This window comes from Lactiplantibacillus sp. 3062, assembly GCF_055413545.1.
Genome location: NZ_JBVAYE010000003.1, coordinates 1 through 115,343 on the forward strand (window position 1 = coordinate 1; position 115,343 = coordinate 115,343).

General features: G+C 44.4%; 110 protein-coding genes, 1 riboswitch and 1 other annotated feature (1 of these 112 running past the window's edge). Of the genes, 38 read left to right on the plus strand and 72 right to left on the minus strand.

The genetic code is table 11. The features are described 5' to 3' along the window. Positions 1-14 precede the first annotated feature (14 nt). The 7 genes from serS to ACWQAU_RS06080 form a co-directional block, all read right to left on the minus strand. Positions 15-1,292, minus strand: a complete 1,278-nt coding sequence (gene serS / locus ACWQAU_RS06050; protein ID WP_003644085.1) for a serine--tRNA ligase — start codon at positions 1,290-1,292, stop codon at positions 15-17. 282 nt (positions 1,293-1,574) lie between these two features. Then, positions 1,575-2,210: a deoxynucleoside kinase gene (locus tag ACWQAU_RS06055; RefSeq protein WP_003641239.1), complete on the minus strand. Its 636-nt coding sequence runs from the start codon at positions 2,208-2,210 to the stop codon at positions 1,575-1,577. A gap of 382 nt (positions 2,211-2,592) precedes the next feature. Continuing rightward, on the minus strand, positions 2,593-3,330 hold the full coding sequence (locus tag ACWQAU_RS06060; RefSeq protein WP_022638252.1) for a M15 family metallopeptidase: 738 nt from the start codon (positions 3,328-3,330) through the stop codon (positions 2,593-2,595). Positions 3,331-3,711: 381 nt separating this feature from the next. After that, positions 3,712-5,163 (minus strand): amino acid permease, encoded by a 1,452-nt coding sequence (locus ACWQAU_RS06065; protein ID WP_003641236.1) that lies wholly within the window; start codon positions 5,161-5,163, stop codon positions 3,712-3,714. A 143-nt stretch (positions 5,164-5,306) separates the two neighbouring features. After that, a riboswitch (Lysine riboswitch) is annotated at positions 5,307-5,488 on the minus strand. A 58-nt stretch (positions 5,489-5,546) separates the two neighbouring features. Continuing rightward, the gene (alsS, locus tag ACWQAU_RS06070) at positions 5,547-7,229 is read right to left on the minus strand and encodes an acetolactate synthase AlsS (protein ID WP_003644083.1); all 1,683 of its coding nucleotides are present in this window, start codon (positions 7,227-7,229) and stop codon (positions 5,547-5,549) included. A gap of 185 nt (positions 7,230-7,414) precedes the next feature. Then, on the minus strand, positions 7,415-7,939 hold the full coding sequence (locus ACWQAU_RS06075) for an Rrf2 family transcriptional regulator (RefSeq protein ID WP_003641234.1): 525 nt from the start codon (positions 7,937-7,939) through the stop codon (positions 7,415-7,417). A gap of 11 nt (positions 7,940-7,950) precedes the next feature. After that, positions 7,951-8,496 carry a GNAT family N-acetyltransferase gene (locus tag ACWQAU_RS06080; protein WP_003641233.1) on the minus strand — a complete coding sequence of 182 codons (546 nt, stop codon included), beginning with the start codon at positions 8,494-8,496 and terminating at the stop codon, positions 7,951-7,953. A 62-nt stretch (positions 8,497-8,558) separates the two neighbouring features. Here ACWQAU_RS06080 and ACWQAU_RS06085 point away from each other — a divergent pair, with 62 nt between their 5' ends. Beyond that, the gene (locus ACWQAU_RS06085) at positions 8,559-9,353 is read left to right on the plus strand and encodes a lp_1002 family arylesterase (RefSeq protein WP_003641232.1); all 795 of its coding nucleotides are present in this window, start codon (positions 8,559-8,561) and stop codon (positions 9,351-9,353) included. Positions 9,354-9,537: 184 nt separating this feature from the next. On the opposite strand, the gene ACWQAU_RS06090 is transcribed toward ACWQAU_RS06085, so the two are convergent. After that, positions 9,538-10,200 carry a phosphatase PAP2 family protein gene (locus ACWQAU_RS06090; RefSeq protein WP_003641231.1) on the minus strand — a complete coding sequence of 221 codons (663 nt, stop codon included), beginning with the start codon at positions 10,198-10,200 and terminating at the stop codon, positions 9,538-9,540. A 261-nt stretch (positions 10,201-10,461) separates the two neighbouring features. Here ACWQAU_RS06090 and ACWQAU_RS06095 point away from each other — a divergent pair, with 261 nt between their 5' ends. After that, positions 10,462-11,499, plus strand: a complete 1,038-nt coding sequence (locus ACWQAU_RS06095; protein WP_003641230.1) for an LCP family glycopolymer transferase — start codon at positions 10,462-10,464, stop codon at positions 11,497-11,499. Between the two features lie 285 nt (positions 11,500-11,784). Here ACWQAU_RS06095 and ACWQAU_RS06100 read toward each other — a convergent pair whose 3' ends face one another. The 4 genes from ACWQAU_RS06100 to ACWQAU_RS06115 form a co-directional block, all read right to left on the minus strand. Then, complete coding sequence (locus ACWQAU_RS06100) at positions 11,785-12,246, minus strand: threonine/serine exporter family protein (protein WP_003641229.1); 462 nt, start codon at positions 12,244-12,246, stop codon at positions 11,785-11,787. 33 nt (positions 12,247-12,279) lie between these two features. Beyond that, positions 12,280-13,029, minus strand: coding sequence for a threonine/serine exporter family protein (locus ACWQAU_RS06105; protein ID WP_003641228.1), 750 nt, complete (start codon positions 13,027-13,029; stop codon positions 12,280-12,282). Positions 13,030-13,197: 168 nt separating this feature from the next. Further along, a complete protein-coding gene (locus ACWQAU_RS06110; RefSeq protein ID WP_003641227.1) occupies positions 13,198-13,398 on the minus strand; it encodes a cold-shock protein in 201 nt (66 codons plus the stop codon). A 251-nt stretch (positions 13,399-13,649) separates the two neighbouring features. Next, a complete protein-coding gene (locus ACWQAU_RS06115; protein ID WP_003641226.1) occupies positions 13,650-14,297 on the minus strand; it encodes a metal-dependent transcriptional regulator in 648 nt (215 codons plus the stop codon). Positions 14,298-14,508: 211 nt separating this feature from the next. On the opposite strand from ACWQAU_RS06115, the gene ACWQAU_RS06120 reads away from it, so the two are divergent. Continuing rightward, complete coding sequence (locus ACWQAU_RS06120) at positions 14,509-14,853, plus strand: hypothetical protein (RefSeq protein WP_003644081.1); 345 nt, start codon at positions 14,509-14,511, stop codon at positions 14,851-14,853. A gap of 503 nt (positions 14,854-15,356) precedes the next feature. Here the strand turns inward: ACWQAU_RS06120 and ACWQAU_RS06125 are convergent. Beyond that, positions 15,357-15,821 (minus strand): MerR family transcriptional regulator, encoded by a 465-nt coding sequence (locus ACWQAU_RS06125; protein WP_003641224.1) that lies wholly within the window; start codon positions 15,819-15,821, stop codon positions 15,357-15,359. A 129-nt stretch (positions 15,822-15,950) separates the two neighbouring features. Here ACWQAU_RS06125 and ACWQAU_RS06130 point away from each other — a divergent pair, with 129 nt between their 5' ends. Then, positions 15,951-17,429, plus strand: coding sequence for an MDR family MFS transporter (locus tag ACWQAU_RS06130; RefSeq protein WP_003641223.1), 1,479 nt, complete (start codon positions 15,951-15,953; stop codon positions 17,427-17,429). Beyond that, positions 17,429-18,151 carry a DUF4811 domain-containing protein gene (locus ACWQAU_RS06135; RefSeq protein WP_003641222.1) on the plus strand — a complete coding sequence of 241 codons (723 nt, stop codon included), beginning with the start codon at positions 17,429-17,431 and terminating at the stop codon, positions 18,149-18,151. The genes ACWQAU_RS06130 and ACWQAU_RS06135 overlap by 1 nt, the downstream gene beginning before the upstream one ends. Positions 18,152-18,920: 769 nt before the next feature. On the opposite strand, the gene ACWQAU_RS06140 is transcribed toward ACWQAU_RS06135, so the two are convergent. Beyond that, positions 18,921-19,838: a hypothetical protein gene (locus ACWQAU_RS06140; RefSeq protein WP_228403029.1), complete on the minus strand. Its 918-nt coding sequence runs from the start codon at positions 19,836-19,838 to the stop codon at positions 18,921-18,923. A 1,207-nt stretch (positions 19,839-21,045) separates the two neighbouring features. Next, complete coding sequence (locus ACWQAU_RS06145; RefSeq protein WP_003641218.1) at positions 21,046-21,264, minus strand: helix-turn-helix domain-containing protein; 219 nt, start codon at positions 21,262-21,264, stop codon at positions 21,046-21,048. 330 nt (positions 21,265-21,594) lie between these two features. On the opposite strand from ACWQAU_RS06145, the gene ACWQAU_RS06150 reads away from it, so the two are divergent. From ACWQAU_RS06150 to ACWQAU_RS06185, 8 genes are all read left to right on the plus strand, one after another. Continuing rightward, positions 21,595-22,296, plus strand: a complete 702-nt coding sequence (locus ACWQAU_RS06150) for an AzlC family ABC transporter permease (RefSeq protein ID WP_022637947.1) — start codon at positions 21,595-21,597, stop codon at positions 22,294-22,296. After that, positions 22,293-22,619, plus strand: a complete 327-nt coding sequence (locus ACWQAU_RS06155; RefSeq protein ID WP_003641216.1) for an AzlD domain-containing protein — start codon at positions 22,293-22,295, stop codon at positions 22,617-22,619. The genes ACWQAU_RS06150 and ACWQAU_RS06155 overlap by 4 nt, the downstream gene beginning before the upstream one ends. A 470-nt stretch (positions 22,620-23,089) precedes the next feature. Next, the gene (gene asnB, locus ACWQAU_RS06160) at positions 23,090-24,991 is read left to right on the plus strand and encodes an asparagine synthase (glutamine-hydrolyzing) (protein WP_079111774.1); all 1,902 of its coding nucleotides are present in this window, start codon (positions 23,090-23,092) and stop codon (positions 24,989-24,991) included. Between the two features lie 4 nt (positions 24,992-24,995). Next, positions 24,996-26,198 carry an aspartate kinase gene (gene dapG / locus ACWQAU_RS06165; protein ID WP_003641214.1) on the plus strand — a complete coding sequence of 401 codons (1,203 nt, stop codon included), beginning with the start codon at positions 24,996-24,998 and terminating at the stop codon, positions 26,196-26,198. Between the two features lie 194 nt (positions 26,199-26,392). After that, complete coding sequence (locus tag ACWQAU_RS06170; protein ID WP_015825270.1) at positions 26,393-27,874, plus strand: UDP-N-acetylmuramoyl-L-alanyl-D-glutamate--2,6-diaminopimelate ligase; 1,482 nt, start codon at positions 26,393-26,395, stop codon at positions 27,872-27,874. Between the two features lie 343 nt (positions 27,875-28,217). Continuing rightward, complete coding sequence (locus tag ACWQAU_RS06175; RefSeq protein ID WP_027821311.1) at positions 28,218-29,618, plus strand: MFS transporter; 1,401 nt, start codon at positions 28,218-28,220, stop codon at positions 29,616-29,618. Beyond that, positions 29,602-30,618 (plus strand): alpha/beta hydrolase, encoded by a 1,017-nt coding sequence (locus tag ACWQAU_RS06180; protein WP_011101236.1) that lies wholly within the window; start codon positions 29,602-29,604, stop codon positions 30,616-30,618. Before ACWQAU_RS06175 ends, ACWQAU_RS06180 begins: the two co-directional genes overlap by 17 nt. 212 nt (positions 30,619-30,830) lie before the next feature. Further along, complete coding sequence (locus ACWQAU_RS06185) at positions 30,831-31,091, plus strand: bacteriocin immunity protein (protein ID WP_463841232.1); 261 nt, start codon at positions 30,831-30,833, stop codon at positions 31,089-31,091. A 208-nt stretch (positions 31,092-31,299) separates the two neighbouring features. On the opposite strand, the gene ACWQAU_RS06190 is transcribed toward ACWQAU_RS06185, so the two are convergent. From ACWQAU_RS06190 to ACWQAU_RS06215, 6 genes are all read right to left on the minus strand, one after another. Beyond that, positions 31,300-31,968, minus strand: coding sequence for a histidine phosphatase family protein (locus tag ACWQAU_RS06190; RefSeq protein WP_027821312.1), 669 nt, complete (start codon positions 31,966-31,968; stop codon positions 31,300-31,302). A gap of 131 nt (positions 31,969-32,099) precedes the next feature. Next, positions 32,100-32,669: a GNAT family N-acetyltransferase gene (locus ACWQAU_RS06195; RefSeq protein ID WP_022637941.1), complete on the minus strand. Its 570-nt coding sequence runs from the start codon at positions 32,667-32,669 to the stop codon at positions 32,100-32,102. A gap of 50 nt (positions 32,670-32,719) precedes the next feature. Continuing rightward, the gene (locus ACWQAU_RS06200) at positions 32,720-33,484 is read right to left on the minus strand and encodes a YibE/F family protein (protein WP_003641207.1); all 765 of its coding nucleotides are present in this window, start codon (positions 33,482-33,484) and stop codon (positions 32,720-32,722) included. Further along, positions 33,481-34,731: a YibE/F family protein gene (locus ACWQAU_RS06205; RefSeq protein ID WP_015825265.1), complete on the minus strand. Its 1,251-nt coding sequence runs from the start codon at positions 34,729-34,731 to the stop codon at positions 33,481-33,483. The genes ACWQAU_RS06200 and ACWQAU_RS06205 overlap by 4 nt, the downstream gene beginning before the upstream one ends. Next, positions 34,695-35,696 (minus strand): hypothetical protein, encoded by a 1,002-nt coding sequence (locus ACWQAU_RS06210; protein WP_003641205.1) that lies wholly within the window; start codon positions 35,694-35,696, stop codon positions 34,695-34,697. Before ACWQAU_RS06210 ends, ACWQAU_RS06205 begins: the two co-directional genes overlap by 37 nt. A 419-nt stretch (positions 35,697-36,115) precedes the next feature. Beyond that, a complete protein-coding gene (locus ACWQAU_RS06215; RefSeq protein ID WP_003641204.1) occupies positions 36,116-36,898 on the minus strand; it encodes a flavodoxin family protein in 783 nt (260 codons plus the stop codon). Between the two features lie 335 nt (positions 36,899-37,233). Between ACWQAU_RS06215 and ACWQAU_RS06220 the strand changes: the two genes are divergently transcribed. Then, positions 37,234-37,560, plus strand: coding sequence for an ArsR/SmtB family transcription factor (locus tag ACWQAU_RS06220; RefSeq protein WP_003641203.1), 327 nt, complete (start codon positions 37,234-37,236; stop codon positions 37,558-37,560). Positions 37,561-37,751: 191 nt separating this feature from the next. Here ACWQAU_RS06220 and ACWQAU_RS06225 read toward each other — a convergent pair whose 3' ends face one another. The 3 genes from ACWQAU_RS06225 to ACWQAU_RS06235 form a co-directional block, all read right to left on the minus strand. Next, entirely contained in the window at positions 37,752-38,633 is an 882-nt protein-coding gene (locus tag ACWQAU_RS06225) for an RluA family pseudouridine synthase (RefSeq protein ID WP_003641202.1), read from the minus strand. Between the two features lie 42 nt (positions 38,634-38,675). Further along, on the minus strand, positions 38,676-40,484 hold the full coding sequence (gene recQ, locus ACWQAU_RS06230; RefSeq protein WP_015379962.1) for a DNA helicase RecQ: 1,809 nt from the start codon (positions 40,482-40,484) through the stop codon (positions 38,676-38,678). Between the two features lie 257 nt (positions 40,485-40,741). Next, complete coding sequence (locus tag ACWQAU_RS06235; RefSeq protein WP_003641200.1) at positions 40,742-40,939, minus strand: helix-turn-helix domain-containing protein; 198 nt, start codon at positions 40,937-40,939, stop codon at positions 40,742-40,744. 536 nt (positions 40,940-41,475) lie between these two features. Here ACWQAU_RS06235 and ACWQAU_RS06240 point away from each other — a divergent pair. The 6 genes from ACWQAU_RS06240 to ACWQAU_RS06265 all read left to right on the plus strand — a co-directional run bounded on the left by ACWQAU_RS06240 (position 41,476) and on the right by ACWQAU_RS06265 (position 48,326). Next, positions 41,476-42,708, plus strand: a complete 1,233-nt coding sequence (locus ACWQAU_RS06240) for a hypothetical protein (RefSeq protein WP_027821314.1) — start codon at positions 41,476-41,478, stop codon at positions 42,706-42,708. Positions 42,709-42,743: 35 nt separating this feature from the next. Beyond that, positions 42,744-44,150 carry a C69 family dipeptidase gene (locus ACWQAU_RS06245; RefSeq protein ID WP_003641197.1) on the plus strand — a complete coding sequence of 469 codons (1,407 nt, stop codon included), beginning with the start codon at positions 42,744-42,746 and terminating at the stop codon, positions 44,148-44,150. 123 nt (positions 44,151-44,273) lie between these two features. Further along, positions 44,274-44,526, plus strand: a binding site (T-box leader). Between the two features lie 76 nt (positions 44,527-44,602). Further along, positions 44,603-45,610, plus strand: coding sequence for an aspartate--ammonia ligase (asnA, locus tag ACWQAU_RS06250; RefSeq protein ID WP_003641196.1), 1,008 nt, complete (start codon positions 44,603-44,605; stop codon positions 45,608-45,610). A gap of 38 nt (positions 45,611-45,648) precedes the next feature. Further along, positions 45,649-46,944 (plus strand): asparagine--tRNA ligase, encoded by a 1,296-nt coding sequence (gene asnS / locus ACWQAU_RS06255; protein WP_003645743.1) that lies wholly within the window; start codon positions 45,649-45,651, stop codon positions 46,942-46,944. A 170-nt stretch (positions 46,945-47,114) separates the two neighbouring features. After that, positions 47,115-47,744, plus strand: a complete 630-nt coding sequence (locus tag ACWQAU_RS06260) for an NAD(P)H-dependent oxidoreductase (RefSeq protein ID WP_003644060.1) — start codon at positions 47,115-47,117, stop codon at positions 47,742-47,744. Between the two features lie 108 nt (positions 47,745-47,852). Then, complete coding sequence (locus ACWQAU_RS06265) at positions 47,853-48,326, plus strand: MarR family winged helix-turn-helix transcriptional regulator (protein ID WP_021355878.1); 474 nt, start codon at positions 47,853-47,855, stop codon at positions 48,324-48,326. 275 nt (positions 48,327-48,601) lie between these two features. Here the strand turns inward: ACWQAU_RS06265 and ACWQAU_RS06270 are convergent, their stop codons facing one another. Then, positions 48,602-50,491 carry an FAD-binding protein gene (locus ACWQAU_RS06270; RefSeq protein ID WP_021355876.1) on the minus strand — a complete coding sequence of 630 codons (1,890 nt, stop codon included), beginning with the start codon at positions 50,489-50,491 and terminating at the stop codon, positions 48,602-48,604. A 186-nt stretch (positions 50,492-50,677) separates the two neighbouring features. Between ACWQAU_RS06270 and ACWQAU_RS06275 the strand changes: the two genes are divergently transcribed. Next, positions 50,678-51,604 carry a LysR family transcriptional regulator gene (locus tag ACWQAU_RS06275; RefSeq protein ID WP_003644058.1) on the plus strand — a complete coding sequence of 309 codons (927 nt, stop codon included), beginning with the start codon at positions 50,678-50,680 and terminating at the stop codon, positions 51,602-51,604. A gap of 70 nt (positions 51,605-51,674) precedes the next feature. On the opposite strand, the gene ACWQAU_RS06280 is transcribed toward ACWQAU_RS06275, so the two are convergent. The 4 genes from ACWQAU_RS06280 to ACWQAU_RS06295 form a co-directional block, all read right to left on the minus strand. Then, entirely contained in the window at positions 51,675-52,226 is a 552-nt protein-coding gene (locus ACWQAU_RS06280; RefSeq protein ID WP_003644057.1) for a helix-turn-helix domain-containing protein, read from the minus strand. A gap of 99 nt (positions 52,227-52,325) precedes the next feature. Continuing rightward, complete coding sequence (locus tag ACWQAU_RS06285) at positions 52,326-53,078, minus strand: helix-turn-helix domain-containing protein (protein WP_003645747.1); 753 nt, start codon at positions 53,076-53,078, stop codon at positions 52,326-52,328. 68 nt (positions 53,079-53,146) lie between these two features. After that, the gene (locus ACWQAU_RS06290; RefSeq protein ID WP_003644055.1) at positions 53,147-53,641 is read right to left on the minus strand and encodes a kinase; all 495 of its coding nucleotides are present in this window, start codon (positions 53,639-53,641) and stop codon (positions 53,147-53,149) included. 87 nt (positions 53,642-53,728) lie between these two features. Continuing rightward, complete coding sequence (locus ACWQAU_RS06295; RefSeq protein ID WP_003645748.1) at positions 53,729-53,848, minus strand: putative metal homeostasis protein; 120 nt, start codon at positions 53,846-53,848, stop codon at positions 53,729-53,731. Positions 53,849-54,056: 208 nt separating this feature from the next. On the opposite strand from ACWQAU_RS06295, the gene ACWQAU_RS06300 reads away from it, so the two are divergent. Both ACWQAU_RS06300 and ACWQAU_RS06305 read left to right on the plus strand, forming a co-directional pair. Then, complete coding sequence (locus tag ACWQAU_RS06300; protein WP_251922998.1) at positions 54,057-57,830, plus strand: MucBP domain-containing protein; 3,774 nt, start codon at positions 54,057-54,059, stop codon at positions 57,828-57,830. Positions 57,831-57,944: 114 nt separating this feature from the next. Continuing rightward, entirely contained in the window at positions 57,945-58,475 is a 531-nt protein-coding gene (locus ACWQAU_RS06305; RefSeq protein ID WP_003641184.1) for a histidine phosphatase family protein, read from the plus strand. 363 nt (positions 58,476-58,838) lie between these two features. Here the strand turns inward: ACWQAU_RS06305 and ACWQAU_RS06310 are convergent, their stop codons facing one another. The 15 genes from ACWQAU_RS06310 to ACWQAU_RS06380 all read right to left on the minus strand — a co-directional run bounded on the left by ACWQAU_RS06310 (position 58,839) and on the right by ACWQAU_RS06380 (position 74,723). After that, positions 58,839-59,156: a nucleotide pyrophosphohydrolase gene (locus tag ACWQAU_RS06310; RefSeq protein ID WP_003641183.1), complete on the minus strand. Its 318-nt coding sequence runs from the start codon at positions 59,154-59,156 to the stop codon at positions 58,839-58,841. 5 nt (positions 59,157-59,161) lie between these two features. Next, on the minus strand, positions 59,162-60,952 hold the full coding sequence (locus tag ACWQAU_RS06315) for a DUF2075 domain-containing protein (RefSeq protein WP_003641182.1): 1,791 nt from the start codon (positions 60,950-60,952) through the stop codon (positions 59,162-59,164). Between the two features lie 141 nt (positions 60,953-61,093). After that, complete coding sequence (locus ACWQAU_RS06320) at positions 61,094-63,628, minus strand: M1 family metallopeptidase (protein WP_022637932.1); 2,535 nt, start codon at positions 63,626-63,628, stop codon at positions 61,094-61,096. Positions 63,629-63,809: 181 nt separating this feature from the next. Continuing rightward, positions 63,810-64,382 (minus strand): hypothetical protein, encoded by a 573-nt coding sequence (locus ACWQAU_RS06325; RefSeq protein WP_003641180.1) that lies wholly within the window; start codon positions 64,380-64,382, stop codon positions 63,810-63,812. A 106-nt stretch (positions 64,383-64,488) separates the two neighbouring features. Then, entirely contained in the window at positions 64,489-64,821 is a 333-nt protein-coding gene (locus ACWQAU_RS06330) for a PTS lactose/cellobiose transporter subunit IIA (protein ID WP_015825253.1), read from the minus strand. 361 nt (positions 64,822-65,182) lie between these two features. Further along, positions 65,183-66,184: a DUF4767 domain-containing protein gene (locus ACWQAU_RS06335; protein ID WP_027821316.1), complete on the minus strand. Its 1,002-nt coding sequence runs from the start codon at positions 66,182-66,184 to the stop codon at positions 65,183-65,185. A gap of 139 nt (positions 66,185-66,323) precedes the next feature. Beyond that, positions 66,324-67,124: a fumarylacetoacetate hydrolase family protein gene (locus ACWQAU_RS06340; protein ID WP_022637931.1), complete on the minus strand. Its 801-nt coding sequence runs from the start codon at positions 67,122-67,124 to the stop codon at positions 66,324-66,326. 203 nt (positions 67,125-67,327) lie between these two features. Beyond that, entirely contained in the window at positions 67,328-67,768 is a 441-nt protein-coding gene (locus ACWQAU_RS06345; protein WP_003641176.1) for an Asp23/Gls24 family envelope stress response protein, read from the minus strand. Positions 67,769-67,828: 60 nt separating this feature from the next. Then, a complete protein-coding gene (locus ACWQAU_RS06350; RefSeq protein WP_003644046.1) occupies positions 67,829-68,251 on the minus strand; it encodes an Asp23/Gls24 family envelope stress response protein in 423 nt (140 codons plus the stop codon). Positions 68,252-68,265: 14 nt separating this feature from the next. Further along, positions 68,266-68,448, minus strand: a complete 183-nt coding sequence (locus ACWQAU_RS06355) for a hypothetical protein (protein ID WP_003641174.1) — start codon at positions 68,446-68,448, stop codon at positions 68,266-68,268. Between the two features lie 12 nt (positions 68,449-68,460). Further along, complete coding sequence (gene amaP, locus ACWQAU_RS06360; protein WP_003641173.1) at positions 68,461-69,006, minus strand: alkaline shock response membrane anchor protein AmaP; 546 nt, start codon at positions 69,004-69,006, stop codon at positions 68,461-68,463. A gap of 11 nt (positions 69,007-69,017) precedes the next feature. After that, positions 69,018-69,272: a GlsB/YeaQ/YmgE family stress response membrane protein gene (locus ACWQAU_RS06365; RefSeq protein ID WP_022637929.1), complete on the minus strand. Its 255-nt coding sequence runs from the start codon at positions 69,270-69,272 to the stop codon at positions 69,018-69,020. A 240-nt stretch (positions 69,273-69,512) separates the two neighbouring features. After that, positions 69,513-71,360: an acyltransferase family protein gene (locus ACWQAU_RS06370; RefSeq protein WP_003641171.1), complete on the minus strand. Its 1,848-nt coding sequence runs from the start codon at positions 71,358-71,360 to the stop codon at positions 69,513-69,515. Beyond that, positions 71,350-71,733, minus strand: a complete 384-nt coding sequence (locus ACWQAU_RS06375; protein ID WP_003641170.1) for an MORN repeat-containing protein — start codon at positions 71,731-71,733, stop codon at positions 71,350-71,352. The genes ACWQAU_RS06370 and ACWQAU_RS06375 overlap by 11 nt, the downstream gene beginning before the upstream one ends. Positions 71,734-72,218: 485 nt before the next feature. Beyond that, positions 72,219-74,723, minus strand: coding sequence for a CAP domain-containing protein (locus ACWQAU_RS06380; protein WP_024971510.1), 2,505 nt, complete (start codon positions 74,721-74,723; stop codon positions 72,219-72,221). Positions 74,724-74,996: 273 nt separating this feature from the next. Between ACWQAU_RS06380 and ACWQAU_RS06385 the strand changes: the two genes are divergently transcribed. Then, entirely contained in the window at positions 74,997-76,295 is a 1,299-nt protein-coding gene (locus ACWQAU_RS06385; protein ID WP_003641168.1) for an MFS transporter, read from the plus strand. Positions 76,296-76,426: 131 nt separating this feature from the next. Here the strand turns inward: ACWQAU_RS06385 and ACWQAU_RS06390 are convergent, their stop codons facing one another. Both ACWQAU_RS06390 and ACWQAU_RS06395 read right to left on the minus strand, forming a co-directional pair. Continuing rightward, positions 76,427-76,771: a winged helix-turn-helix transcriptional regulator gene (locus tag ACWQAU_RS06390; protein ID WP_003641167.1), complete on the minus strand. Its 345-nt coding sequence runs from the start codon at positions 76,769-76,771 to the stop codon at positions 76,427-76,429. 219 nt (positions 76,772-76,990) lie between these two features. After that, entirely contained in the window at positions 76,991-77,674 is a 684-nt protein-coding gene (locus ACWQAU_RS06395) for a CPBP family intramembrane glutamic endopeptidase (protein ID WP_003641166.1), read from the minus strand. A 565-nt stretch (positions 77,675-78,239) separates the two neighbouring features. On the opposite strand from ACWQAU_RS06395, the gene ACWQAU_RS06400 reads away from it, so the two are divergent. The 4 genes from ACWQAU_RS06400 (at position 78,240) to ACWQAU_RS06415 (ending at position 81,171) form a co-directional block, all read left to right on the plus strand. Next, the gene (locus ACWQAU_RS06400; protein WP_003641165.1) at positions 78,240-78,608 is read left to right on the plus strand and encodes a helix-turn-helix domain-containing protein; all 369 of its coding nucleotides are present in this window, start codon (positions 78,240-78,242) and stop codon (positions 78,606-78,608) included. 233 nt (positions 78,609-78,841) lie between these two features. After that, positions 78,842-79,210: a membrane protein gene (locus ACWQAU_RS06405; RefSeq protein ID WP_003641164.1), complete on the plus strand. Its 369-nt coding sequence runs from the start codon at positions 78,842-78,844 to the stop codon at positions 79,208-79,210. 536 nt (positions 79,211-79,746) lie between these two features. After that, positions 79,747-80,163, plus strand: a complete 417-nt coding sequence (locus ACWQAU_RS06410; RefSeq protein ID WP_226662023.1) for a hypothetical protein — start codon at positions 79,747-79,749, stop codon at positions 80,161-80,163. Between the two features lie 123 nt (positions 80,164-80,286). Then, positions 80,287-81,171 carry a hypothetical protein gene (locus tag ACWQAU_RS06415; RefSeq protein WP_226662025.1) on the plus strand — a complete coding sequence of 295 codons (885 nt, stop codon included), beginning with the start codon at positions 80,287-80,289 and terminating at the stop codon, positions 81,169-81,171. 125 nt (positions 81,172-81,296) lie between these two features. Here ACWQAU_RS06415 and ACWQAU_RS06420 read toward each other — a convergent pair whose 3' ends face one another. The 10 genes from ACWQAU_RS06420 to helD all read right to left on the minus strand — a co-directional run bounded on the left by ACWQAU_RS06420 (position 81,297) and on the right by helD (position 92,369). Then, the gene (locus ACWQAU_RS06420) at positions 81,297-81,476 is read right to left on the minus strand and encodes a hypothetical protein (protein ID WP_003641162.1); all 180 of its coding nucleotides are present in this window, start codon (positions 81,474-81,476) and stop codon (positions 81,297-81,299) included. Positions 81,477-81,666: 190 nt separating this feature from the next. Continuing rightward, the gene (locus ACWQAU_RS06425; protein WP_024002942.1) at positions 81,667-81,885 is read right to left on the minus strand and encodes a hypothetical protein; all 219 of its coding nucleotides are present in this window, start codon (positions 81,883-81,885) and stop codon (positions 81,667-81,669) included. Between the two features lie 23 nt (positions 81,886-81,908). Continuing rightward, the gene (locus tag ACWQAU_RS06430) at positions 81,909-82,166 is read right to left on the minus strand and encodes a hypothetical protein (RefSeq protein WP_003641160.1); all 258 of its coding nucleotides are present in this window, start codon (positions 82,164-82,166) and stop codon (positions 81,909-81,911) included. Between the two features lie 73 nt (positions 82,167-82,239). Continuing rightward, a complete protein-coding gene (locus tag ACWQAU_RS06435) occupies positions 82,240-82,473 on the minus strand; it encodes a helix-turn-helix domain-containing protein (protein ID WP_022637921.1) in 234 nt (77 codons plus the stop codon). Positions 82,474-82,949: 476 nt separating this feature from the next. Further along, positions 82,950-83,468 (minus strand): hypothetical protein, encoded by a 519-nt coding sequence (locus ACWQAU_RS06440; protein ID WP_003641157.1) that lies wholly within the window; start codon positions 83,466-83,468, stop codon positions 82,950-82,952. A 23-nt stretch (positions 83,469-83,491) separates the two neighbouring features. Further along, on the minus strand, positions 83,492-85,423 hold the full coding sequence (locus ACWQAU_RS06445; RefSeq protein WP_003641156.1) for an AAA family ATPase: 1,932 nt from the start codon (positions 85,421-85,423) through the stop codon (positions 83,492-83,494). Between the two features lie 668 nt (positions 85,424-86,091). Next, the gene (guaA, locus tag ACWQAU_RS06450) at positions 86,092-87,648 is read right to left on the minus strand and encodes a glutamine-hydrolyzing GMP synthase (protein WP_003644035.1); all 1,557 of its coding nucleotides are present in this window, start codon (positions 87,646-87,648) and stop codon (positions 86,092-86,094) included. Positions 87,649-87,741: 93 nt separating this feature from the next. Further along, on the minus strand, positions 87,742-88,671 hold the full coding sequence (coaA, locus tag ACWQAU_RS06455) for a type I pantothenate kinase (RefSeq protein WP_003641152.1): 930 nt from the start codon (positions 88,669-88,671) through the stop codon (positions 87,742-87,744). A 168-nt stretch (positions 88,672-88,839) separates the two neighbouring features. Continuing rightward, a complete protein-coding gene (locus tag ACWQAU_RS06460) occupies positions 88,840-89,769 on the minus strand; it encodes a nitronate monooxygenase (RefSeq protein ID WP_003641151.1) in 930 nt (309 codons plus the stop codon). A 293-nt stretch (positions 89,770-90,062) separates the two neighbouring features. Beyond that, positions 90,063-92,369 (minus strand): RNA polymerase recycling motor HelD, encoded by a 2,307-nt coding sequence (helD, locus tag ACWQAU_RS06465; RefSeq protein ID WP_003641150.1) that lies wholly within the window; start codon positions 92,367-92,369, stop codon positions 90,063-90,065. A gap of 204 nt (positions 92,370-92,573) precedes the next feature. On the opposite strand from helD, the gene ACWQAU_RS06470 reads away from it, so the two are divergent. The 5 genes from ACWQAU_RS06470 to ACWQAU_RS06490 all read left to right on the plus strand — a co-directional run bounded on the left by ACWQAU_RS06470 (position 92,574) and on the right by ACWQAU_RS06490 (position 97,632). Beyond that, positions 92,574-93,248: a DedA family protein gene (locus tag ACWQAU_RS06470; protein WP_003641149.1), complete on the plus strand. Its 675-nt coding sequence runs from the start codon at positions 92,574-92,576 to the stop codon at positions 93,246-93,248. Between the two features lie 133 nt (positions 93,249-93,381). Beyond that, complete coding sequence (locus ACWQAU_RS06475) at positions 93,382-94,335, plus strand: GrpB family protein (protein ID WP_022637917.1); 954 nt, start codon at positions 93,382-93,384, stop codon at positions 94,333-94,335. 21 nt (positions 94,336-94,356) lie between these two features. Then, positions 94,357-96,213, plus strand: coding sequence for a cation:proton antiporter family protein (locus tag ACWQAU_RS06480; protein WP_003641147.1), 1,857 nt, complete (start codon positions 94,357-94,359; stop codon positions 96,211-96,213). Between the two features lie 70 nt (positions 96,214-96,283). Then, entirely contained in the window at positions 96,284-96,940 is a 657-nt protein-coding gene (locus tag ACWQAU_RS06485; RefSeq protein ID WP_003641146.1) for a histidine phosphatase family protein, read from the plus strand. 14 nt (positions 96,941-96,954) lie between these two features. Further along, the gene (locus ACWQAU_RS06490; RefSeq protein ID WP_022637916.1) at positions 96,955-97,632 is read left to right on the plus strand and encodes a histidine phosphatase family protein; all 678 of its coding nucleotides are present in this window, start codon (positions 96,955-96,957) and stop codon (positions 97,630-97,632) included. A 316-nt stretch (positions 97,633-97,948) separates the two neighbouring features. On the opposite strand, the gene ACWQAU_RS06495 is transcribed toward ACWQAU_RS06490, so the two are convergent. From ACWQAU_RS06495 to ACWQAU_RS06505, 3 genes are all read right to left on the minus strand, one after another. Next, a complete protein-coding gene (locus ACWQAU_RS06495; protein WP_003641144.1) occupies positions 97,949-98,149 on the minus strand; it encodes a hypothetical protein in 201 nt (66 codons plus the stop codon). Positions 98,150-98,452: 303 nt separating this feature from the next. Continuing rightward, positions 98,453-98,767 carry a DMT family transporter gene (locus ACWQAU_RS06500; protein ID WP_003641143.1) on the minus strand — a complete coding sequence of 105 codons (315 nt, stop codon included), beginning with the start codon at positions 98,765-98,767 and terminating at the stop codon, positions 98,453-98,455. A gap of 141 nt (positions 98,768-98,908) precedes the next feature. After that, on the minus strand, positions 98,909-99,346 hold the full coding sequence (locus tag ACWQAU_RS06505) for an NUDIX hydrolase (RefSeq protein ID WP_022637915.1): 438 nt from the start codon (positions 99,344-99,346) through the stop codon (positions 98,909-98,911). Between the two features lie 88 nt (positions 99,347-99,434). Here ACWQAU_RS06505 and hflX point away from each other — a divergent pair, with 88 nt between their 5' ends. Beyond that, on the plus strand, positions 99,435-100,730 hold the full coding sequence (gene hflX / locus ACWQAU_RS06510) for a GTPase HflX (protein ID WP_003641141.1): 1,296 nt from the start codon (positions 99,435-99,437) through the stop codon (positions 100,728-100,730). Between the two features lie 111 nt (positions 100,731-100,841). Here the strand turns inward: hflX and ACWQAU_RS06515 are convergent, their stop codons facing one another. After that, a complete protein-coding gene (locus ACWQAU_RS06515) occupies positions 100,842-101,402 on the minus strand; it encodes a TetR/AcrR family transcriptional regulator (RefSeq protein WP_003641140.1) in 561 nt (186 codons plus the stop codon). A gap of 87 nt (positions 101,403-101,489) precedes the next feature. Here ACWQAU_RS06515 and ACWQAU_RS06520 point away from each other — a divergent pair, with 87 nt between their 5' ends. Next, on the plus strand, positions 101,490-102,248 hold the full coding sequence (locus ACWQAU_RS06520) for a sulfite exporter TauE/SafE family protein (RefSeq protein ID WP_080263520.1): 759 nt from the start codon (positions 101,490-101,492) through the stop codon (positions 102,246-102,248). Between the two features lie 119 nt (positions 102,249-102,367). Here the strand turns inward: ACWQAU_RS06520 and ACWQAU_RS06525 are convergent, their stop codons facing one another. The 3 genes from ACWQAU_RS06525 to ACWQAU_RS06535 all read right to left on the minus strand — a co-directional run bounded on the left by ACWQAU_RS06525 (position 102,368) and on the right by ACWQAU_RS06535 (position 104,976). Beyond that, positions 102,368-103,522: an MFS transporter gene (locus ACWQAU_RS06525; protein ID WP_022637913.1), complete on the minus strand. Its 1,155-nt coding sequence runs from the start codon at positions 103,520-103,522 to the stop codon at positions 102,368-102,370. Then, on the minus strand, positions 103,522-103,962 hold the full coding sequence (locus tag ACWQAU_RS06530; RefSeq protein ID WP_011101190.1) for a MarR family winged helix-turn-helix transcriptional regulator: 441 nt from the start codon (positions 103,960-103,962) through the stop codon (positions 103,522-103,524). The genes ACWQAU_RS06525 and ACWQAU_RS06530 overlap by 1 nt, the downstream gene beginning before the upstream one ends. A gap of 135 nt (positions 103,963-104,097) precedes the next feature. Further along, positions 104,098-104,976 carry a TSUP family transporter gene (locus ACWQAU_RS06535; protein ID WP_003641136.1) on the minus strand — a complete coding sequence of 293 codons (879 nt, stop codon included), beginning with the start codon at positions 104,974-104,976 and terminating at the stop codon, positions 104,098-104,100. Between the two features lie 280 nt (positions 104,977-105,256). On the opposite strand from ACWQAU_RS06535, the gene ACWQAU_RS06540 reads away from it, so the two are divergent. Together ACWQAU_RS06540 and ACWQAU_RS06545 are read left to right on the plus strand one after the other, a co-directional pair. Beyond that, complete coding sequence (locus tag ACWQAU_RS06540; protein ID WP_003641135.1) at positions 105,257-105,697, plus strand: MarR family winged helix-turn-helix transcriptional regulator; 441 nt, start codon at positions 105,257-105,259, stop codon at positions 105,695-105,697. A 270-nt stretch (positions 105,698-105,967) separates the two neighbouring features. After that, positions 105,968-107,299: an APC family permease gene (locus ACWQAU_RS06545; RefSeq protein ID WP_022637912.1), complete on the plus strand. Its 1,332-nt coding sequence runs from the start codon at positions 105,968-105,970 to the stop codon at positions 107,297-107,299. A 134-nt stretch (positions 107,300-107,433) separates the two neighbouring features. On the opposite strand, the gene ACWQAU_RS06550 is transcribed toward ACWQAU_RS06545, so the two are convergent. The 8 genes from ACWQAU_RS06550 to ACWQAU_RS06585 form a co-directional block, all read right to left on the minus strand. Next, complete coding sequence (locus ACWQAU_RS06550; protein ID WP_003641132.1) at positions 107,434-108,192, minus strand: ChbG/HpnK family deacetylase; 759 nt, start codon at positions 108,190-108,192, stop codon at positions 107,434-107,436. Positions 108,193-108,198: 6 nt separating this feature from the next. Then, on the minus strand, positions 108,199-109,650 hold the full coding sequence (locus ACWQAU_RS06555) for a PTS transporter subunit EIIC (RefSeq protein WP_003641131.1): 1,452 nt from the start codon (positions 109,648-109,650) through the stop codon (positions 108,199-108,201). 27 nt (positions 109,651-109,677) lie between these two features. Beyond that, positions 109,678-110,520, minus strand: coding sequence for a PRD domain-containing protein (locus ACWQAU_RS06560; protein ID WP_003641130.1), 843 nt, complete (start codon positions 110,518-110,520; stop codon positions 109,678-109,680). A gap of 25 nt (positions 110,521-110,545) precedes the next feature. Continuing rightward, positions 110,546-111,037 carry a PTS sugar transporter subunit IIA gene (locus ACWQAU_RS06565; RefSeq protein WP_003641129.1) on the minus strand — a complete coding sequence of 164 codons (492 nt, stop codon included), beginning with the start codon at positions 111,035-111,037 and terminating at the stop codon, positions 110,546-110,548. 264 nt (positions 111,038-111,301) lie between these two features. Beyond that, on the minus strand, positions 111,302-111,955 hold the full coding sequence (locus ACWQAU_RS06570; RefSeq protein WP_003641128.1) for an amino acid ABC transporter permease: 654 nt from the start codon (positions 111,953-111,955) through the stop codon (positions 111,302-111,304). A 16-nt stretch (positions 111,956-111,971) separates the two neighbouring features. Next, the gene (locus ACWQAU_RS06575) at positions 111,972-112,613 is read right to left on the minus strand and encodes an amino acid ABC transporter permease (protein WP_003641127.1); all 642 of its coding nucleotides are present in this window, start codon (positions 112,611-112,613) and stop codon (positions 111,972-111,974) included. Beyond that, positions 112,613-113,449, minus strand: a complete 837-nt coding sequence (locus tag ACWQAU_RS06580) for a transporter substrate-binding domain-containing protein (protein WP_003641126.1) — start codon at positions 113,447-113,449, stop codon at positions 112,613-112,615. The genes ACWQAU_RS06575 and ACWQAU_RS06580 overlap by 1 nt, the downstream gene beginning before the upstream one ends. Before the next feature lie 20 nt (positions 113,450-113,469). Continuing rightward, positions 113,470-114,210: an amino acid ABC transporter ATP-binding protein gene (locus ACWQAU_RS06585; protein ID WP_003641125.1), complete on the minus strand. Its 741-nt coding sequence runs from the start codon at positions 114,208-114,210 to the stop codon at positions 113,470-113,472. A 532-nt stretch (positions 114,211-114,742) separates the two neighbouring features. Here ACWQAU_RS06585 and ACWQAU_RS06590 point away from each other — a divergent pair. Beyond that, positions 114,743-114,994, plus strand: coding sequence for a hypothetical protein (locus ACWQAU_RS06590; protein ID WP_003641122.1), 252 nt, complete (start codon positions 114,743-114,745; stop codon positions 114,992-114,994). Positions 114,995-115,227: 233 nt separating this feature from the next. On the opposite strand, the gene ACWQAU_RS06595 is transcribed toward ACWQAU_RS06590, so the two are convergent. After that, positions 115,228-115,343, minus strand: partial view of a D-2-hydroxyacid dehydrogenase gene (locus ACWQAU_RS06595; RefSeq protein WP_003641121.1) — the 3' end only. 877 nt of this gene lie beyond the right edge of the window; the window shows 116 of its 993 coding nt (coding positions 878-993); the start codon falls outside the window, past its right edge; it ends in the stop codon at positions 115,228-115,230.

A 115,343-nucleotide genomic window follows, 5' to 3' on the forward strand; every position in this document is an offset into this window, starting at 1 on the left:
TAACTTCATCTCAATTAACCTTGTTTTTCAATCTTCGTCTTACCGTGCATATATGGAACTAATACATCCGGAATCGTAACCGTCCCATCTTCATTTTGATAGTTTTCCAAAATGGCCGCAACGGTCCGACCGACAGCTAAGCCACTCCCGTTCAAAGTATGAACGAATTGCAATTTGCCATCGTCATCGCGATATTGAATGTGCGCCCGCCGAGCTTGGAAATCAGTACAATTTGAACAACTCGAGATTTCCCGGTACTTGTCTTGTTCTGGGAACCAAACTTCCAAGTCATGTGTCATGGCAGCTGTGAAGCTCATGTCACCAGTCGTTAACGTAATAACGTGATATGGTAACCCAAGTTTCTTTAGCAATGATTCGGCATTGTTGGTCAACTTCTCTAATTCATCCCATGAATCTTCTGGTTTCGTGAACTTAACCATTTCAACCTTATTGAATTGGTGTAAGCGAATCAAGCCTTTCGTATCACGACCAGCACTACCAGCTTCTTCACGGAAGGCTGGTGATAAGGCCGTAAAGTAAACTGGTAATTTTTCAGCGGGAATAACTTCATCACGATAATAGTTGACTAATGGCACCTCGGCCGTTGGAATCAACGTCAAATCTTGCGTCGTAATCCGGAAAGCGTCTTCCTTGAACTTAGGAAATTGGCCGGTACCGTACATAGATTCATCAGTGACCATGTATGGCGGCAAAACTTCCGTATACCCTTCAGCTTCGTGCTGGTCTAAGAAAAAGTTGTAAACGGCGCGTTCCAGTTTAGCACCATCGCCCACGTAGTATAAGAAACGACTACCAGAAACCTTAGCACCGCGCTCAAAGTCTAAGATGCCTAAATCTTCACCGATATCCCAATGTGCTTTCGGCGTAAAGTCAAAATGCCGTGGTGTCCCGATTCGACGTAATTCAACGGCATCTTCTTCTTTCAAGCTAACTGGTACGTCGGGATGGGGCATGTTTGGTAAATGTGCAGCCATATCCTGAACTTGGGCATCGACTGTCCGCCGTTCTTCATCCAACGTCTTCACATCGGCGCTAACCTTTTGCATTTCTGCAATTTCGGCACTAGCGTCTTCCTTGTTCCGCTTCTTCTGTGAAATTTCGCCTGAAACTTGGTTACGCGTCGACTTCAATTGTTCGCTCTTGGCGATCAATTCACGACGCTTTTCATCAGCGGCCAATAAATCATCGATGTCACTCGCAGCAACGCCCCGATGACCAAGCTGTTCTTTTACAAAATCTGGATTTTGACGAATCATTTTAACATCTAACATAACGACGTCTCCTTTTCACTTTTAATCGTAAATAAAAACAGTCTCTCCTCCCAATTGGGACGAAGAGACTGCGATTCGCGGTACCACCCAAGTTCAGGATCATGATTAATCCCACCCTTAAACGGATAACGGCCGTGCCGTGCAGTATTACCTGCCCACATTGTCGCGCCGGAGTTTCGACTACCGATTCACACCACCCACCGATTCTCTGAACGTCTACTTAAAAACGCGCCGTGTTTAATATTCACTGTCTACTATAAAACATTGATTCTAAAAAGGCAACTAGCCTAAACTAGCCACTTTTTCGTCGATCAACCGAATGACTTCCTTACGCGCATCCGCATCGGCGACAAAGTCCAGCTGATCCCCGTCGATCTGCATCTTCGGGCTATGATCATAATTAGCGTACCAGTCGTCATAGCGTTCATTCAAAGTCTGATAATATTTATATAAATCAGGATCTTGATCAATTTGTTCGTAAGAACGGCCCCGCTTTTGGATTCGTTTGAGCATCGTATCAAAAGAAATATTGATATGAATAAGTAAATCAGGACTCTTTTGATGAGACGCTTCTGGCAATTCCTGCATCATGTTATCTAATAATGAATCATAAATGTCAACTTCGGTATTCGTCGCCCGGCCAAGATCACCATTCAAATGAAATAATAATGAATCTTCAAAAATCGACCGGTCTAAGACGTCCAGATCGTTAGCAAAAGCTGATTTAATACTGTCTAACCGTTTATTTAAAAAATAGATTTGTAATAAGAAGGCGTACTTCTTAGGATCCTTATAAAATAACGGCAAAATGGGATTATCATCAACTGACTCGTAAAACGCTTTAGAACCAAAGTGGTTAGCCACTAACTGCGTTAAACTCGTCTTGCCGGCACCGATTGTTCCTGACATTACAAGCATGGGGCGTCTCTCCTTTTAATCACGTCAAAATTTTGATTATCTCTAAAAGCAACACTACATATTGTACGCACCCACGTCTTAAAATGCAATATCTGGTGAGTCAATTCAGTGAAAAACTTCGCACCAGCCACAACTGCGACGCACTAGTCAGCGATCCAAGCAACTCACTAACACACACTGGGTTACTACCCAAGCCGGCGCTGGTGGCACTTCAGCTTTGAGTGCGGCCTCTGACCAGCATAATCTGTCGTGACCAAATAATACTCAGTTGAGACGAACCCACATTGCTAAACCGAAGACAATTTAAAAGCGCACGCTAGCTAATTCCTAACGTACGCCATAAATGGTATTAATTGGGGCCATCAATAATACGGCTAGCTTATTACTTGGCCGCCTTTTCTCGAGCTTGCAGCAAACTGACGTACTGTTCGAGAGTCAAATTGTGCTTAGTCATGAATTCCGCACTCGCCTTACCAACGTAACGGAAATGCCAAGATTCATAGTCAATCCCGGTCGACTGCTTACCATCTTTAGTAAAGCGCAACACAAATCCATAGTCCGCCGCGTGATTAATCAACCACTGCTGACCCTTGTTCTTGTCGGATGATGACAATAATTGATTACCATGAGTGCTGTACCAGTGCGTGTTCATGATATCTGCTGCGAGACCAGTTTCATGCTCACTACCACTAGGAACTGCGACATATTCTTTAGTCAGCTTTAAGGCTTCCTTGGCTGATTTTCCTTGATTCTCATAGGTTTGAATCGACTGATCCCAAACCTCTTTTTGATAAGCGACTGAACGATACCCAGACACGATTGTTGCTGGATAGCCGGCTTTTTTTGCCCCCGCTAGAAAGGCTTCCAATGGTTTGACGATAGAACTACGGACTTCAATACCATCCACGCTCGACTTATTAAATGTCATCTCAGCGCGCTTATGCCACTTATTGACGACCACTAAGTCGCTATCGGTCGATTTAACGTCTTTCGGTAAGGCACTAATCAGTCGTTGCCGCTTGGTCTGCGTCTTCGTCGACTTAGCACTCGTAGAACTACTAGTCGCTTTAGACGTCGACTGGCTAGCACCACAGCCAGCCAGGACACCTGCTAATGACACTAATGCTAGACCTCTTAACAAATTTCTCTTTAACATCTCTCTCGCTGCCTTTCTCATTTCAGCTTAGCATAGTCATAGCCGACTAGCCTATTCCTAAGGATAAGTTTGCGAATTTTTAATGATTCCATATTCTCATTCTATCAAATTACCATAGATATCAGATTAGCGCACCCTCAATTTGCCGCTTGCTATCATTACAATCGTGCAAGCCCCCACTCATAACGACCCGCCGTGACCATCTGTTGCGAGCAGTGTTATCAGCATAAATCAGGACACCTAAAAATACGACCGCGCCTTGAGTTGACAGGTCCAACTCTCGCCGTCAAAAAATGCGATTGACCCAGTGTCAACCGCATTTAATCAAACTATCAAAGTGCGTGCTTAATCTTGATGGTGTCGTTTGCGTGTCAAATCAACCTTGTCTAGCGGAATCATCTTAGTATGATAGCGAATCTTATAATAGACATACAAGATGATGAATAACGGGATGCTCATATAGGTCACCCCAATAGCCTGCCAATCAAGCGTTGCAAATGAATGTAAGTCTTGACCAATAATGACCACGACACACAAGATAAAGGCGAACCACGGGCCAAATGGGAACCACTTGGCATGGTACCGCAATTCACTCAATTGATGCCCCTGCTTAACAAACGCGCGACGGAAACGCAGATGCGAAATAGCGATTCCTAGCCAAGCGATAAAACCCGTTAACCCACTGGCCGAAACGAGGAAAATATAAATCCGTTCACCGAATAGACTCGACAAGAACGTGAGTAATCCAATCACCGTCGTTCCTAATAATGCCATGATTGGAATCCCACGACGATTGACCCGACCAAATGTCTTGGGGGCATAACCCTGTAATGACAAAGAATATAACATCCGTGTCGAGGCGTACATCCCCGAATTAGCAGCTGACAATACGGACGTCAAGATCACTGCGTTCATCACACTGGCCGCAGCCGCCAACCCAGCCCGTTTAAAGACTAACGTGAACGGACTGATGGCAATATCGCTCGCTGATGACCCTAGAAGATCTTTCGACGTATAAGGAATAATCGCCGCAATCACGAAAATGGCTAAAATGTAAAATAACAAAATACGCCAGAAAACTTGTTTAATAGCCGCCGGAATACTTTTCTCCGGTGTTGCTGACTCCCCGGCCGTGATCCCAATTAATTCGGTTCCTTGAAACGAAAAACCAGCGACCACGAAGACACTCAAAATCGTTGGAATTCCACCGACAAATGGTGCCTTTTTATAAGTAAAGTTACTGAGGCCAGTGGCATGACCGCCCATGATTCCCACGATCGTCAAGACACCGATAACCAAGAATACGAGCACGGTCACCACTTTAATTAGCGAAAGCCAGTACTCAGTTTCTCCAAACGACCGGACTGACAGCGCGTTGATCGTAAAAATCAAAACGAGCGCAATCAGACTAAAAACCCACCCCGGCACGGATGGCAACCAGAACTGCATGACAATCGCCGCCGTACTAATATCGACCGCTAAAGTGATTGCCCAGTTGAACCAGTAATTCCAGCCCATCGCAAACCCAAGTGCCGGGTCAACAAACTTCGTGGCATACGTGGAAAACGAACCTGAAACGGGCAAATAAGTTGCCATTTCGCCCAGACTAGTCATTAAAAAGTAAACCATCACTCCAATACCAACGTAGGCCAGTAATGCTCCCCCTGGCCCAGCCGTTGAAATTGCCGAACCGGACGCGACAAACAGCCCGGTCCCGATACTACCACCTAATGCAATCATGGATAAATGCCGCGTCTGTAAGGAACGATGCACTTCCTGATGTTGTTTTTCTGCCATTGCAGAACCTCCAAAAATCGATTTATATCTAAAAGTGTTCACACCGATTCAGGTTAGCACAATCAAAATAAAAAGCCTCTTTGCCTCACGATAACGTGCGCAAAAAGACTTTAATCAGATTGATTGACATAATTGCTGATTTCATCGTCGATAGCGCCCCGCAACTATTCTAGCTGCGACAGTCCTTGATTTATTCAACCAAGGCCCAACGGATGAATCGGTCACTGATCCATCGATTTCGGCGGTTGCCCCGTTCACTGACCTTCATAAGTGGTGACCCACTTCCAGCCGGCTACTATTGTTAACCGCATCCTCTTCTTTCGATATACTCAACCATTATATCTGACCGACCATCTTTTGACAACCGGTCACTAATGTTAATTTTAATAAAACTGGTCTGGTAACATTGTCTTACCTAACGCCTTGTTATCAGAATAATCAATTGGAATATCCACCACAACTGGACCATCCGTGGCAAAGGCCTGATCAAGCACTTTTTCCAAATCAGCAGGTTGGTTTACCCGCAAGCCAGTCGCACCAAAGCTTTCAGCATACTTCACAAAATCAACTGGGCCAAAGTGGACCGCTGCATCCTCGCCATACTTCATTTCTTCTTGGAATTTAACCATATCGTAGGTGCCATCATTCCAGATCAAATGAACGATATTTTGCTTCAGTCGAACAGCCGTTTCCAGCTCTTGGGCGGAAAATAGGAAACCACCATCACCAGAGACAGATACGATTTGCGTATCTGGACGAACCAAAGCCGCTGCGATTGCCCAAGGTAAGGCCACCCCTAGCGTTTGCATCCCATTACTGAACAACAAGTGCCGTGGTTCATAGCTCCGAAAGTGACGCGCCATCCAGATATAATGACTGCCGACATCGACCGTCACTGTCATGTCATCACTGACCCGTTGTTGTAAGGCTGCAATTACTGACAGCGGATGATTTAACTTGGACTGCTTATCAATATTAGGTACGAAATCACGCGTCTGAAGCCGTTCTTGTAATTCACCCAAGTAAGCTCGCGCACTATCGCTAATATCATAGCCCTTCATGTACGGCAACAAAAAGTCTAACGTCTGGGCAATATCACCGATCAATTCGGTTTCCGGTTGAAAATTATGATCAATTTCAGCGCGCATTGCATCGATAACCACGATACGGGATTTGCCTTCCGCATTCCAGTTGCGGGGTTCATATTCAATCGGGTCATAACCGACCGCAATCACTAAGTCGGACTTCTTTAGTAACATGTCCCCCGGTTGGTTACGGAATAACCCGACCCGACCGAAGAAATGGTTGGCTTCCAAATCACGTGAAATCACGCCGGCCGCTTGGAAAGTCTCGACAACTGGTAGATTAGCAGCAGCCACCAAGTTCCGAATTGCTTTCGTCACTTCTGGTGAAGAAGCCCGCATCCCAACTAGCAAGACCGGCAACTTAGCTGCTTTGATTTTTTGTGCTAATAACGTGGCTTCGACCGGGCTAGCAGGCCCTAACTTAGGTGCTTGGATTGGTGTAATAACAGGTGTGCGCACAATCGAATCAGTGACATCTTGTGGCACACTAACAAAGCTGGCACCCTGCTTAGCAGCTGTGGCTTCTTGGTAGGCGTTTGCGAGCACTTCCGAAATATTTTCCGGTTCTTGAACTTCCGCACTGTACTTTGTAATCGGCTTAAATAGTGCCGCGTTATTCATACTTTGGTGGGTCAACCGTAACAAGTCAGCACGCTGAACTTGACCAGAAATTGCCAAGACTGGGTCACCTTCAGCAGTTGCCGTTACGAGCCCCGTGGCTAAATTGCTGGCACCGGGGCCAGATGTTGTCATCACTACACCAGGTTTCCCAGTAATCCGACCGATTCCGGCAGCGATAAACGCGGCATTCTGTTCATGCCGCGTCACGATCAACCGCGGACTTTTCGGGTTGACTGGGTGCTCCAAGCGCTCAAAGACCCGATCGATCTTAGCGCCTGGAATCCCGAATACGTACTTAACGTCGTGGTTTACAAGGCTGTCGACGATCGCATCGGCCCCGTAATATTTCTTATCTGGCATGTTGTTCCCCTCTATCTTGTGAAATTCATTGTTAGAATACCATAAAAAACGCTTTAATAACAGCATTTTCAGCCTTGTGAAATAAAGTGTATCATTTTGAAAATGATCCCCGATTGGCAAAAGCGCGTCAATATTGGTTTACCAAGCGAAACCGCTCCCAATTTTTATCGAGTTTGTACGACGTCTCACTTATGTGCCCGCATCCGACTAAGCAACGCATTTAATTGGGCCATTTTATCATCTGAGTAATTCGTCCAATCCAACACTGGGATTTGAGTAACAACTAATAATTCCTTGATCAACGTCGCCAGTTTTTGCTGGTCTAAAAAATCTAACCATAATTGATCCGCTCGCGAAAAAATCCCGTTGACCACTTTCGTCCCTTCATGAGCGACCGGTTCAACGTCCTTAAATACTCGGTCAAAATAACCATAATTCGGAAAGGTCTGCAACGTCCCCTCGATGGCCGCGACCACATCTGTAATTGAAATGTCCTCAGGTGAGCGTGCCAAGTGGACACCCCCGTTATTTCCACTGGTGGACGTGACCAGTCCTGCCACTACTAATTTACGAATAATCTTACGAATATACGAAGCGGAACCACCAATTCGCTCGTGCAAGACATCCGCAGTCAACGGAATCTCCGGTTGCTGTGTAGCCAACAATACCAACACGCAGGCGGCCTGTTCAAACGATTTTGCGAGTTGCATTAACTCACCTCCTAAAGGTTTAATTCCACACAATCAAAGAATAACTCCGTCTGACCAGCGCCAAACGGGGCGTAATCTGGATGGCGAACAGCATCATACTGTCGAAAATTAGCATGCTCTAAGATTCGCTTAGACGCCGGATTATTAGCTAGACAACTGGCTGTGATCCGCCGCAAATGAAGCGTTTCAAACCCGTATCGTAAAATACGTGCAACTGCTGCCGTCATAATGCCCCGCCCCCAATATCGAGCGTTCAACATATACCCGAGATCCATCTCTAAAGTTGCTGGTTCGCCCGTATTCGTCATGCGCTCATACAACCCCACACTGCCAATCACGCGGTGGATCGCTGTTAGTTCAATCGCAAAAATCTGTGGTAACTTCGCTTGCTGTTTCAATAAGAATTCGGCTTCCACTAAGCTGTGCGCTGGCGTAAAGCCCGCCGATGCCGCAATTGACGGATCACGAACTAAGTCATAATAATCCTCTGTATCTGCCAACGTAAATGGCCGTAACTCGAGTTGCTCATTCCGAGTTGTAACCGTAACCATGCCCATATCTGTTCCACCTGACTTGCGTTATAATAGTTATGTTAACCATATCAAATTGAGGTGATTGCATGCAAGTTATTAAGCAAAAATTAACAGCGACGTGCGCGCAATTGACCGGTTATTTGCATCAACCGGATACGAACGCACACCAAACGAACTTACCCGCCATTATTATCGTTCCGGGCGGCTCATACACGCATATTCCAGTGGCGCAAGCAGAGAGTCTCGCCATGGCTTTCGCTGGGCACGGTTACCAGGCCTTTTACTTGGAATATACGCTACTCACTGATCAACAACCACTCGGATTAGCACCCGTATTAGATTTAGGACGAGCAGTCAACTTGCTTCGTCAACACGCGGCCGAATGGCATATTGATCCGCAACAGATCACGCCTGCTGGTTTTAGCGTGGGTGGTCACATTGTGGCACTGTATAACGATTACTGGGCGACCCGCGTGGCAACTGAATTAAACGTAACGCCCGCCATGTTAAAGCCGAATAACGTGGTACTCGGCTATCCAGTCATCAGTCCATTGCTAGGTTTCCCCAAGGATGACGCGACCTTGGCTACCTGGACACCAACGCCGAACGAACTGGCCGCTGACCAACACGTCAATTCAGATAATCAGCCGACTTTTATCTGGACAACGGCTGACGACCCAATTGTTCCAGCAACCAATACGCTTGCCTACGCGACTGCGTTAGCAACTGCTAAGATTCCTTATGAACTACACGTCTTTAAACATGGCCCACACGGACTAGCCCTTGCGAATGCACAAACAGCATGGAAACCAGACGCCAATCAGCCGCACGTCGCCCACTGGTTAACGTTAGCACTTGAATGGCTAGCTGATAATCGTTAGTTCATTACCAGTCGTTGCTAGTTAATATTTTATAGCTGTAAACAAAAAATCGTTTGCTTCGATCAATTTCTCGCAATCAGCCGAGTAGTGTCGATTAAAGCAAACAATTTTTTATTTTGAGTCTATTATTTAGTGACACGGTTGCCTGCTAAATAATAGATTAGTTTAAGTTTGTTAATTGTCTTTATAAATATGAGCGATAAAACAACGGCCATTTCAATAATCCTGGTGCCCAGAAAACGTAGAACCATTGCATGATTTGACTCCAAGACCATGCCAACAACACGGCCCCAATCGTATCAGTTGGATAATGTGCATTCAAGTAAATACGTGAGAAAATGACCAATACTAACCATACGACACTCACCCACTTGACGATCATTGCCATTCGATAACTTGGCAACTCAGGAACAATCAACATGATAATCACGCTGACCAACACAAAGGTTCCTAAAACGTGACCACTGGGATAACTATATCCGGTATCCTGCGCTAAATGACCAATTGGTCGCGCTCGGCCGATGATGTGCTTGACAATAAAGCCTAACGCCATTGCACCAACCATATATGCTAGCGTCCAGAACGCTTGAATCTTATATTTAAATCCGTACATTAGAAACGCCAGGATGACGATCCACAAAATGTCCATTCCGGGTGACGCCAACCAAGCAATCACCTTATAAAATACCGTCCAAATACCGCTATTACTAATTTGGACCAGCGACGTTAAGGCCACATCTAGTAAATCAATACCAACCGCGCCGTCACTAATAAAATAGCTTAAGTAGGCAAATAAAATTACCCCAATGACAAACTTGATCGGCCGACTACGCGACTTATCGATCATCAAAACAAGAACCCCCATTTAATATTAAAATTAACAAAATTATACCATAGTCTATTAATCGACTGAACGAATCATTAATATCTCTCAGGGAACCTTAAAAAAAAACAAAGAATTCCCATTTTAATCACGTTTTATTAACAAAAAGGTTATGATTTATCTGACAGTCATCGGTAATCAAGCTAAATCTTACGTGGATTCAGTTCCCGCTGACCCGAAAAAATGCTAAACTATGAATAACTATTACCATTGGAGGAAGAGTTCATGGAAGACATGCCAAGTCGCTCAGAAATGCATCGTGAGAAATCACAAGGAAACAATTCACAGGGGAACGGCAACGGGCCCAAGAAGAAGCACCCCGTTCGCAATACCGTTTTAATCATTATTGCCGTGTTATTAGTTGGGACCGGGGCCTTTGCCGCGCGAACTTATTTTAACGCCAAGAATGCGGCCGACACCGTCTTCAAGAGTAGTGGTATTAAAAAGAGTCGGAATACGAGCGCCGTATTGAATGGTAAGAAACCCGTCTCGATCCTATTACTCGGAACTGATACCGGGGCCCTCGGGCGGAACTATAAAGGCCGGACCGATACGATCATCTTAGCAACGATCAACCCCAAGACTAAGACAACGACCCTGATGAGTTTACCACGTGATTCTGAAGTAGCTGTCTCCGGCTTCGAACAGGACTTCCCGACTAAGTTAAACGCTGCCTACGCTTATGGTAGTGCCGGAACGACCATCAAGACCGTTCAAAAATGGTTGAACGTTCCAATCGACTATTACGCCCTGATCAACATGGGTGGCATGAAAAAAGTTGTGGATGAAATCGGTGGCGTTGACATTACTCCAATTCGGACATTTACCTACGAAGGCTACACCTTTACTAAGGGCCAAAAAGAACATATGAATGGTGCCAAAGCCTTGGCTTACTCCCGGATGCGTTATGATGATCCACTCGGCGACTATGGTCGGCAACAGCGGCAACGGCAATTAATTACCGCCATTATCGGAGAAAGCGCCAGTGCTTCCAACTTGCTTAAACAAGATTTCTTAAATTCACTTGCTAAACAAACACGGACTGACTTAACATTCGGTAATTTAACTAGTATCGTCACTAATTACCGTAGTGCAACCAAGAATATCGTCTCTGATCACGCCCAGGGTACTGGTAAGATGATTGATGGTCAGTCTTTCGAAGTTGTTTCGCAATCTGAAAAGCAACGGGTCACGAACGTCTTACGTAAGTCCCTTAATTTAAAGGCTGCGACAACCGGCGAAAAATTTGCTAACCAAAACTAACCATCTGATTTGATGATAAGAGTCGTGACTACTTGTTGCGATGTCTCAGCTAACTAATTAAAAAGGCGCCAACTGAACTGCTTAGTAGAGCAGTTCAGTTGGCGCCTTTTTCTGTATTGAATGCGAGTCGTAATAACTAATCTAAGCGCGTAACTATTCAGAACGCTGGCACACGGCAAATTAGTCGCACTAACCCACCACTTTTGGCGGAATTTATTTATGGCGCTTAGTCTTAGCGTCCGCAAACTTTGTTCACGATTCACAACTAATCAGCCAACAGTTAGGTTACGACTCCAATCGGTGCAACCGCCACTGGCGAATACAAAATGCGATAAGCCGGTTGAGTAATTCAGCTAATAAGAATCCCAATGCAATCGCACCAGTAATCATAATCACTTGCAACGTGAATGAAACCGCCTCACGATAATTACCCAGCGCAAAGTTACGCACCATCTGATAAGCCTGACTGCCGGGCACGAATGAAACTAAACTCGGAATATTGAAGATAATAGCGGGCATCTTCTTGTAGCGAGCTGCTAAGCTGCTGAGGACGCCAATACCGACCGAGCCAATTAAGCTTCCTAAGACGACCCCACCATCAAAAGCCTGAACAATCAAATAGCCACCCCACGTTAGGGTACCAATCCAGCCCGCAACGTTTAACGCTTGATGTGGAATATTAATAATCAGGCCAAACCCCAGTACCGCAATGTAAGCCAGCACTAATTGTCCAATTGTGCCCATCATGATCCCTCCGAATACCCAGGCTAGTGCCCGTACTTAAAATAATGTAATGACAACGGCGATCCCAAAGCCTAGTGCTGCCGCACTCAGCATCGCTTCCACGCCACGTGCAGGCCCACTGACGAAATTACCAGCCAGAGTATCTCGTACGGCGTTTGTTAATGGCACTCCGGGCACTAGTGGCATCAACGACCCGATAATAATATCATTGACATTGGTTCCCCACCCAATCTGACACACCCATTCCGCGCCAAACCCAATTAGAAGTGCCGCCGTTAACTCGCTCAAAAATTTAATTTTAAGATACCGGTTAAGCAGATAAAAGACCAAGTAACCTAATGTTCCAATAATAACAGTTGGCCACGTATTAACAATTTCCTGACGAAACATAATCATCAAGGGGCCACTGACTAAGGCTGCACCGACCAACTGCAACCACAACGGAAATGAGCGCGAAGCTGCATCTAACTGATTAAGCCGTTGATATAAAGTTGGTAAATCAATGGTCGTAGCCGCAAATTCACGGGATAACTGATTGACCTGTGCCACTTTTTCAAGATCGATCGTTCGCTGGTTAACCGCGGCAATCTGCGTTGCATTACGTCCTTGAATCGACATCATGACACCCGTAATCGTCACGTAGGTATTGGCAGCAACAACCCCCGCATTCTGAGCAATCCGCATCATCGTATCATCTACTCGCGAAATCTCCGAACCATTCTCGACCATGATTTTACCAGCCTTCAAGCAAGTCGCAATAATCATCTCATCGGTTGTCACTGTCATCCCACCCTTTAATAATCAGAATTACATTCTCTAATAATTCTTACTTTAGCCAATGTCTGGCTGTTAGTAAAGCTTTATTTATGATAATTAAGCATCCGCTGCAAAACGACAAAAAACCGGTGATGAGAATTAATTCTCATCACCGGTTTAAGCCATTTAAGCTGTTAATTATGCTTTTGTAACGTTAACTGCTTGTGGGCCACGATCGCTTTCTTCAACGTCGAAGTTTACAGCTTGGCCTTCATCAAGACTCTTGAAGCCGTCTTCTTGGATAGCTGAGAAATGTACGAATACATCGCTACCGTTTTCGCGAGTGATAAAACCAAAACCCTTATCAGCGTTGAACCATTTAACTGTTCCGTGTTCCATAATAAAAAATCCTCCTAGTGCATTTTGCACGTATAAAATAATGTAAATCATGATTCGGTACAAATGGGGATAGTTTATTGAAACGATCTGACCAAAATTACCTAACCAAGCTACAAGAACAATTGTAGCATATTGTTTCTAAAAAGGGTAGCCAAACACCATGATTTCCATGAAATGTTTATGTGATGATAAATGAAACAGAATAACTAACTAACAATTAACAGGTTTGTTCGGAAATAGGTGCCGCATGCTTACTTTACAAAGACATTGTGCGCCGCTTTATAGCTAACTGGGATTTCCTCGCCCGTTTTCTGAATGGAAACGGTAACAGGGCCTTCAAATGGATCGTGCTTTAAAACCGTGACCTGCTGTCCAATCTTGAGCGGTGTATCATGCAAATAAACTAATAAATCATGATTATCAATAAATCGCTCAATCGTAACCGTTGTGCCATCCTGCGTATCTGCTAAACTCACATGACTGTCTTCCTGATAATGACCATCCTTATCGGGAATCGCGCCACCATGCGGACAATGCGTCGGATTGCCTAAAAAGGCTTCCAAAGAATCCACTAGTCGTTCACTGGTCACATGCTCCAGCACTTCCGCTTCCGTATGCACGTCTGGCAAATCATAATCCAATTTATCAACTAAGAAATCTTCCCAGATTCGGTGCTTGCGAACTAACGTTTCAGCGTAGCGAATGCCTTTCTTTGTTAACGAAATCCCAGCATACGGGGTATGCTTAGCCAAGCCTTCCTGAACTAATTTACCGACCATCTCCGTTACAGAGCCGGCCGCGATGTCTAAACTTAAGGCAATTTGCTTATTCGACACCTTTTTTTTCGTACCACCAAGCTCGAAAATAATTTTTAAGTAATCTTCCTTCATGGGGGTCATGAATATTCTTCACCTCAACTAAATAGTTACTTCTGATTCTCTCTAATATAATTCTAACATCTTACTACAATTGAGACACCAGTTCTAGTCTCTAATAACGACAAAGCTTTGAAATAATTGCCTAATCGTGACATAATTAATTGTAGCGCAAAATAACCAATTTGGTTACTAATTTAGAAACGTGCTTGTTCAACTAAGGAGGAACCGCATCGTGAATGATGATGCTCAATTATCAATTACGCAATTGGATAGTTCTTTGCAGCACAAGGCAGTTGAAGACTTTGCCGCATTCTACTTACCACTTTTTGACGCTAACAACCTTGAAATGATGTCCAACTATGATGTTGCCAGCTATATGACAGACATCAATGAACACCTTACTTACGGCCGCTACATGACCAAGGCTCAGCGCTTGAGTGACACCGTTAGTTTTTCATTTACCGCCTACGTCAACTTGATTGATCGACTCGATCAACAATACTTTACTAGTGGTAATCCAGCACTACCATGGAATGAATGGTTAGCCGCCAAGTTTGCTCAAACTGCGACATCTTAACAATTCCTACTTAATTAACGCGCGCTACTCGTGATTATTTCATATAGAAGTAGAATTAATACTAAATGAAAGACAAGCACCACGCGTACTTATAGATTATTTAAAGAGATTGAGTTGATACTCGGTCTCTTTTTTGTTGATAACCACACTGATAGATTACGTTTTAACGTACGAAAGTACAAAAAAGCCCCAAGCTTTCCCGCAGCACTTGGGACCTCTGGTAAATATCATCACCGGGCGATTGAAGACTACTACTAGTTTCAATTACACGTTGTTTTATGCACGATTACTACCTAGTTCTAGCTAGGCATCTCTCAGCGCTTATTCGCGCTCCGTTGTAAATCCTTTTGCAAAGTTAAACTTCAAAACACGACCAACATGACAACGGTCAACCCAGCCATAAGATCGGTTGACGAACGGGAAACTTAAATGCCCAAGTGACTTACCGACATTTACCAACTTAAATTTAACATTAATTAATCGGTTACACAAGCTGAAGGTTGCTAGCGCTCTGACTTAACGGGATAAAGTCGATAATGTGGCGTCTCATCTTGAATATAACAATAAAGCTGTTGTGTCTTCGCTTCGTCAAAATATCCCAACTTGACCATGTGGTGACCATCCCGTTCTTCGATTCCTTGAAAAGCCGTCATCATAAAGATGCGCATCATTTCCATTTGGTTATTATACCCATCGGCCCGCTCGACAGCCGCTGCCAGTGTAAAACCCTCGTCTAACATCATCTTGATAAAATGAACACGCATCAGCATACCATACGAATAACGATGCGTGGTATTCTTCTCACTCACTTTAAGACTATGAATATAATTTTTCTGTTCCCAGTAACGTAGCTGTGTCTGAGAGACGCCGGTCATCTTCGCCAAATCGCTAATTCCGATTGTGAATTGATGCTTACCCAGCTGTTCTTTAAATTTCTTAAAAAATACACCGTCTTCTTGCTTATCCACGGGTCAACCTCTTTTCTAACATTTTCAATACTCAGTATATTATTTTTAATATTAATGTCAAGCTTGTTGACAAAGTCGATAAATCCGATTATATTAGACAACGTACTTTTTTAGAGAGAAGGGATTTACTTGTCAACTCCTGTTGATACGCATGGGAAGCCTTATAACCGTGGCTTGCTCATTGCAGTTTTATTAGTTGGTACTTTTTGTACCGTTCTTAATCAAACGATTTTAACCACTGCCTTCCCAACGTTGATGAAAGATTTCGACATCACAACGTCGACCGTGCAATGGTTAACAACCGGGTTTATGTTAGTCAACGGGATTATGATTCCCGTTAGTGCGTGGTTAAGTTCACGGATTTCCACTAAATGGTTATATCTTTCCGCAATGGCCATTTTCGAAGTGGGTACTATTATCTGTTGGACAGCACCAAACTTTGGCTTCTTATTGGCTGGGCGTTTGATCCAAGCCGTTGGGGTCGGGGTCACCATGCCATTACTTCAAACGATTATGCTATCTATCTTCCCTGCTGATAAGCGTGGGGCTGCCATGGGGACTGCCGGAATTGTTATCGGTTTGGCCCCAGCCATCGGTCCAACCTTATCTGGGTGGGTTATCGACAACTTATCATGGCGTGATTTATTTGGTTTGATCGTTCCAATCGTCGCAATCGTTCTAATCGCTGGCTTCTTCTTCATGGCCAACGTCTTGGAAACGTCTAAGCCAAAATTAGACTTTGCATCCTTGGTACTTTCTACCATTGGTTTTGGGAGCTTACTATACGGCTTTTCATCCGTTGGTGACAATGGCTGGACGTCAACCGTGGTTCTCTCAACTTTAATTATTGGTGTTATCTTCATCATTGGTTTTATTTGGCGTCAATTGACGATGGAAAATCCATTCCTCCAATTACGGGTCTTCAAGCATGCCGAGTTCACAATTGCAGCTATTTTGAGCTCAGTTGCTAACATGGCCATGGTAGGGGCCGAAATGGTTATTCCACTTTACCTGCAAATTATTCATGGTTTCTCCGCCTTTGAATCTGGGCTATCACTATTAGCTGGTGCCCTAATGATGGGGGTTATGAGTCCAATTACCGGCCGGGCCTTTGACCGTTTTGGTGCCAAACGCTTGGCAATTTTAGGGATGTTTTTACTGACAATCGGGACCATTCCATTTGCCTTCATTACTCGTAATACCGCAACGGTTTACATCGTGGTTCTCTATGCCGTTCGGATGTTTGGGATTGCCATGGTCATGATGCCGGCAACTACCGCTGGGATGAACGCCCTTCCCGTTGAACTAATGGGTCATGGGACTGCCGTTAACAACACGACGCGTCAAATCGCTAGTTCCATTGGGACTGCCATCTTGACTTCCGTCTTATCAAACGTTACGGACGCCACAAAACCAGCTCATAGCTTGATTAAGAGCAATCCACTTGGTTATCAGAACAGCTATTTCAACGCAACCTTAAATGGTTACCACGCGGCTTTCTGGGTTGCCGTGGGCTTCTCAGTTGTCGGGCTCGTCGTCGCGTTCTTCATGAAAGGCAAGCAGCATTCCGTTAAGCCAGTAATGAACACTAAGGAGGTGAACGACTAATGATTCTCGTACTACTCGTTGTTAGCGCAATCGCGCTCTTCTTATCATTTATCTACGTTCACCAAAACACGTTACGAATCAGCCTATCCGTTATCTTTGCGGCACTCTTAGTGACCTCGATCGTCTTCGTCTCCAAGAATGATGGTCAACATTACGGGATGGTCAAAACAACGACGACCACCACGCAATCATTAAAGTCTGCTGGTAGTAGCAAGCAACTTGATTTATTGCTCTATCAAAGTGTGGGTACCGCTGACAAGCACCGGGTCTATATTTATAAAAAGACCACTAATCAGAAAAAAGTTAGCCATACGACAGCCAGCGTCAAGACTGCTAACCAAGTTAAGACGACGACCGCGACACCTAAGTTAGTTACTAAGACGACACGGTGGACTTATAAGAGTAACGCCATGAAGTTCTGGTTTGGCTTAGCCAACAATGACAAACAGTTGATCAAGCGAACCAACTACTTCTATATCAATAAGAACTGGGTCGTACTTAGCACAACCCAAGCTAAACAATTCAGTAAATTGATGAAGCAACAGCAAGCGACATTAAAAGCGCGTGCTAAAGTCTACGTGACTAATCAGGTCAAGGCCGCAATGGTCAAGAACCCGACAATGAGCAAAGCGCAACTCGCAAAAGTTCAAAAAGCAGCGGCTGCTCAATATCAAGCCAATGCCATTCAGAGCATGCTTAAAACCGTTAAAGCTAGCAAATAACTTGAACTAACAATTAAAAATAGCTGACAAGACCCCGGCATGCCGGGGTCTTTGTTGTCTAAAGATCATCATGGCTTGTCCCCCCCTTTCACTAACGTCTTGCCAAAACTAGCGCCGGCGCCCCAGCGTCAAGACCACACTTATTCAAAATCGATGCGCCGGTTAATTATGCCGGTGGTTTACAAAAAATTCACGTTTCTTTTCTGAAAATGTACACTATCTTTACTAAAACATGATTTTGATGCTTTCGAGCAAATGATACGATTATCACGTACCAAGTTGATTGTTACGATGTCATTAGAAAGTCAGACGTCTAAAGGAATGATTACGTGTACTATCACTCAACATCAGGATTGTTTTGGATCATCATCGCCCTTTTACTTTATATGCTTAGTAAAACAGACCCTAAAAATTTTATAATTAAGCAAATAAGACGATTTGGTTGGCTGATCAACTTGGCTATTCTGACTTACATTATCGTCAGGCAAATTCAGCAACCCACTGGCGTATTACAAATCATGGTCTTAATAGTCATCGGATTTTCAACAATGAGCTCGATTTACGCTCGCTTTAAACATCAGCCTTAATCAACGCTAAGATAAAGGCTTGCCCGTGAGCAACTGGTACTCAGACATGTTCGGCAACAAACTCCACGTAAGAAAACAAGCGTCCGCGTTGATCTAATCAACGCGGACGCTTGTTTTTATGTCGCCCATAACTGCATTATTAAAACTGTCAGACGATCTTTGGTGATTTTACCGCTGAACGACTAACAACTAGCCGACGCAAACAGCCGGTCGGCCACTGACGGTTGAACAGGTGCCGGGTTGAGTAGACTCTCGGCGTCATCGTAGTCATCATCATCGTCATATTGATCATCAGTATCATAATCGTCGTCATCAGACTCACTATCAGTATCATCATCGTAATCGTCATCGGATTGGGTTTCGCTGTCATCGGCGTCATCACGATTCGAATCTTCATCGTCATCATCTTCTGAGTAATCCGAATCGCTGTCAGCATCGCTATTAGTATCGGAATCATCGTCGGTATCGTCATTCGAATCCGTATCTTGATCACTCCAATCGTCATCAGCCGAATCCGCGTCGGTGTCGTTCGTGTCATCATTCGAATCAGTCGTTTGCTCATCCCGATCCGAATAATCGTCATTATCGTCGGCCTGATCGGCATATTCGTCATCTAATTCTTCAGCAGCATCATCCACATCACTATCGTCGGCAAAAAGTGCCAAAATGAACCAATCGGGCACATCGTCTAATGCGGCCATGTTCCACTTGTTTTTAGCGGCAGCAATCTTCCGACGTAAAGCCGCTGCTCGTTTCGCTTCAGCCGCACTAACTTTCATATTCGTCTTGGCCTTTTTTGCCGCAGTCAATAACTGTTTTACCTTAGCCTTCAACGGTTTCAAATATGGCTTTTTATCCCAGTTGATGGCTGCGCAACGTTTGAGCACGTCCGCTGAATAGTTGCCGTTCTTCACCTTTAACTGTGCTTTAACATCATCTGACAATTGCTGATATTCCTGATAATCACTGGTTACGGTGACTTTCAACTGTTTCAGCTTATTCATCAAACTTGTTGCCCCGTTCGTAATCTTGACACCCTTATCAACCGTCGTCAGCGCCGTTTTAACTTTTCCGGCCTTCAACTCCGATGTGGTCGTCAAGTAGGCCTGCGTTTGATCCCGGTACGCCTGTGCCTTTTCATCCTTGGGCTTCTCGCTAGCGCGTTATCAAAATACGTCAGCGCTTTTTGGTATTTATTCTCAGCAACCGCATTTAACCCCTTCTCGATTGACTGCGAATACGCCTTGTTATGGCAGCCAGCTAAACCGACCACCATCAAACATAACAGTATCAATAATGATACCCGGTGCTTCCCCGATTTCATCCCTGCTTCACTATCCTTTTTGGTTGGTATTTATGCTTCAATAAGTATACCGTTAGTCCCTCAATCCTGCTAGCCCATATAAATTAATTTATATTCCGATTGAACATTTAAAAAATAGTGTCCGCTCCAAAACACCAATCAGGACTAATTATGATTAACCCGTGCCGATTAGGTGGATTCCTGTTCGTCAGCCGGTGCGCGTCCTATGTCGACCTCCGGGGCTGGGTGACAATTGCTGGAACGTAAGCCGACGTCGATTTGAGCTAACGCATAACCCGCGTCATCTCAAATACGAGTCTTATTCTAAGCCGGAAGCAACCCACTTCCGACTAAGAATAATTTGGCTACTGAGCATTGTCACCCAGCCCCTACGGTCGGGAAACCGCTCGAATGGCTGATGAACGACCACCTAATTTGGTACAATTAGTCGCTGACTATTTTGATGCTGGAAGTTTAAACAAAGCGCTAGGTGCATTAAGCACTCTGTCAAGAGATTAAATCCTACTACACCGATTCAGGATTAGTGAGCCATCTCAATATTATTTTTAGTCTGACAGTTGATTGACAAAATTACCGTTTATGAAAAGCAACGACCAATTCATCAAAAGTTGGGTACCTCACCGTCTGCCATTCGAATACTATCCCGACTGGAAGGCGTTTTTGACAATGCCCAGTGGTGAAAGTTCACTTAGCAAGCGTTCTGTGCTTGGTTAGTGAAAGGCCAGTATTTGAGACGTGGTTTTTCGGCTCAAATCTGTGCCCACCACGTTCCGGCAATTGGCAGAAATGCCTGGAGGTCGATGTAGGACGAACCAATCTAAGCATATTTACGCTAACTTGAACTTTTCCCAGTGGGTCTAAGCTGGCTGCTTTTGAACTTAAGAATCGGCACGTTTTAATCATGATTGTTTAATAACGATGAGTAATAAAAAACAATCGCACCAATTCTAGTAGAATCGGTGCGATTGTCTTAACTTACTTATTTATTGAGCTGCACACTGTTCACAAAGTGGCATTAAATCTTTCAAATCCTCGACGGATGAGCCATTTTCTAAGAAGCAATTGACCATATCTAGCCAATATTCATCATCGGCGCTAAAATGCGCGTTGACATCCTTGCAAGGTAATAACCCGGCATTGGTATAGGCGACGATTTTATCAGCAGCGACCCCGCTATGGGCTGCTAATTGTTCCAGAGTCATTTTCTCTCACCATTTGTCCTTTCAAAAAATCAATGTGATTATGTTACGCCCCCAGCTTTTGAAATGCAAGCAACAATTTCGTAACGCCACGATTAAAAGTTAATGATAATTTTCTTCATTATTTCCACCGAAAGTAGTAAACTAACTCTTAACCCGCCTTTGCCTCATTCGTCACCTTACTATTGGCGGATATCAAGCGTGCTTTTTCATCATAACACGCACTCAAACTTAACCTACATAGTTATCCTGTTTCATGAACCACACTAATTGTCAGATAATCCCATTTAGTGCTGGTTAACGCATACTTATTGAATCGGAGGTCGTACATTTATGGATTCTAATTTAACCTTTCGCGCGGGCATCAAAGATGTCATTCCCACCGTCTTTGGATACATTGGCGTTGGCCTAGCAATGGGCATTGTCGCCAACACGAGTCACCTATCAGTTTGGGCCGTTCTACTCATGTCACTAATCGTCTATGCTGGTTCCGCACAATTTATTATCGTCAGTATGCTCCTAGCAGGTAGTCCGATTTCGGCAATCGTCTTATCCACTTTTTTGATTAATTCACGCATGATTTTAATGAGCATGTCAGTCGCTCAATATTTCAAAAAAGAGTCGTTATTGCAAAATATCGGACTGGGATCGTTACTAACTGATGAGACCTTCGCGCTCAGCATGAACAAGCTCAATCAGACCAATCAACAATTAAAAACGAGTTGGTTACACGCTGCTAACATTGTGGCTTACTTGGTTTGGGCAGCCGCGACAGTGGTGGGGTGCCTTTTAGGTAACTTGATTACTGACCCTAACCAATTCGGCTTGGATTTCGCCGTTGTTGGTATGTTCATTGGTTTACTTTACTTGCAGATCATCACGGATCGCAGTAAATCATTGCCGACCCAGTTGTGGGTCGTACTATTTGTGGCCCTCGCCATGTATTTTCTCATGCGTTGGGTTCCGGGCAACTTGGCTTTGATCTTTGCGACGCTACTCGGTTGCGGTTTTGGAATGGTGGTGGACCATAAATGAGTACTTACATTTTTGTGACCATCTTACTCTGCGGCCTCGTGACTTGGCTATCACGCATTGTCCCGTTTGCCATCATTAAAAATCTGTCAGTCCCCCAATGGCTAATCAGCTTTTTATCATTTGTGCCAATTGCCATTATGACCGCTATTTTTGTTGAAAGTCTGCTCACCTACCATGCGGGACACTGGCCAGAATTTAATCTCCCAAATATTTATGCCTCAATTCCTGCCATTCTTGCAGGAGTGCTCACCAAAAGTTTACTAGCCGTCGTTATAACAGGCATCGTTGCCATGGCCGTATTGCGCCTAGTTGGCTGGGCTTAGAGCGCAAGGGCACATCTAATTTAATATTCCCACTTAAACGTCCCGCAAATTTGTGCATGAGTTTGCGGGATTTTTCTGTGACTTTTTCAGCCATAAGGCCGGCAATCAGCATCTAAATGTGTCATGTCAATAACGGTCAATTCGAACTAACCAAATAGTCAGTAGAAATCCGCTCCGCCAAGGAACCGGCATCTAACTGATTGGACGTTTCGCGCAACATGAAATTTTTATCAATGAAAGCGTTCCATCTGCGCGCTCCGCTTTATCTTATGAATTAAAGCAAGTATAATAGTCAAAGTGTACGTCGCGGATTGTCAAGCATAATTATGACAGACATTGGTAAGAAACCGTTATAATTGTTCAGAGTGCTTTACATCCGTGAATGAAACGGGTAAATTAACAACGAACCATCTGTACACATATAGTAGATAAGAACTGTCTAAACTTTAAAGATTGAGAGATGAACAGACATGTGCGGTTTTGCTGGTTGCTTAACTGATCGGACTAAAGCGGATAACGCAGCTTACGATCAGACCATCCACGAAATGACTAAAATGATTGTCCATCGGGGACCCGATGATGACGGTTATTTTGCTGATGACAACATTACCATGGGTTTTCGGCGCTTAAGTATCATTGACTTAGCCGGTGGTCACCAACCACTATCTTATGATAATGAACGTTACTGGATGACATTTAACGGGGAAATTTATAACTACGTTGAATTACGTGAACAACTCAAACAAGAAGGCTATGAATTCAAAACAAGCTCCGATTCTGAAGTAATTCTTGCGATGTACGCCAAGTACCACGCTGACGCAACGAAGTACTTACGGGGAATGTTTGCTTTCGTCATCTGGGATAAACAAGAAAAAACGTTATTTGCCGCGCGCGATCAGTTCGGGATCAAGCCGTTCTATTACGCTATCAGTGGCGATGACTTCTATTATGCTTCTGAAAGCAAGGCCATTTACAAGATTTTAAAGGATAAAACCTTCGATAAAAATGCCTTACAAGATTACATGACGTTCCAATTTGTTCCTGAACCAGAAACACTCACAAAAGAAATCAAAATGCTCGCCCCTGGTTGCTCCTTGACGAAAAAGTTGGGGTCTGCGCCACGGATCGATCGGTATTATCACCGTGAATTCCATCCGGTCCAACGTTCTGAAGACGAGTATGCCCAAAAAATCAAAGATGCCTTAATTGACTCCGTTAAGATTCACATGCGTTCCGATGTACCAGTTGGTTCTTTCCTTTCAGGCGGGATCGACTCATCAATCATCGTCGCGATTGCAAAAAACTTCAACCCAAACCTTGAAACGATCTCCGTTGGTTTCGAACGTGAAGGGTATAGTGAACTTGACGTTGCTCAAGAGACCGCTGAAAAGCTTGGTGTTAAGAATTACAGCATGACGATTACGCCTGAAGCCTTCATGAAGGCCTTCCCGCACTTTGTGTGGAGCATGGATGATCCGTTGGCTGACCCGGCCGCTGTGCCGCAGTATTTCTTAGCCAAAGAAGCGGTCAAACACGTTAAGGTTTGTTTGACTGGTGAAGGCGCTGACGAACTCTTCGGTGGCTACACCATCTATCATGTACCAGAATCATTGAAACCGTTCCGCTACACGAAACCGATTAATGGTGCCTTGAAGCGTATCGCACTCATGATGCCAGAGGGAATGCGTGGTCGGTCATTCTTACTACGAGGGACCACCCCATTAGAAAATCGCTATGTTGGGAACGCCTTTATCTTTGGTGAACAAGAAAAACAAGCCTTCTTCAAGAATTACAATCAGAACCATCCGTTCCAGTCCATCACGCAACCGCTCTATGATGAATCCGTCGACTATGATCCAATCAGTCGGATGCAATTCATCGATATGCACACGTGGTTAAACGGTGACTTGTTGCATAACGCCGACCGGACAACGATGGCGCACAGTTTGGAACTGCGGACCCCGTTTGTTGACCGTGAAGTGTATAACTTAGCAGCCGAAATTCCAGCTGATCTTCGAATTAGTCACGGCACAACAAAGTACATTCTTCGTAAAGCGGTCGAAGACATCGTGCCAGCGCACGTCCTTCACCGTAAAAAGCTTGGTTTCCCAGTACCAATTCGGTTCTGGCTCAAAGATGAAATGTACGACTGGGCTAAGCAGATCATTAACGATTCGCAAACTGACCAATACTTCAATAAGGACTACTTCTTGAAACTCTTAGATGACCACAAGGCCGGCGTTCGGGATAATTCTCGGAAACTCTGGACGGTCCTCACCTTCATGATGTGGCACCGACTCTATGTCGAATCTGACCACTTGATGGATAGCCCCGAAGCTAACGCCGTTGCGGAAAAAGTCGAGGAGTTTTAGATCAATGGAAATTATTGTTCAAAAGTTCGGCGGCACGTCAGTCAAGGACGAAGCCGCCCGTATTCAAGCTTTAAAGCACGTTCAATACGCCGTCGATCAGGGCGATAAAGTCATTGTCGTTGTCTCAGCAATTGGCCGGAAAGGTGCCCCTTACGCCACCGACTCATTACTCGGATTAGTTGGGGCCGAGCACTCCCGCTTAACCAATCGAGAACTCGACATGTTGGTCTCAGTTGGGGAAACCATCTCGACCGCTGTCTTTACCGAGTTAGCGCGTAAGCAAGGCCTAAACGTCACGGCCATGACTGGTCATGATGCTGGCATCGTGACTAACGACGATTTTCAAAATGCGAAGATTCTCCGCGTTGATCCGAAACCAATCACGGACGCCTTTATTGACGCCGACGTGGTAGTCGTAACTGGTTTTCAAGGTGCTACTGAGAGCGGCCACATTACTACGATTGGCCGTGGTGGTTCCGATACATCAGCAGCCATCCTCGGCGCCGCTTTAAAAGCAAAACGTGTTGATATTTTTACTGATGTCAACGGCATGATGACTGCCGATCCACGACTCGTCACCCACGCCCGCTTCATTAAGGCCATCAGCTACGAAGAACTTGCTAACATGGCCCATGAAGGTGCTAAGGTCATTCATCCGCGTGCTGTTGAAATTGCAGAACAAGCTCACGTGCCGATGCGGATTCGGTCAACTTATCAGGAACCCGACGAATTAGGGACTTTAGTCACTGACCGGACCACGACCCAAATCGAACATTATCGTACCGTGACAGGGATTGCACACCAAACTGATTTGACGCAATTTACTGTTCCTACCGATACGTTAAGTTCAAGTGCCATTTTCCAATTGATGGCACAGCACGGTTTGAGTGTTGACTTTATTAACATTACACCACACCAAGTTGTCTTCAACCTGGTTGATGGTGACGCGGACGTTGCCAAGCAACTACTGACTGACGCGCACGTCCATTGTCAGTCAATTGCGAACTGTGCTAAAGTTTCCGTTGTCGGTGCTGGTATCACTGGGACACCCGGCGTCACTGCTCGGATCGTCTCGGCATTAGCTGCACAACATATCGATATTTTACAATCGACCGATAGTTATACGACCATCTGGGTGCTCGTTAAGGAAGCCGATTTAAAAGCGGCCATGAACGCCTTACATGATGAGTTCTTAGGAATCGAATAACCATCCCTGCAAGTCCGGCTTAATTGCCGGGCTTTTTTGTTGACCTAGATTGGCCTGGAGATGGCACGTTCAACCAGCAGTACACCATGTACCGAGCGATTACAAGCTTAATTTCAATTCTCATTTGGGGTGACAATTATCCGGTTTGCATGTATTCTAGAAACAGTAACTTTATTGAAAAGGACGCTAATATTATGCAAGCAAGTCAATTAATTAATAGTTTAAAATTCAAGCAGGTTCAGCCCGCCTTGACCACGGACTTTGATGTCACCATGCTGACGCAGGATACCCGCGAAGTTCAGCCCGGCGCCATGTTTATTGCCGTCGTTGGTTATCACGTCGACGGTCACGACCTCGTTGATCAGGCCATCGGAAAAGGGGCCAAGATCATCGTGGCGTCAAAACCTTTAGACGTCAACGTACCGGTCATCTACGTTGAAAACACCGAACGCGCTATGGCAATTCTTGCCGACGTTTTCTACGGTGCGCCTAGTCAAAAGATGCGGATGATTGGGGTGACGGGTACCAATGGTAAGACCACTGTCACCCACCTGATCGAACAAATCTATCGTGATCAGCAGCAAGCCACCGGCCTGATTGGGACCATGTATCGCAAAATCAAGGATGAAAAACTGCCAACTGCCAACACCACCCCCGACGCCATCACAACGCAACGGACTCTAGCGGCCATGCGGGATGCCGGTGTTGAAACTGTCGCCATGGAAGTTTCTTCAATTGCCCTCGTACTCGGACGGGTCTGGGGGATTGATTACGACATCGCCGTTTTCACGAACTTGACGCAAGACCATTTGGATTTCCACAAAACAATGGCTAAGTACACGGAAGCCAAGGCCATGCTCTTTGCACAACTGGGCAATAAGTACAGCGCCGACGGAACTAATAAGGTCGCTGTTCTGAACACCGATGATCCCGTTGGCCGTGAATTTGAACAGTATACGGCAGCGCACGTACTAACATTTGGACTCAAACCAGATGCCATGATCAACGCACAAAATGTTGAAATCAAGAGCCACGGGACTGAATTTGACCTCTCCGTCTTCGGCCACGTAACCCACGTGACGATGCAACTGATTGGCCAGTTCAACGTGTACAACATGCTGGCGGCCTTCGCCGCAGCTTACGCTAGTGGCATCCCCGAAGACCAAATCATTAAGTCACTGGAGAAGGTTACCGGCGTTAAGGGCCGCTTCCAATCCGTTCCTTCCCACACGGGTGTCAGTGTCATCGTTGACTACTCACACACTCCGGACGGCTTATTGAATGCCCTAGAAACGATTCAAGATTTCGCGACTAAGGATATTTATTGCGTCGTCGGCTGTGGTGGTGATCGCGACAAGACGAAACGGCCAAAGATGGCTAAAATTGCTGTCGAACACAGTACTAAGCCAATCTTTACTTCTGACAATCCTCGGACGGAAGACCCAACCATGATTCTAAATGACATGGTTGCCGGCGTGCCAAACGCCGACGTGCCCGTCTACGAAGACCGCCACGTTGCCATCGCCAAGGCCATTGAAGCAGCACAACCCGGCGACGTTGTTTTAATCGCTGGTAAAGGCCACGAAGATTATCAAATCATCGGCCGGACTAAGCATCACTTTGATGACAGTGAAGAAGCCGCTAAAGCACTAGCTCTGAAACCAACCATTGATTAATGGTCAAAACAGAACTGACCGACAAGGCTATTTTCAATTCTATTTCTGTTAACAATTGGTGACATCCGCGACACGCGTCTTTAACCATTAACACCCCCAGCAACAGCTAATTTGATTGGCCGTTGCTGGGGGTGTTTTTTGCTTGTTTGGCTTTCTCCCAACCAGCGCTACAAAACAGGCATCAGTCGTGTTTGTACAAAAGATGCACCCACCTTTCGATTATTAACCAGCCAAACTATCGCCTATCTTTGATAATTCACCTAATTTGGAAATATAATTATGTTGATAAAAGGGGTTAATTATCATTGTTAGTTTAAGTTTAATTCGTTTGGGGGGATTTATAATGTCAATTTTTCAAACTTGGAAACGCCGAATTGCATACGGTTCCACTGACATGGCCGGTAATATTATTTGGCAAATGGTCAGCACTTACTTACTGTTCTATTACACAACGGTCGCGGGCATCTCAGCTGCTTTTGCAGGAATGCTGTTCTTCGTCGTGCGCTTCATTGATGCGTTTGATGCATTGATTTATGGTTATTTGATTGATCATACACACACGAAGTATGGACAATCGCGCCCCTACTTTGTGTGGTTTGGCATTCCGTTAGGGTTGCTGGCCATGTCGCTATTCATGATTCCATCATTTGGCGGCAATACCACAATGCGACTCGTCTACATTTCAATCACTTACACTTTCTTTAGCCTGATTTATTCTGGTGCCAACACGCCCATTACTTCGATTTTACCAAGCTTGACTGATGATAGCGTTGAGCGGACCAAGTTAGCGAGTGCTCGGATGGTCATGACAACCATCGGGACCAGTGCAGTGGCGGCCATCACTTTGCCAATGGTTAAATTACTCGGCAAAGGCAATCAGTCGAAAGGTTTCACCCTCTGGGCTATTATCTTAGGCCTCGTTATCATGGGACTCTTCATCTTTGCTTTTCTCAATCTCAAGGAAACTAACGGTGCACAAAATCCAGACGGTACCACTGAGTCAGCCGAATCACTCTCAATCTGGCAAAGCTTGAAGGGTGCGGCTAGCAACAAACCATGGCTATTATTAGCCTGCTCATTCATTCTGCTACAAACCTTCTGGATGCTACGGGGAAATTCAGCGATCTTCTTTATCAAATACGTCTACGGTCGGCCTGAATTAGCGCCAATTTTCCTGGGGATTGGCTTTGTTTCCGTCATCGGGAACCTGTCCGTACCATTCCTATCACAACGCTTTAAGAACCGTAACGTTTTGCAGTTTTCACTCGTACTGGGCGTTATCGGCCAACTACTGATGCCAATCGCTGAAAAGATGCGTAGTGTGAGCCTACTAATTGCTGGCTCCGTCATTTTCTTGATTGCGATGGGGATCACGTTCACGATTGTCTTCGCGATGCTATCAGATACCGTTGACTACTCAACGAAAGTACTGGGCCTAAATGAAACCGGATTCTTATCTGCCGTACCAATGATTGGCGCCAAATTAGGAATGGGAATTGGCGGTTTTCTAGCCGGTCAATTTCTCGCATGGGGACAATTCAATGCCAAGGCAGCTGTACAGTCCGGACGAACCATTACATTTATTAATCTCGCTTTTATTTGGATGCCGATTATTTTATTAGCCGCGATGATTTTCATGATGCAATTCTATCGGTTAGACGAAAAAGAATTACAAGCCAACAAGGCCGAGGCAGCGGCTAAAGTTGAACCTAAGGAGGATGTTGAATATGATGCCAACAATTAATTCGATTCAAACAACCGTCAACGGCGTCGTCAAAATCGTTAAACCATTTAACAACGACATCGCCGGTGAACAATTTGACCCGCACGTCCTTCAAACACTAACGGCCTTCAAACAACCAGCCATCCTTGAAAATGATCTAGCGGCGCTCCGCAGTGGTAGTTTAACCCCCGCCATCGCGGACCCTGTTGGTGATGCGGTTACAGTTCAAAGTCGAAATATTACGGCTCTGAATCGCACGGTCAGCGTTGAATGGCTGACACCACAAAATGTCATTAATCACACAGTACTGGTCTACTTCCACGGTGGTGCCTTTTACGGCGGTGTTCCCGGCAATAATACGGTCCTTTTAAAGCTGGTCGCAGCTAAAAGTCACTGCGAGATTCTTAATGTCGATTACAGCTTAGCGCCAGAAGCACCAGCACCCGCTGGTATTTTAGACGGGCTCGCGATTTTCCAATATTTGGAACAACGTGACGCTGAAACAATGATTACCGTTGCTGGCGATTCGGCTGGCGCTAACGTCATCATGGCTGCAACAAATCTGAATCAACAACTCGGTAGCAATCGTATCAATCAACAACTGCTGTTGTACCCAGTTACCGCCCCAAATGCTGACCACGCCGGTCCACTCTGGGATTTGGCCGCCTTTCCGATTATTGACTCACAGCGTGCCATTCTCACCAACTATCACGACCTCTTTCGGCAACTTGACAGCATCATGACGGATTATTATGTTCCAGAGAACTTTGATTCACATTCTCCACTCATCTCACCGCTACACCAGGAAAACTTCACAATGACACCACCAACCACGATCATGGTCGGCGAGTTTGATCCCTTCCGACCACAAGCTTGGGCTTATGCACAACGCCTGGCCGCTGCCGATACTGCGACCACGTTTATTCAGTATCAGGGCTTGAACCACGCTTTCGCACCATTAGTGGATCAGTATTGGCAAAGCCAAGATGTGGCCCAAGTGATGGCGGCCGCGTTAATTTAGCGACCAGGGCATATCAAAAATCACCAGTATCACGTTGCAGAAATCACATGTAAAAAACAAGCGGACTGATAAAAACCGCCCCGCATTTTACTATCCGAAATGCGGGCGGTTTCCCGTTAAGCTAACATTTAAGTCTGAGACTTGTGCTATACTCTTGGCATGGGGGGATTAACGTGAACAAAAATGATAAAGCCAAGCGTTTGATGTAACAAATCGACGTTGCCTATAATGATCCTGAAGTTAAACAAGACGCACAAGTTCGTGCTGACTTACTTCGCTATGCTATGGAACTTGACAAGAACGGTAACTATTTATTAATTGCCACTAAAGTTAACGGCATGGCAATGCGCGTCATGCGTGATCACATGCACCAACCACTCCAAGCAATTAACACACTCTACACCCAAACCGCCCGCACCTCCGAATATTATTGGGGCGTGGCGGCAGCTAGTATTTTTAGTGGGCTGTGGTAAAGCACTATCACGTGCGAGCGCTCACTATAAATCATATTAACAACAGTTTTGAACCGGAACACAGACAAATAACTTGAATCAACCGTTAATTTCAAAGGGACGCTCCTGACAAACCATGCCAGAAGCGTCCCTTTACTAACTACTTAAAATTTTATCGATCAGAGTCAAGTTAACAGCTAAAGTAAGGCGTTGTACTTGGCTCAGCCATTTACTTCAAGTACCCGGTTTCATTCCAAGTCGTCAGTTCAAAATGCTGATTATCCGTCGTCGATAACACTGTCAGGCTATCATTATCCACGATTCCGTGGCCGACTGTCTTCATAACTTGCCCATCGACCACAAAAGGTGCTCGTAATTCTGCTACGGGGACACCCATTAACGCCTTGACAGTCATCGTCGTCACCAGGCCGTGCGATACAATTAATAGTGGTTGCGTGCTAGCTACCCCAACTTGATCAATCAAACGATGTAGCGTCGAAGTCGTTCGGGTGACAAAATCCGCATAACTTTCGCCACCGCCAGCTAGTTCCGGTCGGTATTCGGCGGGTTTAGTAAAAATAACTTGGGCGTAGGACTGCGGCTGTACTTCCGCTTCCTGTTTGCCGTCCCAATCACCAAAATCAAACTCACGCAAGCCATCGTCGCTTTGAATCGACGGTTGCCACTGATTGGCAGCCACAATGTATTTCGCCGTATCCAGCGCTCGTTGCTGCGGACTGCTATATACTGCTGAAAATTGGGTGGTTCTTAAGTAATCACCAGCGGCCTTTGCCCCATCGATTCCGCTAGCAACCAGCGGGGAATCTGCTCGTCCACCTTGAAATCGGTGTTCTAAGTTATATTGTGTTCGACCGTGACGAATGAAATAAATCTGCATGGCACGTTCACCTTCCTAATCCGTTCAATAGTTTAATTCTAACTGTGTCATGCTCAATAGAAAAGTCTTCAGTGCCATAATGACGTAAAAAAATACCGTGGTCTAAGAAACACACCACGATATTTCAGTTATTATGATAAAGGCTTAACCAAGTGCTGGTACGGATGTGTGCCAATCATGAGCTGACCATCCGGGACAAAACCATGCCGGTGGTATAACTTAGCTGCTCGGGGATTGCCATCATCAACGTTTAAACTCAGTTTCGTGGCCCCCAGTTGACCAACGAGTCCTGGTAATGCTTCTAGTAAGGCACTACCAACTCCGTGGCCCTGAGCTTGCGGATCAACTACCAACATGCTTAAATACCACTCATTCGGCCGGGTCTCACCACCTAATTCCAGTGGTGCCTCAAACCCCGCATGATGACCTGAAGTCGTCCGCAACAAATCGTTTACAGCGGCTTCATTCTTCGCTAAGTGCCCGAACGCGACACCGACGATTTTGTGAGCCATGACCGCCACAAAAGTCTGCGCTAACCCATCTAAATTGGCCGGTCGCTGATACAACTCAGTCAACATTGCCAATAGGTCGGCCTCGCTAACATTTTTTAAGACTGGCATTTCCATATCACGGTAAATCATCGCAATCAATGGTGCAATTTGAGCACTATCTTGCGGTTGTGCCGTTCGAATTTCCATCATCACAACGCTCCCAACTGTTTTCTCAACCGTAGCAAATCCCGCGGTCATCGTCAATCGTTGTGCTTAATTTGTTGCCGATGTTGAATCGTCATCACCCACGTCGTGACGGGAACTACCAGGATAACGCCAATTAACGAGAATAATACCATTAATACTTCCGCAACAAATATTTTATTATTGATAACACTCCCGAAGGAATAATGTAAGCCCGCAAACCAGATAAATAGCGCCAAGAAGCCACCAAAAAAGCCGAAAAACAAGGTATTAAAAGTCGTCCCGATAATCTGCTTACCAATACTGATACCATCGATATAGAGTCGCTTAGTTGGCAACTGCGGATGCTGCGCCAGAATTTCACTCAGACCAGCCGCAATCGCAATAGCAGCTTCCGCAATGGCCCCTAGTGTACTTAAAATTGCTTCAGTTACTGCTACGCCAATAAAGGAGACCCCAATGGCTAACGACATACCTTCCAGATCTTCACTATCTTCTAAACTAAAGCCCTGCGCCATGATCCAATTTTCAACGGGAAAAATAATCAGCACTAAAATGACCATAACAATCAATGCTGCAATATAAGCTGGCTTGGCCGCCACTTCGTTGTCCTCCCCAAAGAAAATCGTGAAGGCCAAGATGATTGTCCCAATGACCAACGACACCCCCATTGCTGGAAAGCCCCATGAAATCAAAACAACGGCTAAAAACAACAATCCAAAGTTAAATAACAAACTCAAAAAGGCCGTCGCTCCAGTCTTACCACCAATTAATGTCATCAATCCTAGTAAGATCAATCCTAAAACGGTAATCGTGTTCATGCCATCACCGCCTTAGGCATCAATCGACTGGCTAACCAACTGGCTACTGGAATCGCTAAAACGATACCGATACCAGAAATCAAACTTTGGACCATCCCCAACGACATATTCATTGTAAAAGTGTAACCCCAGCTATTGCCGTTACGGAAATAGAGCAAAGTCATCGCGAAAGTATCCGCCATGAAAATCAAAAATAGCACGTTGATCAAGGGTCCCATAATAGACCGGCCAATTTGAATACCCGACTTAAATACTTGTCGTGGTGCAATGTCCGGGCGCTCCGTTTTCAATTGAAACAATGAAGCAACAATATCTGTTGATTCATCCATGACTGCTCCGAGTGAACCGAGGACTGTTTCGACTAAAAATAACGGTCGGGGAACCTGCGTCACGTACTGCATCGATTCATAAGTCACACCACGCTCATGGGTCACCGCAAAGACGATCAGACTAATAATGACAGCCAGTCCCGTGCCAACCACAGTCGCACCCAATGTTACTAACATTTGACGACTAAAACCGAGAACTAGCAACAGTGTGAGCACGGCGAAGATTACGGCCAATACGCCAAAGAGCAGGTAAATGTGACCACCATTAGTAGCTAAATCGATCTGAATGGCGGCATAAAATAGTACAGCGTTGAGCGCGACACTCAAAAAGGCCATCAGACCGCTGAAACGCATAATTAACAAGAGCAGTGCTAGGGCTAACCACGCGACAAACGCCAATGCGGTATCTCGTTTTAACCCCTGAATCGTCACTGCACTACTATGATCGCTAGGAATCCGTAAGAAGACTTGATTACGGACGTGATACGGCTGATCCATTGCGCCTGAGCGCGTATACGTATTCTTGATCTGGTAAGTTCGACCACGATGTGCCTTATTGAGCACCCGGACCGTTACCAACTGTGTCACTGTCGCATCCTTATTCTCAAATTCATCCGTCGTCGTGCTTCGACTCTTAGTCTGCACGTGGGTCACTTGTGCAACTGTCTGCTGATAAAGTCCCGCATTAACTCGGGTCAATCCAACCCCGATTAGTCCTAAAATAATCACCAGCAGTGTTAACCACAACCCCCACCGTTGCTTGATTCGCTGTTTCACATTTTCACCTTTTTTCACTTCAATGGTCACCAGTTTACCACCCATTTTCCAATACAAACTTCGATTCTGGCAATCTTTAACAGAATCTAAGTTTCTACGGTAATCTAGGCCGTTACTTGAACGCGTAAAGCTTTCAGCCAAGCAATTTCTTCCTCATCGTGGAGGCGCTGAGCAATTTTTAGTCCCTTTTCAATCAATGCCAGGGCCTGTTCAGGTTGCTGATGGACCCGCCATTCATAAACGGCAGTTAACTTATAATGAGCCAAAGGTTGGTAACGACGTAATAACTGTTGAACACCATCATCTTGATACCAGGCTATGATCTGGGGGTCACGATGATTGGTGACCAAGTTCCAGTACAATGTCGCATCTAAATACTTCGCCAAATCAGCTGGCGGCAACGTATTGAAACTTGGCTCCAAGCGACTCAACCCCGCTAACAGTTCGGGGGTGTCCAGCCCATGTTGAAGTCCCCATTCCAGAATCAACCAGGCTTGCCGGACGACTAAATAATTCCGATTGCCACCATCGCGCGGCATAACAATCATACTCGCATCAAGGTCACGGACACTACCAGTCTGAACCTTAACGGCCGCAGCACACGCAGTGACATACGCGGCGGTCATCGCCGCCGTTGATTCGCGTGCCTGCCGAAATTCCTGGCCCGCCGTGGGATAACCGTGCAAGTTCATTGGTAATAATTGGGCGGCTTTCAACGTATTGACCCAGATCCAAATAATGAACGAAAACAACCATAAATCGAAACTAAACTTAAATTGATTCAGAGTTATTAAACTGAGCATGACCGTCAGTAAGTTGAACAGGCCACCGCCAAAACAATAAATGGCGTGATTGAACCGTTTGGCATCCGCCGGGGGTGCTGCCACGATATGTGGATGACGCGTCAGCGGTCGTTCTAATTTCCAATGACCACGAACCCGACTTAATTGAAGTCGAAAACCGGTAATCCGGACAATTCGAGCACCAATTAATCGAAATCCGACCCACTGACCGAGCCAATGGATTAACGTCGCACCTAGTTCGCTGGCGACTAGTGCCAATCCTAGCCAACCGACTGTTGCAATAAATTGTCCAAAAACTTGCATGCTATTCCTCCTCGTACCTTGATTGACAGCCTTTATTTAACAAAATTAATTTTGAAATCAATAATACGTTTTTGGGCATGACCCATGATTAGTTTTTGACAAAGTTAGATTCAAAAACCGGCAGCTTGGATGCGCCAAAACCGAAACCAATCACAGCATGCTGCCAAATAAAAATTCATCTAATTTAACATGTTTTAATTATGGTTCATACGCCTGGCAACCAGTACCAAGTGTCCTCATTTTCTAATTCGACGATACCATATTAATTATACGCGTAGACACTGAAATAATCGCTGGTACTTCGTAATTGTTCTTATTATAGCAAAACAAGCTGACCTCCGGCGATTAAGACGCCAAGCCCAGCTTGCTAATCAATTGAATTTTAATGTCGTTGTTGCTGAATGCACATGCCGTATCCCTTAACGACGCCGGTGTTTAACAACAGTGAAGAAATGTAAAATCATTGCTAAAAGAACATAAAAGACGACGACAAAGACGCCGTAGTAGGCCCAAAAATTGTTCAGCGGAATCAATTGTTGAATCCCCGCTTCGATTCCCATGGTTAGTAGTGCCATCACCGCAATCATGAAGAATAATTGAATATACCGTTTCACCGTACTGTCATCCCTTTCCTTTTTATGTGCAGCCCGCGCGCCGACCCGTTCACATTCTGCTTGCTTAGCAGCTGTGATGGTTTGCATACCCCACGTTTTAGTTACGACAATCTCCCGTAATTTGATGAGACCACCCATCGTCAAAAATTTATCAAGTGTTTTAAACGTTGCGTCAGTCACGCCGGTCAAATAATTTTCAATACCACCCGCGTAACAATCCGTGATCGTCACATAATGCTTGTTCTTAAAGCGATCAGGTACTGCTTCACCCACGGAATTAAACCGTGCGATCCGCCCCCGAAAACAGTCACAGAAGTTTTTCATTACCCCCGATAAGCTCCCCAAATAGGTTGGTGCAGCTAATACCCAGACATCCGCCGCCATTAATTTTGCTTCCAGCGCGTCTAAGTCAGCATTCGGTTGACTATCGTGATCTGGTCGCAACTCATAATCGTTGAGGTTGACTAGTTCCGTGTCAGCGCTGGCCGCGGCCCCCTTTAAGACGGCTTGCAGTAGCTGGGCAGTCACGCCATCAGCGCGATGCGAACCTAATATTCCTAAGACTTTCACATTTTCCACTCCCATCATTCATTCAAAAGCTATTTTTATTTTAACGCATTTCAACATAAAAATATGGTTATCAAACGAACAGCAATTGTTAAACCCGCTAATAGTACTTACTTTTAACAAAAAGGTTTGACAATCGATTAACGACTTGCTTTAATTATACATAAGTACGAACGTTCCAATAACAATTAGTCTAACTGACAACTTGTAGACTTAAAGTTTTCTTGGCTGCAACTATTTCACCAGAACTTGAACAATCGAGCTGTCATACCAACACTTAACAACTAATTCAGCGTACTGCCGATGGGGGGAGTTAGTCCTTAAGTGTAAATTGAATTTGAAAGGACGCAGTCACCATGGCTAATTTTCAACAATCCGAAACGGCACTTATTGAAAGTGCCACACTAATTAATATCTTCGCCGAAAAAATTCGGCGTCAGATTATCATTGCTCTGGGGAACAGTGATAATGGTCTCAACGTTACTGATATTACCGCCTTGGTCAATATTTCACGCCCCGCCGTTTCACATCATCTACGCTTAATGCGTGAAGCTGGGGTCATTGATATGCGCAGTAACGGAGTCGAGCATATTTATTTTCTCACGTTAACCGCACCATTACAGCAATTACAGGCAACTTTTGCGACGCTAACGGCTGATAACGCGCCACTTAGTCAGTCGTAAGCACTAGCGCCTCATTCAATAGTCACCGCAACCTTCAGGATAACGCGGGCCTGCAACTTACCCGCTAAACGTTAGCTTGATTTTAGACGGTTGCCAACCAAAAATCGGCACTGCCAGAATGTTCAACGCATTCTAGCAGTGCCGATTTTTATTAACCATTCATCCGGATGGTCACTGGTCCTAAACTGAACTCAGTCGTGATTCAAGGCTTGCAGATCAGCTGGCAATGCCGCCTCAAAGTGTAAAATCTGTTCCGAAAAGGGGTCAAAGAACTGTAAACTAGCGGCGTGTAAGGCTTGCCGTTGAATCCACGCCAAGTTACCGCCATACAGCGCATCACCTAATAAGGGGTGCCCAAGCGCGGTTAGATGAACCCGAATTTGATGCGTCCGTCCAGTCACAAGTTCCAACCGTAACCGACTCACGTTATGCTGCAATTGGTCCGCCTCCACTTGATACGTCGTAATGGCGCGTTGGCCCGCCGTGGTGACCACTCGCCGAGGACTGTCAGCCACCCGGCCAATCGGGCGATCAATTGTGCCACTAGCCGGCGTAATGGTCCCTTCGATCCAAGCTTGATACGTCTTCACTAATTGCGCCGCAATTCGGGGCTCTGTCAACATCCCCTGCGCCACCCGATGTTTAGCAACTAACACAAGGCCACTCGTATCCCGGTCCAACCGCGTGACCAGGTGCGGTCGTTGATTACTGGCATGACTGGCTATCAAATAACCCTTGATTCGATTGACCAACGTATCGGTCCGATTACTAGGCCCCGGCACGCTGGTTAACCCGGCTGATTTATTAAGAACGAGCCAATTAGCATCTTCATACTCAATTTGGATTGGTTGTTCGCTGACGACTACCGCTGTATCCGGTGCCTCGTCTGGTAGTTGAATTCCCGCAATATCGCCATCATGAATGGTAATAACGCCCGTTTGAACTTGATTATTGACAAGAAACGCGCCGGTGCCATGCTTGATTGCCTTGATTGTTCGCATACTGATGGCATGCGTCGTCAAGAATCGTTTCATTGCCATTGGTTGTCCCTGGTGTTGCCAAGTAAATTCCATACGTGTTACTCCATTTCATCTCGTAGTTTACCAATCAGCCATCTAATCGGTTTCCTCATCGGTGCTAGTTGCTGATTCCGCATGAGCTGCCGCTCGAATCGTCGCCATAAAGGTTTCACCATACTTTTCAAGTTTGCTGGTCCCGACCCCTTTGACCGTTAAGAAAGCTGCATCGTCTTCTGGCATCAGGTCACACATCGAATGAAGCGTCCGGTCAGAAAAAATCACAAATGGTGGTACGCCCTGTTCTTCCGCCAATTGGCGCCGAAGTGTCCGCAATTGTTCGAAGAGGGCACTGTTCTCTGGCACCGTCTGCTGCACCTTTTGGGCCGTCTTTCGGTGTACCGTGGTCGTTCCTTTAAGCACGGCCACTCCACTCGCTGAGACTGTCAGCGTTGGATACTGACCACCCACCGACTGCAAATAACCGCTCGCAGTCAAAAAATCGATCAGTTCCACGACACTCTTCTGTCGCTGCCCGGACATCAACCCGTACGTCGACAACGTATTGAGGTTCGATTCGCGGACCCGTTGATTATTAGCGCCCGTCAACACCTGGGCCACGACCCCTTTACCGAACCGGGAATGAAGCCTAACGACGCACGATAAGACTTGTTGAGCTGCCGTGGTGATATCCTGTGATTCTCGCTGATCAGTACAATTACTACACCGACCACACGGCGCGGATTTTTCACCAAAGTATTTCAAGATAAACTGTTGTAAACAGCCCTGGGTATTCGCATACCGTGTCATCACCTGTAGCTTCTGATACGCCAGGTGTCGGTGCTCCGTATCCATCTCCGACTCATCAATAAAGAAGTGCTGAAGTTGAATATCAACCGGTCGAAAAATCAAAATCGCTTCACTAGGTAACCCATCCCGGCCAGCCCGACCGGCTTCCTGATAATAAGCTTCCAAAGTTCCGGGGACCTGCGCGTGAATCACAAAACGCACGTTACTCTTATCAATGCCCATTCCAAACGCGTTGGTTGCCACCATGACGTCAACACGGTCGTACAAGAAATCCTCTTGGTTTTGCCGCCGAACCGCATCATCTAGCCCAGCGTGGTACGGCGTGGCCTTAATATCATGCTTTTGCAACAAACTCGTCAGACGCATCACTTCTTTACGGGTGCTGGCGTAAATAATCCCGGCTTCACCATGATTAACTTTCAAATAATCTAAAATGTAACGGTCCGTGTCTTGGTCCTTGACCACCGTCAAATCCAAGTTATCGCGGGCAAAACCAGTATTCACTTCATGTTGTGGATCGATCGCTAAGCGGCCGCAAATATCCGCAGCAACTTGCTCAGTTGCCGTCGCCGTTAAAGCTAGAACTTGCGGATGGGTCGGCAATTGTTCAATCGCCGTGCTGAGCGCTAAATAACTGGGACGAAAATCGTGCCCCCACTGTGAAATACAGTGGGCCTCATCAATTGCTAACAGTTGAATGGGCAACCGGCCCAGCGCTTGAATAAAGTAATCCGAATCTAACCGCTCGGGTGCCACGTAAAGTAAGGTATAATCCCCCGCCCGTAGTTCTTGGAGCCGTTCGTTAATCTCTTGGAAATCCAGTGAACTGTTAATAAAAGTCGCCGCGATGCCATTATCATTTAACGCGTCTACCTGATCTTTCATTAAAGAAATCAATGGTGAGACAACGACGGTCAGCCCCTGAAAAAGTAACGCTGGGATTTGGTAACATAATGACTTACCACCCCCAGTCGGCATAATCGCTAGGGTGTTTTCACCGGCCAACACTTGTTCAATCACTGCTTTTTGCCCCGGTCGGAATTCATCATATCCGAACGTGGTCTTTAATACTTGCTGTGCCGCCGCTAAGTCAATCATCACACGTAAACTCCCTCTTTGAATTAATACTCTCATTCTACCGAGAATACCGGCCCATGACAAGAACGCGCCCCGGTAATCACTAGGTACGTTAAGTCGCACTTGCGCCACGAAAACTATCAAAATACCGAAAAGTGCCCGTCCCTATTGATTTTATAGGAACGGACACTTTAAAGAGACCGATATCGATTAAACGACCATGTCAGATTGGCCATCAAAGGGCACTCGCCCACACAGTTTATATGTACAATGCTGACTTAGCCTTGCTTGGGTCGGCCACGGTGATCCACCAAACCTTCCATGCCGTGTTGTCGATATTTTCGTACCCATGTATAGACTTGTGGATACGAAACATTAAAATGCTTAGCGGCTTCTCGATAATCGTTGCAATGGTCCAGCGTATACTTTACGATCGCAATTCGTTCTTCCAGCGTTGCGCGTCGTCCTCGATCCATGACTCGGCCTCCTCTCATTCACTACTATTCATCATACCAAGAGTTCTCAATTTTTTGTAGCTTTTTCCCCGTGACTTGCCTGATTCGTTGCGATTTTTAATAAATTATTTCGAATCAGTCCAGTGCACCTAGCGCTCATCTTAAAATAAATTTGTTAACGCAGTTATTTTGCTTGCATTTAAGAACGTATGTTCGTATACTCGTATTGAGGTGATTAGCATGCAGTCAAAAAATCTAACCGTTAAGTATTTAAATAAAAGCAAGATATTAAAGTTGGACCCCTTTATGTTGTACTTACAAGTCACGCCATTAAAGGCGACCGAGCCTATGCCCATCAACTGCATCATCGTCAAGCATGCATTGACTTTATTTTACCAACTCCAACCTGACGCACAACTAGCACTCTACGGTCACTATAACACCAGGCACCAATTCGTGATTACCAAATTCATGGTTCGATCTGCAGTGCAAACACTAGCCAGCTAATGTACAAAGCCGCTAAAATATAAGTACTTAGATCAGAGGAGCTGTTGTCGATGATGCCAACGAACCTAACCTTACTTGAGCGTAAGATCTCAAATAACTTGAATTGTCTATACTTTGTCAACCATCCCGTTTACCGTATTCAAAAGGACCATCAATTAGCACTCGCTTCAGAATACAGCCTTGCCGGCAACGTGACCGAAATTATCTGTGATGAACAGCAGCGCTATCATATTTTATTCGTGGCGCGTAAAGAAATTGTCTTAACTGAAAAGAAGGTCGCTAAAGTAACCAATAACCAGCTCGGGCAGGATACCGTTCAATTTCTGGCGACGCTGGGATACCAGTTTCCCCCTGCGCAGCCGGCCGGTGAACTAAGCCAACCCACGATCCTACCTTCACCAACGGAATTGAGTGAATGTCCGACCGCTTACGTAATCATCGACTGCGAGTTCGGCACTCGCTTTCGTCGTAATGGCTCCGCTAAAGCCGTCAGTTGGCACGTCATCGAATCACCCGAATTACGGGCTAGTATCTTCCAGCTCAGTGCCATCGGTTTTTCCCATCATACGCAGACAGCGCCTTTTTTCAATCGTTACTTCGATGATCCTAACTTTTTACCTGACAAAAAGTTGGCCGGTTTATTAGCAACTGGCTTAACGACCGTCGCTTACGAGGCGCAAGGCGACCCCCTGACGATTCTAAAAGCATTTATCCAGCAAGTTATCCAGCCACAACTCCCCCTCGTTTTTTGGGATCAGACACAGGACATGAAACACATTCGATTATTACTAACTCAGTATTATCAGCAATTGACCCCCACCGAACAGCAGCTAGTCAGTCGCCCGGTCACGATTTTTGATGCCCAAGCCTATACGAATACCTTGATCAATCGTGGCAACCATAAGGTCGGTAGCCATGATCTGCCATTAAATGGCTTAGCCGCACTCTTTAATATCAGCAATCCACACCAGCATAACGCCATTTGGGATGTTCAGACAACTGAATTAGTCATGGTTAAGCTTGCTGAACTAACTCACCAAACGCCGGTAATCACTACACCGCCTGCACCGATCGCACTACCAGCTACGGTGCCAGCGGTGGTTCCGTCAATCCAGACGCCTAGCCCCACACCACAACATGCCAGCCACGCGCAAGTTCACCAGTTACGGGCACGTGGCAAGACTTACCGTGAAATTGCGGCGGTCACCGGTTTTAGTATTAGCGGGATTAATTATATTCTCAAAAAAGCCCGTTCTATCCCGACCCGCTCAGAAAGCGTATAATGATATTAATAGCTTAAAAGGAGTGTTTTAATATCATGGAAAAACGTATTAAAGGTTCATGTACCACGATTCTCGTCGGTAAAAAAGCCTCAATCGATGGCTCGACCATTATTTCACGAAACGATGATGGTCACGAAGCCCTAGACCCCGAACGATTAGTTGTGGTCAATCCCGCAGATCAACCCCGGCACTATCAGTCCGTCATTAGTAAGGTCGAAGTCGACTTACCTGACAATCCCTTACGGTATACTTCAATTCCCAACTCAATCTTGACCAATGGGACCTGGCCAGCAGCAGGGATCAACAGTGAGAACATCGCCATGTCCGCAACCGAAACCATCACCACGAACTCGCGTATCTTGGGAATCGATCCCTTCGTTGCCGGCGGAATTGGTGAAGAAGACCTTTGCACCCTAGTATTACCATACATTCACAGCGCCAAGGAAGGCGTTACTCGTCTAGGTGCCCTGCTTGAACAATACGGGACTTACGAACCAAACGGTATCGCTTTTTCTGATCAAGACGAAATCTGGTGGTTAGAAACCATTGGTGGTCACCACTGGGCTGCTAAACGTATTCCTGACGATGCTTACGTGGTTGCTCCGAACCGCATGAATATTGACGATTTCGATTTTAACGCTGATGATACCTTAGCTTCAGCTGACCTTGAACAATTAATTGAAGATTACCACTTGAATCCTGACTTTGACCGTGTCAACTTGCGGCACATCTTTGGAAGTGCTTCAATCAAAGATACGGTTTACAACAACCCCCGGGCTTGGTTCGGTCAGAAATACTTCACGCCGGACGTTGTGCAAGATCCAATGGAACAAGACTTACCATTCATCTGCCATGCTAACCGTAAGATTTCTATCGAAGACGTCAAGTTCGTTTTGAGTTCTCACTTTGAAAACACGAAATACGATGTTTACGGGAGTGGCTCTGAAGCTGACAAAACCCTTTTCCGGCCAATCGGGATCAACCGTAACCACGATGTGCACATCTTACAGATTCGCAACAACGTCCCCGCTGCTGTTGCCGGTATTCACTGGTTAGCCTTTGGTGCCAATACCTTCAACACGGTCGTACCATTCTATGCAAATGTCAATGACACGCCAGCTAGCTACAAAGATGCGGACGGCACCTTTAATCTCAACCACATGTACTGGTTAAGCTGTACAACCGCCCTTTTGGGTGACACCGACTACGACTTTTACGTGGATATGCGGAATAGTTACGAACTCGAAGCCATGAGTGCTTACCGTAAAATCGAGAATGATACCGACGCTGACTTGGCTAACCACCAAGACGTCACGGCCTATCTTGAAACGGCTAACCAACAATTGGCCGATACCGCGATGAAGTTACAAACTAAATTACTCGGCGATATGGTCATTGCCGGTTCTGAAAAAATGAAATTACGTTATAATTTGAACGATTAATTAAGCCCGGTAGCTTGCGGTTTTAGCTAAGATTTTTATGGTGAATTCATGAGACTAAACTAATTTATTTTTAATTTAGTGGTTTACAAATACCAGAATCGTGCTAATATAAATGTCACAAGATAAAAAACGGAGGAAAGAGGAGTACGATTAGTCAACCTGCCAGTGAATCGGGAGTGAGTGGAAACCCGACCAGAACTTGACTAATCCGAAAAACACTTTCTTAGTTGCTAACTGAAATAACCTCGTTAAAGTAGGATTAGCCGTTAACCGGTACGTTACCATCGGTGGTGTATGTTTGTACACTATTTTAAAGCTGGTTTACTGTAAGGTAAACAACTTGGGTGGTACCGCGAAAGAGTCTTTCGTCCCTTGATAATTCAAGGGATGGAAGGCTCTTTTCTTTTATCCTGTAACTAAAATCTGAACTTATTTTAAAGGAGACCACGCATATGCATTTAATTATTCCAAAGGATTACGATCCTAAATTATCCGTTAAAGAAACCCAACAGGCCATTCGTTACATTCGTGAAACGTTCCAAGATGAATTTGGGAAGCAACTAAACTTATCTCGGCTTTCAGCACCGATGTTCGTTGAAAAGAAAACTGGTCTGAACGATAACTTAAACGGTGTCGAAAAACCTGTCTCCTTCACTATGCAAGACATGGGTGATGAACAAATCGAAATCGTTCACTCACTTGCTAAGTGGAAACGGGTCGCTTTAAAGCGCTACGGTTTTGATATGCATGAAGGTCTCTACACGAACATGAACGCTATTCGTAAGGATGAAGATTTAGACAATTACCACTCCGCCTACGTTGATCAATGGGATTGGGAAAAAGTGATCAGTAAGGAAGAACGAACCGTTGAAACTTTGAAAGCCACGGTACGTCAAATATTTAAAGTGATCAAGCACATGGAACACGAAGTTTGGTACAAGTTCCCACAAGCCGTTCACCACTTACCAGACGAAATTCACTTCTTAACCACACAAGAGCTCGAAGACATGTACCCTGACATGACGCCGCGCGAACGCGAAAACGCCATTTGCAAGAAACTCGGCTGTGTCTTCTTAATGCAAATTGGCTGGAAGCTTGATTCCGGCGAACGTCACGATGGCCGCGCCCCCGACTATGATGACTGGAAGTTGAACGGCGATATCCTCTTCTGGTATGAACCATTAGACCAAGCTATCGAAATCTCAAGTATGGGAATCCGGGTCGATGCTGAATCAATGAAGAAACAACTTAAAGACGTGGACGCCGAAGACCGGCTTAGCTTGCCATACCACCAAATGATCTTGAACGCGGACGTCCCTTACACGATCGGTGGCGGGATTGGTCAATCACGGCTCTGCATGTTATTACTTGGCAAAGCCCATGTCGGTGAAGTACAAGCTGCCTTGTGGCCACAAGCCATGATCGACCAATGTGCCGAACATAACATTCATTTACTTTAATCTGATTTAAAATCCAACAAGAAGGAGTGATCAATATCATGGAAACCATTAGTATTATCAACGCCGCTGACCATGTCAATGAACAAGTTAAAATTGGGGTGTGGCTCAGTAATAAGCGTTCTAGCGGCAAAATTGCCTTTCTTCAATTACGCGATGGCACAGCAACTTTTCAAGGGGTAGCTCTCAAAAACGAGCTCGGTGAAACAGCTTTTGCACAACTGACCGACCTCGCGCAAGAAACTAGCCTCTGGGTCACCGGCACGATTCATGCAGATACCCGTTCCCCCTTTGGCTACGAGCTTGCCATCTCACAATTTGAAGTGGTTGGGACTAGTCACGACTACCCGATCACGCCCAAGGACCATGGTATTGATTTCCTGTTGGATCATCGCCATCTTTGGCTACGGTCATCGCGTCCCAACGCAATTATGCGAATTCGCAATGAGGTCATTCGAGCCGTTTATGAGTTCTTCAATGACCGCGGTTTTATTAAGATTGACGCGCCGATTTTGACCGGTTCCGCTCCTGAAGGGACGACTGAATTATTCAAAACTGATTACTTTGGTCAGGACGCCTATTTATCACAATCCGGACAGTTATACGGTGAAGCTGGCGCAATGGCGTTCGGCAAAATCTTCACGTTTGGACCAACTTTTCGGGCCGAAAAATCCAAGACTCGTCGCCACTTAACAGAATTCTGGCAACTTGAGCCTGAAATGGCCTGGATGCATCAAGATGAAAGTCTGGAAGTCCAAGAACAATTGGTGGCCTACCTCGTTCAAGCCGTGATTGACCATTGCCCCCACGAACTGGCCGTTTTGGACCGCGATGTTGCGACGTTGCAAAAGTACACCAAGCTCCCATTTCCGCGAGTTTCGTACGACGATGCTATTACACTACTCCAAGCGAACGGCTTTGACGTCGACTGGGGTGTCGACTTTGGCTCACCGGAAGAGACATTTTTGGCAGAACACTTTGACCAACCGGTCTTTGTCTTAAACTATCCCAAAGCAATCAAGGCCTTTTACATGCAGGCACACCCGACGCGCGATGATGTCGTCATTGCAGCTGACCTGTTAGCACCTGAAGGTTACGGCGAAATCATCGGCGGTTCCGAACGCTCAACGGATTATGACTACTTGAAGGAACGGTTACTAGCCAGCGGTCAAGACTTGCAGGATTACGAGTGGTATCTCGATTTACGCAAATATGGTTCGGTGCCGCACTCCGGTTTCGGTATGGGTCTGGAACGTTTTCTGGCTTGGATCACTTTGCAAGATCACGTTCGCGAAACCATTCCGTTTCCACGTATGTTGCACCGTATTTACCCGTAAAGTCGCTCCAACCTAGTGCTAGTAGCATTGGTTAATCAAAATTAATCGTGCATCCTTTAAATTCCCCACGCATTTTCGAATGTGTGGGGAATTTTTTATCTTATTTGTTGACAAGCAACAATATTCAAGATAAAATGTTGCTTGTCAACAAAATTAAGGAGCTGTTTAAAATGACAAAATTATTAATGATTAATGCTCATCCACACACGACCGTCCCCAGTGCCTCACTGACCGTTGCAGCGAGTTTTAAAACTGCGTATCAGCAAACCCATCCGAACGATGAGATTACGACACGCGATCTTTATCAGGACGGCGTTCCCGCTTTGAACGACACAACCTTCGAAGCTTGGCGTAAACAAAAATACGGTGAAGAACTAACGTCAGTGGAAGCTGAACTACTTAGCCGTCACGCCGCCTGGCTAGCTGAATTTCTAGCAGCCGACAAGATCGTCTTCGTTAATCCAATGTACAATCACTTTCTTCCAGCCGAACTCAAACAATACTTAGACTTAACCGCAGTCGCCCGTAAAACTTTTAAGTACACGGTCAACGGCCCGGTCGGCTTATTACCCGACAAACACGTCTTACACATTCAGGCTGCGGGTGGCTACTATCACCAACCTGATCAACACAACCAGGTTGAAGCAGGCGACCCCTACCTCCGTGGCATGATGCAACTGTATGGGATTCAGGATTACCGAACCATCTTCATTGAAGGATTGGACCAATTTCCAGAACAGCGAGAACAGGCCATCACTGCCGCACAGGTAGCAGCAGAAAAACTCGCCGGTGAATTTTAAAACCGGTATAATAATAGTAATAAAAGCTAATGATTAATTGATAATTGCGCGCTAACCAACACGAGAACCAATCGCCGTGACGCACAACTATCTAAGGGGGATCAATCGATGTCAATATCCACGGAACAGACAATTCTAACGCAGCTCAAAACGATTCGAACCAAGCGTGCTTCCACTACTGGTGAACAGAAATGGTTACAGCAGCATATCACCGAAGCCAATCTACGCCGCCTGTTGCCGGATATTTCCATCGTTGGCCTACATTTATTATCTGAACTAGAGGCCGGCCCACAAACGGGCATCGACTTAGCCACTAACCTCGGCGTCACTCGAGGTGGTGTGACCCGGGCAGCCAAACGACTCGTAACGCAGGGCTTAATTGGCTCATTCCAGCAACCCGATGATCACAAAAAGATCTTCTACCGCTTAACGCCGAGTGGTCGTAAGCTGGCCCGCTATCATGATAAGATGCATGCAACCCGCAATTATCAAGCAATCACGCTCCTCCATGAACACTACTCACCAGCAGAACTTGCGGTGATTCAACGCTTCTTGGCTGATTTGACGGATTATGAAGCTTAATAAAACCAAAAACACCGCTACGACTAATGCGTTCGTTAGTCACAGCGGTGTTTTTGAATTTCTAATGATTAGTGATTTTGTAACCGATACTTGCGAATTGCCATAATCAATGACAACGTGTTGAGTACCAATGATAAACTGCTGAGGAGCAAACTCGTTTTTGTAATACGCATGAGCGGCCTCCATTGATTGAATTTGTTAATTCTAGTTTACCGGTATTACGCACTAAAAGATACTAAAAGCACTAGGTGATTCGTGGGTTGTGCGATCAGTGGTTAATCATTTGACACAGTCTGTTCGGCCTGGGATAGCGCGTCCTTGACTGCGGCCTTGATGGCACGGCTCGATACAGAAGCGCCGGAAACTGCATCCACATCATAAGTGTTAGCAGCCACCATTTTTGCCGGCAATTCGGCAACTGCCTGACCACCAACTTCACCAGTCTCATGTTGTTCAACTACTTCAACATGAGTTAATTGTTGGTCAACATACGTGATACGAACCACAACTTGCCCACCAATGCCATCATCTGAGCGCCCTAAGTATTGGTGTTCACCAACTGTGATGTCCGGTGATGCTTCAGCTAGCAAATCATTGGCACCAGTCTGATGCACCGAAGCACTAGTATTCGCATCCGGCTTAGCCACTGCTTTTTCATCGACTAATTGTGTCGTTTCTTCCTTAGGTTTAGCTGCATTTTCACCAGCGATTTTTCCAAAAATCAGGCATTCAGCTAAATTACCGCCACCTTGATACTGATTTGCACAAATACCGCCCAATTCACCTGCACCATACAAGTGCGGAATAGGTTGCTGATTTGCATCTAAAATCTCTGCCCGGTCATTACGACGTGGTCCCCCTTGGGTATTAAGTACGTTGTTTGTTAACTTAAGCGCATAATATGGCCCACCATCAAATGCCCGCATCGTATCAACCTGCCGATTAAACGCGTAGTCAGTACCAGACTCGACAAAATAATTGAAATCATGAACGGTCTTGGTAAGTACCGTACCATCAACTTCCATAACTCGTGCTAAGTCGTTTAGAGTAGTGGCCTTCACAACTAAATCGGTGAGATTATTAATCGGCGTATATTGACTTGCTAACATCTGTTGATACTGAGTCTCATCAAAAACCAGGTATGGATGGACATTTGTCCGCGGTACTCGCCACATTCCATGATCATAAATGTGACCGTGCCGGTTGGCTTCACTCTCATCAAAATACCGACTACCGTCATCAGCCACCGTAATAACGCTACCATGGTTAACTTCCGGCCAGCCTAAAATCAAGCGACCACGTTCACCTTGTGGTACGGCAATCGAAAGACCATGTAAAAATCCGAGTGATTCATAATTTTGCATGTGCCAAAAGTCCGCGCCAACTTCTTGGGCCATCTTAATACCAGCACCCTTATTAAACAGCGTGCCTAATGGTGCCAAGTGCTCAGCACCAAGGTAGTCCTGGATGGCTTGTTGATTATTTTCAAAACCACCACAAGCTAGGACTACGCCATTGGTAGCTCGAACATTAACTAAACGATGCTGACGTTCGATTTGGACACCGATAATTGTATTCGTAGTGGGATCTTGAATCAGATGTTGTGCCGGAGCACTAAGCCAGACATCAATCTGTTGGTGCCGATCTAACACTTTTTGTCGAAGAATTTTCCACAAAGCTGCATCAAAAATGCCATGATGGACAGTTGTAAAGTCATAGGATTGGACTCCATCAAATTCAGGAAACTCATGAACTGCACTGTCTAATGAAATTGGAGAATCAGCAGCTGTAAAATCATTTTTGACACTCACCGGTTCAACATTGAGATACTTTTGAACATAGTCGCGCATATTCGCCATGCCCGCTACGAAAGTATCAACCATACTATCGTCTAATTGCATGGGTGCCGTTAAGTTTTGATAATATTTTTTACCCTCATCGAAACTATCTACCGTTCCTAAGAGTTGGGCAGAATAACGGGTATTGCCTCCTTCATGACCATTCGGCGCTGCATCCGTGAGCAATACCTTCGCATGTGCATCCGCCGCAAACCGCGCTGCTGTCGCCCCGGCACCACCAAAGCCAATAACTACCGTATCATATTGATAATCCCATTTAACCTGATTCATTTTTTGGAGCATGCTGACCACCCTTTCAAAATCCATTTAACGTATTCTAAAGCACAATTGAAATTGATATTTAAATCACAAACAGAATCATTTTTTAACTACATCTGTATTATATAACCGCTTTCATTTTTATAGAAATAACAATCTGATTATCTGTTATTACAAATGAGTAATGGGTTATACTTGATTTTAATAAGATTAAGCATTAAAGGTGGCGATTTCATGGAAAATAAATTGTTAGTATTTTTAGAAGCTATTCAACAGCACAATAGTATGACGAAAGCTGCACAAAGTTTATTCATCAGTCAGCCGTACATTAGCCGCACAATTAAAAGTGCGGAAACTCATTTTGGGACCCCCTTAATCGACCGCGGCCATCATCCACTTGAATTAACTTATGCTGGAGAAAGATTACTGACCTATTTGCAAAGTGACGCCCGTCTCCATCAGCGAATGAACACTGAACTTAAAGAAATCAGTCAAAATAAGTATCAAAGTATGACGATTGGGATTACACCACCAATGGCTAATGCTTGGTTTAGTCAAACACTACCTGCTTTTTATCAACGTTTTCCGAACATTCGCACTAAAATACTAGAAATCACAACATCAAAAGCAGAAACGTTGCTAGCTAGTCATCAGCTAGACTTTTTTATTGGCAAAACAATTCATCAAACTAACGTCAAAACCATCCCTTTGCAGACAATTTCTTTGTCTTTAGTCATTCCAAAAACAGCCGGAATATATCAGTCCAATCAATTTTGGCGACCGTTCACCCCCACCATTCTTACAGGAATGACTGGTGAGCCTGTCATCCGTGCAGTCGGTGAAGCTCGCTTTCAAGAACTGGTTGACCATTACTTTGCCGATAAAGGCATTCAAACGATTCCACTCATTGAAGTCGATAACTCTCGCTTTGCACTAAGCTTGACACTTCAAGGACTTGGTAGCATTGTTCTAGCCACTGCAATGTTGGCAAAACTAGCCACTCAACCAGCCAAGTACCCTATCAATGCGTTCAAATTACCAACAAGCGAGCTCAGCCTTGATTTTAGTATTGCCTACTTACCAAGTCACGTGCTAGCTAAACCGATTGCTTATCTAGTCGAACAAGCTTGTCAAACCTTTAATCCTGCGATTGATTTTTAACATAAAACGCAAACTGTCAGCATCTATTAAGCTAGATGATTGACAGTTTGCGTTTTACTTTCAAAATAAATCACCGGTAGTAAATCATGTTCAACCCCACCAGCTGTTGCATTAGTTGCTCATTTTCTGGTGATAGTTTGATTTGTTGCTGCCGCAGACATTTGGAGATGTCTAAGTTCATTCTGTCGAATACTCCCAGTACTGAACCAGTTCGTTGTTCCAATAGTTCCTGATAATAAGTTGCCAGCAGCTGTCGTAACGGTTGCTCATTCGTGGTATTTAGATTAGCAACTAAATCACTAATTATGCCCACAGCAACACGTGCCCGATCCTGCCCCCCGCTGTACCATTTCACCGTCATATCTGTTCGACTCCTTTTACGCAATAACAACTGCCACCATGGTCGCTGAACAGGTCTTCTGCTCAAACCTAATAACTCATCCGTTGAGACAGCAAATAGTTTGCTCAGTGCTACCAATAACTCTAAATCTGGATAACTTTTTCCTAATTCCCACTTGGAAATAGTTTGCCGTGAGACGTGTAACCGCTCCGCCACCGTCTGCTGGGACCATTCATGCTGTTGTCGTTGCTCTTTTATTTTACTGCCAATCACAATTTTCATCCTACCCGCTCCTCTATTACAATACTAGACTATTGAGTGCACCAATTCATTGCAACACACTTAAGCGCTACCGCAACGGTTGGTTGCAACCGCTCAAGATCAAGTCTCGGTATGAAAATGCTGATACAACGACTTTCCTGAAACTAACAATTCCACAACTTGTTGAGGATCATCAACCGTCACACCTTGTCGTTGCAAATAACTGACAAATTGCGGTAAATAGTCGCTGGCCTTCAACGCACATTCCAGCTGATAAGTTTGGGCATTAGTCTTTAAAATCAATTGAAAATAATCCGGATTGAAATCAAATGGTGAAAGTCGTTTGCGACACCGATAACTGATGGTAACTCGCTGCAGATCTGTATAGTGGATTAGTTGGCACCGTGGACAATTGAACACAATTTGGCGAAACTTCGTCAATGTCGATGCAGCATACGTATGCAATTCAATGGTAGCAGGCTGAATCACCCAGTAACTATTGATTCCCACTGGAACGACCACAATCAATCCAACAATATAAAGTGATAAAAAGAGCCACCACGGCTGATAACCAAAACCAGTAAATAATAGACAAACAAATAGCCAAAATAATCCGAGACCCAGAAGTCGCCCAAAGCTTAGTCGCCGACCAACAATATATGGCTTTGGAAAGAAAGCACTACCACGCACTAATTCATCCAAGGATAGATTATACAGATCCGACAGTGCCAGTAAATTATCGATTGACGGAATCGCCTTTCCGCGTTCCCACTTAGACACCGCCTGAGTCGTAACAAATAACTTGGACGCTAATTGTGCCTGTGTCAATCCATACTGACAGCGACGCGTTTTCAATAATGCTGCGAGTAACATTGGCTCGCCCCCCTTTATGATTTCAGCTTAATCCTCAACCACGATCAAACCAATCAACTCATGGTTGTTTAGTCACAATCATGTATGGTAGTCATAATTTGTTGAACTTCCGTGGTTAAATCTTGTTGCTCGCCAATTAAGACTTCGTTAGCAACGCCCAACGTATCATGTGGAAGCCACCACCGACGCATGTCTTCCACACCAAAATCACGATGACGCTTTTGATGACGCGCCAAGGTCGTGGCAAAGCTCACTTCAAAATAATAAGTAAGGACGCGTGGAAACGATTGACTAAGCCGCGCCAACATTTTTCCATACCGATCACGTGCTAAGATGCCTTCCACAATGACTACAGGCACACGTCCCAGCCCATAACACGCAATTTGTTCAATCAGACCAATTGAAATATTTCCCGGGTAATCATGACTCATCAGCATGTCGCGACGAACGACATCTTGGGACACTAGCAACGTATGATGGCCCACGCGTCGTTGCAACGCCTGCGCTAGCGTCGTCTTGCCACTCCCAGAATTTCCCCGAATAATCACCAAAGTTGTTTCCATCCACATGTCCTCCACTCATTCCTGTATCTTAATCATACCGCACAGCTAACAAAAAACGTTAGCCAAATTGGCTAACGTTCGCTGATACTATTTGGCTTTACTGGCGTTACGTCGGGCATCATGTAAAATCTTCAATGCGCGTTTCCGCGATTTTAAGTTGGTCCCCCGTAGACGCCTGCGCGCACTTGCTAAATCTTGTTTTTCCATCATGGGTGCCTCCTGATAAATAGTAATTATTACCATTTAAATTATAATCAATCTTATGCTTACGTCAACTATTATGCAGCCAGCTGACATTGACAGATACAATTAGCTCCCAATAATTAAATTATCATTTATTAGACTAACGGCAATGACAATGTTACCCTTAAATTGTCAACGACATTATATAAGTATTTTGAAGGAGTGGGGATCTTTGAAACCAAACAATGTTAATAATCAGAATAAACGTCACCAATCGCGATGGGTAATCACGAGCGCAACCGCCATGATACTGACAACGTTAACGATTGCCAGTCAGGCGGCGGCTGCCGACGATACAGTCACGACCACAACCAACGAACCGACCAACAGTCAGTTGAATACGAATACTCAAGTTAACGCTACTCAGGTCAATTTGAAAGCGGATACTTCTACATCAGTATCCACGATAAAATCCGACCAGTCAGCAGTCGCAGCCACGTCACCCACCACATCAACCGGAAGTCCCTCTGAGCACTCGTCGTCAGTGAACACCAACCCACAACAACAATCAGCAAATCCAGCATCACAATCTCAAGCAACTACCACGTCAGAATCAACACCGACCACAGATATTAAGCACCCAACTCAAACCGCACCAGCTCAAACAACCTCCGCATCAACTACTGAACCAACTACCGAATCAAACACTGAATCAGCGACTGATAGTCAAGCTAAAGCAACGACAACCGATAATCAAGCTTCCAAGCAACCAAGCCAGCAAGCCGCAACCGCGCCGTCCAACTCAACTACCACCGGGGTGAATACTCAGTCCACGACTAGCTCAGCGTCAACCAATGATAAAATTATTACCAGTGCAAACCAGGAAAAACTGGTTTTGAAAACTAACCAACCAGCCGTCCGTGCCACTAGCCGCACCGCGTCAGAAAATATTAACGATTGGATGCCGAACACGTTATTGCAACAAGAGGTACTCAGTCAACTGCGCAAACAGAACCCAGATCGTACCTGGAACTCAGCTGCAGACATCACTAAGGCAGATATGCTACTACTGACCACCTACTATGGCAAGGACACTTATATCGACGGCAAGACTTCCTACTCATTAGAAGGACTGCAATATGCCACTAACCTTACGACAGTCTGGCTCAACAACAACTTGAACGCACCGTCTGGCAGTTACTATAGTGATGTCACTGATATTTCACCATTAGCCAACTTACAAAAACTCCAAGTGGTCAATATTCAGCAAAACCGGATCACGGACATTTCACCGCTCGCAAACTTAAAGAATTTAACGGAGGTCGATGCCGCCTATAACCACATTTCAGATTTTTCGCCACTTAAAGGATTTAAAAATCTGAAAGGCACATTCAGTAACCAATTTATCACCTTACCACCCGCCTATATTAGTGCAGATAATAATATTGCGACGCTGGCGATTGATTGCTATTTGCCAGATGGCTCTAAAGTTCAACTGAAGCCCAATAATGGCGTCGGTGAAACTGTTTTCTACAAAAACGGTCAGCTTTACGTTCGCTGGTACTTTAACGGTGCGGGCGGTGGTAATTACGACAGCAACGGTCATATCTACTACACGAATATGAAGCCCCAGCAACCCGGACTAACAGGTCCGACCTTTAACGGTACCACGGTTATTCCCATGGACGATTATTATTTCATGACCGCCGCTTCTGACGGTAACAACTTTGTCGTCGTCCGCCCGTATGTCTTAGCTGCCACTGCTACGCCCATCACGGTCAAATACGTCGACGCGCTTACTGGTGAATCCTTAGTCACCACTGACCTCACCTTAAACGGAATCGTCGGTCAGCCTTACACGACTCAGCGCATTGATGACGAGCTACCAAATTATGACTTTACGAACATTGTCGGCAATGCCAGTGGTGTCTTCACGGCGGATGCCCAGACCGTCACTTATTACTATACTCGTAAGGACGCCGGCGACATTACGATTCACATGGTCGATACTAACGGGAACTTAATCCACGATTCTGCGACTCTAACTGGAAAAAACAATCTTGGCAACAATTACGATTTAGCTGCGCCAACATTTAATCATTTTAAGTTGCAAGACACTGTCGGCAATGTAGCAGGCGTTTTTACGACTGACCCGCAAAGTGTCACGTTCATCTATGTTCGCTTGGACGCCGGTAATATCACAGTCAAGTATCAAGATAAGAATGGTCAGCAATTAAAGCCCGCTAAGACAATTGCCGGCTCCCAATCACTCGGCCAAACTTATCAGACTGAACCATTGGACATTGAAAATTACACGCTTACGACCACGCCAGCAAACGCCACGGGCACCTTCACAGACCAGGAACAGACGGTTATTTACGTCTATGTACGCCGTGATGCTGGCCAGATCGTTGTTAAGTATCAAGACAGTGCTGGTAACCAACTTGCACCCGACAAGATTTTAGACGGGAAAGCGCAGTTAGGATCAGTCTATCAAACGGAAGCCATTTTAGTCCCTAACTTTTACCTTGTCGCCACACCCGAAAATGCTACCGGCGCCTTTGCAACCGACACGCAAACTGTGATTTACCAATATGCACGCTCGGACGCGGGCAATATCACAGTAAAGTATCAAGACGCTAATGGCACGACTTTAGCTCTCGACGACGTTCTAAACGGTAACCATCAGCTTGGTCGCCCCTACCAGACGAGCGCCAAGACAATTGAAAACTACCGCTTAATTCAAACGCCAGCGAACGCTACTGGGCAATTCAGCGACCAAGCGCAAACTGTCATCTACGTCTATACTCGAGCGGATGCGGGCAATATCACGGTTCAGTATTTAGACGAAAACGGCAAGCAACTAGCCGCCGACAGCGTATTAAGCGGCCAAGGTCAATTAGGACTGCCCTATGAAACGTCACCGCTGAACATTAACGGCTATACGGTAAAATCGACACAGGGTAACACGACTGGGACCTATACTGTACAGCCGCAACGCGTCGTTTACATTTACGAGCGGACAGCTGGACAGCCGGTCACTGCCAAGTATCAGGACCAAGATGGTAAATCTATCCATCCTGACGTTGTTCACAGTGGTTATTTAGGTGACAACTACTCGACTGAACAACTTGTTATCGATGGCTACACCTTCAAGGCTGTGCAGGGTGACGTCAGTGGGACGTTCGGAACTTCCGCGAAGACTGTCACCTACGTCTATGAACGGACGGCTGGGTTACCCGTCACTGCCAAGTATCTGGATGAGCATGGTAAGTCTATCCATCCTGACGTTGTTCTCAGTGGTTATTTGGGTGACAGCTACTCGACTGAACAGCTGGTTATCGATGGTTACACCTTCAAGGCTGTGCAGGGTGACGTCAGTGGGACGTTCGGAACTACCGCGAAGACTGTGATCTACGTTTACACTGAAAGCACCCCCACGATTCCAGATACCCAAGGAACCGTTACGGTGCATTACGTGACCAAGGACGGCATTAAACTAAACGAACCAACCGTGCTGAGCGGCAAGACGGGAACCACTTATCAAACCGTGCCCCTGACGTTCACTGATCATGAACTCGTTGGTCAGCCGGAAAATGCCACGGGTCTCTTCACTGCTGATAACGTGGACGTCACGTACGTCTACCAAGCAACTGACACGACTGGTACCGACGATATTATTGATCCCGAAGAACCGGAACAACCGACTAAGCCGGTTGAGCCAACCACACCCGAGACGCCTAACGAACCAGGAACGACCGTAACGCAGCCGGATCGCATTAAGCCGACTCAACCAGCGGTAGCTGTAAAACCAGCAGCGACCGTGAAACCAACGCTTAAACCCGCGGCCGCCCAGGCAAGTTTGGTCAAAACAACGAGTCCCGTCACTGAACACTCAGCCCAGTTACCACAAACCAACGAACAGACTGGCAAATTAGCGGTCATCCTAGGACTGTTATTATCCATCGTCACGTTCGGGTTCTATGGTAAACATCGGCAATCATAACGTCATCAGGTCTAACGAAAACGACACTTCATTTTTCGAAGTGTCGTTTTTTCTGATCAAAGGTGCCTATAATGAAATTAATAATTATAATTCCGATGAAGGAAGTCCTAATCGATGAAAGTCTATCTCATTCGTCACTCCGAACCAACTTATCAACAGGTCACTACAGCTGGATTAACTGGTTTCGGCCGTGAACTCGGCGGCTTAACCGACCGTGGTATTATGCTGGCACAACAATGCGCCCAGCAGCCGTTATTTGCACAAGTCCAATTAATTCTGTCGTCCCCCTACACACGCGCCTTACAAACGGCACTGGAAATTGTGCGTTTTAATGATATCCCACTAAAGGTCGAACTTGGATTACACGAGTGGCTACCCGATAACACGGGTAGTCGGACTGATACCGATGAACAAGCGACCACGGCCTACAAGCTCTATCGACAACACGCCGGCAAGCGCACCACCGCTAGTCCCCTCCCCTACGAATCAGCAGCTGAAATGAAGGCCCGAGTTTTGGCAACTTTGAATAAGTATGCCGCATCTTACGATTGCATCGCCTGCGTCACGCACGGCGAGGTCATGCAGCAGTTTGGCGATCAGAAAGACGTGGATTATTGTGGTGTGCGTGTTATTGCGGTTAATTGACAATTCATAAGCAGTCGCCAAACAATGGTCGCCTATAATGAACTATCAACCACTGTCAATCTAATAATAATCAGGCTTAAAAACTGCGAAACAAGTGCCGACATTCGCTACCACGCCATACAGTCTTTGGCAAGTACTAGTATATCGCCTATATCACTCATAATGAAGTCATATGTCAATTTAATGGCTGAACACAACTTAAATACTGTGAAGTAGAAACGATTAATCATTTGACATGTTTACCCTGGCCTCACAATAATAATATTCATTTAATAATTATCATAAACATCTAGCAACTACCGTCTCAATACAACTTAACTTTTGGCACTTAATAAATTAAATTGTAAGTTAGCCTCTTCATTACTATTGTGTTTTCCTCTCCGTATCCCAATGTCTTGATTGATTGATTTTCATTTTTTGAGCAACAATCTCAAATGGATCAACCTGTAGCTTTTCACACATATAAAATATATAAATTAACGTGTCAGCTAATTCTTCTTGCAAATGTTGATTTTCTCTATTATCCAACTTCTGATTAGCATTATGCCACTGAAAAATTTCCAAAACTTCACTAGACTCAATGTTTAGAGAAATTGCCAAATCCTTCAAGTTATGATACTTCTGCCAGCCTTTTTTATTACGGAATTCGATTAATGCTTGTTCTATCTCCGAATAATTCAATTAAATCACCTCAAAATATGTTGATTTCCAGCTGCCCTTAGTAAGGCCTGTTGTAGTTCCTCATCGACAGCAAAAATATATAACCCATGGACACCACGAGTTAATAAAACATTTAGTTCGTTACGTAACAATTCTTCGGAAACGTCAATTTTTTGATGTTTCCATGTTCGTTGATTCGTGGCTTTTTTATTCTTACTAGCTTGTTTATCAAAAATTAACTTTCCGTCTCGATACTTCACTGATGGGCCGATAATCACACCAGCATAATTCAAATCAAAACCTTGGATTGTAAATGTTGAGCCGACCTCATTAATTGTTTGAAACTGTTCGGCCCAAGCTAGCCCTTTGTTTCTTCGCTTTTCTTGGCGAGAAATAGGAATCTGCAAATTCCATGGCAAACTCCACGTCCCAATCTTTACTCGCCAACAGTCACCATCTTTTGGTTTTCGTTTCTCAACATATGGCCAATCAAACGTTGCCAACATTCTGGCAAGACTAGCACCGTTACTATTTTTCAATCGATCTAGTGCCTTGATTTTAGCGTGTAGTTTTTCCGGAGATGTCGCGATTTTAAGTTGATATTGTGCATCATCTGGAATTACATTAATGCGCCCATCAATTGCAAAATTTCGTAACCAGTCAATAGTACGCTGCTCGGCAATCATTCGTTCCTGATGTGTTAGCTCAATTCGATTGCCTTCACGTTCAGCATCATCTTCCAATTTTCGAACAGCCATGTCGTCCAAGTATCCCTCGGTAGTTAGTATTTGATACTTATCAAACACAATAACTACCACTTTGGCTAACTTTAATAAATCCTCTAGCTGATTATGTCCCCGATATGCCATCTTTCCCTGAGTCAGGAGTAAATGAGCTTCATCAACTAGTACAACATCAACTTTTGCCGCACCAGTATGTTTCTGAATAAAATGAGTAGGTTTGGAGACGATGTCTTTATGTTCGTGATCCAAACCTAATTTATGTGCAATCGTTTTATAAACTGTTTTTTGTTGATCGTGATTAACTAATAAATATACTGAATCTTTCCGCACTAAACTACTATTCGTTAAGTCGTAAAACAAATTACTCAACAACACGGTTTTACCAGTTCCTGCCTGACCGGCAATAAAGATTGTCTTACCGCGTTCCGTAGATGATTCCTTCAGTGCAGACTCGATTTTACCAAAAATCTCATTCTTACTTTCATGCTGTTCAGCATTTAAAGAGTGGAAAGGTGACGCTTTGAACACAGCAGAATTTTCAATTTCTGATTTTTCCGGAAAAATCTCAGGCTTTTTTTTCCTAAGCGTTTGCCAGACTCCTTCAAACACATTCTCAAACTGATCCGACATAAAGTATTTTCGCTGCGGATTTGAGCGTCGATTATTCAATTGAGTAACACTCTCCGCACTTAATAAATACATCATCAATTTATTTTCAATGTCGAGCGTTAGGGATTTGTTAAAATAATAGTCCCCAATTACAATCATCTGTGAATTATGACTCTCATTTAATGCTTTCCAATCCATCCGTGACTTTCCAGTATCTTTTAAATGCTGTCGTGTTCTTCTACTTATGTCGTTAGTTTCTCCAACATAAACTTTGAACTTAGGGTCATTACTACTGCGGCCAGAACCTAATTTATCATAAATTAAATAGACTGTCGGATATTCAAATATCAGCTCTCTATTCTGCATATCTCTATGTAGGCTAACATTATAACCAGTATTATATGGAACAATTTCTACAACCGGCTCAATGTCGCCAATGTTTTCTTCAATTTTGTTGTATCGCATGTCTTCATCCTCGTGTTAAAAAATCTATCTGGCTTTATTATACATGAAAGATCAAGGGACAAAAGAGCTTACCGCACAAACTAAAAAGGTAGCCCGCGCTGAAACGTCCAGCACCGAACTACCTTTATAACGAATATTAACTTATTTTACAACTTCCGCGACCGCCGCATTCACCGCATCACGTTCATCTTCAACTAAGGCAACGCGACTGGCGATTACCTTAGTATCCATCTTAATTTCACGCGTTAAACCGGGCGTATTGATTTTTGGTTCAAAGAACGCCTTGAATTCTGCTAAACGTTCAGCCGTATGGAAGACCCGGGAAATGACGGTGATGTAAGTGGTAAATTCCATGTCACCACCAACCGTGGCTTCCAACCATGACCATTCGTCGCGAATCCAATCCCAAGCTGCTTGTTCACCAGCTGGATTAGCCAAGACGCCGCGGAACCAGGCCCGCAAGTCTTGTGGCTTAATCGTATCAGCATCTTCAAACTTCACAACTAACTGTTTGATTAATTCGGGGTCCGTAGTTGCGGTCAATGCGTCACAAATGTCAGCCTTGTAACTAGCATCGGCTGTTTGCCGTGACGCCGTCAATAAACTATCGAATAAGTCCTTGCTACCAAAGTTCTTGACTTCATTCCGTAAAATGAAGACCCGCACATCGGCTGGTAAGGTCGCTAACTTATCACGATTACCTTCGAATAACTCATGGGCAGCTAATACGGCCGCGCTATTCTTGGCGTACAAAGCCGCGCTCAAGACGTATGGCCGCGTCAACTGATCATCGTTAGATTCACCAGCTTGTGGCAACCACCCTAACCGTTTAACCTGAGCGGCACTCAATTGGTCAAATAACGTTTGTAAATGCTTTTCTTCATCAGAATCTGGCGTAACAAACTTACGTAAGTTACCCGCAACTTGGTACAACGCTGCGTTAACGACCGTTGAATGGCTGGCTGCAAACCGGCTTAATAATGGCACAACGGCTGCGTATGAGATTTGACGACCTTCAGCTAATAAGCGTAAGTCTTGTAACAACTGTAACTGGTCAATGGCCGTTAAGTCATCAACGTGCGCTAGAATATCATCCAATAACGTTTGGTCATACTTGACGATGAAGTGGGAGTTATTCCCAACGTTCAAGCGAAATGGTTGCCCACTCGCATCACGTAATTTAGCATAATCGCCGACCGTCACAGCTTGGTCCTTCATAATCGCTGGTGCCGCCTCATAGTTGCTATTCAACGGAATCTGCCATTGACGACCGACTTCTTCACCTTCACCGATGAAGAACTGTTGTTGTGACAAGGTCAACTGACCGTCAACAACCGCTGCCGTGACCACTGGATAGCCAGGTTGTTCCAGCCATGAATGCATGATGTCTCCAACTTGCATCCCAGAAGCATCCGCTAAGGCGTTCCACAAGTCATCACCCTTGGCATTACCATATTTATGATTGATAAAGTACTGCTTCAAGCCTGCTCGTAAGGCATCATCACCAACTAAGGCCCGCGCCATTACTAACATCCGCGCACCCTTAGCGTAGACAATCGCACCGTCAAAAATCGAGTCGATTTCGGCCGGATCTTCCACCTGAACGTGGACTGACTGAACCCCATCCGTGGCATCCCGTTGAAGCGCCATTGATGCTTCGGACGTTTGGAAAGTTTCCCAAATATGCCAGTCTGGTTCTAAGGCGTCCGTCGCCACATATTCCATCATGTTGGCGAAACTTTCATTTAACCAGAGGTCATCCCACCACTTCATCGTAACCAAATCACCGAACCATTGATGGGCAAGTTCATGGGCAATCACCGTGGCGACCCGTTGTTTCGTTTCGAGGGCCGTGTTGTCAGGATCTAATAGTAAGTAGGCTTCCCGATAAGTAACTAAGCCCCAGTTTTCCATCGCACCAGCTGAGAAGTCTGGTAAGGCCAATTGCCATGAGTGTGGCAATGGATATGGCGTCTGATAAAAATCTTCATAAAATTCGATTGAGCGCTTGGCAATGTCCAAAGCAAAGTCGAGCTCGTTAGCCTTGTGGGCCTTAGTACCGAAAACACCGATGGTCACGCCACTCTTGGTCTTCGTCTGCTTGCCTTGTAATTCACCAAAGGCAAACGCAATCAAGTAAGTCGACATCCGCACCGTGGTTTCAAAGTAATGCACTCCATCGGCTTCATGATCTTCGGGCATGTTGCTTAAGATCGTTTCACCATCATGTTCATCGTACTTGATGGCAAGATCAAAAGTCGCTTTAGCTTCTGGTTCATCGACACACGGAAAGGCTTGCCGGGCCGCGGTCGTTTCAAACTGCGTCCCGATTAGTTCTTTCTTCACACCGTTGACTTCGTAATATGATGGGTAGATACCCATCATCGTATCCGTCAATTTGGCACTGTACGTAATCGTCAAAGTTGTTTGACCGGCCTTGGCAAGTTCAATTCGAATTCCTTGAATCGCATTATCCACAGTAAAGGGCACGTCCGCACCATCGGCTTGGACACCAGCAATGGTCAAACCATTCTGATGAATCAGCACTTCCTGCGCCTTAGCATCCCCGGTAATCGTTGATTTCCCCGAAATCAGCTTATCCGCCCGGTTAATATTGATATAAAGATCGTAATGTTCTGGTTGAAATGTTTCGTAAAAATGAGTTGTGGTTGCCATATTATTCTCCTCGTTTTTTAAGAATATATTCATTATACGACAATTACGGGTGGAATGCGTCCTCTGCCGCCCATGAATTTGTCACGCGACTAGCAACTAATTCTCGACAACCCCCATCACTAATGATGACACGGTTCCTTGCACCGTACGATATCGATAATCATTAGTGCGAACGACGATATTACGCCGCTTGTCTAAAGTCATCGATAATTTCTTCAAACTCCGCATCCGCCAACACCGGCTGCCACTTCAGCGACTGACCCACCGGCTCCAACATGATGTAGCGACAGCTGTAGCGGCGTTCGAACTGGACCGTGGTCGGCAATAATTCAACGTGGCGCGTGTCGTCTTGAATCCAGGCTGTGGGCAACCAACTGGTCACGCGACTAGCATCGACACTTAACTCTTGCAACTGTTCGGCAAACCTTGTCCGCATCAGTAACGGCGCGTCCATTGGCGAACCGGCCACGTCAATGGCAACTTGAAAATGGCCGACGTATAGCGCTCCCAAATCATAAATCAAACGTTCATGCTTATGTAGCGCAATTGCACCGGTGACTGGTTGCCACGTAGCTGTCGCTAAGGTAGCCTGATTGATCTTGGTGACCACCAAATAACGGCGTGGCTGAATGGTACGGGTAGTTAGTGGTACTGATATACTTGCCTTTGTCAGTAATTTAGGATTGGCAGTAAAACATTGGTCAGTAAGCTTATGAAACTTGTGATCATCTTCATTACTAAAAGTAACTGTCATTTTTTAACCCCATCTCTATCCGTCTAAGTTGCTACCGAATACCATCTTCCAAAATCTAATCATGAACCAGTACCACGACCTTTCACTCGTCAGCTTCACGTTCGTATTAAGCCGCTTCTGGCTCCCAGCGTTCAAAAGCGCCAATCAGATTCTCAGTCATCTGTAACTCGCCCATCACGTTGACTAGTGCCGACTGGGCATTCATAAAGAGTGTCGAGTGCACAAACCGTTGAGCCTTGGCATTCTCGATCAGTCGGCGTACCTGTAACCGCTGGGCCGTCAGCAATTCAGTTTCGGCCTGACGTAATTTTTCACGCGCCGCCTCGTAGCGATAGGCCGCAATCTCGGCTAAGGCAGCCGCAATCATTGACCGGGCGCTGCCGATTTTCAAAATCATCGTCATCGTAAGGTTGAGCGTGTGTTCCATATTTTTCTGCATGTCTACACCTTTTTTCTTTAGATTTCCTACTCTTTGACCAATCGTACACACTTGTGTTGACGGTAATCTTCATCGTCGCGCCATTCCCCCAAATGACAGCAATCATGATCGACAATCAGCTTTAAAATGTCGTGCCGTTCACATGAATGCGCCGGCCGTTAGATGTCTTGACACCGTTAACTTATGTCATAGTATAGCATTATTTTCAGAAAACAATTCCGACTTTTTCAATATATACATAAACTTTACAAAATGAAAACCGGGGCAATTTACGTGCATTTGTCCCGGCTTTTATATTAATATTATATTTTCACAGTGATTAATTTATCCCTGCCCGCACTACCGATCATGACACCCTCGATTAATCTAATGAGTCAGCGGCCGGACTGGTCTTTGATTCATCCCCATATTGCCAGTCACGCATTTGATTTGCCGCGGCTGCTGAAGGATAGGCGTTATTATCGAACCAGGCCCCCGCACCACTAGCATTCATTAATACTGGAATTTGGCGGCCATCAAAATAATGATAACGCACGTATTCAAAGTTACCGGCCCCAGCAGTCTGCTCGGCCCCCATAATATGAATCCATTTTTGTCCCTCAGCTGCCACATAAGATAGCTTCAACCCGTCGGTATCACTTTGCGTCATCGAATTAATCTTGTGATCGTACTTATTATAGTAATACCAAGTCCCCTGATAACCTTGAGGCCATTGATTAGCCTTCGCATCACGACTCATGTTCACGTTCAGTGAACTATCTGTCAGCGTCGTCGGTCGACTGCCCGTAATGATCTTAGCAAAGCCGGCTTGCAAAGCACTGTTCTGCGTATCATGAATGATCAACTCGTCCCCGTTGGTCGTCTGAGTCACAAAGACGACTGGTCGCCGATGATGGAGGCAAAAGAAGTACGTGTTTGGATATTGTGCTTCCGCCTTACCACCCGTTGCGACCGCCACCACTTGAAATTCACTACGGTCTTCGCCGTCCTTGGACCACTTGAGATCCACTGACTGCGAGCCCCACTTGATTCGGCCTGCTAAGCTACCATTAAGCAAAGCATTGGGAAAACGAAAGCCTAAATGATCCGGGACCTTGTCATCATACGTCCCGACATAGGTCTGGCCCATCTCGCGTTGCCAAGCGGCCATAAACGTTGATAAAGCCGCTTGCTTGCCCGTATTCCACAAGGTTGCCTCAGCCTGTGATGAAGAATCACTGCTAGCGGTATTTTTTTGGCTAGCGGCCTGCTTTGCCGCTACCTTGGTTGACGTTGCTTTTTGACTCGTCTTGGGCGCTGACGACTTGGGCGACGTCGTGCATCCCGCTAATAATAAACTTCCTAATAATAATCCGACCCACACTTTTTCATGTTGCTCCTCACCGGTCCCGTACCGGTATCCCCCTATTCAATAATTACTTTTATGGTACCAAAAAAAGTCGGCATTGTGCTGGGCGTTACAATATAAATCTTCACCCATCTCACTTACCGACTATGGCTATTTACTTAATCGTGATATTTAACGTCCCTAAATGTGTAATCTGACCGCACAGTTGATCGCCGGCTTGCAAAAAGACTTGGGGATTGCGACCAACGCCGGTCCCACTAGGCGTCCCGGTAAAAATCAAATCACCTGGTTGTAACTCACAGACCGTCGACAAGTAGTGCACCAAATCCGGTACCTTGAAGATCAGTTGGCTCAACGGCGCTTGCTGCATCGTCTGACCATTGACGGTGGTCGTGATCACCTCATCGTCTAAGTTAGCTAATTCATCGACGGTCGTTAACCACGGCCCAACTGGTGCGTAATTTTCAAACGATTTACCCATTGAAAACTGGGGATTATCATTCTCGAACTGAACGGCTCGATCAGATAAGTCTTCACCAACCATCACTCCGGCCACGTGCGCCATTGCATCAGCCGTCGCAATATCGCGCCCACCCTTGCCAATCATCACGACTAGCTCGGTTTCCCAGTCGGTCTCAGGGCCATGCGTCACCACGGTCACATTCGCTGGTGCCAGTGAACTACTAAACTTCGTAAAAATACTTGGAACCTTCGGCAGCGTAATGTGGATCTCCGCCGAATGGTCGCGGTAGTTCATCCCCACCGCAAAAATCTGTTGCGGGGCCGTGATTGGTGCCGCTAATTCTTGCGGCGCAAACGTTTCAAGCGAGCCAAGTTTCCGGTCCGCTGCTGGCATATGTAGCGCTTCCAAAACTGTCTTCGCATTTAAAACTATTTGTCCATGCTGTTCATCCGTAATGATAAACGGTCGGTTGGCCCGCATGCCAATTTTCATATTAATCACCTCATTGATATTATTGTACACTCATCTCATGAATCATAACAATAATGATAGTTGCGTGACGGTCATTCCGGACAATCTTTATGAACGTTCAAACGCAATTACGAACTTAGCTCAGGATATTTCTTCATGTAACGCTCATCACTAAAAAAGGTACCCGCCTAATTTGCGAGTACCTTTAACCATTACGGCTGCCATTAATGTGGGCCGTCATCCTTTGGTTCTGGGTGTTTCTTTTCTGGTGCTTTTTCTTGCTTGTCATTTTGTTGCCGCCACTCTTCTGTCGTTAACATGTCTTTAACGACTAATTTTAACTTAGTCACTTGATAACCAGTCATTGATTTAACGGCCTTGGCAACCTTATCCGCCACCCGTGCTAGAATCTCCTGACCATTCTTACCATAAGCTAGAATGGCCGTCAATTCGATTCCAACCGTCTGGTCATCGTCATCGGTATCCACTGAAACACCGGTCTGCGGGCGATCCTTATCCGTAAAGCGATTGGAAATATCATCAATCAGATTTCCCTGTAAGCTCAATACTCCTTCAACTTCTTGGGCCGTGTTACTAGCAATCTTTGCCAATACCGTATCGTCAAAAACAACTTCTGGTTTTAAAGATGTCGCTGTTGCTTCCATCAAAATTCCTCCTTGTTTTGTCAAAAATCGTCTTACCAATGACTACTCTAAACGACCGTGCTATTCAACTTGCCGCTTATCTGTTGATTGATCCGTATTTGGTTTGCCAGTGGCCTGATCTTGCCAATCACGCTTGCTCATGACGTCACTGACATGTACCTTAATTTCAATGACCTTCAAGCCAGTATACCGTTCAACATCTTGCTGAACACGTTGACAAATTTGATTGAAGATTTGTCGCATGTCCTTACCATATTCAACGATCATCGTCATATCTAAAGCAACTTGTTTCTTACCAACTTGGGCGTCAACCCCCTGTGTCGGGTCAGCTTCATCACGAAAGCGGTTCGTTAAATTGCTTAACATGCCGCCTTCTAGGGATAACACGCCGTCAACATTGCGTGAAGCTAGACCGGCGATTTTTTCAATCACACCGTCATCAAACGTCAATTGAGTCTGTAATTGTTGTTCTGGTTGTGCCATTGTAATTCCTCCCATTATTTAGATAAATACTCACTCAACTTCTGACTAACTGCAGCCAAATCGACGTGGACAAACCGTCCAATCGCCCAGCCGATCAGCCCTAAAACTGCGACTAATAAGACTGCCGAAAAACTGGTTAATACCCAGACGATACCTAAAAGCAGTCCAATCAGAAAACCATACTGTGCGTTACTCATCAGGACCCTCCTTTACACCACGGTTAACTTACGCTGGTGATTTGCTGGCTTAACTTGCACTACTGGTTGTTCGACCGTCAATCCCAATTGATTCTTCAAATAGTCCTGTGCCAAGGTTGCCGCCTGTTGGGCCGTGGTTTCTAACGATGCGTCAGTATTAACCATCGCATCAATTTTTACTCGTACCCGGCGACGACGCCGTAATTTCAAGTGAACCTCAGGATCAATCAGATTCAACTGATTAACGAGTCGGTACTGCAAATCACGTTCCAAAGCCCGTTGCGGAATCGTTAACTGGCCAACCTTGCCATCATACGTCAACGTGCTGACTTTAACTGGTCGAAACAAGCCGACAATTACCAATAAGATACCAACGATTCCGGCAATAATGGCAAAGACCATCAATAAGATACTCCAAACCATTGGGTAGTTAATCGTCAGATCAGCTAACCAGGACGTCAACCACGGGATCGGGTACAACTGACCCAGTTCAAAAACCGCTAATAACACCAATACAATTCCGACTAACGTCACCGTAAACTTAGCTAAGCGGCTCATCTAATCACCGCCTAACGTTTTTTACGCATGCCGAAGATTGCAGAAACGATTAATACTAAGATAATAGCGCCTAAGATTGAGGGTACCAATGCCATACCAGCTAACGAAGGTCCCCAAGTTCCAAGCAATGCTTGACCAATCCAGGCACCAACTAAACCGGCAATAATATTGCCAATGATCCCCATTGGAACGTCACGGCTGGTAATCGTACCTGCTAACGCACCAATGACACCACCAACAATTAATGACCATAGCCATCCTAACATTCTAATCACTCCTTACAGTTATATTTGAGTACATGCTTATGATAACCATAATTTAATTTTGGGACAATTAATATGCACACTGGTCGAATTGTCACTTAAAATCTGAACAATTACCATCAACGAATCCCGCCGCTTCGCAATTTAACCACAAACATAAAAAAATCAGCCTGCCAATTGTTACATCGCAAGCTGATTATTTCTATTAAATTGACTACTAATAACTGCTCTGACTTAGCTAGATTAGGCTGGTTTAGCCGGAGTCTGTTTGGCTGCCGTCAATGCTTGATTGATTACCTTGGCGTATAAAATATCACCAGCCCGAATGCCACCGAAATGTACGCCATCCGTCCCTTTGAAAACTTCTGGATGTTGCGCCGCAATCTTGCCCCAGTCGGCAACCGTAATGAACTTATACTTAGCTGGCAGACGCCGTTCCAAAACGGCCAACTTTGATGAATTCCAGTCAGCATCGGCCCGGGCATTATAAGGTGTCATCAGAATCAACTTGTGCCCCGGCTCCAAGTCATGAATGATCTTCATGGTTTGTTCTTCGTAATCATCCAGCGCGTTGGTCCCAATACAAATCACCACGTACTGCCGTAACGTATGGCTTCGCTGCTGGTTCATCATGACTTTATATGCCAGGTTCATCGTCCGATCGCCCTCCGCATCAATATTGCTGTTCGCGACGTGATCGCCCAGGTAGCTCCGCGTCCCCAGCGTGACACTGTCACCAATAATGGAAACGCCTGGTGCCTTTTCTTGGTCACCTTTAGGCGTTGCCTGCTTCTTCTTGGGCGTCACGGCCGCGAGCACAGCTTCATGAGTCGTTCCGATTTTATCAATATCTTGGTAAATCCCGCTCACCCATAAATTCTGTTCCAGTGTCGAAAGTTGCGGCGCATTTTTGACTACGACCCCGGTATTAACTGCCAACAACACTCCTGCGGTGATAACGGGTAACTGCAACTGTCGCCACGTCACTGTATGACCGAAAACGTGGGCGCGTTTGCCCGCAATCACTGGTTCTAACACGTAGTATGACAACGCGGATAGGATAATCGACAGTACCGTCGTGAGCAGCGCCGCCAACCAGTTGACCATCATGTGTGAAAAAATCACGTACAACGGCCAGTGATAGAGATACACGCTATAGCTCACATCCGCTAAGAACGTCATCCACCGCGGTTCCTTGAGGTTCGGCGTGTGGTCATGCAACAATCGGGCGCCATAGATCATGATGCCAGCGAGTACAGTAGCCAGTAACAGCCCACCCTGATACGTTTGTAGCGCATCGAACTTCATCCGGTCGCCTAAAGCAACTAACAAGATAAAACTAATAAGCATCACCGCGCCCGCAATGATCGGATTGCAGTGCGCCGTGGTCCAACGATAGATTGGCCCTTGAGCTTTGATGCCGCTCAGGACACCGATAAGCCCGCCGACAAAGAACGGAAAACAGTGGGTCAGACTTGAAAAGTAGACTGGTGAAAAGTCCTTTAAGCCGACCGCACCAAAGTACATCATGACAAAGCTTTCAATCGCAAAGGCAGTGGTCAACAGCCCTAAGCCCCAGCGAAAACGGGTCAATGCGCGCCGACCACTCGCCAACCGCCGACTAATTTTAGCGACCAACCACGCAATCAGGCCCCATAAAATATAAAAGTGCATTTCAACCGCTAATGACCACGTATGGACAAATAAGTGCGGAATAAACTTGTTTTCATAACTGCCACCCGTCGCAATTTCAAAATAATTAGTCGTAAATCCGAGAGCCGCCGCGACCTGCTTACCAATGTCGGTCACAAAATCGTGGTCAATCAAGTAAGTTAGCGGTAGCACCAATAACACCGCAATAAATAATGGTGGCACAATTCGATAAAACCGGCGACCATAGAAAGCCATTAGTTTAAAGTTATCCGAACGAGCAAACTCGTCCACCATTAATGACGTAATCAAAAACCCTGAGAAGGTAAAGAAGATGTCCACCCCGATAAAGCCACCAGTAAACTGGGTTTGGAAAAAGTGATACGTCAATACCAGCACGAGTCCCGTTATCCGTACTAAACTAAACCATTTAATCCGCATTTTCTAACTTACCGTCCCCCGTAATTTTTTTGGCATAAGTCTTGTTGCCGACCCGCAGTTTGACCACACCATTCAACGCACCCTTGCTGAAGTTGCCTTGCAAACGCCACCCGTTCGGTGCAATGAATTCGCCTGGGCCTTCAAACCGGCCATTGGTAAAATTACCCACGTAGCGCCCCTGTTTGTTAACCTGCAACGTACCCTGACCGTCAAACTTGTGCTTCAAAACGGCTCCGCTGTAGCTCATCCGTCCGTGATCCAATTGCACACTTTGCTGCTTCGCCGTTGATGGTGTTAGACTGATAACGGCAAAAGTGACAATACCGATAATCGTGATAATTTCAAAGACCATTCTGCTACTGATTTTTCCCATACCTCTATTCCTTTCACAACCTTAATTCCCCTTAAAGCAATCGGCAGTTAGCCACCCTGGATTTCCCAATCATCCACGGGATTATACGGACACATTATGTACCATGGCTGTCAATTGCAACTCTGCATTTAATAACGGATCATTTTTCATTCCGTTAATTATCCATTAATTTAATTCGTTTATTTAAATAATCAAAAAAACTTCAATGGCCGTATTACTTAATATATTACTAAATATTAGCCTTGCCGTGTACAAAATATCAAAAATGAGTTGTCTTTTATTGTTAATACCGGTTATGTTTAATTCACTAAACTTAATATCTAACCACTAAAAAAACCAGTCAGGCCAAGGATTTCGGCTGATTGACAACCATAGGTAAGCATTCATTGCCTATCTATCATTCCCGGTATCCATCGGCTATCCTAGTCCAACTGTTTTTATTATTTCATATGATCAATAATTCTAAAAAGCTTTGAGCTCAGAAATTAAGCGCGTTTGCGTAACTTTGTTAAACCCAATAATGAGAACCCTGCCGCTAGTAATCCCACCACAGTCAAACTCGCTGACTGTTTTTCATCCGTTTGTGGTAACGCCGTGGCCTGTGCGGCAACTGGCTGTTGTTTAGCTCCCGCAACCAGCTTAGTTGTTGCATCGCCATCTGAAACATCTACGCTAGTACTCGTGGCATTAATGGTACCATTGTTATTCGCTACGGTTTTAGTAGCTGTCGCATGTGGTGCGGTAACACCAGTCGATTGAGCAACATTTGTTGTTTCAGCAATTCTATCAGCCGCAGCAGCCGTCGTCGTTGTAAATTTGTTAGCTTCGACGCGTGCCAAGAAGGCTTTAGTAGCCGTTAAATCACCTTGTGCAACGGCGAGATCAACTCTGGCAGCGCCGAGCACCTGCTTAAGTTGTGCTAAATCGGTCTTTTTACGATCCAGTTGCGCTTTTCCAGCAGCAAGTTGCTCGTTTGCTGTATCGACTTGAGCCTGCCCCTGCGCGAGCATGGCCTTGGCAACAGCGATTTGTTGTTCAGCCGTAGCAATTTGGGCCTTCATGCTTGCAATCCGCGCGGGCAGGGCCGCGATTTCGGCCGCCAATCGGGCGTTTTCAGCGGTCAAATCGGCTACCAATGTCTTGGCACTGGCTAAGTTTTTAGCGGCTTGCGTGGCAGTTACTTGCGCCGCAGCCGTCTTCGCGATTGCTGTCTTCAAATTACGAACGGGCGATAGTTGTTGCTGTTGCGCCATTGCTAATTGCCCTTGAGCTTGCGTCAAAGCAACATTAGCCGCTTTCAAACTAGTTGCAGCGACTTGAACTTGGGCCTGTTTAGTCGTAACAGTCGCTTGTAAGCCACTTGTCTGGTTTTGTAAAGCTTGTAAACTGGCATTTTGGTTAGCCAGCGTGGTTGCTAATGTCTTCCCGGTATTTTGTAAACCATTTAAACTAGCCGTTGCAGCAATCAACGTTGCGTTAGCCGCCGCAATCTTCTTCGGATCAGCGGGGGCCGTCTGGACGTAATTGAACGTGACAGCTGGTAAGGCCTTAGTCCCAGTAGCGGCATTCGCATGGGCATTGTCGAACAAATCAACATACTTGTCTTGCTGTGCTTCCGTCATCCCGGCATTATCGACTTCAAATGCCGCCACGTGTTTGGCCAAGTTGATGGCTACTCCGGCATCACCAGTCGAGTATATTAGGTTGACGCGGTGACCAAAGGAACCGGACTCAATGTTATTGGATTCATCATACCAACCCATCACAGCATTATAGGCCGTTTCTTGATCGCTCATGAACCATTGCGGATAAACTTGTGTTAAATTTTCTGCATAACTTGAGCCAGTATGATCCAAGCCACCGTCGACTTGGGCAGCTGCTCGCGCAATCGCATTATTTTGCAACGTCGCCGTCTGTTTCAATGCTGGTTGACCATTCAGCGCCCGTAGCTGATTGATATATTCAAACATATACTGATTGATTTTATCCGCATTAGGCACATACTTGCCATTACTTGGATAGGCGACGCTGACTGTTTCGGCCCCAGTCAATTGAGATTGTGGGAATTCGGCAGCGTCATACTTATTTTGCGATTCTGTCGTGGTCGTTGGCCGTTCTGCTGCCGCTAAAGCTGCTTGAGCTGCGGTCACTTTGGCTTGCGCTGTGGAAACAGCTTGATTATTCGCATTAATTTGACTGGTCGTATTTTGAATCGCTGTCTTGGCAGAATTGATTGCCTGGGTATTTTTATTAACCGCATCTTGCGCTGATGCTACGGCCACTTTAGCTTGATTTGCTTGGGTGGCCGCTTTTTGCTGGGCGGCAGATGCTTGGTCAACCGTCGCCTGTTTAGCGGCAGTGACGGCACTGGCTGCATCGGCATCAGATTGGGCCGTGGCCTGTTCAGTTTTAGCTTGCGTCAAGGCCGTGTCAGCCGCGTCCTTAGCCGTTTGTGCTTTCTTCTCGGTAGCTGGCTGGTTGGCGATAGCGACTTTGTTGGCCGCAATTTGCTGTTGGTCAGCTGGAATTTGTGTTTCAGCTGCTGCCATTTGCGACTTAGCAGCGTCGACTTTATTCTCAGCCTCAGCGAGGACCTGATTGTTAGCATCCAGTGTTTGTTGTGCACGGTCAACTTGGGCTTTACCAGCATCATACTGGGACTGTCCAATCGCAACTAATTGACTTTGATTAGTCACTTGCCCCTGCGCAGTCGCCACTTTAGTTTGTGTTGTATTGACTTGGTTTTGAGCCGTGGCTACGTTCCCCTTGGCAGTCTGCACGTTGGCTTGATACTGTTGCTGACTAGTCGGTTTGACCGTTGCTAACTTTTCGTTAGTTGCCGTCTGAGCGCTCCCCTGCGTGGCACTCGTCTGATTCGTCGTATCGCTGTTATCAGTTGCCGTGTCGGCCTGCGCATTGTTAACACCCAATTGGGTCCCCACGAATAATGCCGCAGTGGTAATACTGGTATACAATAATTTCTTATTCATAAACTCACTCCAATAAGCTAATATAAATATCATTATAAACCAATGATGCCATAATGCTAGATGGTGTTTACACCCTTATGTCCTGATTGAACATTGGAAAACCTTATTTAATCGGGACTATTATGAATTTTAGTCGTTGAAGAAGTCGCAAATCAGGAAGTACCATTGTTCCAATTTTACAGTATAAAGTTATTTTGATAATCAACAATTGCTAATCAAACATTACCTAGTTATCATTAATAGCCACTGTTTTCAAAAACAAACGAAACTAGGGTGGTATATTTCTATCCGATTAACGACAGTCGCTGGTATACTTTTATTCACTTGTTTCTCTATTGTAAGGCCCTTAAACTCCTAGTTGTACCTAATTCAAAAGGAGTGAGTCCTATTTTCAATCAAATCACTATCCATAACCAACATACTGAAAATTGGCTTATTATTGGCCTTTTCTGTGGGGCTTTTGTGACTGGTGCTGACGCATTTATTATTTCAGCACTACTCCCCGCTATCGCTACTAGTCTGCATGTGCCGACTAACACCGCGGCATACGGAGTCACCGTTTACGCACTATGTTATGCCATCGGTGCACCTTTATTCGGCCCATTAGGTGACCGCTTTAATAAACGTTTTTTGCTAATCAGTGGCTGTGGCATCTTCTTACTAGGAACACTACTCTGTGGATTAGCAAACTCATTGCTAACATTCTATCTTTACCGTGCCATCGCTGGCATCGGTGCAGCTTTATTTGTCCCAAACATTTGGGCTTTTATCGGTACTTACTTCAATGGTCAACGACTTAACCAAGTCATGGGCATCGTTATGTCGGCACTTTCATTATCAATTGCTACCGGTGTACCACTCGGTGCTTTACTAGCACAACTCAGTAGTTGGCATATGGCTTTCTGGGGTTCAGCCATGCTAACCTTGATTGCATTATCGATTTTAACCATTGCCATACCTTCATTACCGAGTCAGAATGCCCAGCCTGACGGTTATTTTACAAGTTTTAAGACATTAGTCCACACTCCTCACGCCATCGCTGCTCTACTGATTACATTAACTTGGATGACTGGGTTCTATGGCGTTTATACCTTTTTGGGTGTTTTTGCAACCGCGACCTTTCATTTCAACACAATGCAAACTGGTCTCATCTTTATCACTTATGGAAGTGCTAATTTTGTTGCGAGTTTCTTTGCCGGTAAACTTATATCATCGCTTGGTAAAAAACAGAGCGTTACAATTAATGGCTTAGTTTCAGCTACATTAGTCTTATCCTTAGGCATCTGGGGACAACATTTAGCAGTATTGCTGATTATTCTGGTTGTGCTCGCCTTATCTCAAGGCTGGGGTGTCACTGCATTAACTGCGACAATCGTTAATATTGTGCCATCTAATCGTTCAACCATCATGTCATTTAATAGTGCTTTTTTATACTATGGCTTAACGTTAGGATCTGCCGCTGGCGGCCTGCTTTTAACTAAAATTGGCTTTTACGCAGTGACGATTGCAGCGGCCACGGCCTTATTAGTCGCAGTATTGATTGCAAATGCACTTAGCCACTATTCGGATTAGCTTTGAGACAATCAGCTTTTAATGCGTATTAAAAAAACTGCTCCGAAGATTCCTGCGAGCAATTTTTATGATTGTTAAAAATAGTGGCTAATAATGACGTCCTATACTTAGTCTAAGCGTTGACCAATCGACTACGCCAACTGTAACGTTTCAAGGTAAGCCTCCCCCCATCGATCCATTGCTTTAACGATTGGAACTAGTGATATTCCAATGTTCGTTAACTCATAAACTGAATGATTAGCGACCGTTTGTTGACTCACAATCTGATCCGCAACTAATTCCTTTAGTTGCATCGCCAACATTCGACTGGTACAGCCCGGCATGCCTTTTAATAAGGACGAAAAGCGCTGCGAACTCCCCATTAATCGACAGATAATAATTGATTTCCATTTACCCGACAAGATACTCAAAGTTGTATCCAATGGACAAAATTCTTCATGTCGCCGACTGTTCTCAATTGGTGTAATTGTACGCATCTCGCCACCTCCATCGAAAATTGTATCATAATAATATTCTTGGTATAACTGAACTGTTTAATATTATTAAGTGACCAAACAATGATTACCACTACATCAACCACACCGCTATTAATAAAACAGGCAGCGCCCAAAATTTGGACGTTGCCTGTTTTAATCATTACACATCACGCAACTAATACGCGAATGTCAACCGCTATGTCGGTAGGATAACCTGTGTTAACGTGAAAGCAAAGTCAACATGCCAACCATGGCTAATGAATTATTGATAATGTGCAAGGCGACACTATAGCGAATATCGTTGAACCACACGTACGTAAAAGTCAGCACGACGGCGATCGGTAAGTAGGCTAGTAGCGCAGGGCTAAATGATAACGTATGGGCAAGGGCAAATACTAAACTCGCAAAAACTAATGCAACCGTGAAACTCACCCAATTTGTGACCCGCGGAAATAACCAACGATACATCAGCCCACGAAAAATCAGTTCTTCGACAATCGGTGCCAGTACTGCCATCATGACAACATTAATGACTGGACTAGTAGTAAATACCTTATCCAAAATCACTTGGTTTTCAGGGGTTTGTTTCACGATAAGTCCCGCCAACACGTTACCTAACTCAACCAGGATAAATAGGCCCACTATCGTTAACACCGGACGTGTCGGTCGTGATAAACTGGTCACGATTGGCGCTTGACGACGATAAATCGTTACCAGCCACCAAATGAGTAATCCGAGCAAGACTAAACTTGCCACTCCGGCAATTAGTGTTGCCGTGGCCGAGAACCCGTGTCGAATTGCTGGCATCATCGTAGGAATCATAGCGAGTTGATATAGTGCGAATAGACCAATTAGTTTAACGATATTGAGGAGCCAGGTGACAATAGAACGATTCGACTTCAAAATTTTCCAACCTCCTTATGTGTTTGCATCAGCTTTTCAGCTCGTTTTGGGATTAGTCCGCCAAGCTGACTAAACATCCACTAGTGTCCTTGTCATAATACCATAATGAAGACCATTTGATTGTGAACAATCACCTCTTCAGAGTGAAATTATGATTGCACTATTTGACCAGTCTATCTTAAGAAACCATAATCATCGGAAAACAGTGATCGTTTTAAGTCTAACCACCTATTTTTAATTATTTATCTGTTTGGAGAACTCTGCCGATATTCCAAATCATACTAATTCTCAAATCATTATCTCCGTATATATTAAAGTGAGAAAAATCGTATCTAAATCTAGTAGCATCCTAGGAATAAAACCATCATCTAGATAACACTTGATACTAATCTATTTTGTTCCAACAACCTGAATGCATTATAATTAACAAGCGATTAATTTATATCGATAAATCATGTTTTATATTAAATAGTTTATTTAAATAAGTTATTTCTTAAATTTTTTATTTAAAAATATAAATTTTACGTTTAAATATTATACAATACGTTCATTGGGAGACTATAACATGCCAGCAAAAACACAAAACAACTTCATTCGAAGACTAATTAACCTTCGTGACAGTCGGAACTGGTCAAAAACTGAGGTGGCCAGGAAATTAGGGTTGAGCAGTATGCAGCGATATGCTAACTATGAATATGGCACGAATGAGCCAGATTTGAACATGCTTAAACAGATTGCAGATCTATATGATGTGACAACCGACTACCTGCTGGGTGAAGATAGCGCATCTAAATGGATTGCTAGAAAAGATACCACTGACTTAAAAGACTTTCTCACAGCTCATGTGGATTCGATGACATACGGAGGCGAAGCACTTACGGAAGAAGAACGCCAACAAGTACGAGTAGCAATGGCCGTCATCTTCTGGGAATAGGGCTAAACGCGACTAACGCCCCTTACGATGAAGTATCTTAATGTTCGAACCAAGTTACTTCGGGCACGCTTATGGAAAGCTTATTTATCGGCTAGAATATTGGTCACCTTTGTTTATTTATACGAAAAATAAGCCTATCAATACGGGGATTAATGGTTTGGGTAGGCTTCAACAACTTATGTCCAATAAACTGATCGACACGAAAAGCTGTTAATAAAGGGAGGAGCTTCAACATGAAGTCAAAAAATTTAGCACTTACTAACGGGATTGTAGGGCTAGTCGGCGGCATTATTTTATTATTCGGGGGCTGGTTTATTGCTGGTGGTATTGTTAGCGATGCTGCCACTGGATCAGTATCTAATACATCAGGTGCGGCCGCTTTCCTAAACATTTTGAAAATTGCTATTTTAGCATTAGGAATTATTGCATTAATTTATTATAAAGGTGATAAGCGTGTCGGTACTGCATCAGGCGTTTTACTAATTGTCGGCGGCGCAATCGCGCTTATTCCATTCTTGGGTTGGATTGGCGGAATTCTCGCAATTATTGGTGGATCTTTATATTTAGCTTCATTAAAGCATTTTAGTCAACCACAAGCATAGTCTAATCTGCAATCAGTTAGTAATATCAGCCCTTAACTGGGCTTTTATTCAGGCCCAAAAAGAACGTACGTTCCAATTGTGCAAACCATTTATAAAAGGCCGTTACAATTAACGAATTCTGACAAGTCTTTTGCAATTGCAAAGCAAACCAAATTTACTCAGTGCTATGCACACATTTCTCAATACTGACATTCGAATGCCCGTTGGCTAACAAAGTTACCAACAATTTGTTAACACTTCAAAGTTCATAGCGACTACTATCACCGGGTTTATCGCTACTGCTCTTAGAAACGCCCGTGGAACGTTAACTGATGAATATAGAATAACTATCCTTACCGGATGGATTCGATATGCTATTTAATTCTGATTTGACATACTTGCGATAAATGCCGATAAGTACACTTGTCAGCCAGCGTTTAAGCTGAATCAATCCTTCAACTATCATAAATTCTGACAATGCTTGAAAAAATTTTAAATGAAATTTTTATTGATATGATGTATGTATAAAAGCAAGAAAAATGTATGCTTACTAAAACTTGAGAGAAGATGAAAACATTTTGAAAACTCACTTTTTTACAGTTCACTCTGTCGACAGTAATACTTACGATTTAAGTAATATCAAAATATATTTTAGCTTCAATGGTATAACAGTTGAATCAATTAGTCGTGATAAAAGCACTGTAATTGCAGTTCGTGGTGAATTGAATATAGACCCAATTTATTCACAAGTAGAAACTTCAAGACTAATGAGACCATGGTTACTTGTCATTCAAGGGATAATTTCTCTATTTCTTGAATGTCCCATCACTATTTATGACATTACTGAATCAGGATCCTCTTTCGTGGTTAAAAATGGTATCGACAATCCCCCAAAAACTATTTTTCAAACCGAAATGAATGACTATTCAAAAGATTTAGAAAAAGTATTATTTAAAATCAATGATTCAAAGTAGAAAAACCTTTCTATTTCTCTACTCGACCGATGGCGCAAAAATCTCAACCTAGAGAATGAGGATTTAGAAAGCAATTTATATCGTGATGAAGCTTTACTTGGACTCTTTCAAATTTTAGAACTATTGAGTAACAGCCGCGAAGATGAATTAAAGAAAATTGCGGAAAGCAAAATAAAGTCAAGTTTGAAAGAATATGCTTCACTTATGCTAACAAGGAATGACGAACTTGATAACTATGTTAACGATAATTATAAGATTGTATCAACAGCTCTAGGCGCAAAGAGCCCTAACTTTAGCACAAAAATAAAATATTTACTATCAAAAAATGGTATAGATTCAGAAAATGATATGTATTTCGTTGAATCAGTAATTAAACTTAGAAATGCGATTGCACACGGCAGATTTTTATTTCAGCCAATATTCCGGTGGCCGCTGACTCCATTTTTTAACATTTCTCAAAACGTATCTGAATTTGACGTGCTACGTTCTCTAGTAAAAAGATTGATTGGAAACTTTTTTGAAATAAGTACTTGGAACTCTGACTATACAGAAGTTTCTAAAGCACTCTTGAAACCTCCCATTAAGACAATACAGAAGTTTATGAAGGAACCTGAGACCTTCAAACAGGTTACGTTTGATACTTTAGAATCCTCAATAGGAAACGAAACTGGAATCACCTGGGCAAATATTTACCTCAGCTATATTGAAAATCCCAAAAAACTCAATCTAGATGATCTTGCTAATTCATTAAAGCGTTATTTCTTTAATTTGAAAAAAACTGAAGATAATATTGACGATATTTTTGTCACTTCAGTGATTTTTATGGAATGTAGTAATGATGAAGTAGTTGCTGAATGTTACAGAAAGATAGAATGGCTATTGAATAACACGCATTTTCACGACAGTTCCCTAATCAATATTATGCCTGAGCTAGATTTTCATCACATTCAATATCCTAGATATAAAAAATTCATTGAAATGAGACGGAACATTGATGGTGAGTTTTAAAATCAAGTTAGCCACTAGTATTTTTACAAAATAAAAACACCAAGACGAAAACCTCTTTCATTGGAGTTCCTACTGTACGAGTATCTGTCAAGTTGTCATTTGAAATAATATAAGTTTTGCTCTACTTAAACGGCCTCATTCCAGTATTCCGCTGGGGTGAGGTCGTTTCTTGCTGATGAACGGTCTAGCTGATTAAAGTAGTTGCTGCCTTCTTCAACCAAGGCCACTAATTCTTTATAGGTAGCTGGTTTGGCATGTCGGTCCATCCAACGTAATTTGAAATCGTTCCATTGGTGCGTTATCATATGGCGTTCCTGGTCGTGACATGCTACGAGTACCTCATGTTGCGCCAAAAATTATTGAATACTCCTGATATGTATGCCGAACCTCGGTCAGTATGCACTACAGGGTGGACGTCACCCGCAAAATTAAAGGCCCGTTGAAAAACCTGAACTTCCGCATTCGTAGTTTCAGTTTCACTTAGTTTATGGGCAATTAGATGCCGACCGCAAAGACCCAGTAGCCACTCAAGCGTACTTTATACTGACCATTAACACCATAAATTAATTCAGTTGAATCGGCCAACCAGACCTGATTTGGTTGGTTAACGCTAAAATGCTGATTTAAAACATTATCTTGTAAGTATTGCTCCTGTTGTTTGATCCGTGAATGCTTTTTCTGACGAACCTGGCAACGAATTCCAAGCTTGATCATAATTCGCTTAACTTGCTTTAACGTCACCTGTTCGGTAACGGTCGGGTCTTTTCTGAGATTAGATAGCTGCCAATACTTTGATGATGTTGGTTATACCAGTATTGAACCCGTTCAGTTAAGAAGTTATCTCGAATTTCCCAAGTCGTTACGTCACGATGGAGCCCCTTATAATATGCCTGGCGGCTAACTTTGAGTATTGATAATAACTTAGTGACCGTACCGTGATTATTTTGACTAACTTCCTTGATTGCGTGGTAAGCCAGTCGACGTTGTGAATTCACCCTTGCGCTAAAGTTCCTGATATTTTTTTATGAAAGCCTCTAATAACTGCTGATCCTTGCTTTGTGATTCTAATTATCTAATCCACAGATTGGCTTTGTCCAAATCGGTTAATTCTGATTCGGGTTTACGATGTCCTCGGTTATCGACCAAAACTTCAAAACCTTTAGCTTGGTCCTTTAAGGCCCAATAACGGGCTTGCTGATAAGAAACGTTGAAATGTTCGGCGGCCTCACTGTATGAATGATTACCTTTATTAATCCATTCCAAAATCGTTACTCGCTCATTAAAAGTCGTTTTACGGCTCATTTTAGGACCTGCTTTCTAGACGGTGAAGCCGTCACAGTTTGTCCCTATTATACTTGATTGGCCAGTTTCTTAGCTGTGAAGTTGAACGTAATCCATATTTATTAGTTAATCCTTGAATTGTTCCCTCGCCATTCAAATATGCTCGAATGATCTTCTGCTTGAAAGTCTGACTGTAGTGCTGATTCTTAGTGGCCTCTGCTAGTCCATCAATACCGTCACGTTGATAGCATAACATCCCATTATCTAATGGAATAACAACTCAATTCATGTTGCTTGCTAAATGCGCTAATAGAAAGGCCAGAGCTCTGAAAATCAGTAATTAAAGCCAATTTTTCGGCCGGTGTATGTCTAGACCTTGGCATATAAAAAATCCCTCCATGGTTGTCAGATGAATTATATTATTTCATCTGACAACCATAAAGGGATCATAGCACTGCAACAGGTTCTAGATCCACTTACTTATTATTAATAATATTCTATTCAAAATCTTTTGCGTCACCAATGATTATATTTTTTCGTCGGCAACGACGTAATGTTATTGGTCCAGCAATCGGTGCCAAAAGACCTGCAATCAAAATGCCACCAATCAGTGTGACAATAATTTTTCCAATAACAGCCCAGAAGCCACCAAAGTACCACATGCCATTTAAAATGCGTCCTATCAAACTTTCACGATACCAGTACAAACTAAATGGATAGAAATAAGCACTTATTGCCGTCAGAACAATATGCAATACACTCATCGTTACTCCTAATAAGCTAACAGTAACTCCAATTCCTGATTGCATACCTGGATAAAAGATGGCCAGTAGAATCATACCATAAATGGTCCACACAACTGGTATTACTAGTAATAAGTGAGCTAACTTTCGCTTCCAATAATCGGGATGTAAATAATTATATGCGTCTAATTTATGGCTAAGTTTTTTCCTAGATACCGTAGGCTTTATCTTTACTGGCTTGGGCGGCCGAACATACTGTTTCTTTTCTGTCATTCTTCACTACTCCTCTGTTGTCACTATAACATTGCAGCATCAATATCCTGCTGCTTAATTGCAGAAAGGTCTTCTCCTTGCTGGCCGGCGACACGAACAGCAAATTTCCTGATTAACCTTTCATTAAGATTACGAACCCAGCGGCCATTACTATGATCGTGAGAAACATTAAAATTATGCATAACTAAGTCCGTGTATGCAGTTTTATCCACAATATAATTTTTAGCCTTTAAGTCATTCCAGCCAATTTCAATTAATTCCTGGGGTGTATAATCTTCAAACATAAAGTGATTAGGAATCCGGCTTCGCAGTCCCTCATTCATTTTTAAGAACTTTTCCATACGATCGGTATACCCAGCGAAAATAACAACAACATCCGCACGATGATCCTCTATGAATTTTAAAATCTCATCGATGGCTTCCCGTCCAAAGTCTTTCTCATCCCCGTTAGCTAGCGTATATGCCTCATCAATAAATAGGACTCCGCCAAGAGCAGACTCTAGAACTTTACGAGTTTTTATCGCAGTTTCGCCAATATAACGTCCTACAATGTCCGAACGTGAAACCTCGACAAATTTCTGATCGTTAATGATTCCTTTGTCAAATAAAATTTCACCTAAAATACGTGCAACGGTTGTTTTTCCTGTCCCCGGATTACCTAGGAATAGTGAATGTAGTGTCATGGCATCACTACTTATCCCTTGCTCCTTACGCTGCTTATTCATTTGGGCTATAGCAATAAATTCATTAATCTCCGATTTAACTCCACTAATCCCTATCATTTCATTGAGACGATCCAACGCAGGCTTTTTACCAAAATAACTCACTTGACCCTGCTTGTCCGCGGAAATGTAATGATTTGTTTGATCCACCACAAACGTCCCATTGTTTAAATTATATTGGTAGTAATCTAATGCTGTCTTACCGATATCTACATTCCGTTCAAGTTTCAAATTTGGATTTGAGATTTGTCCAAAAATAATATGGCAGACCTGAATATTAGAGCGGCCCGCAATATACAAATTTACTTTGCCGTTGTCACGCCCTAGAATAAAAAAGCGATTTCCAGTGACTTGTGTTCCATTTTCGATTGCAAAGCTTTCCCGAATCAGTGTTTCGTTAATATTAGCCGTGGTGTGATCTAAACTAACTGAATCCACTTGACCACCTTTAAGTGTCATTTGACTGTTTAACACCAATAGAGCCATGTCAAACTTGGGCTGATTAATAGAACAATCTTGACAGGTTAATTTGGAATCACATATATGAACGCATGGATACACTTCTTTAGACAGAATTTTTCCACCCGTTAAAGTTGACGATATTAATTGGATAGTACTTTGTTCATTTCCGTTAAGCACACAACCGTCCGTGTATTCTAGTTGACTTTTATGACATAAAAATTGAGCATGCTTCAAATACACCTTTGCACAAATCCATGAATTACGAATAGTCAGCTCAGAATTCTCGACGTAAATACGATGCTTTCCATCTGAAATTTTGCTAGCTCCGACTGTTACATTCTTTAATTGTACATGTGAATTTCCACTAATATACACAATTGGATAGTTTGTTCCAGTCGTTGATTTGTTAATTAAGTAAACATCTTCAGCAATTACAGTTGAACCCATACGCACAGTAATTGCATTACTCTTATCAGTATTTTTCTGAATACAAATATTTTGCAACGTTACTGTAGCTCCATCCTTCACTACAATACCATCGATTGTATTGGTATAGATATGTTCATTCTCTCTATTTTCAACGTGACCCTGAATTGTAATACTTTTAGTAATAACTATAGATTGGTTATTTTGACCGTTGAACGGATCAAATCCCGCCTCAATCTCAATGACATCTCCATCACTGGACGCTTCAATTGCCTGATCAAAATCCCACGTTGACCGCCGACCAAACAGATTTTTCTTATCAGGACCCACTAGATAATTACTCATGACCCCTCCTCACTCCTTTTCACTCACTATTCTATACTAACTACACTATCACCTTTGTATCGTGCACTGCAATATCACTAGTCACAAATGTCAAAAAATGTCCTACTAATGATAAAAAATAAAATTATCACTCAGAATTTAACCTTGATTGCACTAACTTCTGAAAACAAACCATTCATAATCCTATTACACCATCGATATTACGCCTGCATTAAATCTGAATTAGTACGCTTAAATAAAAGTTTGTTTTTTAATAAGCTTCATTCAATTCTTTGTAAAAATCATTACCACTTTCATAACTTAGAAATTATTTTCTGGGTTCTCTTTGATTCACTCTTCAAAAGTGCTAACAAACTCTTTGTGATTTGGTTCATCAATTATCAATTAGATTTAGTCTTAAACTTCTGTAATTGCCATAACAGTTCTTCCACACTCTATATGATACATCTCTACTTACTTACATTATCCGCAATGTTTTGTGAACAAACAAGAATCCAATAAAAAAAGAATCGTGCAAATCCTTAATCACTCCTAAGTGACTAAAGACCTCCACGATTCTTAGTGAGACTGTTGATAGGAAATCTTTCAGATTCGCCACCAATTCATCCATTTTATAAGCTCACAAATACTGTTAAATCAATATTACGATTTCATTTTTATATGATTTTCTATTCCCATTCAATTGTCGAAGGTGGCTTACTCGTAACATCGTACACGATGCGGTTAACGTGATCGACTTCATTGACGATCCGCACTGAGATCTTTTGTAAGACATCCCATGGAATACGTGCAAAGTCGGCGGTCATACCGTCGATTGATGTCACGGCCCGAATACCAACGGTGTAATCGTAGGTCCGGCCGTCACCCATGACACCGACTGACTTGATGCCTGGTAATACGGTGAAGTATTGCCAGATTTCACGGTCCAAGCCGGCTTTTTTGATTTCATCACGTAAGATAAAGTCACTATCGCGCACGATTTCTAACTTATCTTCCGTAATCTCACCAATAACCCGAATTCCGAGACCAGGGCCGGGGAATGGTTGACGCCAAACAAGGTCAGACGGCATCCCTAGCTTTTCACCGAGTTCCCGTGCTTCGTCCTTAAATAACGTCCGTAGCGGTTCAATCAACTTGAACTGCATGTCTTCTGGCAAACCACCAACATTATGATGTGACTTGATTGTTTGGGCCGTTGAAGTCCCACTTTCAATCACATCGGTGTAGAGGGTCCCCTGTGCGAGGAATTCCATCCCGTTTAACTTCGTGGCTTCTTCATCAAACACTTGGATAAATTCGTTACCAATAATCTTACGTTTCCGTTCAGGATCACTGACACCAGCCAACTTGCTTAAGAAGCGGTCCTTAGCATCAACTTTGATGATGTTCAAGCCGAACTTACCTTCTAGGCTCGCCATAACTTGATCAGCTTCGCCCTTCCGTAACAAACCATGGTCAACGAAAATACTTGTTAATTGCGTGCCAATGGCCTTGTGCAATAACACACCGACGACACTGGAATCAACCCCACCGGAAAGTCCCAGTAAGACCTTTTTGTCGCCAACTTCAGCGCGGATCTTTTCAATCTGCATATCAATGAAATCATCCATTGACCAGTTAGCTTCAGCTTGGCAAACGTCAAATGCAAAGTGCCGTAGAATATCATTACCGTAGTCCGTATTCCGAACTTCAGCATGGAATTGAATCCCATATAACTTCCGGTCAACATCTTGAATTGCCGCAATCGGGCAGTTCTTAGAAGTGGCCACCACGTCAAAACCATCAGGTGCTTGAGTAACCAAGTCACCATGACTCATCCACACTGACTGTTCAGCTGGCGTGTCCTTAAATAGGGTCGCCGAGTCACTCGTCACGTCAATGTTCGCCTTGCCGTATTCACGGTTATCAGCTGATTCGACCTTCCCGCCCGCAAGCGTGTAGGTCATCAGTTGCATGCCGTAACAAATCCCCAAGATTGGTAAGCCCAACTTGAAAATCTCCGGGTCAACCCGAAAGGCGCCATCATCGTAAACACTGTTGGGGCCACCAGAAAAGATAATACCTTTCGGGTGACGGGCCTTGATTTCTTCAGCGGTGATCGTGTTCGGAAGTAGTTCCGAATAAACGCCGAAATCACGAATGCGCCGGGTAATCAATTGATTATACTGACTACCGAAATCCAATACCAAAATGGAATCGAAAGACGCGGTATCCGTTTTTGCCAAGTTGTTCACTCCTTTGGATTAATTAATGCTCAATAGGTCTATCATACTGATTTCTAAACGTTCGGTCAACCAGTATGAGAAATTTCTTAGGTGCTAATATTTGCGGAAATACACGGCATCAATCACATGATGCGCAACTTTGTGCAAAATTAAATCCGCACGATTACGGGTTGGCAAGATATAATCATTCAAGTTTTTCAAGTTAACCTCTTCCCAAACACGCTCGGCCATCGCCATCGCGTCCTTCGGATCACCGATCGCCCAAGGATAGAAATAATTCGTCGGATCCTGGAAAGCCGTTTTCATCAGGGCCTTGAAGCGTTCTAAGTACCAATCTTCAATTAAATCGGCATCCGCATCCACATACACTGAGAAGTCCGTAAAATCACTAATGTAGATCGCCTGATTGCTTGGCAATTGCAACACGTTAATCCCTTCAATAATCAAAATGTCAGGATGCGTGATCACGTCAAAGCGGTTTGGCACAATATCATAAGTCTGATGAGAGTATACCGGGGCCTTCGCTAACGGCTTTCCGCTCTTCACATCGTTCAAGAATTGGATCAGCCGCGTCATATCATAGCTTTCCGGAAACCCTTTACGTTCCATCAATTGCATCTTTTTGAGCTCGGCATTCGGGTATAAGAAACCATCCGTCGTAATCAATTGCGTCCGCCGGTCTGGATATAAATATTTAAATAGAATCTCTAATAACCGTGCTGTGGTGGTCTTGCCAACTGCCACACTTCCAGACACTCCAATAATAAAGGGTGATTGGCGGTTCTGGCGGTGTAAAAAAACGGACTCCGTTTCCCGCCATGACAAGTAGTGTTCATACTTGGCCTGCAACAAATGCGCAAACGGCATATAAATATCACGGACATCGTCGAGACTAATCCGGTCATTAAACGCCTCAATTTCGTGCAAATTGGCTGCGGTCAATGGTACTTGATGCTGATTGTTACGATAAAATTGCTTCCACTGTTCACGTGAGAAGCGATAATAGTTCATCTGATCTTCCATGATTTCTGTCTGCCACCATTACTAAATTAATGGGTTGATTATAACATGAAACCCTTATCAAACGCTGATTAAAATTCAAATTAACCGGATTCCTAATTGATAGCCAATAACCATTAATAGCTCGATACTAGTTAACGCTGACCTAGTACCGAGCTATGCTACTGTATCTTATTCGATTTTCAGTTGTGCCGCGACCTCACGAGCCTGACCAAATAACGTCGTAATAATTTCCTTGACTGGCCGAATTGTCGTCATCATCCCCGCCACTTCGCCAGCCATGGGCGTACCATGTTCCATATCGCCATCTTCAACGGCTTTCGCAAATGAACCGTCCGCTAACGCGTGTAATTCTGCTACCGGCGCGTTAGTTTGCTCCAATTGCAAGTATTGCGCCAACATCGGGTTAACTAGCGCCCGTACCGGATCGCGCTGGCTGCGGCCAGTCACGATTGTATCCGTGTCACTGGCAGCCAATACCCGTTGCTTATAACTAGCTGGAACCGGGCACTCCTCAGCTGTCAAAAAGATCGTGCCACACTGCACACCCTGGGCGCCCAGCGCAAACATCGCCGCAATCGAGCGGCCATCACCGACACCACCAGCACCAATCACCGGAATATCAACAGCGTCCACGACTTGAGGTAATAATGCCATCGTTGACGTTTGACCGATATGTCCGCCTGATTCTTGACCTTCAGCAACCACCGCATCCGCACCGGCCGCCACCATCTTATGGGCATGGTGGACCGAAGCAATCACTGGAATCACTTTAATACCGGCCGCGTGTAGCGGCGGAATATATGAAGTCGGGTTACCCGCACCAGTCGTCACGACCTTGACCCCCTCATCAATGATGACTTGGGCCAGTTCTGGACAGTTCTTCATCTGTAACATTAAATTGACACCAAACGGCTTATCCGTCAGCTTGCGGGTTGCTTGGATCTCTGCTCGCAACTGTTCGGCAGATAACCCCGCTGAACCTAAAACACCGAGTCCCCCGGCTTCCGAAACCGCCCCGACTAATTCATGGGTCGCAATTCGCATCATGGCACCAGAAAAAATGGGATATTGAATACCTAACATTTCAGTGATTGACATCGTCGTTTCCTCCTCAGGTCACTAACAACCGTTCTAACTAGTTGTTAGTATTTTCACGATATTGTGTGCCTAGTCAGTATTAAGGCCATTGTCTCTCACCGACTACTGCACTTGATGAGTTAATTTTAACGCTTATTCCATCGCTATGATAGCGTTTTCTCAGCTATTCCGACACACTTCCCCAACTGTTCCACCACTGATCATCCTGACACACCTTAAGATTTCCTTCACAAGTAAAACTAAAAAAATACCACTCCAGGTGAATGGAGCGGTACTCACTGTCTTAAACTGACTTAAACTTTTGCTTCATTTAATGTATACAAGGCGTGGTTCACCCGCGCTAGTAACGGTGACAAGCTACCCACCGCGACTAACGTTAACTCGTGCATGGCCCGTGAACAGATTGTATATAATAGTTGCCGTTCATCTTCACGTTGGTAATTTTCCTGATTAGCGTTCCACACGATGACCGCGTCAAACTCCAACCCTTTTGCTAAGAAAGACGGGACTACAATGACACCGGGAGCCAAGCGTTGATTTTCAGTTTGAATCAACGTAACCTGCTCACCACGAGCTTTCAGGGCCTTCGTGAGCGCCTCGCATTCTGCTAAGGATTTCCCGATAATTGCCGTCGTATCACGTTCAGAATCGTTCATCGCTAGCTGATCAACGACTTGATCAACCCCCGCTTCAAAGTTAGGCGTCACAACAACATTTGGCAAGTCGCCCTGACGATCAAAAGCCGTGACGGCTTCACCATTGACTAAAATTTCCTTGGTGAAATCAGTAATCTGTTGCGTTGACCGGTACGATTTAGTCAATTGCACGACCCGCGTCTTTTCAGGGTCAAATAACGTGGCCAATTCATTGATCAGCGAATGGCTGTTTTCCTTGGTAAAAATCGCCTGGTTCAAGTCACCGAGCATTGTGAAGCGAGCTTGGGGGAAGCTAAACTTCAAGAAAGCTAACTGAAAGGCATTGTAATCTTGAATTTCATCCAAGAAGACAAACCGGATGTCACGCTGCCCGTGCTTTCCGGTCATTAGGTCATGCAGGTACATGTAAGCTGAGACCGTTGTTAACGAGATATGACGTTCCTTAATCTCGGCTAGTTTCCGTTCAACCGTAGCATCCCAGTCAGCAGCTGAGATACCGTGATCAGCCAACTTGATGATCTTCGGTACTTCGCGTAAGAAATGCGCGTACTGCATGTTGATGCTCAAGAAACGGTTACGCACGATTTGCGTCCGGGCTTTTCCTAAGCGTTGCATCACAATTTTACGTGCTAAGAATTTAAACTCTTTATCGCCATTCTTAAATTCCCGCGGCTGATTGCCATATAATTGATTGATCTCTTCGCGTGATAAGTCTTGAACCGCTTCTTCGACCCACTTGGAACGCATCTCCGATTCAACCTTGCGATTCAAAATCTTGATTAATTCTTCCTTAGTTGCTGATAACCGGTTCGCTAAGTGGTAGTTTTCGTTGAAAGAGTAGTAAATCGATTTAATCTTTTCCCGGGAAATAATCACTTCATCGTTCAACGTAATGTTACGGAAACGCATGTCCGCTTGTTCCAAATGTCGGCCATACGTGGTAACCGCGTTGAAGAATGCGAGGCTACCTTCCAACTTCGTAATCTTTGCCATCTGCGGTGTATTTTCAGTTTCAAACCGCTGCTGTAAAGTTTCAACTTGCATGTGTGGTAACCGGTACGATGCGTATTGGAAATAGGTCATCTGAACCATGTTTTGTTCACCCAGTTCGGGCAATACTTGGTTAATATAATCATTAAAGAGTTGATTTGGTGAGAACAAGATGACTTGTCCGGCCGTCAAATTACCCCGGTAACGATACAACAAGTATGCGACCCGTTGTAAAACGGACGAGGTCTTCCCGGAACCGGCCGCCCCCTGCACAAACAGGAGGTCAGAACTCGTATCCCGAATAATGGTATTTTGTTCCTTTTGAATCGTCGTCACGATACTCTTCATCTTCACATCGGACTTTTCATCCAACACTTCTAGTAGCATCGAGTCACCAACGGCTTCATCAGTATCGTAGACTGTCACGATCTGGCCATTCTCAACCATCAACTGCCGCTTCAACTTCACATTAACGGTCTGCTCACCATCCGGAGTCTGGTACGTCACGTGCCCTAACCCACCGTCATAATAAATACTGGAAATAGGCGCTCGCCAGTCGTAGATCAAAAAGTGATCCGGCGTGTCAGAAAATGAACTGAGTCCGATATAAATCGTCTCAGGCTTAGGCTCACCAGTCTCATGAAAATCGATCCGCGCAAAATAAGCATTCTTTTCCAACTTTTTTAACGTCGATAATTGCTTAGTCGCGTGCTTCCAACTATTCTGCCGCTCATCCATCATCTGTTGTTGCTGCCGCACGGATAATCCGGTCTCCATCATGCCTTCGTAACTATCCGTTTTAATATTGATGTTATTCAGCAAGTCACGTTTAATATCGGCCTGATCTTTTTCCGAGCGCGTAATGGTTTGGCTTTGTTGTTCTTCAGCCACCTTAATTTTCGCAACCACATGATCTAAGTGTTCCTGTTCTGCAGCTTTAATTGACTTAGCCATTGAACGCCCTCCATTCCTAAATATCGAACAATAATTTTATCACTATCGGCGGCCCGACTCAATTAATAACCCATGGCAGCCGCCAGTTTTTGATTTTTTATGCAAATTTGTTTGAACATTGGTCTATCAAAGTTACGATTGTGTTAAACTGAAAGAAATGTAATCGGTTACATCTGTTTTTCAACCCGCAGACGCTTATAATAAATGCAACTTAAATTGGAGGTGGCGCCGTTGGTCAATTTAATAACCATTTTAACCCATTTAGAACAAAGTATCGTCCCACTATTAACCACGCTTGGTAGTTGGTCTTACATCTTATTATTCGCCGTTATCTTTCTTGAAACGGGCATGGTCGTTTTCCCATTTCTTCCCGGCGAATCATTGATCTTTCTCGCCAGCACGATGGCTGCAACTCACAGCGACGCCCTCAGTATTCAGATTCTGGTGCCAGTATTCTTTGTGGCTGCTGTAATTGGCGACACTGTCAATTTCGAAATTGGCCGCCACCTGATTCGCTTACCGTGGTTGCAACGCCACCTCCCCCAATCCAAGCAACAACGCGCACAACAATTTTTTGCTAAGTATGGCGCGAAAGCTGTCATGTTTGGCCGCTTTGTTCCACTCGTGCGGACCTTTGTCCCGCTGAGTGCCGGGGCCGCTAAAATGCCGCAACCGACCTTCGCTATCTGGAACTTAGTTGGCGTTGGTATCTGGGTCAGTGTCGGCTGTTCACTTGGTTACTTCTTTGGCTCGATCAGCTTCGTACAGAACCACCTCTCGCTCTGTTTTCTAGGAATTATGGCCGCCGCGCTCATTCCAGCCACAGTGGTTGCGCTGATTAAGACCTGGCGACAACGGACAACACTCAATCTCAAATAAGCGCCACACACAACACGGTTGATCTGCAATCGTGTTTTTTTTATTGCTTCTCGCTTTGAAAGGCACGTCTTTCCTTTTCAAAACCACTCAAAAAGTGTATCCTTTCAATGACTTATTCGAGTGGAGGGATTCTATGCAACCAATTCAATTAACTGCCTATCAATCTGACTGGCAAAAGCAAGCAATCGAGTATCAAACCTTGTTACGCCAGCAATTACAGGCGAATCTATTAAAAAGTAGTCACGTGGGTAGTACGGCCATGCCCCAATTATTAGCGCGTCCAACAATTGACTTGGCGTTGCTTGTTAAAGATCAGGCGGCTGCCGTAGCTACGTTACACGCACGACCGGTCGCTGGAACAACGCATACTTACGCAACGCAATTAGCTGCTAACGACATCCACGTGATCATTACAACTGATGAACAGCATTATCAGCAATTGCTCACTTTCCGGGATTATCTCAATGCACACCGGACAGACGGCCGCAAGTATACTGCCATTCGCGAAAAAGGTGTGCGCAATGGGCAAGCCGATCTCGCAGCCTACCTACAAACGAAAGCAGCATTCATGGCAAGCATCAATGACAAGGCCCAAGACTGGTTAGCCACTAAGGATCAGCATGAACACCACGACCGGACCGTCCGTGCAGAACTCGTCAACATGTGCCTCATCACCAATCCAGCGACCGGCGATGTCCTGGTTGAAAATAAGATTGACGCGCAGTGGTCGGGGTTAACTTTTCCCGGCGGCCATGTTGATCGCGGTGAATCACAAGTAACCGCGATGAAGCGTGAAGTATTAGAAGAAACCGGCTTGCACGTCGATCAATTGAAATTAGTCGGCACCGTAACGTGGGTCGAAAATGCGGACGGCGACGTGTCACTTGGCACCTTATACACCACTAGTCACTATCACGGTGATTTGCTAGCCGGTTCATACGAGGGGGCCATTAGTTGGCAACCATTGAGCCAACTGACGCCTGACAAATTAGCCCCTGGTGTCGACCAAATCCTGAAAGTTTTCACCGATGCACATGCTAGCGAAGCTTTCTGGGGCTTTGATGATGATCAGCTCCGTGTGTACTAAAACGAATCGAGGTATTTATTCATGGATCAAGTTTCCTTAGTCATTATTTTATTAGCCGCATTATTAATTCCGCTTATCATGGCTAAATTCAAAATCAACAGTTTGCCAACGGCCGTCATGGAAATCATTGTCGGTATCGTAATTGGCCCCAGCGTGTTTAACTTTGTGAACACCTCTGACCTTATCTCACAACTCTCAACGATTGGCGTCATCGTCCTGCTGTTCTTAAGTGGACTTGAAATTGACTTTAGCCTATTTAAGAAGCGGCGCACGGCATTAACACCTTTAGAACAAAAAAACGCGGTCAACACACCGAAATATTCGCCAGTTCGACTTTCGGTGTACGCCTACAGCACAATTATTGTTCTATCGCTGTTACTCGCCGCTGCTTTTAAAGTCAGCGGCCTCTTCAGTGATTTCTGGCTTGCCGCGATTTTATTTGGCACGATTTCACTTGGTATTGTAATTGCAGCTTTAAAAGAACAGGAATTGCTTAGTAAGGCTTTCGGACAAACGATTCTGCTCATCTCGGTCTTTGGTGAACTTGTACCGATGATGGGACTGACGCTCTATGCATCCGTCTACGGCAGTAACTCACAAAGTCTCTGGTTACTATTACTCATTTTAGCCGTTGCCGCACTATTACTCTTACGGTTCAAACCATTCTTCCGCTTCTATCAAAATATTAACAAATCGACGACACAACTAGATATTCGGTTAGCCTTCTTCTTGATTGTAACGATGGTCACGGTGGCCGAATCCGTCGGTGCTGAAAACATCCTGGGCGCTTTTGTGGCCGGAATCGTCTTGAAACTCTTGAACCCTAGTGAAACGACCCGCGAACGCTTGGATGCTATTGGTTACGGCTTCTTCATCCCGATTTTCTTCATTACGACTGGCGTCGATTTGAACTTACGGACCTTATTAACAAGTGGCAAAACCTTACTATTAATTCCACTATTTTTCTTAGCATACATGGTTGCCAAGATTGGCGGCTACTGGGTCCTAAAGTTACGGTTCAAGCAAGCCAATGCTTTAGCCGGTACCGCGCTGACTGCAACGACAATGACAATGGTATTAGCCGTTCTTCGAGTTGCCAAGTCAATGAAGACAATTACTAGTGACCAGTCCGGCGCTTTCTTACTCGCAGCGCTACTCACTTGTGTCATCTCACCCCTGATTTTTAACAAGTTTTATTCAGCTGAAAAAGAAGACCTGGTCAAAACAGCGGTCCACTTTATCGGCGCTAACTTAAGCACCGTACCCGTTGCACAACAGCTACGAAAAGGCTGGTACGACGTGTCAATGTACACGAATCATCCTGAGAATTATCAAACCTACCACGCGCAAGTGCCAGTGACCTTAATGGAAAACTTCACAGCCCAGGACTTACAGGATCACGGCGTCTTTGACACGGATATTTTGGTACTCGGCCATATTGATGCCGAACGTAACTACGAGCTTGCTAAAGCCGCCAAAGCATACGGTGTACGGCGGATCATCGTTCGGTTTGAAGACCGCAATGTGCTCAACGAACATGAAGATGAACTCCGAGAGCTAGGCGTCGAAGTCTACAATACACCAGAGGCCAACATTACTTTACTGCGCGCCTTAATTGAATCACCGTCAACCTTGCTATTGCTCAATGATACTGAAAACAGCATCTACGAAGTCCGGGTCCTCAACCATCTCTATACTGATGTTCAAATTAAGAACTTACAGTTTGCTCAGGATATTACCATTAGTCAAGTCATCCGTAATCGGAAACTGATCGCGCCCAATGGAAATACGACGATTATGTACGGTGACCGCTTAATCTTTACCGGGAATAAGCAAACGGCCGCTCAGATTCGACAAGCCTTAGCAACTGCTAATTAATCGCAGTGCATTTTATGGTAAACTAAACACATTATGGCTTAGTTTTGAACACCAAGTAGAGGAGTAAATAATGGCAACTTTTTCCGTTTACATGATTCGTCATGGTCAAACTTACTTTAACAAGTACCGCCGAATGCAGGGCTGGTGTGATTCCCCCCTCACAGCTGTCGGCGAACAGGACGCTCGCAATGCAGGTAAAATGCTCAACGGTATTGATTTCGATGCCGTTTACGCCAGTGACATGACGCGGGCAATGCGCACCGCAGAATTAATTCTTCCTGCCAGTGGCAATACCGATTTGACGGTTCAACCAATGGCCGCCTTCCGTGAAGCCTTTTATGGCTATTTTGAAGGTGATGACACGTCGCAGACCTGGTTCATGGTTGGTGCGCCCCATCAAGCACCTAGTTTGTCCGCAATTATTGAACAATACGGCATCGAAAAAGCCAAAGATTTCTGTAAAGAAGCTGACCCGTTCCATCGCGCCGAAAATAACGCCGAATTCTGGCAACGGGTCAATGGCGGTCTCGATACGTTACGTGCTCACCATCACGACGGGGACAAAGTTTTGGTCGTCAGCCACGGCAATACGATTTACAGTATTGCTGCTCGTTTTGCCGCACTGACCTCACCAGCACGGCCCCAAAATGGGAGCGTCACGAAATTCACAATTAGCGACAACGATGTGACGTTAGACTACTTTGGCCGCAAAGACCATCTCGACTAAATAAGGAGAAACACATGGCTCAATTTTCAATTTCCTTTGTTCGACACGGACAGACTTTTTTCAACTTATATAATCGCATGCAAGGCTGGTCTGACTCGCCGTTAACTGAATACGGACAAGCCACCGCAACCAAGGTCGGTCAAGCACTAGCGAACACGGCTTTTGACTACTACTACAGCAGTGATTCTAAGCGGGCAATCGACACCGCTCAGCTCATTCGACAAGCGGCGGGTGCTACCGCCCAGCCCTTTAAAACACTGATGAACTTTCGTGAAGTTTTCTATGGTTATTTCGAAGGTGACGATTCAAGTCGGACCTGGTCACTAGTTGGCCGCCAATACGGGGTCACCAGCATGCACGAACTTCTTGAACACGTGCCTATCGATCAGACTCGCGACCTGATGCGTGAAATCGACCCTTGGCATGAAGCTGAAGACAACTCGATGTACTGGGAACGGATCAACCAGGGCTTTGACTACTTGAAAGCTCACCACGATCACCATCAAAAAGTCCTCGTGGTTACCCACGGCACGACAATCCGCAGTATGGTCGCACATTTTGCTCCTGAAATCGACATCACGAACGGCCCCAAAAACGGGAGCGTCACTCGCATCGACATCAATGGCGATCAAATTCGCGTCGTCGATTATGCGCAAGACTTAGCTGACGTGAAAGTCAATCAACACTTATAATTTTGCTCATCAAACAAAACGCTCGCAACCACTGACTGGTCGCGAGCGTTTTTATATTGGCTCTGAAATAACTGTTGTTGGTAATTAACTAAATACGTGATTACTGGCGACAGATATCTTTATTTGTATTTTAATCATGGGCTATTGAACAATTCGAATTGAAAAAGGTGCTTGCCATTGTTTGACTAAGCACCCGTAGCACTATTCGCAACATCAATTGACAGAGAACCAACTCGGCTATCTTATCAATGATGTCCTTAAACTTTGCTGGTTAAAGACGTGTTTGAAGAATTCAGGTATGCTACCCCAATTCAAACTATTTTTTCAAAAAAGCAAGCACGTTCTTCTTAGACGGTTTCATGCTTCCTGCTAAGAACGCAATTACGACTGCCACAACAGCAAACAAAAGTTCCCAGACTGACCAATTAAAAACTACCGTTAAAGCTAACATAATAGCAGCTGCAATTATCAAGACGCCATCTCTGGGGCCTAAATTCAGATACGGATACATCATCATCAGACGTCACTTCTTTCACTATTTGTTGTACTCAACCAAGACTATACACAGAATTACTGACGAAATTAAGAAACCCCTCCGAGAGGTAGTGCGTTGACCGGGTGTAACAAGAAAATTTTGTAAAGTCTTGGCAACAGTGCGTCTATCTCAGGTCGGAAGAAGTCTAAGAATAACCCAAATATTCATTTAACTTCTAAAGTTATTATAACACCGCTTTCATGCTTGTGGTCATTCTTTTATAAAAATATTGAAAAGCTGTTGGGGCTTCACTGATGAATCACAAACCCACTAACCCCCCCAATCCTAACTCGTGACTTTGATACCAATAATGCCAATGACCAGCATTGCAATGAAGATCCACGTGATGGGTGCAATTGTATCTTTGAAGAAAACCAGGCCAACAATTATCGCACCGACCGCACCGATACCGGTCCAAATTGGATATGCAATACTCAACGGTAAGTGTTTGGTTGCTAATGCTAAGAAGCCAAAACTCAAGACCATGCCAACTACTGTGGCCGCAGCATAGCCAAAGTGACTGAACCCATTACTTAATTTCATCATCGTAGCCCATACCACTTCAAATAATCCAGCAATAATTAAATAAATCCACGTCATTATCAATTCCTCCTCAAAATAAAAAGGACAACGTCCACCCAACTTCCACAATGACCTAAGGAAGTTGGGTTAACGTTGTCCGGTGACAATTCATCTTAATATTTCAGTCCACTATAGCAAACCTCATCTGCATGGTCAAGCTTACTCACCGCAAAGCATCCACTTTGTCAGTGGGGTCAACGGTGTCGGCAAAGCATCTAAAGCAAAGAAAGCCGCAGTACTCGTCTCATCGGTGGCTTGAATCAATTCACCACCCGTTGTATTGGCGCGATATAACGTGGTGACACTGTCAATAATGTCCCCGTTAGGATACTGATAGTGCATCTTGGGCCCACTATAGACATCGATCAGCGTTAACTCACCCACCGTCAGCCCAGTCTCTTCTTTCAATTCCCGTCGCGCCGTTTGCTGGACCGTCTCTCCCGGTTCAGTCGATCCAGCTGGCAAGCCCCAACAGTGGTTATCGGTTCGATAAATCAAGACAATTTTGCCAATCGAATTTTGGGCCATTAAAGCCGCACCGGCCACTACTAGCGGTTGGTAACCAACTTGCCGCCGCAAATCAAGCACGTAACCCATTTTTGATTCCTCCCTAATACCCGAAGTCGTAATATTTTGATTAGACATGTTATACTTAATGCAATCATAACACGTTAGGAGTGAGTGTATGTCTGAAACCAACGCTCAAAAAGTACAAGAAGTCATCATTGCCGGCATGTCTAAAACGGTCGCCAATTACGACTACGCCATGTCCGAGCTAGAAGCGCTCGTTGCAGCCAATAATATGCACGCGGCCCTGCGAATTGACCAAGGATTGGAAAAACCCAACCCGGCCACCTTCTTCGGCAAAGGTAAAGTTGTCGAAATCAAAGAAGTCGCAGCCGCCAACGATTTGCACATTATGGTCATCAACGCGGATCTGACCCCTAGTCAGGTGCGTAACTTAGAGGAACAAACGGACATTCAGATCATCGACCGTACTGGTCTGATCTTAGAAATTTTTGGTAACCGTGCGCGGAGCAAGGAAGCCAAATTGCAAGTTAAGATTGCCCAATTACAATACCAACTTCCCCGATTACGAACGAGTATCTCCAATCGCCTTGACCAACAGGCTGGGGCCGCTGCTGGTGGTGGCGGGGGCTTTACCAACCGTGGTGCTGGTGAAACGCAACTGGAATTAAATCGCCGGACAATTCAAGACCGGATCAGTCACGCGAAGCACGAACTTAAGGAACTCAATAAAGACGAAGTAGTGCGACGTTCACAACGCGATAAAGCTGGGCTCCCCAACGTCGCTTTAGTCGGTTATACCAACGCTGGTAAATCAACGACTATGAATGGTTTAGTGAAACTGTTCGGTAAGGGTGAAGATAAGCAAGTCTTCGAAAAAGACATGCTTTTCGCAACGTTAGATACAAGTATTCGTCAGTTAACCTTCCCTGACAATAAGCAGTTACTGCTCAGTGATACAGTCGGGTTTGTCAGCGACTTGCCGCATAACTTGATCAACGCCTTCCGTTCAACGCTAGCCGAAGCTGCCAATGCTGACTTACTCATTCAAGTCATCGACTACGCCGATCCCCATTACAAGGAAATGATGGCGACCACTGAAAAGACGCTCAAAGAAATCGGTGTGCACGATGTTCCTATGATTTATGCCTTCAATAAAGCTGATTTAACCGAAGCCGACTACCCGAACCAGCAAGATGATCAACTCATCTATACGGCGCGTGATGAGGCCTCACTACAAGCTTTGACCAGTATGATCAAAGCCAAAGTCTTTAAGAATTACGTGACAACAACGTTATTAATCCCGTTCAATGATGGTGAAGTAGTGGCTTACTTGAATGACCACGCCAACATTCTCAAAACGGATTACTTAGCTGATGGCACCCAATTAACAGTCGAACTCAACACTGTCGATGCCCAACGTTATGAAAAATACGTGGTGACACCTGCTTAAACGACTCATTCAAAAAGATGGCTCTAGGATTAACCGCCTAGAACCATCTTTTTTGATTTAACAATCAACCCACTCTGTTAATCGCCAAACCACTAGTGCCAATAGTGAACATCATTCAGTCACCATTAACGCGTGCAATTGCGCCAATAGTTCGGACTGCGACCGTCCTCGCCATTGACGTTGAAAAGCATAACTAGTCCCCTTCAGCATGGCAATTAACATATCAGCTTGAAACTCACATGCCGGTTTCGAAAGCGTTGGCTTCAAATCACGAACCAGTTGCGTTAATAGGTCACATAATTGTTGATAAAGTTCGCTCTGATAAAATTGACGGCGACCAGGTTCACCGGCCTCGACATTCATTAATAACGCCATGTTGTGCTCACGAATCGCTAAATATTCCCCAATAACATGATCAAAACGTGCCGCTGCACCTACCGAGGTCGTGGTCAAGTAGACTTGATTGGTTTTAATAAAAGTTGCGACTCGGTCCGTTACCAATGCCAAACATAGTGTACTTTTATGGGCATAGTGACGATACAACGTTCCGGGACCGATACCAGCGGCCGTCGCAATATCTTTCATACTAACGGTTTCGATTGAACGCGCGGCAAAGAGTTGTCGCGCAGCAGTCAAAATTTTCTGTTGGTTAATTTGTGCATCCTTTCGCATTCGACACACCCTCCTATTTACTTAAGTTCACCATACACTTTTACGCATCACTTGACAAACGGAGTGTACTCCGTTTAAGGCATAATTATACAATCTAAGGGGGAATTCACTACGTTTGTCTTTTTATCCGGATTACTAATCGGCATCTTCGTTAGTCTGATTGGTGGCGGAGGTGCTGCCCTATACCTAGGTGTCTTAACCAGTCAAGTAGGCCTTGCAACCGCGGTAGCCGTACCAACCTCCCTAATCGTCGCCTTACCAGCCTTATTCTTTGGTTTTATAACACAGTTGAAAATCAAAAATGTCAATTTCAAGATTGGCAATCAAATGATCATTGCGGCCGTTCCCGGTATCATCGTCGGGACATTCAGCGCACAATTTATTCCCCAACAACTGTATAACTGGATTGTCGGGACAATTTTTTTGATTATGGGTGCGATGGTACTAATCAAGTATGTGCACCATTCTAAACAAACTACAGCCGGTCACCAACCTTGGCAAGCTGCCTTCTTTGGCCTTTTAAGTGGATTGATGGTCGGCATTGGCGGCTTAAGCGGTGGTGCGACCACGGCTGCCGGGTTAGCAATTCTTGGGCTAACGGCCGTTGAAGCCGCTGGTACTGCCACCTATGTGTTAACTGTTATGTCCACAATCAGTTTAATCGGCCATCTCTTTACTAGTACTTTTGCTTGGCAATCAGGATTGGTCCTCATGATTGGCGCAATTATCGGCGCAATCATTACACCACTCGTGATTCGCCATTTAAATTTAGATAAGGTCAACCGCGTATTAACGCCATTTCTTGGTCTTATTATTATTTATTTTGGCATCAAAATGTTTATATAAAGGCAGATAAAAAGTCACTTCAGGCAGTCGTAAACTTGAAGTGACTTTTTGATATCCCCTACTGAAAAAATTCATAATCATGTGTATACCAAGAACAACCTTCTCCAGCATGTTGGTGGCTAAGCTAACTGCCGACGACTGACTAGGTAAACAACGATAATCAATGGCAGCGTCACCATCATCACGGGATAAAACCACGCCATTGGTAATTGACTGCTAATCAGCCCGCCAATGATGGGGCCAAGTGACATTCCGAGATCAACACCAATATAAAACGTACTATTGGCTAGCCCATGATCAGCTTTCGGCACGAGCATCAATGCTTTAGCTTGGCAAATTGAAAACATCAAACCGTATCCGGCAGCCAGTCCTGCTGCACCCAGCAGTAGCATCGCCCAATTGTTCATGTCAGTTAAGCCAATCAATCCTAATAGATTAAAAATTAAGCATAACCAGATGAACCGTTTAAATGGCACCCGGTCGAACCAATCGCGGAGAATAATTCGCAATACTAATAAAATACCCGCGTACACCGGGAAAAATACCCCCGCTGCCACATGAAAATGCCGTGCAGCGACGTAGCTGACAATATAGGTTTGGGTGGAAAAATATGGTAATGAAAATAAAAGCAAAATCAAGGCCACGGGGATTACTCGTGGTTGTACGATGCGAATATGGTGCTTAGTCGTAGCCGTTTGAGGCGTCACAATTGGTTCACCATGATCACCGACGAATTGAATCATGATGATGAGCAGTAAACTACTGCCCGCTGCTAACCAAAAAACACTCTGGTAACTGTAATGTTGATACAAGAAGACACTGATTGCCGGCCCGCACGCCATTCCAAGCGCATTCGCTAGCCCATAAATGCCCATTCCAGAGCCAATTCGATCGGGTGGCAATAAACTAGCCATCCAGGTTGCCATGCAAACTGAACACAAGGTATATCCCAACCCATTCAAAATTCGCAATAACATGATTAACGTCACGTTGGTTGTCAAACTATAACCTAAACTAGCTAGTAGCAACAAACAGCCCCCCACGAAGGTCAAACGGTACTTAGAGACCCGGTCGGTTAAATTCCCAGCAAGTGGCCGGAGCACTAGCGATGTCAAATTCGTTAACCCGGCAATCGTACCGGCAAGCACACTACTAGCGCCAATACCGTGCGCAAATCCTGCAATCACGGGATTGATTAACATTGGACTCATTAAAAAGAAGAAACTAGCCATTAACACTAACTTTACATCCGGCGTATATAAACGCGTCTTCATCAATTCTCATCACTTTCTAAATTCTGATTAACTTGCCGTAACAAATCTAAAAATACCTGTTGTTGTTCGGCATCCAAATGGGCAAACATTTGCGCACTCGTCTGCCAGCCATGTTGACGGAGCTGCTCGCGTTTAGCACGCCCACTCGGGGTCACTACCACTTGCTTGGCACGCGCATCCGTTGGACTGACCACTAATTGGACATATCCGCGCGTCTGCAAGCGTTGCACGATCATCCTGGCCGTCTGATGGGTGATTTCCTGGTACGTCTTAAACGCGGTTACCGTGCGACCTGGCTGATCCGTAAAAAAGGTCAGTGCATCCGCTTGCTCAGTCGTTAACCCCACCGTCCGCAAATGTTGGTTGCGACGCCGCTTGATTTGACGAGCTAAAATCAGAACTTGCCGCGCCACCATTTCATCATGATTCATCTTAATCACCTGCCCTTTCATTTATACAGCCAGCTGTATAAATTGTCAACCAGCGACCGCTATTTTTTCTAGCAGCCTGAAGATCATTTTAAACAACGACAAAAAGTGGCTAGGCTTGGTTAGCCTAACCACTCATACCGTTGACTATAACACATTTTTCCGGCGTTGCGCGGCACGCCATAACGAAAAGGCCGTCCAACAGCTCACTAAGACGATCAACCAACTCAGGGCTGTTAAGGACAGTGACTTAACTAAGGTCGCTGCCACCACCACGCCAATAATACCGCCTAAAATAATGCCGAATAAGCCGCGATAATCGACGCGGTCATGGCGAATAAAATTCACTGCCGAAATCGGCATCAACAATGCGCACGACAGCATCATAATTGGGAAGGCGGCAATCGGGGTCAATCCCAGAAAATACACCATTACCATACACGGTGCGTACAGTCCGACTCCGGCTGACATCAGTAACCCTAGGATAAAGTTGCCACCAATGCCGACCAATAATTTCCAACCGGATAGCCCCGTCGCCTGATTAGCAACTCCCAGCAAACTGATCCAACCTAATAACTTCGCTGCCATCAGTAAAGCAGTGATGACTAACGCACCGGCCATGATTAACTGAATCCACCGCTGATTAAGCTTCGTCATGACTTCACTACCCAGTAATGCGCCGAGCGTTGCTGCTAAAACTAAACTAATCAGTGTCACTGGCTCGACCGCAACTGCTGTAACAAAGAAAAACGCCTCAAACGCGGTCGGAATCGCATGCATCGTGTTCAAAGTTCCAGGTAGCTTACGTTCATCCTTTAAATAATGGCTCGCTTGAAAAATTGCCGTGGACACGACGAAACTTCCGATACCAAGTGTGTCAAGAAAATCCGTCACGGCCCCGATAACCATGCCGAAACCAAAACTGTGGTCAAAAAATGGCGCTGCTTGCCGTCTGGCACCGGCTAACAGCAACCCAAATAAGCCGATGCTGAGCAGCATCAACAACACCACAATTGCAATTACCATCAATCTAACCCCACTCTCTTACCTACTCGTAGCATTATACTGTATTTTTAGGAAGGAACCAAAAATTATTACCATGACGTCACTGCAAGTGGTACCCACAATCATCAGTTTGCATACTGAACGTGACCACCAGACCATAAGATCCCACCGGCACTAGGGCAACTATGCCCACAGATTGTCAGAATGTGCTATAATCCAGTCAATCGATTGTGCACAATCATTATTAGAACGTCTCCGCACTTAATACTTAATACTCATCGCATGAAAGGCGGTAATTATCATGAAGACAACCACAATTCGCCCCCTTGAAGACCACGTCTGTTTTTCAACCTACACAACAGTCCATGCTATTCAACGCCTCTACCAACCAACTTTGACAGCACACCGACTCACTTATCCACAATACTTGGTTCTAGTCGCACTCTATGCGACACCGCCGCGCGCTGTCACGGTCAAAACGTTGAGCACCCAGCTAAATTTAAGTACGGGAACGCTGACGCCCGTGCTACAGCGAATGACCCAAGCTGGTTTAATTACACGTCATCGGAATCCCCAAGATGAACGGAGCATCTTGCTCACTCTGACACCTCAAGGAACCGCAACACGACTTGCTTTAAATGATTTGCCGGATTTATTGACTGCTAAGGGTGGTCTCAATCAATCCGAGTGGGCACAACTAACTCAATTAATGACTAAGTTAATGACTAACCTGACCCGTTAAATAACCCTGCTAATATTAGGAAGATAAATAAATTAATTTAAAGCCACCACGCCGCCCAATCCTATTTTGTCGAAACTCGAATCACCAACCGAATAACACTGATCATTTTGAGCCTTGTCGAACTTTATTATTAAAATATCGTTATTAGTTCGGATTTTGGGCAAAAAGCCGGCCACAACCAACGATATTTGATTGTCATCACCATTAATCTCTGGTATGCTAAGTGCAATCATTTAGAATTTGGTTGTTTCAAGGGAGGATTTCAGGTTAATGCAGGAAACAAAGCAAGCAACGACCCTGAACCGTTCACTCGGTTTTTGGTCAGCACTTTCACTCGTCGTTGGTACGGTTATTGGGTCAGGAATCTTCTTCAAGCAATCATCAGTCCTTGATAGTGCGGGCTCACCGAGCGCTGCGTTACTCGCCTGGTTACTAGGTGGACTGATTACGTTGACCGCGGGCTTAACAATCGCCGAGGTCGGTGCCCAAATGCCGCATACGGGCGGGCTCTATGTCTACATGGAACAAATCTATGGTAAATTGTGGGGCTTTCTCTCTGGTTGGATGCAAATCGCCGTCTACGGTCCCGCTATCATCGCTTCAATTAGCGCTTACCTTGGTATATTACTAGTTGGTTTCTTCAACCTGCGGGCGGGTTGGCAGGCGCCACTCTCGATTGGCGTCATCGTCCTGATTGGAATCCTCAACATGTTCGAAAACCGTTGGGGCGCCGCATTTCAAATTGCGACCACGTTGGGCAAATTATTACCGATTGCGGCTATTATTATTTTTGGACTCTTCTATGGTAATCAGAATGCGCTGGGACAGTCTTTACATACAATTACCCAATCAACGGGTAGTTTCGGGGTTGCCGTCCTCGCAACACTTTTTGCCTATGATGGCTGGATCTTAGTCGCTAACTTGGGTGGCGAAATCAAGAACCCGCAGAAGTTATTACCACAAGCCATTATTTTAGGGATTTCAATGGTCTTGATTGCGTATACCTTAGTCAGCTATGGGATTCTCCACTTCGTACCCGCGGCAACGATCCACAAACTCGGGCAACAAACGACGCTGTACTTTGCCCAAGCGGCGTTTGGCACAATTGGCGGGCGCCTACTGAACATTGGGATTATCATCTCGATGGTGGGCTGTTTAAACGGCAAGATTATGACCTTCCCCCGCATCGTGTACGCCATGGCTGCTCAGAATCAGTTGCCATTCGCTAAACAACTCAGTTACTTGCACAAAAAATCACACGAGCCGATCGCCGCAACCATTGCCATTCTCGTTTATGCTAGTATTATGATCCTGTTCTTCAATCCAGATCGCTTATCGGACCTCTGTATCTTCACGGTCTACTGCTTCTACGTGGCAACCTTCGTTGGTGTCTTTATTTTAAGAAAACGACGTCCAGCTTCTGAGCGAACATTCTCGACACCTGGATTTCCGATCACACCGCTGATTGCGATTCTGGGCGCGCTGTTCGTGATTATCAGTGAAATTGGCTCAGACTTATCGGGTGTACTGATTTCCTTGGTTATCGTGGCCGTTGGGTTCCCAATCTATTATTGGAAGCAGCAGCAAAATCAAAATGCTTAATTTAAATTCTTGATAACTTGTAAAAGAGCGTTGTTACTGAAGATATTTTCAGTAGCAACGCTCTTTTTATGCTTTTCAACGCGCATTGAAATAAGTGATTTAATTTGCTTACCGATTACCTTAACGCTTAGTAACTAAACCTCACTATATTTGATTAATTTGATCTGCTGTCGTTCTAACCATTCCTGCATTTGAGAATCTGTTAACATTGCGACTTCTTGCGTCCGGGGAACTGTCAGGCTTGAATGTTGTAATAAGTAGTCATCCAAATAGCCAGGATGACAAACCATCATAGCATAGCCGTCATTATATTGGGCTAGTGCCGCACGTTTCAACGTTTCATAAGGGTTATAGTTTTTGCCCATACTTTCCATAAAAACATGTAATACTTTTCCCTTAAATAGCACACTCGGACTATCTGGGCCTGCTGCAAAGCGTAAAAGATTTAAGCGATGACGTTCACCCACAATTTCCAATCCCTTAACAAAGTTATCACTAACTACCGCATGACCCTCAAAATAATCAGGCTGGCGACCAACTAACGCTACAAATTTTTGATATTGCGCTTCGATTTCCAAAACAACTTCATTAAGATCGACAAAATCATGAATAGCCGCCCGATAATCCGAGGAATGACGAAAGGTACCATCTGGATTAGTGATGCTCGGAATCAATTTTGGATTTGTTAATGGCCGGCCAGCAGATATAACAGTATGCAACCCTAAGCAAACCCCTGCATCTTTAATCATGGCTAATCCTGACATCGTCGTTGGCATATTGACCATAACACCCACATTATTAATTAACCCGTTGTGAACTGTTCGTGCAATCCCAACATTAACTGCATCGGAATAACCTAAATCATCAGCTCGAACGATTACTTTTCTTTCCATTAGCTTTTAAGCCTCCACTAGTTTAAATTCTTTAGTCCCCTGTTTGTTTGTATTGGCTTCAACACCAATCGCATAAGTTGCAATAGCAGCTGCTACAAACGCAATCACGCCACTAACCACACCGTTAATCACATTAGATGTTTGCCCGCCAACATACGCAGTTAAAGATAAAAAGTTTGCAACAGGTACCATGACATAAGCTGTAACTGTTGTCAGGCCAGCATATAAGCCACCGCAAAATCCACCAATCATCATGCCAATAAACGGTCGTTTATAACGAATTGCTAGTCCATATAATCCTGGTTCAGTCACACCTCCGATAATACTAGCGATTAAATAACCCCAAGCAAGTGTCTTTTGATCTTGGTCCTTAATTCGTAAGGCCGCACCCAAACACATGCCCGCGACCGACATACTAGCGGCAACTGCGCCAAGTGTGACAAAGTTTTCATGACCCGATTGCGCAAAAATCATCATCATCGTCGTAAGCATTAAGAGATGCATCCCGGTCATAACCAAGATTTCCCATAAGGCACCAACCACTCCAACCGCGATAATCGTTGGCAAGCCACCTAATTTCCCAAAAGCTAATATTCCTGTACAAATGTAATTGCCGATAAAGTTTCCCGCTGGGCCTAAAATACATAACGAAATCGGCAACATGATTGCAATCGTCAACGTTGGGATAACAATCGTACTAATTGACTCTGGTACATAACGCTTAAAGAACCGTTCAATATACGACATTACCCAAACCGACAAAATAATTGGAATGACCGTACTTGAATAATTAACTAATGGCATTGCGATACCGAAGATATTAAATGCCTTTCCAGCAGTCACAATTTTAATTAAATTAGGATCAATCAAAATTGCACCTAAAAACATTGAAATAATCCGTGACGTATTAAATTGCTTAGCAGCTGTATATCCTAAGATGATTGGAAAAAAGTAGAATCCAGCATCACCAACCAACGTAAATAACTGATACAACGATGTTTTAGTACCAAGAATATTGAACATACTTGGTCCTAAAATGGCCGCAAACATTTTAAACATTGATGCAGCAATCAACATCGGAATCAATGGTGTTAAACATCCAGCCAATTTATTTAGAATCATATTTCCCGCAGACTTAAACGTTAACTTTTCTTTAGGTCGATTATCTAAATCTTCATTAATTGGCGCGTTTCTAGTTAAATTTCCCACCGTAAGTAACGCATCATAAACTTTGCTAACTGCTTGTCCAATAATGATTTGATACTGGCCACCAGCGCGATTGACACCAATCACACCTGGAATATTCTGTACCTCACCATCATTAGGAATACTTTCATCCTTCAAATTAAAACGTAATCGGGTCATACAATGTGTCACCGAAGAAATATTCGCACTACCACCAACTGCTTCCAGTACACCATTCGCCACTTTTTCATACTGTTTATCCTTATTTTTCATGTCGCATACACCTCCATTAATTAACGGTTACGCTTGAGTATTCATTTTATTAACGATCCTTTTAACATATATCATTAGGTAGAAAAGTTCATCATCATTACTATTAGTATCAAGTTGACTATCAACGTAGTCTGCAATTCGCTTTGCTACCAAGTAAATTTCAGGCTCATCATGCCTCATCGTATTAAATAATTTAGAATTATCATTTTCAGAAATTTGCTCATGTTTCTTCATCCGTTTAATGTAATACCGTAAATGCATGACAAACCGGTTGTATGTGAATTCGGTTTGATTGATTCTAAGCTCATATTCTTGTTCAATAATTTTTGTGATGATTTTTATCATTTCATCGTCGCTATTTACACTTGAATTGGTCGCTAAATCATTAGTCTGAGAATTGACAAAATGCATGGCAATTGCTGTGACCTCGGAAACTGGTAATTGAATATTTAGCCGTCGATTAATTAACCTGACGGCGTAATACCCAACATCCGTTTCTTGTGGGTATAATTGCTCCACATCATATGAAAATGGTAACTGGGCGCTTTTATAATGGGTTAGTCGCGTTATTGCAAAGTTAATATGATCAGCTAAGCTAAAAATCATATTTGGATTCAAAATTCTTGGAATTAGTGCCTGCGCTCGCTCAACAATTGCCGCACTCAAATCAAAGATTTCAGTGGGTATTTCTTTTAGTAATTGATAATATTGATAGTTTAATTTATAAAATGTCATCGTCACTTTAGTCATATCAGTAAGCTCATACGGGACTTTTTGAAATCCTAGTCCCTTACCAAAGGCGACCAATTCTTCACCATGTTGATCAAGACAAACGACCACGTTGTTATTAATTTTCTTCACCACCCGCATTTTAATTCGCACTCCTTTACATAGTTTATGCTTGCTTTAAAACTGGTGTGCCGGCTGCTAATTGTTGATGAAGCTTACTGCCAAGTGGCACTTCGCCCGTATAACCTTCTGTAAAGACAACTATGGTGGTCATATCTAATCCCGCGGTCGCCATCGTTTGGCGATCGAGCGTCACTAATAGGGTCCCTGCTTTAACTTCTTGATTTAATTTGACGTGTGCCGTAAAGCCTCTACCATTTAAGCCAACTGTATCTAGGCCAATGTGAACCAATACAGACACGCCCCTAGTCTCATCCATGATGCCAATAGCGTGTTTACTTTCAGGTAATGCAACGATTTTCCCACTAATCGGTGCCACAACTTGATTAGTGTCCTCACTCGGCCTAATAGCAAATCCATCACCCATCATTTTCTTTGCAAACACTTCATCCATAACGGCCGTGATCGGTATATAAATACCTTCAATTGGTGTAACCACCTCGAAGACATCAACTTTCTTTCTTTTAATTCCAAACATCACTGAACCTCCTTCAATACAAAAAAACTCCTTGAGGCACCCACTTCACCCGTATATTTCAACAAGTAAAAGGTAATGCCTCAAAGAGTATGAGTTACAATCCTTAATTTCAGTTTTATAGAAAACGTTTTCATTAACTATATTATCACGCCTTCTATTTTTTGCAAGACATTTAAATATTTTTTATAAAAAAGGCCAAACAAAGCATTATTGCTTGTTTGGTCTTTTCATTAAGGAATTTCAGCCATCATCCCACCAGTTTAATTACGCTAACTTCTTATCCAACACACGTGACAGAATTGACAAGGCGTAACAAATAATGAAGTACATGACTGCGATCATTAAGAACATCGGTAAAATATACGCTGAGTTCTGACCATAAATAATTTGCGCATGGTTTAATAATTCAGGTAAGACAATAATGGTTGCCAGCGACGTATCCTTAATCAGTGAGATAAATTGACTCACAATCGTTGGGATCGTCTTCTTGATTGCTTGTGGAAAGACAATGTGCCATAACGCTTGTACATAGCTCATCCCGTTAGCCCGGGCGCCTTCCATCTGACCGTAATCAACCGCCAAAATCCCTGAACGAATGATTTCGGCTAACATGGCCGATTCAAAAATCGTCATAGCGAGGATGGCTGCGAAAATGATACCAGGCTTGAATCCCAAGTGTGGCAAGCCAAAGTAAGTAAAGAAGATAATTAAGATCAATGGCAAGTTTCGAATAATGTCAACAACAAACCCAACCACTGCCGATAAATATTTAATCTTGACGTACCGAAGCACCCCTAGGACTGAACCGATAATAAAACTGGCAATGATGGAAACGACGGACACTTCCACCGTTACCCAGAGTCCTTCGAGCAAGAACCGGATATTTATCCACGAATACGCTTGAATAAAGTTTTGCATGAATCGTCGCCCCCTTCTAGTTTGCTAATTTTTTCTCTAAGTGCCGCATGTAATAACTCAGTGGCAACGTAATGATTAAGTAAAAGACCCCTACGACCACGTAGCTATTGATCGTATCAAGCGATAGTGACGCAATTGAATTTGCTTGGTACATCAAGTCGAACCCAGCCACGAAAGCTAGGACAGAAGAGTTCTTCACCAGATTAATAAACTGGTTGCCCAACGGTGGAATGATGATTTTAAATGCCTGTGGTAAGACAATTTTACTCATTGCCTGCCAGTACGTCATCCCATTAGCACGGGCGCCTTCCATTTGTCCAGGATCAACAGATTGAATTCCGGCCCGAACCGTTTCCGCAATGAATGACGAGGTATAGATTGTTAGCCCAATTGTCCCCGCGGTAAAACCATCAATCTTGGCAACATACATTGGAATGATCACGTAGAAGAACATCGCAATAACTAACAATGGAATGTTCCGGAAAATTTCAATATAAACTCGACCAATGATGCGCATCGTACGACTTGGCAAAACTTCAAAGATAGCAAACATTGTTCCGATGATCGTACTGAATACCAAAGCAATCACACTGGATAACAACGTATATCCGAGTCCTTGAATCAGCTCTGACCAATAGTGCGTTAGAATGTATTCCATTAGCGTGACGCCTCCTTATAGTCGAAGCCGGCCACGTTACCAAACCACTTCTTCAAGATGCGGTTGTACGTCCCGTCCGCTTCAATTTCTTTGAGCGCTTTATTCAGAGCCTTTTTTAACGGTTCCTGACCCTTATTAACAGCGATCCCGTATGGTTCTTTCGTGAAGGTACCCCCAACCACTTCGTACCCTGGGTTTTGCGACGCCATCCCGTAAAGAATCCCGTTATCAGTAGTCAACGCGACCCCCTGACCAGATTTCAACGCCGTCATTGCCTGAGCATAGTCGGATAATTCCAACACCTTAGCCTTAGGCGCTGCTTTCTTAATGTTCTCAACGGAGTTTGCACCGGTCACACCAAGGACCTTGGTGCCCGACTTATTCAAATCCTTAACTGATTTAATGGCACTGCCCTTTTTAACCAACAGTGATTGCCCCGCATCAAAGTATGAATTCGTAAAATCAACCTGTTTTTCACGTTCCGGCGTGATAGTCATCGTGGCGATAATGGCATCAATGTTCCCATTCTTCAACAATGGAATCCGCGTTTGACTCGTTACTTGGACAAACTTGGCGGTAGCATTCTTACCGAGCACCCGCTTTGTTAATGCCGTCGCAATGTCGGCGTCAAACCCCTTGATTTGATTATCTTTAACGTCCATCAACCCAAATAATTTCGTATCAGCTTTAACACCCCACGTAATCGTCTTACTAGCTTTATCATTGGTCAAAACATCCTGTTTTGCTAATGATTGCCGTGAACCGCAAGCGGTTAAGACCACCACTAGCATGGCAAGCATGCCGAGTGCGCCAATTAGTCGTTTCAGCTTCTTCATTCGTGGTCCTCCCCTACAAATTAGTGTGTAATAATTTTACTCAAGAATTGACGGGCCCGTTCATTAGACGGCTGACCATCAAAGAACTTTTCTTTAGCATCATCTTCTAAGATTTCCCCATCAGCCATGAAAATAACCCGATCGGCCACTTCACGAGCAAAGCCCATTTCGTGGGTCACAACTAACATGGTCATACTGGAGTCTTCGGCAACACTCTTCATCACGTTCAACACATCATCGATCATTTCGGGATCTAGTGCTGAGGTGGGTTCATCAAACAAGAGACACTTCGGCTTCATAGCTAAAGAACGTGCAATCGCGATTCGTTGTGATTGCCCACCAGATAATTGGCTCGGTAAGCTATTGGCCTTGTCAGCCAGACCGACACTATCTAATAAGTCCATCGCTAATTTTTTATTCTCATCTTCCGGCCGTTTCAAGACTAACCGGGGAGCAATCATGATATTTTCAAGCACCGTCTTGTTAGCGTACAAATTAAAGTGTTGGAACACCATCCCAACGTTTTTGCGAATTTTATTCATATCCGTTTTGCGGTCGGCTAAATCAAACCCATTGACTAACAATTGACCTGACTGGACACGTTCCAAACCGTTAACGGTTCGAATCAAGGTACTCTTACCTGAGCCAGATGGTCCGATCAAAACAACTTTTTCACCTTCATTAATCGTTAAATTAATATTTTTGAGGGCGTGAAAATCACCATAATACTTTTCGACGTCGTGAAATTCGATCATTGACATTGCAGTCACCTTCGCTTTCTCTATCAGCCTGTTGACTGACGGTCTAGAATTATTGCATTAATAATTAGAGTTAAGAAATCCTTATTCTTCGTTAATGCTATTTAAATAGTTTAATACATAATTAGTGATTTTGTCAAAAAGTAGCTAAATATTGTTCGATATCCATAAAATAGTGAGAAACAGCTACACTGTTTTCAGTTAAAATAGCTGAATAACAGCTCCAATATTGAACATTATTCGTGAAAAGCCAATAATAATTCGCCTTTCTTTTTGGAACTGCCACGGCCGAATAATTTTTAGACAATGATTTCAATAAAATTTATATTATTCTAACAACTAAACTTAACCCGCTTTTAATCATACCACTACTGAAAGCCACCGAAGCGTCCGGCGCATAATTTTCACAATTAGTGGTTTTAACTAACTGAACTTTAAAAATTGTTAACGCTTCCGCAATCATTTCTTTAATAATCACTGCTAACCTAGAACTATTAAGAAATTAATCATCTGCATTGTAACGGGAGACGATAATATGTTACTTGACCAAGCAGCTAACATGACTAACATTATAGCGGCCCAGATTATCAAAGTCTTTTATCCCTTTGTGATTGCCAAGACTGAGACGGGGGCCTACTTAAAATTAAATTTATCCACCAATGAACAACGCGATCCACTCTTCTGGGATGAGCTCCGTAGCATTCTGCAAGCTAAACTGTGGGTGCCAATCGGTAAGCACTATCACCAGTTATTAGATAATGGCTGGTTAGCCGAATCTACTAGCTAGTTAGTCACGACCAGTCAGCTGACTCAAGAGACAAATAAGCCCTCCAAGCAATATGCTTGGAAGGCTTATTTCATTGCCAGTACACCTGAAGCCCAGTCGCGGACGCACCACCAAATTAGTCCCGCTATAAGCTAGTTATCGAACAGCGAGTCGCCGAACAAGTTAACCGGTGGGGCACTTTGACCAGCCACCGTCTCCTACAGCCATACTGGTAGTAGCGACTGACGCCATCATTAAAAGGCGTGGGCCGTCGTTTCACCATTCAGAATTGCTAAGACGTCATCTAGGCTAATATCGACCATATTTTTGACCGCTAGATTCGTATAGAAACCCACGTGTGGCGTGATGA

What these genes read in the sequence shown, in the direction of transcription:
- ACWQAU_RS06180 (WP_011101236.1), top strand. Translation starts at nt 29,602, where the DNA reads ATGATGCCAACAATTAATTCGATTCAAACAACCGTCAACGGCGTCGTC.
- ACWQAU_RS06195 (WP_022637941.1), bottom strand. Translation starts at nt 32,669, where the DNA reads ATGATGGAAATTCGAACGGCACAACCGCAAGATAGTGCTCAAATTGCA.
- ACWQAU_RS06290 (WP_003644055.1), bottom strand. Translation starts at nt 53,641, where the DNA reads ATGGAAACAACTTTGGTGATTATTCGGGGAAATTCTGGGAGTGGCAAG.
- ACWQAU_RS06200 (WP_003641207.1), bottom strand. Translation starts at nt 33,484, where the DNA reads ATGAACACGATTACCGTTTTAGGATTGATCTTACTAGGATTGATGACA.
- ACWQAU_RS06220 (WP_003641203.1), top strand. Translation starts at nt 37,234, where the DNA reads ATGGCTAATTTTCAACAATCCGAAACGGCACTTATTGAAAGTGCCACA.
- ACWQAU_RS06500 (WP_003641143.1), bottom strand. Translation starts at nt 98,767, where the DNA reads ATGACGTGGATTTATTTAATTATTGCTGGATTATTTGAAGTGGTATGG.
- ACWQAU_RS06570 (WP_003641128.1), bottom strand. Translation starts at nt 111,955, where the DNA reads ATGCAAAACTTTATTCAAGCGTATTCGTGGATAAATATCCGGTTCTTG.
- ACWQAU_RS06490 (WP_022637916.1), top strand. Translation starts at nt 96,955, where the DNA reads ATGGCTCAATTTTCAATTTCCTTTGTTCGACACGGACAGACTTTTTTC.
- ACWQAU_RS06270 (WP_021355876.1), bottom strand. Translation starts at nt 50,491, where the DNA reads ATGGATTTTGAAAGGGTGGTCAGCATGCTCCAAAAAATGAATCAGGTT.
- ACWQAU_RS06555 (WP_003641131.1), bottom strand. Translation starts at nt 109,650, where the DNA reads ATGAAAAATAAGGATAAACAGTATGAAAAAGTGGCGAATGGTGTACTG.
- ACWQAU_RS06240 (WP_027821314.1), top strand. Translation starts at nt 41,476, where the DNA reads ATGATGCCAACGAACCTAACCTTACTTGAGCGTAAGATCTCAAATAAC.
- ACWQAU_RS06345 (WP_003641176.1), bottom strand. Translation starts at nt 67,768, where the DNA reads ATGGAAGCAACAGCGACATCTTTAAAACCAGAAGTTGTTTTTGACGAT.
- ACWQAU_RS06265 (WP_021355878.1), top strand. Translation starts at nt 47,853, where the DNA reads ATGTCAATATCCACGGAACAGACAATTCTAACGCAGCTCAAAACGATT.
- coaA (WP_003641152.1), bottom strand. Translation starts at nt 88,671, where the DNA reads ATGGAAGATCAGATGAACTATTATCGCTTCTCACGTGAACAGTGGAAG.
- ACWQAU_RS06235 (WP_003641200.1), bottom strand. Translation starts at nt 40,939, where the DNA reads ATGGATCGAGGACGACGCGCAACGCTGGAAGAACGAATTGCGATCGTA.
- amaP (WP_003641173.1), bottom strand. Translation starts at nt 69,006, where the DNA reads ATGAGCCGCTTAGCTAAGTTTACGGTGACGTTAGTCGGAATTGTATTG.
- ACWQAU_RS06435 (WP_022637921.1), bottom strand. Translation starts at nt 82,473, where the DNA reads ATGAGCCGTAAAACGACTTTTAATGAGCGAGTAACGATTTTGGAATGG.
- ACWQAU_RS06065 (WP_003641236.1), bottom strand. Translation starts at nt 5,163, where the DNA reads ATGGCAGAAAAACAACATCAGGAAGTGCATCGTTCCTTACAGACGCGG.
- ACWQAU_RS06575 (WP_003641127.1), bottom strand. Translation starts at nt 112,613, where the DNA reads ATGGAATACATTCTAACGCACTATTGGTCAGAGCTGATTCAAGGACTC.
- ACWQAU_RS06115 (WP_003641226.1), bottom strand. Translation starts at nt 14,297, where the DNA reads ATGACCCCCATGAAGGAAGATTACTTAAAAATTATTTTCGAGCTTGGT.
- ACWQAU_RS06075 (WP_003641234.1), bottom strand. Translation starts at nt 7,939, where the DNA reads ATGCAACTCGCAAAATCGTTTGAACAGGCCGCCTGCGTGTTGGTATTG.
- ACWQAU_RS06080 (WP_003641233.1), bottom strand. Translation starts at nt 8,496, where the DNA reads ATGGGCATGGTTACGGTTACAACTCGGAATGAGCAACTCGAGTTACGG.
- ACWQAU_RS06295 (WP_003645748.1), bottom strand. Translation starts at nt 53,848, where the DNA reads ATGGAAAAACAAGATTTAGCAAGTGCGCGCAGGCGTCTACGGGGGACC.
- ACWQAU_RS06275 (WP_003644058.1), top strand. Translation starts at nt 50,678, where the DNA reads ATGGAAAATAAATTGTTAGTATTTTTAGAAGCTATTCAACAGCACAAT.
- ACWQAU_RS06260 (WP_003644060.1), top strand. Translation starts at nt 47,115, where the DNA reads ATGACAAAATTATTAATGATTAATGCTCATCCACACACGACCGTCCCC.
- asnS (WP_003645743.1), top strand. Translation starts at nt 45,649, where the DNA reads ATGGAAACCATTAGTATTATCAACGCCGCTGACCATGTCAATGAACAA.
- ACWQAU_RS06585 (WP_003641125.1), bottom strand. Translation starts at nt 114,210, where the DNA reads ATGTCAATGATCGAATTTCACGACGTCGAAAAGTATTATGGTGATTTT.
- ACWQAU_RS06525 (WP_022637913.1), bottom strand. Translation starts at nt 103,522, where the DNA reads ATGAAGACGCGTTTATATACGCCGGATGTAAAGTTAGTGTTAATGGCT.
- ACWQAU_RS06150 (WP_022637947.1), top strand. Translation starts at nt 21,595, where the DNA reads ATGGATTCTAATTTAACCTTTCGCGCGGGCATCAAAGATGTCATTCCC.
- alsS (WP_003644083.1), bottom strand. Translation starts at nt 7,229, where the DNA reads ATGCCAGATAAGAAATATTACGGGGCCGATGCGATCGTCGACAGCCTT.
- ACWQAU_RS06090 (WP_003641231.1), bottom strand. Translation starts at nt 10,200, where the DNA reads ATGATCGATAAGTCGCGTAGTCGGCCGATCAAGTTTGTCATTGGGGTA.
- ACWQAU_RS06110 (WP_003641227.1), bottom strand. Translation starts at nt 13,398, where the DNA reads ATGGAACACGGAACAGTTAAATGGTTCAACGCTGATAAGGGTTTTGGT.
- ACWQAU_RS06545 (WP_022637912.1), top strand. Translation starts at nt 105,968, where the DNA reads ATGCAGGAAACAAAGCAAGCAACGACCCTGAACCGTTCACTCGGTTTT.
- ACWQAU_RS06565 (WP_003641129.1), bottom strand. Translation starts at nt 111,037, where the DNA reads ATGTTTGGAATTAAAAGAAAGAAAGTTGATGTCTTCGAGGTGGTTACA.
- ACWQAU_RS06350 (WP_003644046.1), bottom strand. Translation starts at nt 68,251, where the DNA reads ATGGCACAACCAGAACAACAATTACAGACTCAATTGACGTTTGATGAC.
- ACWQAU_RS06155 (WP_003641216.1), top strand. Translation starts at nt 22,293, where the DNA reads ATGAGTACTTACATTTTTGTGACCATCTTACTCTGCGGCCTCGTGACT.
- ACWQAU_RS06375 (WP_003641170.1), bottom strand. Translation starts at nt 71,733, where the DNA reads ATGGGAAAAATCAGTAGCAGAATGGTCTTTGAAATTATCACGATTATC.
- ACWQAU_RS06320 (WP_022637932.1), bottom strand. Translation starts at nt 63,628, where the DNA reads ATGGCAACCACAACTCATTTTTACGAAACATTTCAACCAGAACATTAC.
- asnB (WP_079111774.1), top strand. Translation starts at nt 23,090, where the DNA reads ATGTGCGGTTTTGCTGGTTGCTTAACTGATCGGACTAAAGCGGATAAC.
- ACWQAU_RS06390 (WP_003641167.1), bottom strand. Translation starts at nt 76,771, where the DNA reads ATGCGTACAATTACACCAATTGAGAACAGTCGGCGACATGAAGAATTT.
- ACWQAU_RS06470 (WP_003641149.1), top strand. Translation starts at nt 92,574, where the DNA reads ATGCAACTTAAATTGGAGGTGGCGCCGTTGGTCAATTTAATAACCATT.
- ACWQAU_RS06105 (WP_003641228.1), bottom strand. Translation starts at nt 13,029, where the DNA reads ATGACAGTGACAACCGATGAGATGATTATTGCGACTTGCTTGAAGGCT.
- ACWQAU_RS06245 (WP_003641197.1), top strand. Translation starts at nt 42,744, where the DNA reads ATGGAAAAACGTATTAAAGGTTCATGTACCACGATTCTCGTCGGTAAA.
- ACWQAU_RS06285 (WP_003645747.1), bottom strand. Translation starts at nt 53,078, where the DNA reads ATGTTACTCGCAGCATTATTGAAAACGCGTCGCTGTCAGTATGGATTG.
- ACWQAU_RS06420 (WP_003641162.1), bottom strand. Translation starts at nt 81,476, where the DNA reads ATGATAACGCACCAATGGAACGATTTCAAATTACGTTGGATGGACCGA.
- serS (WP_003644085.1), bottom strand. Translation starts at nt 1,292, where the DNA reads ATGTTAGATGTTAAAATGATTCGTCAAAATCCAGATTTTGTAAAAGAA.
- ACWQAU_RS06280 (WP_003644057.1), bottom strand. Translation starts at nt 52,226, where the DNA reads ATGAAAATTGTGATTGGCAGTAAAATAAAAGAGCAACGACAACAGCAT.
- ACWQAU_RS06055 (WP_003641239.1), bottom strand. Translation starts at nt 2,210, where the DNA reads ATGCTTGTAATGTCAGGAACAATCGGTGCCGGCAAGACGAGTTTAACG.
- ACWQAU_RS06460 (WP_003641151.1), bottom strand. Translation starts at nt 89,769, where the DNA reads ATGTCAATCACTGAAATGTTAGGTATTCAATATCCCATTTTTTCTGGT.
- ACWQAU_RS06315 (WP_003641182.1), bottom strand. Translation starts at nt 60,952, where the DNA reads ATGCGATACAACAAAATTGAAGAAAACATTGGCGACATTGAGCCGGTT.
- ACWQAU_RS06445 (WP_003641156.1), bottom strand. Translation starts at nt 85,423, where the DNA reads ATGAGTAATTATCTAGTGGGTCCTGATAAGAAAAATCTGTTTGGTCGG.
- ACWQAU_RS06515 (WP_003641140.1), bottom strand. Translation starts at nt 101,402, where the DNA reads ATGCGAAAGGATGCACAAATTAACCAACAGAAAATTTTGACTGCTGCG.
- ACWQAU_RS06135 (WP_003641222.1), top strand. Translation starts at nt 17,429, where the DNA reads ATGATTCTCGTACTACTCGTTGTTAGCGCAATCGCGCTCTTCTTATCA.
- recQ (WP_015379962.1), bottom strand. Translation starts at nt 40,484, where the DNA reads ATGATTGACTTAGCGGCGGCACAGCAAGTATTAAAGACCACGTTCGGA.
- ACWQAU_RS06440 (WP_003641157.1), bottom strand. Translation starts at nt 83,468, where the DNA reads ATGACAGAAAAGAAACAGTATGTTCGGCCGCCCAAGCCAGTAAAGATA.
- ACWQAU_RS06480 (WP_003641147.1), top strand. Translation starts at nt 94,357, where the DNA reads ATGGATCAAGTTTCCTTAGTCATTATTTTATTAGCCGCATTATTAATT.
- ACWQAU_RS06425 (WP_024002942.1), bottom strand. Translation starts at nt 81,885, where the DNA reads ATGATCAAGCTTGGAATTCGTTGCCAGGTTCGTCAGAAAAAGCATTCA.
- ACWQAU_RS06560 (WP_003641130.1), bottom strand. Translation starts at nt 110,520, where the DNA reads ATGCGGGTGGTGAAGAAAATTAATAACAACGTGGTCGTTTGTCTTGAT.
- ACWQAU_RS06095 (WP_003641230.1), top strand. Translation starts at nt 10,462, where the DNA reads ATGGAAGACATGCCAAGTCGCTCAGAAATGCATCGTGAGAAATCACAA.
- hflX (WP_003641141.1), top strand. Translation starts at nt 99,435, where the DNA reads ATGTCTGAAACCAACGCTCAAAAAGTACAAGAAGTCATCATTGCCGGC.
- ACWQAU_RS06475 (WP_022637917.1), top strand. Translation starts at nt 93,382, where the DNA reads ATGCAACCAATTCAATTAACTGCCTATCAATCTGACTGGCAAAAGCAA.
- ACWQAU_RS06325 (WP_003641180.1), bottom strand. Translation starts at nt 64,382, where the DNA reads ATGACAGTTACTTTTAGTAATGAAGATGATCACAAGTTTCATAAGCTT.
- ACWQAU_RS06580 (WP_003641126.1), bottom strand. Translation starts at nt 113,449, where the DNA reads ATGAAGAAGCTGAAACGACTAATTGGCGCACTCGGCATGCTTGCCATG.
- ACWQAU_RS06370 (WP_003641171.1), bottom strand. Translation starts at nt 71,360, where the DNA reads ATGCGGATTAAATGGTTTAGTTTAGTACGGATAACGGGACTCGTGCTG.
- ACWQAU_RS06495 (WP_003641144.1), bottom strand. Translation starts at nt 98,149, where the DNA reads ATGATGATGTATCCGTATCTGAATTTAGGCCCCAGAGATGGCGTCTTG.
- ACWQAU_RS06210 (WP_003641205.1), bottom strand. Translation starts at nt 35,696, where the DNA reads ATGCAAGTTTTTGGACAATTTATTGCAACAGTCGGTTGGCTAGGATTG.
- ACWQAU_RS06505 (WP_022637915.1), bottom strand. Translation starts at nt 99,346, where the DNA reads ATGGGTTACGTGCTTGATTTGCGGCGGCAAGTTGGTTACCAACCGCTA.
- ACWQAU_RS06170 (WP_015825270.1), top strand. Translation starts at nt 26,393, where the DNA reads ATGCAAGCAAGTCAATTAATTAATAGTTTAAAATTCAAGCAGGTTCAG.
- ACWQAU_RS06085 (WP_003641232.1), top strand. Translation starts at nt 8,559, where the DNA reads ATGCAAGTTATTAAGCAAAAATTAACAGCGACGTGCGCGCAATTGACC.
- ACWQAU_RS06400 (WP_003641165.1), top strand. Translation starts at nt 78,240, where the DNA reads ATGCCAGCAAAAACACAAAACAACTTCATTCGAAGACTAATTAACCTT.
- dapG (WP_003641214.1), top strand. Translation starts at nt 24,996, where the DNA reads ATGGAAATTATTGTTCAAAAGTTCGGCGGCACGTCAGTCAAGGACGAA.
- ACWQAU_RS06225 (WP_003641202.1), bottom strand. Translation starts at nt 38,633, where the DNA reads ATGGAATTTACTTGGCAACACCAGGGACAACCAATGGCAATGAAACGA.
- ACWQAU_RS06100 (WP_003641229.1), bottom strand. Translation starts at nt 12,246, where the DNA reads ATGATGGGCACAATTGGACAATTAGTGCTGGCTTACATTGCGGTACTG.
- ACWQAU_RS06485 (WP_003641146.1), top strand. Translation starts at nt 96,284, where the DNA reads ATGGCAACTTTTTCCGTTTACATGATTCGTCATGGTCAAACTTACTTT.
- ACWQAU_RS06540 (WP_003641135.1), top strand. Translation starts at nt 105,257, where the DNA reads ATGAAGACAACCACAATTCGCCCCCTTGAAGACCACGTCTGTTTTTCA.
- ACWQAU_RS06590 (WP_003641122.1), top strand. Translation starts at nt 114,743, where the DNA reads ATGTTACTTGACCAAGCAGCTAACATGACTAACATTATAGCGGCCCAG.
- ACWQAU_RS06340 (WP_022637931.1), bottom strand. Translation starts at nt 67,124, where the DNA reads ATGAAAATTGGCATGCGGGCCAACCGACCGTTTATCATTACGGATGAA.
- ACWQAU_RS06535 (WP_003641136.1), bottom strand. Translation starts at nt 104,976, where the DNA reads ATGGTAATTGCAATTGTGGTGTTGTTGATGCTGCTCAGCATCGGCTTA.
- helD (WP_003641150.1), bottom strand. Translation starts at nt 92,369, where the DNA reads ATGGCTAAGTCAATTAAAGCTGCAGAACAGGAACACTTAGATCATGTG.
- ACWQAU_RS06550 (WP_003641132.1), bottom strand. Translation starts at nt 108,192, where the DNA reads ATGGAAAGAAAAGTAATCGTTCGAGCTGATGATTTAGGTTATTCCGAT.
- ACWQAU_RS06380 (WP_024971510.1), bottom strand. Translation starts at nt 74,723, where the DNA reads ATGAATAAGAAATTATTGTATACCAGTATTACCACTGCGGCATTATTC.
- ACWQAU_RS06355 (WP_003641174.1), bottom strand. Translation starts at nt 68,448, where the DNA reads ATGAGTAACGCACAGTATGGTTTTCTGATTGGACTGCTTTTAGGTATC.
- ACWQAU_RS06365 (WP_022637929.1), bottom strand. Translation starts at nt 69,272, where the DNA reads ATGTTAGGATGGCTATGGTCATTAATTGTTGGTGGTGTCATTGGTGCG.
- ACWQAU_RS06215 (WP_003641204.1), bottom strand. Translation starts at nt 36,898, where the DNA reads ATGATGGGAGTGGAAAATGTGAAAGTCTTAGGAATATTAGGTTCGCAT.
- ACWQAU_RS06175 (WP_027821311.1), top strand. Translation starts at nt 28,218, where the DNA reads ATGTCAATTTTTCAAACTTGGAAACGCCGAATTGCATACGGTTCCACT.
- ACWQAU_RS06405 (WP_003641164.1), top strand. Translation starts at nt 78,842, where the DNA reads ATGAAGTCAAAAAATTTAGCACTTACTAACGGGATTGTAGGGCTAGTC.
- ACWQAU_RS06305 (WP_003641184.1), top strand. Translation starts at nt 57,945, where the DNA reads ATGAAAGTCTATCTCATTCGTCACTCCGAACCAACTTATCAACAGGTC.
- ACWQAU_RS06330 (WP_015825253.1), bottom strand. Translation starts at nt 64,821, where the DNA reads ATGCAGAAAAATATGGAACACACGCTCAACCTTACGATGACGATGATT.
- ACWQAU_RS06145 (WP_003641218.1), bottom strand. Translation starts at nt 21,264, where the DNA reads ATGACTCTGGAACAATTAGCAGCCCATAGCGGGGTCGCTGCTGATAAA.
- ACWQAU_RS06190 (WP_027821312.1), bottom strand. Translation starts at nt 31,968, where the DNA reads ATGCAGATTTATTTCATTCGTCACGGTCGAACACAATATAACTTAGAA.
- asnA (WP_003641196.1), top strand. Translation starts at nt 44,603, where the DNA reads ATGCATTTAATTATTCCAAAGGATTACGATCCTAAATTATCCGTTAAA.